Annotated in this window: 104 protein-coding genes and 5 tRNA genes (2 of these 109 cut by a window edge); 68 read left to right on the forward strand and 41 right to left on the reverse strand. The window is 60.2% G+C overall.

The genetic code is table 11. From position 1 onward, the window contains the following. On the reverse strand, positions 1-396 hold the 5' portion of the coding sequence (locus J3P77_RS03415; RefSeq protein ID WP_434679580.1) for a methyltransferase. Its footprint begins 729 nt before the window's first position; only the first 396 of its 1,125 coding nucleotides appear in the window; its start codon is at positions 394-396; its stop codon lies off the left edge, out of view. Positions 397-527: 131 nt separating this feature from the next. After that, positions 528-761, reverse strand: coding sequence for a response regulator transcription factor (locus tag J3P77_RS03420; RefSeq protein WP_434681866.1), 234 nt, complete (start codon positions 759-761; stop codon positions 528-530). A gap of 333 nt (positions 762-1,094) precedes the next feature. Between J3P77_RS03420 and J3P77_RS03425 the strand changes: the two genes are divergently transcribed. Then, positions 1,095-1,871, forward strand: coding sequence for a ferredoxin--NADP reductase (locus J3P77_RS03425; RefSeq protein WP_434679582.1), 777 nt, complete (start codon positions 1,095-1,097; stop codon positions 1,869-1,871). 23 nt (positions 1,872-1,894) lie between these two features. Here J3P77_RS03425 and mscL read toward each other — a convergent pair whose 3' ends face one another. After that, positions 1,895-2,341, reverse strand: coding sequence for a large-conductance mechanosensitive channel protein MscL (gene mscL, locus J3P77_RS03430; protein WP_434679583.1), 447 nt, complete (start codon positions 2,339-2,341; stop codon positions 1,895-1,897). A gap of 191 nt (positions 2,342-2,532) precedes the next feature. Here mscL and radA point away from each other — a divergent pair, with 191 nt between their 5' ends. Then, entirely contained in the window at positions 2,533-3,900 is a 1,368-nt protein-coding gene (gene radA, locus J3P77_RS03435; protein ID WP_434679585.1) for a DNA repair protein RadA, read from the forward strand. 334 nt (positions 3,901-4,234) lie between these two features. Here radA and J3P77_RS03440 read toward each other — a convergent pair whose 3' ends face one another. Continuing rightward, complete coding sequence (locus J3P77_RS03440; RefSeq protein WP_434679587.1) at positions 4,235-4,603, reverse strand: PilZ domain-containing protein; 369 nt, start codon at positions 4,601-4,603, stop codon at positions 4,235-4,237. Positions 4,604-4,867: 264 nt separating this feature from the next. Here J3P77_RS03440 and J3P77_RS03445 point away from each other — a divergent pair, with 264 nt between their 5' ends. The 3 genes from J3P77_RS03445 (at position 4,868) to yjiA (ending at position 8,248) form a co-directional block, all read left to right on the forward strand. After that, complete coding sequence (locus J3P77_RS03445; protein ID WP_434679588.1) at positions 4,868-6,943, forward strand: carbon starvation CstA family protein; 2,076 nt, start codon at positions 4,868-4,870, stop codon at positions 6,941-6,943. A gap of 27 nt (positions 6,944-6,970) precedes the next feature. Beyond that, positions 6,971-7,168 carry a YbdD/YjiX family protein gene (locus tag J3P77_RS03450; RefSeq protein ID WP_434679589.1) on the forward strand — a complete coding sequence of 66 codons (198 nt, stop codon included), beginning with the start codon at positions 6,971-6,973 and terminating at the stop codon, positions 7,166-7,168. Between the two features lie 102 nt (positions 7,169-7,270). Next, positions 7,271-8,248 carry a GTPase gene (gene yjiA / locus J3P77_RS03455; RefSeq protein WP_434679591.1) on the forward strand — a complete coding sequence of 326 codons (978 nt, stop codon included), beginning with the start codon at positions 7,271-7,273 and terminating at the stop codon, positions 8,246-8,248. A 109-nt stretch (positions 8,249-8,357) separates the two neighbouring features. On the opposite strand, the gene J3P77_RS03460 is transcribed toward yjiA, so the two are convergent. The 5 genes from J3P77_RS03460 to J3P77_RS03480 all read right to left on the reverse strand — a co-directional run bounded on the left by J3P77_RS03460 (position 8,358) and on the right by J3P77_RS03480 (position 16,084). Further along, positions 8,358-8,675 carry a hypothetical protein gene (locus J3P77_RS03460; protein ID WP_434679593.1) on the reverse strand — a complete coding sequence of 106 codons (318 nt, stop codon included), beginning with the start codon at positions 8,673-8,675 and terminating at the stop codon, positions 8,358-8,360. 45 nt (positions 8,676-8,720) lie between these two features. Next, positions 8,721-9,266, reverse strand: coding sequence for a hypothetical protein (locus J3P77_RS03465; RefSeq protein WP_434679595.1), 546 nt, complete (start codon positions 9,264-9,266; stop codon positions 8,721-8,723). After that, positions 9,259-10,530 carry a PAAR domain-containing protein gene (locus tag J3P77_RS03470; protein WP_434679597.1) on the reverse strand — a complete coding sequence of 424 codons (1,272 nt, stop codon included), beginning with the start codon at positions 10,528-10,530 and terminating at the stop codon, positions 9,259-9,261. The genes J3P77_RS03465 and J3P77_RS03470 overlap by 8 nt, the downstream gene beginning before the upstream one ends. A 232-nt stretch (positions 10,531-10,762) precedes the next feature. Then, on the reverse strand, positions 10,763-12,016 hold the full coding sequence (gene glyA / locus J3P77_RS03475) for a serine hydroxymethyltransferase (RefSeq protein ID WP_434679599.1): 1,254 nt from the start codon (positions 12,014-12,016) through the stop codon (positions 10,763-10,765). Positions 12,017-12,250: 234 nt separating this feature from the next. Continuing rightward, a complete protein-coding gene (locus J3P77_RS03480; RefSeq protein WP_434679601.1) occupies positions 12,251-16,084 on the reverse strand; it encodes a sensor domain-containing protein in 3,834 nt (1,277 codons plus the stop codon). A gap of 371 nt (positions 16,085-16,455) precedes the next feature. Between J3P77_RS03480 and ettA the strand changes: the two genes are divergently transcribed. Further along, positions 16,456-18,120 carry an energy-dependent translational throttle protein EttA gene (gene ettA / locus J3P77_RS03485; RefSeq protein WP_434679603.1) on the forward strand — a complete coding sequence of 555 codons (1,665 nt, stop codon included), beginning with the start codon at positions 16,456-16,458 and terminating at the stop codon, positions 18,118-18,120. A gap of 201 nt (positions 18,121-18,321) precedes the next feature. Here ettA and J3P77_RS03490 read toward each other — a convergent pair whose 3' ends face one another. The 4 genes from J3P77_RS03490 to J3P77_RS03505 form a co-directional block, all read right to left on the reverse strand. Further along, positions 18,322-18,819: a GreA/GreB family elongation factor gene (locus tag J3P77_RS03490; RefSeq protein ID WP_434679606.1), complete on the reverse strand. Its 498-nt coding sequence runs from the start codon at positions 18,817-18,819 to the stop codon at positions 18,322-18,324. A 60-nt stretch (positions 18,820-18,879) separates the two neighbouring features. Continuing rightward, entirely contained in the window at positions 18,880-19,227 is a 348-nt protein-coding gene (locus J3P77_RS03495; protein WP_434679609.1) for a hypothetical protein, read from the reverse strand. A gap of 187 nt (positions 19,228-19,414) precedes the next feature. Next, positions 19,415-21,268, reverse strand: a complete 1,854-nt coding sequence (locus J3P77_RS03500; RefSeq protein ID WP_434679612.1) for an Lnb N-terminal periplasmic domain-containing protein — start codon at positions 21,266-21,268, stop codon at positions 19,415-19,417. 61 nt (positions 21,269-21,329) lie between these two features. Beyond that, positions 21,330-21,818, reverse strand: a complete 489-nt coding sequence (locus J3P77_RS03505; RefSeq protein ID WP_434679615.1) for a DUF3015 domain-containing protein — start codon at positions 21,816-21,818, stop codon at positions 21,330-21,332. A 354-nt stretch (positions 21,819-22,172) separates the two neighbouring features. On the opposite strand from J3P77_RS03505, the gene J3P77_RS03510 reads away from it, so the two are divergent. From J3P77_RS03510 to J3P77_RS03525, 4 genes are all read left to right on the forward strand, one after another. After that, positions 22,173-24,608, forward strand: a complete 2,436-nt coding sequence (locus tag J3P77_RS03510; RefSeq protein ID WP_434679618.1) for a Lon protease family protein — start codon at positions 22,173-22,175, stop codon at positions 24,606-24,608. Positions 24,609-24,784: 176 nt separating this feature from the next. Continuing rightward, complete coding sequence (locus J3P77_RS03515) at positions 24,785-25,114, forward strand: hypothetical protein (protein WP_434679621.1); 330 nt, start codon at positions 24,785-24,787, stop codon at positions 25,112-25,114. A gap of 100 nt (positions 25,115-25,214) precedes the next feature. Beyond that, the gene (locus J3P77_RS03520; RefSeq protein ID WP_434679623.1) at positions 25,215-25,703 is read left to right on the forward strand and encodes a TIGR00645 family protein; all 489 of its coding nucleotides are present in this window, start codon (positions 25,215-25,217) and stop codon (positions 25,701-25,703) included. 140 nt (positions 25,704-25,843) lie between these two features. Then, the gene (locus J3P77_RS03525; protein WP_434679626.1) at positions 25,844-26,461 is read left to right on the forward strand and encodes an FKBP-type peptidyl-prolyl cis-trans isomerase; all 618 of its coding nucleotides are present in this window, start codon (positions 25,844-25,846) and stop codon (positions 26,459-26,461) included. Positions 26,462-26,538: 77 nt separating this feature from the next. Here the strand turns inward: J3P77_RS03525 and J3P77_RS03530 are convergent, their stop codons facing one another. After that, on the reverse strand, positions 26,539-26,781 hold the full coding sequence (locus tag J3P77_RS03530; protein ID WP_434679629.1) for a PA4570 family protein: 243 nt from the start codon (positions 26,779-26,781) through the stop codon (positions 26,539-26,541). 287 nt (positions 26,782-27,068) lie between these two features. Next, entirely contained in the window at positions 27,069-28,037 is a 969-nt protein-coding gene (locus J3P77_RS03535) for a polyprenyl synthetase family protein (RefSeq protein WP_434679631.1), read from the reverse strand. Positions 28,038-28,278: 241 nt separating this feature from the next. Between J3P77_RS03535 and rplU the strand changes: the two genes are divergently transcribed. From rplU to J3P77_RS03560, 5 genes are all read left to right on the forward strand, one after another. After that, a complete protein-coding gene (rplU, locus tag J3P77_RS03540; protein WP_002551971.1) occupies positions 28,279-28,590 on the forward strand; it encodes a 50S ribosomal protein L21 in 312 nt (103 codons plus the stop codon). Between the two features lie 32 nt (positions 28,591-28,622). Beyond that, positions 28,623-28,898 carry a 50S ribosomal protein L27 gene (gene rpmA / locus J3P77_RS03545; RefSeq protein WP_025261879.1) on the forward strand — a complete coding sequence of 92 codons (276 nt, stop codon included), beginning with the start codon at positions 28,623-28,625 and terminating at the stop codon, positions 28,896-28,898. A gap of 208 nt (positions 28,899-29,106) precedes the next feature. Beyond that, on the forward strand, positions 29,107-30,330 hold the full coding sequence (gene cgtA, locus J3P77_RS03550; protein WP_434679638.1) for an Obg family GTPase CgtA: 1,224 nt from the start codon (positions 29,107-29,109) through the stop codon (positions 30,328-30,330). A gap of 91 nt (positions 30,331-30,421) precedes the next feature. Next, positions 30,422-31,540 carry a glutamate 5-kinase gene (gene proB, locus J3P77_RS03555; RefSeq protein WP_434681869.1) on the forward strand — a complete coding sequence of 373 codons (1,119 nt, stop codon included), beginning with the start codon at positions 30,422-30,424 and terminating at the stop codon, positions 31,538-31,540. Positions 31,541-31,565: 25 nt separating this feature from the next. Beyond that, positions 31,566-32,030, forward strand: coding sequence for a CreA family protein (locus tag J3P77_RS03560; protein WP_434679641.1), 465 nt, complete (start codon positions 31,566-31,568; stop codon positions 32,028-32,030). A 93-nt stretch (positions 32,031-32,123) separates the two neighbouring features. Here the strand turns inward: J3P77_RS03560 and rpsT are convergent, their stop codons facing one another. Next, positions 32,124-32,402, reverse strand: coding sequence for a 30S ribosomal protein S20 (rpsT, locus tag J3P77_RS03565; RefSeq protein WP_434679644.1), 279 nt, complete (start codon positions 32,400-32,402; stop codon positions 32,124-32,126). Between the two features lie 250 nt (positions 32,403-32,652). Here rpsT and murJ point away from each other — a divergent pair, with 250 nt between their 5' ends. The 6 genes from murJ to ispH all read left to right on the forward strand — a co-directional run bounded on the left by murJ (position 32,653) and on the right by ispH (position 40,093). After that, positions 32,653-34,191, forward strand: coding sequence for a murein biosynthesis integral membrane protein MurJ (gene murJ / locus J3P77_RS03570; protein WP_434679646.1), 1,539 nt, complete (start codon positions 32,653-32,655; stop codon positions 34,189-34,191). Between the two features lie 132 nt (positions 34,192-34,323). Next, on the forward strand, positions 34,324-35,250 hold the full coding sequence (gene ribF / locus J3P77_RS03575; protein WP_434679649.1) for a bifunctional riboflavin kinase/FAD synthetase: 927 nt from the start codon (positions 34,324-34,326) through the stop codon (positions 35,248-35,250). A gap of 20 nt (positions 35,251-35,270) precedes the next feature. Continuing rightward, positions 35,271-38,102 (forward strand): isoleucine--tRNA ligase, encoded by a 2,832-nt coding sequence (ileS, locus tag J3P77_RS03580; RefSeq protein WP_434679651.1) that lies wholly within the window; start codon positions 35,271-35,273, stop codon positions 38,100-38,102. Next, entirely contained in the window at positions 38,095-38,619 is a 525-nt protein-coding gene (gene lspA / locus J3P77_RS03585) for a signal peptidase II (RefSeq protein WP_434679653.1), read from the forward strand. Before ileS ends, lspA begins: the two co-directional genes overlap by 8 nt. Next, entirely contained in the window at positions 38,612-39,088 is a 477-nt protein-coding gene (locus J3P77_RS03590) for an FKBP-type peptidyl-prolyl cis-trans isomerase (protein WP_434679655.1), read from the forward strand. Before lspA ends, J3P77_RS03590 begins: the two co-directional genes overlap by 8 nt. A 57-nt stretch (positions 39,089-39,145) precedes the next feature. Continuing rightward, a complete protein-coding gene (ispH, locus tag J3P77_RS03595; RefSeq protein ID WP_434679656.1) occupies positions 39,146-40,093 on the forward strand; it encodes a 4-hydroxy-3-methylbut-2-enyl diphosphate reductase in 948 nt (315 codons plus the stop codon). A 14-nt stretch (positions 40,094-40,107) separates the two neighbouring features. Here ispH and J3P77_RS03600 read toward each other — a convergent pair whose 3' ends face one another. Then, complete coding sequence (locus tag J3P77_RS03600) at positions 40,108-40,608, reverse strand: GspH/FimT family pseudopilin (RefSeq protein WP_434679657.1); 501 nt, start codon at positions 40,606-40,608, stop codon at positions 40,108-40,110. Between the two features lie 131 nt (positions 40,609-40,739). Here J3P77_RS03600 and J3P77_RS03605 point away from each other — a divergent pair, with 131 nt between their 5' ends. Genes J3P77_RS03605 through thiO form a run of 7 tightly spaced genes read left to right on the forward strand, consistent with a single transcriptional unit; the run spans position 40,740 to position 47,670 of the window. After that, a complete protein-coding gene (locus J3P77_RS03605; RefSeq protein ID WP_434679658.1) occupies positions 40,740-41,198 on the forward strand; it encodes a GspH/FimT family pseudopilin in 459 nt (152 codons plus the stop codon). Further along, positions 41,198-41,707 carry a type IV pilus modification protein PilV gene (gene pilV / locus J3P77_RS03610; protein ID WP_434679659.1) on the forward strand — a complete coding sequence of 170 codons (510 nt, stop codon included), beginning with the start codon at positions 41,198-41,200 and terminating at the stop codon, positions 41,705-41,707. The genes J3P77_RS03605 and pilV overlap by 1 nt, the downstream gene beginning before the upstream one ends. Next, the gene (locus J3P77_RS03615; RefSeq protein ID WP_434679660.1) at positions 41,704-42,426 is read left to right on the forward strand and encodes a PilW family protein; all 723 of its coding nucleotides are present in this window, start codon (positions 41,704-41,706) and stop codon (positions 42,424-42,426) included. Before pilV ends, J3P77_RS03615 begins: the two co-directional genes overlap by 4 nt. Before the next feature lie 14 nt (positions 42,427-42,440). After that, a complete protein-coding gene (locus J3P77_RS03620; protein WP_434679661.1) occupies positions 42,441-42,953 on the forward strand; it encodes a pilus assembly PilX family protein in 513 nt (170 codons plus the stop codon). Beyond that, positions 42,940-46,137, forward strand: a complete 3,198-nt coding sequence (locus tag J3P77_RS03625) for a pilus assembly protein (protein ID WP_434679663.1) — start codon at positions 42,940-42,942, stop codon at positions 46,135-46,137. Before J3P77_RS03620 ends, J3P77_RS03625 begins: the two co-directional genes overlap by 14 nt. Positions 46,138-46,146: 9 nt before the next feature. Beyond that, complete coding sequence (locus J3P77_RS03630) at positions 46,147-46,542, forward strand: type IV pilin protein (protein WP_434679664.1); 396 nt, start codon at positions 46,147-46,149, stop codon at positions 46,540-46,542. Positions 46,543-46,566: 24 nt separating this feature from the next. Next, positions 46,567-47,670 (forward strand): glycine oxidase ThiO, encoded by a 1,104-nt coding sequence (thiO, locus tag J3P77_RS03635; protein ID WP_434679666.1) that lies wholly within the window; start codon positions 46,567-46,569, stop codon positions 47,668-47,670. A gap of 251 nt (positions 47,671-47,921) precedes the next feature. On the opposite strand, the gene J3P77_RS03640 is transcribed toward thiO, so the two are convergent. From J3P77_RS03640 to J3P77_RS03655, 4 genes are all read right to left on the reverse strand, one after another. Continuing rightward, complete coding sequence (locus J3P77_RS03640; protein ID WP_434679668.1) at positions 47,922-49,262, reverse strand: sigma-54-dependent transcriptional regulator; 1,341 nt, start codon at positions 49,260-49,262, stop codon at positions 47,922-47,924. A gap of 2 nt (positions 49,263-49,264) precedes the next feature. Then, positions 49,265-50,857, reverse strand: coding sequence for a sensor histidine kinase (locus J3P77_RS03645; RefSeq protein WP_434679669.1), 1,593 nt, complete (start codon positions 50,855-50,857; stop codon positions 49,265-49,267). After that, positions 50,847-51,083: a PP0621 family protein gene (locus J3P77_RS03650; RefSeq protein WP_434679670.1), complete on the reverse strand. Its 237-nt coding sequence runs from the start codon at positions 51,081-51,083 to the stop codon at positions 50,847-50,849. Before J3P77_RS03650 ends, J3P77_RS03645 begins: the two co-directional genes overlap by 11 nt. A gap of 161 nt (positions 51,084-51,244) precedes the next feature. Then, positions 51,245-52,267 (reverse strand): outer membrane protein assembly factor BamD, encoded by a 1,023-nt coding sequence (locus J3P77_RS03655; RefSeq protein ID WP_434679671.1) that lies wholly within the window; start codon positions 52,265-52,267, stop codon positions 51,245-51,247. Between the two features lie 149 nt (positions 52,268-52,416). Here J3P77_RS03655 and rluD point away from each other — a divergent pair, with 149 nt between their 5' ends. The 7 genes from rluD to J3P77_RS03690 all read left to right on the forward strand — a co-directional run bounded on the left by rluD (position 52,417) and on the right by J3P77_RS03690 (position 57,617). Beyond that, on the forward strand, positions 52,417-53,379 hold the full coding sequence (gene rluD / locus J3P77_RS03660) for a 23S rRNA pseudouridine(1911/1915/1917) synthase RluD (protein ID WP_434679672.1): 963 nt from the start codon (positions 52,417-52,419) through the stop codon (positions 53,377-53,379). Beyond that, positions 53,376-54,104, forward strand: coding sequence for a peptidoglycan editing factor PgeF (pgeF, locus tag J3P77_RS03665; RefSeq protein ID WP_434679673.1), 729 nt, complete (start codon positions 53,376-53,378; stop codon positions 54,102-54,104). Before rluD ends, pgeF begins: the two co-directional genes overlap by 4 nt. Before the next feature lie 223 nt (positions 54,105-54,327). Further along, positions 54,328-56,892, forward strand: a complete 2,565-nt coding sequence (clpB, locus tag J3P77_RS03670; RefSeq protein WP_434679674.1) for an ATP-dependent chaperone ClpB — start codon at positions 54,328-54,330, stop codon at positions 56,890-56,892. A gap of 291 nt (positions 56,893-57,183) precedes the next feature. Continuing rightward, positions 57,184-57,259 (forward strand) — tRNA-Asn (locus J3P77_RS03675). 26 nt (positions 57,260-57,285) lie between these two features. Beyond that, positions 57,286-57,362 (forward strand) — tRNA-Pro (locus J3P77_RS03680). 5 nt (positions 57,363-57,367) lie between these two features. Continuing rightward, a tRNA-Lys gene (locus J3P77_RS03685) sits at positions 57,368-57,443 on the forward strand. Positions 57,444-57,540: 97 nt separating this feature from the next. Continuing rightward, positions 57,541-57,617, forward strand: a tRNA-Pro gene (locus J3P77_RS03690). 255 nt (positions 57,618-57,872) lie between these two features. Here the strand turns inward: J3P77_RS03690 and J3P77_RS03695 are convergent. Genes J3P77_RS03695 through J3P77_RS03710 form a run of 4 tightly spaced genes read right to left on the reverse strand, consistent with a single transcriptional unit; the run spans position 57,873 to position 60,567 of the window. After that, a complete protein-coding gene (locus J3P77_RS03695) occupies positions 57,873-59,171 on the reverse strand; it encodes an NAD(P)/FAD-dependent oxidoreductase (RefSeq protein WP_434679676.1) in 1,299 nt (432 codons plus the stop codon). Between the two features lie 60 nt (positions 59,172-59,231). After that, positions 59,232-59,405 carry a DUF3094 family protein gene (locus J3P77_RS03700; protein ID WP_434679677.1) on the reverse strand — a complete coding sequence of 58 codons (174 nt, stop codon included), beginning with the start codon at positions 59,403-59,405 and terminating at the stop codon, positions 59,232-59,234. 26 nt (positions 59,406-59,431) lie between these two features. Next, on the reverse strand, positions 59,432-59,941 hold the full coding sequence (locus tag J3P77_RS03705; RefSeq protein ID WP_434679679.1) for an MOSC domain-containing protein: 510 nt from the start codon (positions 59,939-59,941) through the stop codon (positions 59,432-59,434). Then, positions 59,938-60,567, reverse strand: coding sequence for a DUF1780 domain-containing protein (locus tag J3P77_RS03710; protein ID WP_434679680.1), 630 nt, complete (start codon positions 60,565-60,567; stop codon positions 59,938-59,940). Before J3P77_RS03710 ends, J3P77_RS03705 begins: the two co-directional genes overlap by 4 nt. A gap of 163 nt (positions 60,568-60,730) precedes the next feature. On the opposite strand from J3P77_RS03710, the gene J3P77_RS03715 reads away from it, so the two are divergent. Further along, positions 60,731-61,192 carry a hypothetical protein gene (locus tag J3P77_RS03715; RefSeq protein ID WP_434679682.1) on the forward strand — a complete coding sequence of 154 codons (462 nt, stop codon included), beginning with the start codon at positions 60,731-60,733 and terminating at the stop codon, positions 61,190-61,192. Beyond that, positions 61,189-61,875 (forward strand): energy-coupling factor ABC transporter permease, encoded by a 687-nt coding sequence (locus J3P77_RS03720; protein WP_434679683.1) that lies wholly within the window; start codon positions 61,189-61,191, stop codon positions 61,873-61,875. The genes J3P77_RS03715 and J3P77_RS03720 overlap by 4 nt, the downstream gene beginning before the upstream one ends. A gap of 353 nt (positions 61,876-62,228) precedes the next feature. Here the strand turns inward: J3P77_RS03720 and yacG are convergent, their stop codons facing one another. From yacG to pilB, 5 genes are read right to left on the reverse strand one after another with little or no spacing between them, the layout of a single operon-like run. Then, entirely contained in the window at positions 62,229-62,438 is a 210-nt protein-coding gene (gene yacG, locus J3P77_RS03725) for a DNA gyrase inhibitor YacG (protein WP_434679685.1), read from the reverse strand. Continuing rightward, positions 62,435-63,058 (reverse strand): dephospho-CoA kinase, encoded by a 624-nt coding sequence (gene coaE, locus J3P77_RS03730; RefSeq protein WP_434679687.1) that lies wholly within the window; start codon positions 63,056-63,058, stop codon positions 62,435-62,437. Before coaE ends, yacG begins: the two co-directional genes overlap by 4 nt. Then, the gene (locus tag J3P77_RS03735) at positions 63,055-63,927 is read right to left on the reverse strand and encodes a prepilin peptidase (RefSeq protein ID WP_434679688.1); all 873 of its coding nucleotides are present in this window, start codon (positions 63,925-63,927) and stop codon (positions 63,055-63,057) included. The genes coaE and J3P77_RS03735 overlap by 4 nt, the downstream gene beginning before the upstream one ends. A gap of 1 nt (position 63,928) precedes the next feature. After that, positions 63,929-65,146 (reverse strand): type II secretion system F family protein, encoded by a 1,218-nt coding sequence (locus J3P77_RS03740; RefSeq protein ID WP_434679689.1) that lies wholly within the window; start codon positions 65,144-65,146, stop codon positions 63,929-63,931. 2 nt (positions 65,147-65,148) lie between these two features. Next, positions 65,149-66,846 carry a type IV-A pilus assembly ATPase PilB gene (gene pilB / locus J3P77_RS03745; RefSeq protein WP_434679690.1) on the reverse strand — a complete coding sequence of 566 codons (1,698 nt, stop codon included), beginning with the start codon at positions 66,844-66,846 and terminating at the stop codon, positions 65,149-65,151. 223 nt (positions 66,847-67,069) lie between these two features. Here pilB and J3P77_RS03750 point away from each other — a divergent pair, with 223 nt between their 5' ends. After that, positions 67,070-67,501, forward strand: coding sequence for a pilin (locus tag J3P77_RS03750; protein ID WP_434679692.1), 432 nt, complete (start codon positions 67,070-67,072; stop codon positions 67,499-67,501). A gap of 86 nt (positions 67,502-67,587) precedes the next feature. Further along, a tRNA-Thr gene (locus J3P77_RS03755) sits at positions 67,588-67,664 on the forward strand. A 117-nt stretch (positions 67,665-67,781) separates the two neighbouring features. Here J3P77_RS03755 and J3P77_RS03760 read toward each other — a convergent pair. Next, positions 67,782-68,327 (reverse strand): DUF1523 family protein, encoded by a 546-nt coding sequence (locus tag J3P77_RS03760; RefSeq protein WP_434679693.1) that lies wholly within the window; start codon positions 68,325-68,327, stop codon positions 67,782-67,784. A gap of 118 nt (positions 68,328-68,445) precedes the next feature. On the opposite strand from J3P77_RS03760, the gene J3P77_RS03765 reads away from it, so the two are divergent. From J3P77_RS03765 to J3P77_RS03825, 13 genes are all read left to right on the forward strand, one after another. Then, a complete protein-coding gene (locus J3P77_RS03765; protein ID WP_434679695.1) occupies positions 68,446-69,444 on the forward strand; it encodes an ATP-grasp domain-containing protein in 999 nt (332 codons plus the stop codon). 54 nt (positions 69,445-69,498) lie between these two features. Then, on the forward strand, positions 69,499-70,638 hold the full coding sequence (locus J3P77_RS03770) for a trypsin-like peptidase domain-containing protein (RefSeq protein WP_434679696.1): 1,140 nt from the start codon (positions 69,499-69,501) through the stop codon (positions 70,636-70,638). Between the two features lie 70 nt (positions 70,639-70,708). Further along, positions 70,709-71,842 (forward strand): phosphoribosyltransferase domain-containing protein, encoded by a 1,134-nt coding sequence (locus J3P77_RS03775; protein WP_434679697.1) that lies wholly within the window; start codon positions 70,709-70,711, stop codon positions 71,840-71,842. Beyond that, on the forward strand, positions 71,835-72,593 hold the full coding sequence (locus J3P77_RS03780) for a trehalose phosphatase (RefSeq protein WP_434679699.1): 759 nt from the start codon (positions 71,835-71,837) through the stop codon (positions 72,591-72,593). The genes J3P77_RS03775 and J3P77_RS03780 overlap by 8 nt, the downstream gene beginning before the upstream one ends. After that, complete coding sequence (locus tag J3P77_RS03785; protein WP_434679700.1) at positions 72,586-73,680, forward strand: cysteine protease StiP domain-containing protein; 1,095 nt, start codon at positions 72,586-72,588, stop codon at positions 73,678-73,680. Before J3P77_RS03780 ends, J3P77_RS03785 begins: the two co-directional genes overlap by 8 nt. After that, positions 73,680-74,630 (forward strand): HpcH/HpaI aldolase/citrate lyase family protein, encoded by a 951-nt coding sequence (locus J3P77_RS03790; protein ID WP_434679701.1) that lies wholly within the window; start codon positions 73,680-73,682, stop codon positions 74,628-74,630. Before J3P77_RS03785 ends, J3P77_RS03790 begins: the two co-directional genes overlap by 1 nt. Further along, the gene (locus J3P77_RS03795) at positions 74,630-75,346 is read left to right on the forward strand and encodes an HAD family hydrolase (protein WP_434679702.1); all 717 of its coding nucleotides are present in this window, start codon (positions 74,630-74,632) and stop codon (positions 75,344-75,346) included. The genes J3P77_RS03790 and J3P77_RS03795 overlap by 1 nt, the downstream gene beginning before the upstream one ends. 47 nt (positions 75,347-75,393) lie before the next feature. Beyond that, the gene (locus tag J3P77_RS03800; RefSeq protein WP_434679703.1) at positions 75,394-75,987 is read left to right on the forward strand and encodes a TerD family protein; all 594 of its coding nucleotides are present in this window, start codon (positions 75,394-75,396) and stop codon (positions 75,985-75,987) included. Further along, positions 75,984-77,186, forward strand: coding sequence for a TerD family protein (locus tag J3P77_RS03805; RefSeq protein WP_434679704.1), 1,203 nt, complete (start codon positions 75,984-75,986; stop codon positions 77,184-77,186). The genes J3P77_RS03800 and J3P77_RS03805 overlap by 4 nt, the downstream gene beginning before the upstream one ends. Positions 77,187-77,238: 52 nt before the next feature. Beyond that, positions 77,239-77,688: a tellurite resistance TerB family protein gene (locus tag J3P77_RS03810; protein ID WP_434679707.1), complete on the forward strand. Its 450-nt coding sequence runs from the start codon at positions 77,239-77,241 to the stop codon at positions 77,686-77,688. A gap of 27 nt (positions 77,689-77,715) precedes the next feature. Then, a complete protein-coding gene (locus J3P77_RS03815) occupies positions 77,716-78,750 on the forward strand; it encodes a TerC/Alx family metal homeostasis membrane protein (protein ID WP_434679708.1) in 1,035 nt (344 codons plus the stop codon). A 27-nt stretch (positions 78,751-78,777) separates the two neighbouring features. After that, on the forward strand, positions 78,778-79,353 hold the full coding sequence (locus J3P77_RS03820; protein ID WP_434679710.1) for a TerD family protein: 576 nt from the start codon (positions 78,778-78,780) through the stop codon (positions 79,351-79,353). Between the two features lie 36 nt (positions 79,354-79,389). Beyond that, entirely contained in the window at positions 79,390-79,968 is a 579-nt protein-coding gene (locus J3P77_RS03825; protein WP_434679713.1) for a TerD family protein, read from the forward strand. A gap of 199 nt (positions 79,969-80,167) precedes the next feature. On the opposite strand, the gene J3P77_RS03830 is transcribed toward J3P77_RS03825, so the two are convergent. The 3 genes from J3P77_RS03830 to nadC are packed head-to-tail and all read right to left on the reverse strand — an operon-like array spanning position 80,168 to position 83,422. Then, positions 80,168-81,400 carry a VWA domain-containing protein gene (locus tag J3P77_RS03830; RefSeq protein WP_434679715.1) on the reverse strand — a complete coding sequence of 411 codons (1,233 nt, stop codon included), beginning with the start codon at positions 81,398-81,400 and terminating at the stop codon, positions 80,168-80,170. A gap of 29 nt (positions 81,401-81,429) precedes the next feature. Then, positions 81,430-82,524, reverse strand: coding sequence for a TIGR00266 family protein (locus tag J3P77_RS03835; protein ID WP_434679717.1), 1,095 nt, complete (start codon positions 82,522-82,524; stop codon positions 81,430-81,432). Positions 82,525-82,573: 49 nt separating this feature from the next. After that, positions 82,574-83,422: a carboxylating nicotinate-nucleotide diphosphorylase gene (gene nadC / locus J3P77_RS03840; RefSeq protein ID WP_434679718.1), complete on the reverse strand. Its 849-nt coding sequence runs from the start codon at positions 83,420-83,422 to the stop codon at positions 82,574-82,576. Positions 83,423-83,767: 345 nt separating this feature from the next. Here nadC and J3P77_RS03845 point away from each other — a divergent pair, with 345 nt between their 5' ends. The 3 genes from J3P77_RS03845 (at position 83,768) to ampE (ending at position 87,574) form a co-directional block, all read left to right on the forward strand. Continuing rightward, positions 83,768-86,029 carry a DUF1631 domain-containing protein gene (locus J3P77_RS03845; RefSeq protein ID WP_434679720.1) on the forward strand — a complete coding sequence of 754 codons (2,262 nt, stop codon included), beginning with the start codon at positions 83,768-83,770 and terminating at the stop codon, positions 86,027-86,029. 144 nt (positions 86,030-86,173) lie between these two features. Beyond that, entirely contained in the window at positions 86,174-86,722 is a 549-nt protein-coding gene (gene ampD, locus J3P77_RS03850) for a 1,6-anhydro-N-acetylmuramyl-L-alanine amidase AmpD (protein WP_434679722.1), read from the forward strand. Positions 86,723-86,737: 15 nt separating this feature from the next. Then, a complete protein-coding gene (gene ampE, locus J3P77_RS03855; RefSeq protein WP_434679724.1) occupies positions 86,738-87,574 on the forward strand; it encodes a regulatory signaling modulator protein AmpE in 837 nt (278 codons plus the stop codon). Between the two features lie 9 nt (positions 87,575-87,583). On the opposite strand, the gene J3P77_RS03860 is transcribed toward ampE, so the two are convergent. Next, on the reverse strand, positions 87,584-88,363 hold the full coding sequence (locus J3P77_RS03860; RefSeq protein ID WP_434679726.1) for a TatD family hydrolase: 780 nt from the start codon (positions 88,361-88,363) through the stop codon (positions 87,584-87,586). A 1-nt stretch (position 88,364) separates the two neighbouring features. After that, positions 88,365-89,360: a catabolite repressor/activator gene (gene cra, locus J3P77_RS03865; protein WP_434679728.1), complete on the reverse strand. Its 996-nt coding sequence runs from the start codon at positions 89,358-89,360 to the stop codon at positions 88,365-88,367. 344 nt (positions 89,361-89,704) lie between these two features. On the opposite strand from cra, the gene ptsP reads away from it, so the two are divergent. The 5 genes from ptsP (at position 89,705) to J3P77_RS03890 (ending at position 98,162) form a co-directional block, all read left to right on the forward strand. Further along, positions 89,705-92,581: a phosphoenolpyruvate--protein phosphotransferase gene (ptsP, locus tag J3P77_RS03870; RefSeq protein WP_434679730.1), complete on the forward strand. Its 2,877-nt coding sequence runs from the start codon at positions 89,705-89,707 to the stop codon at positions 92,579-92,581. Next, a complete protein-coding gene (gene pfkB / locus J3P77_RS03875) occupies positions 92,581-93,522 on the forward strand; it encodes a 1-phosphofructokinase (protein WP_434679732.1) in 942 nt (313 codons plus the stop codon). The genes ptsP and pfkB overlap by 1 nt, the downstream gene beginning before the upstream one ends. Positions 93,523-93,534: 12 nt before the next feature. Further along, positions 93,535-95,277, forward strand: coding sequence for a PTS fructose-like transporter subunit IIB (locus J3P77_RS03880; RefSeq protein WP_434679735.1), 1,743 nt, complete (start codon positions 93,535-93,537; stop codon positions 95,275-95,277). A 289-nt stretch (positions 95,278-95,566) separates the two neighbouring features. Further along, positions 95,567-97,123, forward strand: a complete 1,557-nt coding sequence (locus J3P77_RS03885; protein ID WP_434679738.1) for an alkaline phosphatase D family protein — start codon at positions 95,567-95,569, stop codon at positions 97,121-97,123. A gap of 97 nt (positions 97,124-97,220) precedes the next feature. Next, complete coding sequence (locus J3P77_RS03890) at positions 97,221-98,162, forward strand: AEC family transporter (RefSeq protein ID WP_434679740.1); 942 nt, start codon at positions 97,221-97,223, stop codon at positions 98,160-98,162. Positions 98,163-98,183: 21 nt separating this feature from the next. Here the strand turns inward: J3P77_RS03890 and J3P77_RS03895 are convergent, their stop codons facing one another. The 5 genes from J3P77_RS03895 to gatC form a co-directional block, all read right to left on the reverse strand. Then, positions 98,184-99,218 carry a calcium/sodium antiporter gene (locus tag J3P77_RS03895; RefSeq protein WP_434679742.1) on the reverse strand — a complete coding sequence of 345 codons (1,035 nt, stop codon included), beginning with the start codon at positions 99,216-99,218 and terminating at the stop codon, positions 98,184-98,186. Between the two features lie 53 nt (positions 99,219-99,271). Continuing rightward, positions 99,272-99,640 carry a septal ring lytic transglycosylase RlpA family protein gene (locus J3P77_RS03900; RefSeq protein WP_434679744.1) on the reverse strand — a complete coding sequence of 123 codons (369 nt, stop codon included), beginning with the start codon at positions 99,638-99,640 and terminating at the stop codon, positions 99,272-99,274. Positions 99,641-99,773: 133 nt separating this feature from the next. After that, the gene (gene gatB, locus J3P77_RS03905) at positions 99,774-101,219 is read right to left on the reverse strand and encodes an Asp-tRNA(Asn)/Glu-tRNA(Gln) amidotransferase subunit GatB (RefSeq protein WP_434679747.1); all 1,446 of its coding nucleotides are present in this window, start codon (positions 101,217-101,219) and stop codon (positions 99,774-99,776) included. A 12-nt stretch (positions 101,220-101,231) separates the two neighbouring features. Next, positions 101,232-102,683: an Asp-tRNA(Asn)/Glu-tRNA(Gln) amidotransferase subunit GatA gene (gene gatA, locus J3P77_RS03910; protein ID WP_434679749.1), complete on the reverse strand. Its 1,452-nt coding sequence runs from the start codon at positions 102,681-102,683 to the stop codon at positions 101,232-101,234. Positions 102,684-102,697: 14 nt separating this feature from the next. After that, positions 102,698-102,985: an Asp-tRNA(Asn)/Glu-tRNA(Gln) amidotransferase subunit GatC gene (gatC, locus tag J3P77_RS03915; RefSeq protein WP_434681871.1), complete on the reverse strand. Its 288-nt coding sequence runs from the start codon at positions 102,983-102,985 to the stop codon at positions 102,698-102,700. Between the two features lie 206 nt (positions 102,986-103,191). Between gatC and mreB the strand changes: the two genes are divergently transcribed. From mreB to tldD, 8 genes are all read left to right on the forward strand, one after another. After that, positions 103,192-104,229, forward strand: a complete 1,038-nt coding sequence (gene mreB, locus J3P77_RS03920; protein ID WP_002555108.1) for a rod shape-determining protein MreB — start codon at positions 103,192-103,194, stop codon at positions 104,227-104,229. Positions 104,230-104,459: 230 nt separating this feature from the next. Then, complete coding sequence (mreC, locus tag J3P77_RS03925) at positions 104,460-105,515, forward strand: rod shape-determining protein MreC (RefSeq protein ID WP_434681873.1); 1,056 nt, start codon at positions 104,460-104,462, stop codon at positions 105,513-105,515. Then, positions 105,508-105,999: a rod shape-determining protein MreD gene (gene mreD / locus J3P77_RS03930; protein WP_434679750.1), complete on the forward strand. Its 492-nt coding sequence runs from the start codon at positions 105,508-105,510 to the stop codon at positions 105,997-105,999. Before mreC ends, mreD begins: the two co-directional genes overlap by 8 nt. A gap of 66 nt (positions 106,000-106,065) precedes the next feature. Further along, positions 106,066-106,668 carry a Maf family protein gene (locus tag J3P77_RS03935; protein ID WP_434679751.1) on the forward strand — a complete coding sequence of 201 codons (603 nt, stop codon included), beginning with the start codon at positions 106,066-106,068 and terminating at the stop codon, positions 106,666-106,668. Beyond that, positions 106,665-108,122: a ribonuclease G gene (gene rng / locus J3P77_RS03940; protein ID WP_434679752.1), complete on the forward strand. Its 1,458-nt coding sequence runs from the start codon at positions 106,665-106,667 to the stop codon at positions 108,120-108,122. The genes J3P77_RS03935 and rng overlap by 4 nt, the downstream gene beginning before the upstream one ends. 183 nt (positions 108,123-108,305) lie before the next feature. After that, positions 108,306-112,121 (forward strand): YhdP family protein, encoded by a 3,816-nt coding sequence (locus J3P77_RS03945; RefSeq protein WP_434679753.1) that lies wholly within the window; start codon positions 108,306-108,308, stop codon positions 112,119-112,121. 46 nt (positions 112,122-112,167) lie between these two features. After that, positions 112,168-113,013, forward strand: a complete 846-nt coding sequence (locus tag J3P77_RS03950) for a carbon-nitrogen hydrolase family protein (protein WP_434679755.1) — start codon at positions 112,168-112,170, stop codon at positions 113,011-113,013. A 2-nt stretch (positions 113,014-113,015) separates the two neighbouring features. Continuing rightward, a protein-coding gene (gene tldD / locus J3P77_RS03955; protein WP_434679756.1) for a metalloprotease TldD crosses the window boundary here: on the forward strand, positions 113,016-113,852 show its 5' portion. 603 nt of this gene lie beyond the right edge of the window; only the first 837 of its 1,440 coding nucleotides appear in the window; the start codon lies at positions 113,016-113,018; its stop codon lies beyond the right edge, outside the window.

Consider the following 113,852-nt stretch of genomic DNA (forward strand, 5'->3'; position numbering starts at 1 on the left):
GCCTTGCAGCCGGACCAGTTGTTCTTCAAGTAGCGCCAGCGTCTTGGGAATCCGGATCAGCACCCAGTCGAACGGGCCGGTTAACGGCTCGCTGGCGGGAACTACCGGCACGGCGTCATAAGCCATCCCGTTGCGCACCAGGTTCTTTTCAAGGCCTTGCGCCGCCAGATACGAATCAGTGCTGCTGATCACTGTGGCGTGCCGCGCCAGACTGGCGGCCAACGCCCCGAAACTGTCATTGAGGACGAGCACTCGGGTTTGCAGCGTAACGCCAGCCTCCGCGATATGACTGAGCAGGTACTCGTCGGCGGCGTCGAAAGCCTGCAGAGGCTCGTCCTGTTGCTCGGGTTGGCGAATAAGGTCAAGTTGAGCGAACGGGCTGATGAGCAGGGGCATGGGCAGGTAAACTCTGGGCAATCGGACGTATATCACGCAAATCCGCTCGGGCGGATCTACTGAAGACCGGTGATTTTACGTACTTTTCGCCCTTTGGCACCTGCCGCGTTGCAGCGTATTGTCCCCGAACTTCAGAACATTCCATGTAAAGCGGCCTGTACGACCGCTGCCGTTTTGTTGCAGACCCCCATTTTCTGTATCGCGCTGGCGATGTGGAAATGAATGGTGCGTTCCTTGAGGCAGAGGATGATTGCGATATCTCCTGCTGTCTTGCCCTCGGCAGACCATTTGAGTACTTCGATTTCACGCTGAGTGAGGGGCTTGGGTATTGATGAGCGCAGCGTGTTGCTTTCCATGTGTTCCATGATCGCCTCCATACCTTTGATGGCGAGTAGCTTTGGTACTCCAACTACCCAAAAGTAGATCGGGAATTTGACGACGAAGGCGTATCTAGACGGATGGGCTGATGGCATTCCTGCACGCAAATTGGCGTCATCGGGCTGGAACACTGATGGGAGAGGGGTCGGGCTTACAGCGATATGTCCATCTTCGGAGAGCAATCGATGCGCGCCAGAACCAAATGCTCTAACCAGAAATGGCATCTTCCGCACAAGTCACTACAAACAGGCGGTGTTTCTCGGGCGTACTTTGCGGGAAACTGGGCCACGGCTTTTCATGTTCAGGAGTCAGAGCGCACCATGACCGTCAGCGAAGACAAGTTCACCCGGCAGACATTGCAGCGCGTAACGCCGCTGACGCCCAGCCTGTTTACCTTGCGTACCACGCGCGACCCCGGCTTCCGGTTCCGCGCCGGGCAGTTTGCCCGACTCGGTGTGACCAAGGCCGACGGCTCCACGGTCTGGCGCGCCTACTCAATGGTGTCGTCGCCTTTTGACGAATTTCTGGAGTTCTTTTCCATCGTGGTGCCGGACGGCGAGTTCACCAGCGAGCTGAGCCGTCTGCGCGAAGGCGACAGCCTGCTGATCGACAAGCAGGCGTTCGGTTACCTGACGCTGGACCGGTTCGTGGATGGCCGGGATTTATGGCTGTTATCTACCGGCACGGGGGTGGCGCCTTTTCTCTCGATCCTTCAGGACTTCGAAGCCTGGGAGAAATTCGAGCGCATCATTCTGGTGTACAGCGTGCGCGAATCCAGAGAGCTGGCTTATCAATCGTTGATCGCCGAGCTCACCCAGCGCGAGTACCTGGCCGAATACGCGGACAAATTCCTGTTCTTGCCGACCGTGACGCGGGAGGCACACCCAGGCGCCTTGAGCGGTCGGATCACCCAGCTGATCGAAAACGGCGAGCTGGAGCGTGCAGCCGGCGTCGCGCTCACTCCTGAACATTCGCGAGTGATGCTGTGTGGTAACCCGCAGATGATCGATGACACGCGGGCGCTGCTCAAGCAGCGGGACATGCGGCTGAGCCTGTCCCGTAAGCCTGGGCAGATCGCTGTCGAAACCTACTGGTAACCCGCTACTGAATCAGACGTGGCTCAAAGCGGGTGCCTTGGGTCTACGGTCACAGGCTCGCTTGGCTTGTGTTGCTCTTTGAGCAGATCACGTATTTCGCCAAGCAGCACTTCCTGCTTGGAAGGAACCGGTGGTGCGCTCGGTGCCTTGGCTTCTTCGCGCTTGAGACGGTTGATAGCCTTGACGCCCATGAAGATCGCAAAGGCGACGATGACAAAATCGACCACGGTCTGGATGAACTTGCCGTAGGCCAGCAGCACCGCCGGAGTATCGCCCTGGGCGGCCCGCAAGGTGATCGCCAGGTCGCTGAAGTCCACGCCTCCGATCAGCAGGCCGAGAGGCGGCATAATGACATCGCCGACGAACGACGAAACGATCTTGCCGAATGCGGCGCCAATGATGATACCGACGGCCATATCGACCACGTTACCTTTGACGGCAAAGGCTTTGAATTCGCTGAGTACGCTCATGGGTCATTCCTTGTTACAGATGAATTGATCTCGTGCAGTGTAAGGCAGCGACAGCCGTCGCGCCGGGGGCACGTTAAATCGACCGGGCTCGATCGCTTAAGTTTTATCGGACAGGCAAAAACCCGGCGCGGCAGTCGGCCGGGGCGTGTCGCAACTGCGTTATCATTGCGGCTTTTACAACTGGGGTTGTCATGGCCAAGGCCAAACGCTTGTACGGCTGCACCGAGTGCGGCGCGACGTTTCCCAAATGGGCAGGGCAGTGCGCCGATTGCGGCGCCTGGAATACGCTGGTCGAAACCATGATCGAAGCCAACGCGCCTGCCGCACCCAGCGGGCGCACGGGCTGGGCCGGTGCTCAGGCGCAGATCAAGACCCTGGCGGAAGTCAGCGTCGAGGAAATTCCGCGCTTTTCCACCAACTCCGCCGAGCTGGACCGGGTTCTGGGCGGCGGCCTGGTGGACGGTTCCGTGGTGCTCATCGGTGGTGACCCCGGAATCGGCAAGTCGACGATCCTGCTGCAAACCCTGTGCAATATCGCCGAGCGCATGCCGGCGCTTTATGTGACCGGCGAGGAATCCCAGCAGCAGGTCGCGATGCGTGCTCGCCGTCTGGGCTTGCCCCAGGACAAACTGCGGGTCATGACGGAAACCTGCATCGAATCGATCATTGCCACCGCCCGGGTCGAGCAGCCCAAGGTCATGGTTATCGACTCGATCCAGACGATTTTCACCGAGCAGCTGCAATCAGCGCCGGGCGGCGTCTCGCAAGTGCGTGAAAGCGCTGCGTTGCTGGTGCGCTACGCCAAGCAGAGCGGTACGGCGATTTTCCTGGTCGGTCACGTCACCAAGGAAGGCGCACTGGCCGGCCCGCGCGTGCTGGAGCACATGGTCGATACCGTGCTGTATTTCGAAGGTGAATCCGACGGCCGCCTGCGTCTGCTCCGCGCTGTGAAGAATCGTTTCGGAGCGGTCAACGAACTGGGCGTGTTCGGCATGACCGACAAAGGTCTGAAAGAAGTCTCCAACCCGTCGGCGATTTTCCTCACGCGCGCGCAGGAAGAAGTCCCTGGCAGTGTAGTCATGGCGACCTGGGAAGGGACGCGGCCCATGTTGGTGGAAGTCCAGGCACTGGTGGACGACAGCCATATGTCCAACCCGCGCCGGGTGACTTTGGGGCTGGATCAGAACCGCCTGGCGATGCTGCTTGCGGTCCTGCACCGCCACGGCGGCATACCGACTCACGATCAGGATGTGTTCCTCAACGTGGTGGGCGGGGTGAAAGTGCTGGAAACCGCGTCGGACCTGGCTTTGATGGCGGCGGTGATGTCGAGCCTGCGCAATCGCCCGCTGCCGCATGACCTGCTGGTGTTTGGCGAGGTCGGTCTGTCGGGCGAGGTCAGGCCGGTGCCCAGCGGCCAGGAACGCTTGAAGGAAGCCGCCAAACATGGCTTCAAGCGAGCGATCGTGCCCAAGGCCAATGCTCCGAAGGAAGCTCCGCCGGGCTTGCAGATCATCGCCGTAACCCGTCTGGAACAAGCTCTCGACGCGCTGTTCGAGTAAGCGGCCAGCACCTGGCTGGAGCCTTTGTGGGAGCCAGCTTGCTGGCGAAGCGTCTGTGGCTGCGCTGATGACAGCTCGCCTGGAATACCGTCATCGCCAGCAAGCTGGCTCCCACAGAGGCCGCGTTTCAGGTGCTGACGGGGCAGGTCAAAACCCTTGATCGCGCCTCTCTAAACCTCGATCAGAGCAGCCTGCTCCTGGTCCAGCTCCTCGGGTCGACGAAATGTCTGGCGCTTTTGTGGGAGCCAGCTTGCTGGCGAAGCGTCTGTGGCTGCGCTGATGACAGCTCGCCTGGAATACCGTCATCGCCAGCAAGCTGCCTCCCACCTCCGTCTTAAACCTCGATCAGGGCAGCCAGCTCGCGGTCCAGCTCTTCAGGGTCGGCGAGGTTCAGCTCGATCAGGCGTTTCAGGTGGCTGATCGATTGCAGGCCGATATGCGTGCAGACAAACCCCAGTTGCTGGTTATCGTCATGCATCAATCGAGCTTCCATCTCCACATAGGCGTCCGGGCTCAGGTAGATATCGACCAGAAAGTCCGCCTCCGGGTCGCCAGTCCATGGATCGGGGCGTTCGATCAGCAGGCCTTTTAGCGAGAGGTCCACCAGCTGCACCTTCCAGCGCTGCTCGCCCTGGCTGAGTTCGGTTCTGGCGTCGAAAGCGATGCGTTTGAAGCGACGGCGATCTGCATGTGGGTCGGTCATCGAATGAGCTCTCTTGGATTCGACTGCCTGCACCGAGTGGACAGGCCCTAGGGATCAGCACCTTCACCTACCGAAGATAGACCTGAATGGGTTTATCCGACAGCCGTGCATGCAACATTTGTGAGACAAATCAGCCCTTGTAGGCAAGGCGGTTTCAAACCGGAAAACAAATCGGTCTGTAGACCAACGTGGGGGTGGCCTTTCGCTGTGACAGCGCTAAACTCGCAGTGCTTGCCTTCTAGTCAACTCTGCTGGAATAGAAAAATGAAAAATAATAATAGTCTGATGCGCCATGTTCCCTGGCTCATAGTCGCAATTGTTGGGGCATGTGCCCTGGGGGTCGTGGCCTTGCGCCGCGGAGAGGCAATCAACGCGTTGTGGATCGTGGTGGCGGCAGTCGCCATCTATCTGGTCGCGTACCGTTACTACAGTCTGTTCATCGCAAGACATGTGATGCAACTTGACCCGCTGCGAGCGACTCCGGCAGTGGTCAACAACGACGGTCTGGACTATGTGCCGACCAACAAACATATTCTTTTCGGTCACCACTTTGCGGCTATCGCAGGTGCGGGCCCGTTGGTCGGCCCGGTATTGGCCGCCCAGATGGGTTACCTGCCCGGCACGCTCTGGCTGATCGCCGGCGTGGTGCTGGCCGGTGCGGTGCAGGACTTCATGATCCTGTTCCTTTCCACTCGCCGTAACGGCCGCTCGCTGGGCGATATGGTCCGCGAAGAAATGGGCCGGATCCCCGGCACCATTGCCTTGTTCGGCTGCTTCCTGATCATGATCATCATCCTCGCGGTGCTGGCGCTGATCGTGGTCAAGGCCCTGGCCGAGAGCCCATGGGGCATGTTCACGGTCATGGCGACTATCCCGATCGCGATGTTCATGGGCGTGTACATGCGCTACATCCGTCCGGGCCGCATCGGTGAAATTTCCGTCATCGGTGTCATCCTGCTGCTGGCTTCCATTTGGATTGGCGGCGCGGTAGCCGCGGACCCGACCTGGGCTCCGATGTTTACCTTCACCGGTGTGCAGATCACCTGGATGCTGGTCGGTTACGGCTTTGTCGCGGCGATGCTGCCGGTCTGGCTGCTGCTTGCGCCTCGTGACTACCTGTCGACCTTCCTGAAAATCGGCACCATCGTTGCGCTGGCCATCGGCATTCTGGTCCTGGCTCCCGAGCTGAAGATGCCAGCCCTGACCCAGTTCACCGACGGCACTGGCCCGGTCTGGAAAGGCACACTGTTCCCGTTCCTGTTCATCACCATTGCCTGTGGCGCTGTGTCCGGTTTCCATGCGCTGATTTCTTCGGGCACAACGCCCAAGCTGCTGGATAACGAGACAAACGCCCGCTACATCGGTTACGGCGGCATGCTGATGGAGTCCTTTGTGGCCATCATGGCCATGGTTGCGGCTTCGGTTATCGAGCCGGGCGTGTACTTCGCCATGAACAGCCCGGCCGCGGTGGTTGGCAGCGATGTGGTGGCAGTGGCGACTACGGTCAGCAACTGGGGTTTTACCATTACTCCCGATCAGCTGACCGCAGTGGCCAAGGACATCGGCGAGAACACCATCCTGGCACGCGCCGGTGGTGCGCCGACCCTGGCGGTAGGTATCGCGCAGATCCTTCACCAGGCCCTGCCGGGCCAGAACACCATGGCGTTCTGGTACCACTTCGCAATTCTGTTCGAAGCACTGTTCATCCTGACCGCAGTTGACGCAGGCACTCGTGCCGGGCGCTTCATGCTTCAGGACTTGCTGGGCAGTTTCGTGCCTGCACTGAAGCGCACCGAGTCCTGGACTGCCAACGCCATCGGCACCGGTGGCTGCGTGGCGCTCTGGGGCTACTTGCTGTATCAAGGCGTGATCGACCCTCTGGGCGGGATCAACACTCTGTGGCCGCTGTTCGGTATCTCCAACCAGATGCTGGCCGGTATCGCCCTGATGCTCGCCAGCGTTGTGCTGGTCAAGATGAAGCGCCAGCGCTACGTCTGGGTCACCATCCTGCCGGCGAGCTGGCTGTTGATCTGCACCGTCACCGCGGGCCTGATCAAGCTGTTCGATTCCAATCCAGCGGTCGGCTTCCTGGCCTTGGCCAAGAAGTACAGCGCAGCGGCGGATGCCGGTCAGATCTTGGCTCCCGCCAAGAACATGGACCAGATGCAGCATGTGATCTTCAACGCCTACACGAACGCCGGTCTGACCGTGCTGTTCCTGTTCGTGGTGTTCAGCATCCTGTTCTATGCGCTGAAAGTCGGCATCGCCGCCTGGGGCAAGAAAGAACGCTCCGACAAGGAAGCACCGTTCCAGGCCATGCCACCGGCAGCGCGTGTCTGATGTCGACCCTGACCAGAGGATTTTCCTATGTTCAATGACCTGAGTCGCCTCGGGAAATACCTCGGTCAGGCCGCGCGCCTGATGGTGGGCATGCCGGATTACGACAACTATGTCGAGCACATGCAGACGACGCACCCGGACAAGCCACTCATGACCTATGAGGAGTTTTTCCGCGAGCGGCAGGAAGCGCGGTACGGCGGCAAGGCCGGTCCGAAGTGCTGCTGACCCGCTGATCCGCAGGATCAGTTATCGTAGAACCCGCGCGCCACAGGCCACTACCTGTGGCGCGTTTTCATTCCAGCCAGACGCGATACGCCGTGGAGCCTTATGACCGAGCTGCAACCCATCCCCGTTACCATCCTCACGGGCTTCCTCGGTGCGGGCAAGACCACCTTGCTGCGCTACCTGCTGAAGGCCGAGCACGGCCTGAAAATCGCCGTGATCGAAAACGAGTTCAGCGAGGCAGGTATCGACAGCCAGCTGCTGGGTGCCGAGCCGGTACAGGTCATGACGCTGTCCAACGGCTGCGTGTGCTGCACCATCCACACCGACCTCACCAAGGCGCTCTATCTGCTGCTTGAACGCCTGGACAGCGGCGAGATCGCGTTCGACCGCCTGGTAATCGAATGCACCGGTCTGGCCGACCCCGCGCCGGTTGCGCAGACCTTCTTCATTGACGAAGAACTGCGCGAACGCTATATCCTCGACGGCATCATCACCCTGGTCGACGCGGCGCATGCCGACACGCACCTGACCCAGACCATCGCCCAGGCACAGATCGGATTCGCCGACCGACTGCTGATCAGCAAGCGCGATCTGGTGGATGACGTGACTTTCGACGCCCTGAATGCGCGCCTTTCGCGCATCAATCGCCGCGCGGCCATTCGCACCGTTGACCATGGTCGCATCGACCTCGCCGAACTGCTGGACGTGCGTGGCTTCAACCTCAACGCCGATCTGGGTGGCGGCATGAGCCTGCGTCCCGTAGCGCCGACCGGCAACAGCGGCGACCGCATCACCAGCCTGGTCTTGCGTACGGAACGCCCGCTGGACATCGACAAACTCAGCGCCTTCATGAACGACCTGCTGGAAGACCACGGCAAACAGCTGCTGCGCTACAAAGGCGTGCTCAACATCGCCGGCGAATCGCGCCGGCTAGTGTTCCAGGGCGTGCTCAAGTTGTACGGTTTCGACTGGGACACCGAATGGGCTGAAGGCGAGCCGCGTGAGAGCGTGATCGTATTCATTGCCGATGAACTGCCGGAAGAAAAGATCCGGGCGGGGTTTGCGCAGATGTCGGCCTGATGCACCAGTGTAGGAGCGTGCTTGCCCGCGACGGAGTGGCAGCCGATCCTGATACTGCGTCCTTGCGCGGTTTATCTCTGGTTCGCCACGTCCGTACATCAGGATCCATCTACGTTGCTGGGCGGTCCTTGGCGGCGATATACACCTCCCTGCAATCCTCAAAATCTTTCATCGTTTTCATTTCGGTTTCTACGCCCAGATAGTATTTGCAGAAATCAATTGCATATTGGCGTTCTTTCTTCTCTAGCTGTCCGTGCCAGTTGTCTTCATGGTCGCTTGCAAAAACATTAACAAAACTGATTTGGAGGGTCGGGCTTTTTTTGATGAAAAAGCGTATCTGGTTGTCTTCAATCCAGCGTGTTTCGTAATAGCCGATGAACAGGGATGAAAGCAGGAGGGGAGCAGCGATGATATATCTTTTCTTCATGGGGCGACCAAATGGGTGAGTGTGGTGTGAAGCTGGTTTGCTTGCTCACTGGGGCTTAGGGCAACTTACGCGAGCCTCTTTCAATAGCGTCTCGTAAGTTTTATGGCTGGCTGGGTCATGAGGTGTTGCGGTTATCAGGTAACGATTGTCTTTCTCCAGTTTGTCTGGTTGGCTTAAAATTAATTTCCAGGAAATTTCCTTTTGTCGGGTTGTAGCCTCAAAGTCATGGTCTGCGATTCGGCTGTCTTCATAAAGATTTGTCCTGGTATATCTCAAGTTCTGATGCCAATTGGGTGCGGCTAGATAAGCTTTAATAAGTTCTTCGGCGAACTTTTTTTTCTCCGATGGCAGGTGTGTCAGGTTAGTTTCTATCTTGCTCCTGTCGACAAGGTTTTCCAGAAGGATGTCCCTAGGTATGCGGCTTATAAGAAAAGAACCTTTGCAGTCGTAGACCCATGCGCCGGACCGTACGTATTTGTCGGCTTGGATGATTACTCCGTTACCCCAGTCGGTAGTGTAGTGGTTTACCTCCAGGGCGGAGGCTATGTAACCCACTGCCATGATTTGGATAATAAAGACGGTTTTATTCATTGGGTGTGAATTTTATGAGGCCTATGCGAGGACCGTAAGGCGTGCTGCCTGAAAAGACTGGGTTTATCGCGCCAGAGGCCTGATATGTAGCGCCAAGCACTTTTAGCTTGTTTTTTCTTTCCTCGATTGAGTCTTTCCATTCATCGCACTGCTCTTTGCCAGGGAGTGCCTGTGAACTGATCTCGCAAATTTGGCCTTCCCGCCTATCCATAAACGACCCCCAAGTATTCTTGTAATCCGACCGCGTCACAAAAGCATGCACCGGGACTTTCAAATGATTCGCCAGCTTCTGCGCCAGACTTGCTGCGGTTTGCGGATTCAGCTGGACCCCTCCTTCAATTTCCAGATCCTGTGGGTTGCCCATGCCGGTGCGGCAAGCAAAGGAAGTGATTTTTGCTGTCTGGCTGAAAGCGCCAGGAGAGAGCTGTTGGTAGTTGTGCAGCCCCAGCGACATCGTGGATTCTTCTGGCAACTGATAGCCAAAGGAAACATGCAAAGGAATGCCGTGGCTGAACAGGTCGAATCGGGCTACCGGGTGCTTCTGGCGATCCTTGCCGCTATTGATGTATTGGATCAACTCGTCCGAAGTGTTGATGGTCCTGAATGCGGCTTGGTAAAGGTCCGCTGATGAGCGAGCTGCATCAATCATCGCTTCGCTGTAGCCAAGGGTAAAAACAATCAAGGTTCGCGGCCTGGCCGGATGTTCACGTTTGAATTCCTTCAATTGGCGAACAGCCTGCCCAATGAACATCATCTTGTTGCCCGCCGCTTCGTCGTGCTGGCTGCCTGCGACTGCGATCAGTTCAGGAAGATCGGATTCCGGGGCCTGAGGGAAGGGCGTGTCATTACTCTGCACCAATGCGCCAGCAAACCGAGCTCGCTCTTCAAGCTTCGGATCGCTGATCAGATCCGCCATCAGTTCCTCATCGACCGAGCCATCCTCCCGAATGGCGCCAAGCGTGCCGAAATCCACCACCAGCTTCGAAGTCATGAAATTCACCTCGCCACCAACACAGTCATGACTGCCATTGATGATGCTGCCGCCATGACTGGTCAGGCTGCCGACGTGTGCCATGGGCCGACCATTGACCAGAATGTGCGGGAAGCCAGAGACGATTACGGCGCCGCACCCGGTCATGTCGCCGACGCGGGCGACGGGTATGCCGTTCACCGATACCGTGCCGCCGACCGGAATGATCGGGCTGACGCCGTGGATGGGGATCAGGCAGGCGTGAAGGTCGGTCTGTCGGGCGATGGGGATCATGGTCGGCCTTGCGGGAGCGTGGGGGATGCATCCTCGCGCTTGGGGCCCGGGTGTTTATGTAGGGCGGTTCATCGGTGGCTGACGGAAAGGACTGATTGGGATGTCATCGCATGCTCTTATGGCCAAGGTCGCGGGCAAGCGCGCTCCTACACCCTAAAAGCTCCTTCGCCGCCACAAACAGAAAAGCCCGGCGCAAGGGCCGGGCTTCCGGGTGTAACCGGTGACTACGCTATCAAGCGCCGTATACCGGCAGCTTGGCGCAGATGGCTTTGACTTTCTCGCGAACGGCGTCGATCACCGCTTCGTTGTTCAGGTCAGCCAGGATGTCGCAGATCCAGCCAGCCAGTTCCTTGCACTCTGCTTCCTTGAAGCCGCGAGTGGTCACAGCCGGAGTGCCGAAGCGCAGGCCGGAGGTGACGAACGGGGAGCGTGGGTCGTTCGGCACGGAGTTCTTGTTCACGGTGATGTAGGCGCGGCCCAGGGCTGCGTCTGCGTCTTTACCGGAAATGTCCTGCTTGATCAGCGACAGCAGGAACAGGTGGTTTTCAGTGCCACCGGAAACCACGTCGAAACCGCGCTCGATGAACACCGAAGCCATGGCCTTGGCGTTCTTCACGACTTGTTGCTGGTAAGCCTTGAACTCAGGCTGCAGCGCTTCCTTGAAGCACACGGCCTTGGCCGCGATCACGTGCTCCAGTGGGCCGCCCTGGGCGCCTGGGAATACGGCCGAGTTCAGCTTCTTTTCGATTTCGGCGTTGGCGCGAGCCAGGATCAGGCCGCCACGTGGACCGCGCAGGGTCTTGTGGGTGGTAGTGGTGACGACGTCTGCGAATGGAACCGGGTTGGGGTAAACGCCGGCAGCAACCAGACCAGCCACGTGAGCCATGTCGACGAACAGATACGCACCGACTTTGTCAGCGATTTCGCGGAAACGCGGGAAGTCGAGGATTTGCGAATAGGCGGAGAAACCGGCAACGATCATTTTCGGCTTGTGCTCGACCGCCAGGCGCTCGACTTCGTCGTAGTCGATCATGCCGTTGGCGTCGATGCCGTACTGAACGGCGTTGTACAGCTTGCCCGAAGAACTGACGCTGGCGCCGTGGGTCAGGTGACCGCCGTGAGCCAGGCTCATGCCCAGAATGGTGTCGCCGCCCTGCAGCAGAGCCAGGTAGACGGCAGCGTTGGCCTGGGAACCGGCGTGCGGCTGGACGTTGGCGTAATCCGCACCGAACAGTTCCTTGGCGCGGTCGATGGCCAGCTCTTCAACGACGTCGACGTACTCGCAGCCACCGTAGTAGCGCTTGCCCGGATAACCCTCGGCGTACTTGTTGGTCAGCACAGAACCCTGAGCTTCCATGACCGCCGGGCTGGTGTAGTTTTCCGAAGCGATCAGCTCGATGTGTTCTTCCTGGCGCAGAGCTTCTTGCTCCATGGCGGCAAACAGATCGGCGTCGTACTTCGCGAGAGTCAAATCACGGCTGAACATGGCGTTCCTCGGGGGCAGGGCGGAAAAGGGAGGCATTCTACCCCATCGGGTTTTATCTGGCATATGAAAGGCAGTCATGTGCCGGATGAATGGGGTGCAGGTGTCATCTCCTGAAAAAGCGAGAGCCATGTAGGAGCGCGCTTGCCCGCGACGGCGCCATTCCAGACGTCAGACATGGTGTGGATGTGCTTGATGTGTCGCGGGCAAGCGCGCTCCTACAGCAGCGGTTTACTTCTAATCCAGCATAAACAGCGCGTCATTGCTGAACTGCGCTTCGAACTGGCTGGCGGGCATCGGGCGGCCGAACAGGTAGCCCTGGACTTCGTCGCAGCCGTGCTCGCGCAGGAACTCCAGTTGCTCGTGGGTTTCGACGCCTTCAGCGATCACCGCCAGATTCAAGCTATGGGCCATGGCGATGATGGCGCGGGCGATCTGTGCATCCTGTTCTCCGGTCGGCAGGCCGTCGACGAAGGTGCGGTCGATTTTCAGCACGTCGATCGGGAATTGTTTGAGGTAGTTGAGCGACGAGTAGCCGGTGCCGAAATCGTCCACGGCAATGCTCAAACCCAGCTTCTTCAAGCCATCGAGCATCTGCAGTGCTTCGTTGACTTCGCGCATCAGAATGCTTTCGGTCAGCTCCAGTTCCAGGCACGCCGGTGGCAGGCCCGTTTCGCTCAGCATGCGGGCGATACGTTTGCCGAGTTGGCCATCGGAAAACTGCCGCGCCGAAATGTTGACCGACACTTTGGGGACCCGCACCCGCGCCAGATGCCAGCTCTTGAGCTGTCGACAGGCTTCGGCCAGCACCCAGTCGCCGACTTCCACCACCAGGCCGAGCTCTTCGAGCACGGGGATGAAGTCGTTTGGCGGAACCAGCCCGCGACGTGGATGACGCCAGCGCAACAGTGCTTCGGCACCGGTCAGCCGCTTGCCATCACCACTGAACTGCGGCTGGTAATACAGCGTGAACTCCTGCTGTTCCAACGCGTGGCGCAAATCGCTTTCCAGCTCCAGCCGTTCCAGCGCCGTCGCGTTCATGTCCGCCTGATAGAACTGGAAGTTGTTCTTGCCGCGTTCCTTGGCGTGATACATGGCCGTATCGGCGTTCTTCATCAGCTGGCTCAGCTCATTGCCGTCCTGCGGACTCAGTGCGATACCGATACTGGCGGTGACGAAGAATTCCCGGCCTTCGAGCACGAACGGCGTCACCAGGCTGGTGAGGATCTGGTCGGCAACGTGAATCGCGCGATTCAGCGCAAGCTCTCGCGTCGCGCCCGGCTGCAGCAGCAGGGTGAACTCGTCACCCCCCATCCGCGCGACGGTATCGTCGTCGGCGACGCAGGCCAGCAGGCGCGTGGCCATCTCCTGAAGCATCCGGTCGCCAGCGGCATGTCCCAGCGAATCGTTGATCGGTTTGAAGCGGTCCAGATCCAGAAACATCAGCACCACCCAGACCTGCTGGTGTTGGGCGTGTTGCAGCGCCGAGTGCAGGCGGTCCTGGAACAACGTGCGGTTGGGCAGGTGGGTCAGCGCGTCGTAATAGGCGAGACGGTGGATGCGTTGCTCACTGGCCTTGCGTTCGCTGATATCGCTGAAGAAGCACACATAGCTGGCCAGGTCGCCTTCGTCGTCGACCACGGCGGTGATGCCCACCCAGGCCGGATATTCCTCGCCGTTACGACGCTTCAGGCTGATTTCGCCTTCCCAGGTGCCGGTTTCGTTCAGATCCTTGAGGATCAGGCGCAGGTGCGTTTCCTGGCTACCGTTGACCGTCAGCATGAGGGGCAATTGATCTAGCACTTGCGACGCTTCATATCCGCTGACGCGGGTGAAAGCTTCGTTGACCTGCACGATATAGCCAGCCGGGTCAGTGATCAGGATCGCCGACGTCGAATGCTCGAATACCGTGGCCGCCATGCGCAGGTCTTTCTCGGCGCGGCGTTGCTGGCTGATGTCGCGACCGACGCCGAGCACACCCTCAAAGGTGCCGTGCTCGTCCCACACCAGCACCAGGCGCAGTTCCACGGGGATCTTGCGGCCGTCCGCGCGCAAACAGTCGAAGACGAACAGTTGGGTCGGGATTTCGCCCCGCAGGGCAGCCAGCTCCTGAGGTTTGTCGAGCACCTGGCGGATGCGCGAGATCAGGGCGTAGAAATCCGTCAGTTGCTGAGGATTGGCGACGGCCGAGTTCCAGCCGTGCTTGATGATCCACTCCGCTTCGTAGCCCAGGACGCTCTCTACCGACGGGCTGACGTAGTTTGTCTGCACGCGATTGTCCGTGGAAAAGATCACGTCGCTGATGCTCTCGGCGAGCATTCGATAACGTTGCTCGCTGTCGCGCAGCGACTGGCTGGCCGCGACCTGTTCGGTAATGTCCTTGGCAACGCCGATGATGCGCGTGACCAGATTGTCGTGATTGCGGGCCAGCGCCTGTTCACGGATATCGAAACAGCGCCAGTTGTTGTTGCGGTCACGGAAGCGCAGCACGCACGCCGAGAGTTCGTTGTGGCCGTGATGACGCTGGCGCAGGCGCATGTCCTGATAGACCTTGGCGTCGTCCGGGTGCAACAGGATCTCCCAGAAGAACTCCCCCATCGCGTGCAGCTGGGTCTTGCTATAGCCCAGCGTTTTCCCCAGATGGTGGTTGCTGTAAATCATGCGCTGGCTCAGCACGTCCTGAACGTACAGATGATCCGGAACCGTGCGCACCACATCCGACCAGAAGCTTTCCCGCTCCAGCAACGACAGCTCGACCTGCTTGCGGCTGGTGATGTCGCCAATGCTGAGGATCACGGCATCGAAGTCTTCGCGGGTTTCGGGCAGGCGAAGCAATAGCCACAGGTGTTGGTCCTGGCCATGTTCTCTGGTCGAACGGATTTCCAGTTCAAGCCGTGGCTGCTTGTCGAGAATCGCCTGGATGATCTGAATGCCGACGCCCGGTCGAGCACGTGATTCACCCTCGATCAGCTGCCGCCACGCCTGCTCGGTGCATGCGATATTCAGCAGGCCGAGCGCTACCTGGTTCACTTCGGTGATGCGCAATTGCTGCAGCAGGCGTTTCACGTGCCCTGACTGAAGCTTGAGCAGTTGGTCAAAATCGTCGCTGGTGCGGATCTGCAGCGCTTCCAGCTGGTCGGGCAGACCTGACATGTCGAGAACGCAGATCGCGACTCCCGCGCCTTCGAATATGTCCCGATAGCGGCGGCGGCTTTCCAGCAGCTGGCGCTGGCGGCGTCGCAGGCTCAGCAGCGCAACGATCGGAAGGATGGCGAGCAGCAGCCCGATCAGGCCCTTGCCGATCAGCGGAGCGAGCAGTTCCTGGCGCGCCTTGTGAGCGTCAAACAGACCGCGCAGCTGCCAGTCGCTGTTGTTGAGCGGTTGAAGCATGACGGTTTCGGCGTGACCGGCTTCGGCATCGTCTCTGAGGTGCGTGTCGTGTAGCAGGGTTCGCTGGCTGGTCCGCTCCTCAAGACGCCAGAGGTGCTGGAAATCCTGGGCGGGCTGGCGGATCAGTGCCTTGAGCACATCCGGCGTCAGGCGCGCGACCCAGTACACGCCGCTGGCGCTGCCGGTCTGGCGCATGATCAGGTAAACCAGCATTCCGTCGTCGGAAATGGCGTAGAAATAAGGTCGGTCCAGCGCTTGAGTCATCAGGCTCTTGAGAAAGGCGCCATCTCGGGCCGCTTGCGCGCTGTCGTTGATGACCTCGCCGCTGGAGGTCAGCCAGACCACGCTGCGCAACGAAGGAATTGCTTCGCCAAGACTTTTCAGCGCACCGGGCTGCTCAAGCCTGACGCCTGACGAGGCGGCTTCTTCAAGCAGGTTCACGGCGATCTGGGCGTTGAGGGCCATGTTCAGACTCAGCCGGTCAGCCAGCTGGGTGCTGTAATCGAGACTGCGTTGGCGCTGTCGTTCCTGAGTCTGATGGAACTGATCGATCTGTTGCCAGACCAGCAGCGCCAGCATCAATAACACCAGTGCGGCTAGCGCGCCTTTCAGTGAGCCGCGCAACGGCATGACTGTATTGCTGGCGAAGCCTGGTGGCGGTGAGGGCGTTATCGTGGACAAACCGTTGATCCTGACTACTGGACTGAAGCAGCGAATTCGTTACGCACTATAAGCCGGACGCCTGAGGGGCGACTAGCATGCCCTGAGTTGTGGCAGAGTGCCAGTGTTTGCAGGCCGGATCGTTTGCCCTGCAGGCTGCATTCGGGTAGCTTTACGCAAGTCCGACTCCCGCATTAGTGAATCCACTGTGTGCAAACATCGATCCAGCTTTACATCTGCGCTCATGCCGACGTCTCTTCCCCGCATGTCTTGATTCAAGGCGCGGATTGCTCGGGCGGCAAGTCAGGCAGAAACATAAAAGCTTTTTTCCAGGCCGGCGCCTTGAACGCCGTCCTCATTCGTCCTCATCACAGACGCTAGGTTTTCATTCCATGGCTCAATACGTCTATACCATGCATCGGCTGAGCAAAGTTGTGCCGCCGAAGCGTGAAATCCTGAAAAATATTTCACTGTCCTTTTTCCCGGGCGCCAAGATCGGCGTCCTGGGCCTCAACGGTTCGGGTAAGTCGACCCTGTTGAAGATCATGGCTGGCGTCGACAAAGAGTTCGATGGCGAAGCGCGTCCAATGCCCGAGCTGAATGTGGGTTATCTGCCGCAGGAGCCACAACTTGACCCCACCAAGACAGTTCGTGAAGTGGTCGAGGAAGCGGTCAGCGTGATCAAGGACGCGCAGGCGCGTCTGGATCAGGTCTACGCCGAATACGCCGACCCTGACGCCGACTTCGACAAGCTGGCTGCCGAGCAGGCCAAGCTCGAAGCGATCCTGCAGGCCAGCGACGGCCACAACCTGGAACGCCAGCTGGAAGTTGCCGCCGATGCGTTGCGCCTGCCTGCGTGGGACGCCAGGGTTTCCGTACTGTCCGGTGGTGAAAAACGCCGCGTTGCACTGTGCCGTCTGCTGCTGTCCGCCCCGGACATGCTGCTGCTCGACGAACCGACCAACCACCTGGACGCCGACTCGGTGGCCTGGCTCGAACACTTCCTGCACGATTTCCCGGGCACTGTGGTTGCGATCACGCACGACCGCTACTTCCTGGACAACGTCGCCGGCTGGATCCTTGAACTCGACCGCGGCGCGGGCATTCCGTACGAAGGCAACTACTCGGGCTGGCTGGAAGCCAAATCCGAGCGTCTGGCGCAAGAGTCCAAGCAGCAGACCGCTCACGAGAAGGCCATGAAGGACGAACTGGAGTGGGTCCGCAAGGGCGCCAAGGCACGTCAGTCCAAATCCAAGGCTCGTCTGCAGCGCTTCGAGGAAATGCAATCGCAGGAATTCCAGAAGCGCAGCGAAACCAACGAGATCTACATCCCGGCCGGTCCGCGTCTGGGTGACAAGGTCATCGAATTCAAGAATGTCACCAAAGGCTACGGCGATCGCGTATTGATCGATAACCTGTCGTTCTCCATGCCCAAGGGCGCCATCGTAGGCGTGATTGGTGGTAACGGTGCCGGTAAGTCGACACTGTTCCGCATGCTGATGGGCAAGGAACAGCCGGACTCGGGCAGCATCGAGATCGGTGAAACCGTGCAGCTGGCCTGCGTCGACCAGAGTCGTGACGATCTGGATGGCAGCAAGTCGGTATTCCAGGCCGTTTCCGACGGCTCGGACGTGATCCGCATCGGCAACTATGAAATCCCGTCGCGTACCTATGTCGGTCGCTTCAACTTCAAGGGCGGTGACCAGCAGAAGTTCGTCAAGGACCTGTCGGGTGGTGAGCGCGGTCGTCTGCATCTGGCGTTGACGTTGAAAGAGGGCGGCAACGTGCTGCTGCTCGACGAACCGTCCAACGACCTTGACGTGGAAACGCTGCGTTCGCTGGAAGAGGCTCTGCTCGACTTCCCTGGCGCCGCCATTGTGATCTCCCACGATCGGTGGTTCCTTGACCGCGTGGCGACCCACATCCTGGCGTACGAAGACGATTCGCAAGCGGTCTTCTTCGAAGGCAACTACACCGAGTACGAAGCTGATCGCAAGAAACGTCTCGGCGAGGCTGCAGCCCAGCCGCACCGCGTGCGTCACAAGAAGCTGGCGTAACGACCCGTTGCAGGAGCGCGCTTGCTGGCGATAGCCCTCGCCAGCAAGCCGGCTCCTACCGGTCCACCGCAGCTTTTGTGGGAGATTCTATGTTTGAGGGGCAGCCCTCTAACGCCCTCCGGGCAGAAGCTCAGGGTGTTCGCAAAGCCGCTTGTGATTCTGCCCGAAGGGCGTGGGGGCCAGCTTGCTGGCGAAGCTTACCTACTCATCCACTTCGATCGATACGATCTTGATCATCTGATCGCCCGCCGGACGCTTCCATAGCACCTCATCGCCCAACCTGGCGCCCAGTAGCGCACGGCCCAGTGGCGAACCCCAATTGATCAATCCCCGGCCCGTATCGGCCTGGTCTTCGCCGACCAGCTGAACGCGTTGCTGTTTGTCATTTTCGTCTGCAAAAGTTATCCAGCTGCCGATTTGCACCTTGTCGGCGGACCCGGCAGGTGTGACGACCTGGGCTGTCTTGAGGCGTTGAAGGTAGTAGCGCAGATCCCGTTCGAGATCGGCCAGCCGCTGCTTGTCCGCTTTGTCACCGAGGGCGGTCTGGGCGCTGTGTTCGGTTTGCAGGCTGCGCACCTGTCTTTGCAGGAGCACCAGCCCTTGGGCGGTGACGTAATTGGGCTGGTTGCTGATCAGGCGCTCGACCGGTTGGCTGGCGTCGGCGGCAGCATTGTCTTCGTTAACGAAAGCGCGACTCATGACCTTTCCTCCATCAATAGAAGTTGGGCCACGTCAGCGGCGGATTGTTTCGTTGTTTTCCTAGCGAGGGTTGTAGGCCTTCGAGGCGCTTCGAGACTTCTCCCGTTCCCAGTCCCGGTCTCGGTCACTCTGGCCGACGGGCGTCTTGTCGCGGCTTTCCTGCATCGCCTGGCATTGCCGAAAGCCGTCGCCCCAGCCTTGGGAGTAGAGTTTGTCTTTTAGAAAGCGCGGCGCGTCCTTCTTGAACTCTCCGCCAATCGAACCCGCGGCTTGCCTGCCGCTGCCGCAACCATCCTGATAGCCATCTGCGAAGGCCGGCGGGTAGCCTTCGGCCAACAGTTGATCACGAGTGGACTGACAACCTGCCAGCGCGATGGCCAGCGACAACAACACCCAGTGCGACTTCATGGCGACTTCCTCGTGTATGAGTGAAGTCTAGAAGGCAATCTGTGAGTTATTTGTAAAAAATTACAGGTTTCAGATGGACTCTGTGAGAGGGAGCTTGCTCGCTACAGCACGATTCCGGCAGAGCAAATGATGCGGGCTACACCGACCCCGTCGCGAGCAAGCTCCCTCCCACCGGATGTATCTGGCTTCAATAGTGATACCACTTCACCTCAAGCATCACTTCATTCTGCGGCTCGCTCAGGTGGGTGAAATCGCGTCGGGCGCTCAGGCGCAGGCCGAGGTTGCGGGACAGTTCCCATTGCTGGTTAAGGCTGAGACTGCGCCGCACTTCGCCATTGGTGAAGTAATCGCCACGGGCCTCCAGGCTCAGATTGCCCAGCGGGTTGCGCCACAGCACGCCAGTGTTGAAACCGGCTGCCGGCGAGATGAACTCGGCGAAGTCATTGTTGCGCTCGACGCGCACCGTGCCCAGAGCAAAGCCCAGCACTTCCTCGCCTAACTGCCAGGTACCGCCCGCGCCACCGTTGACATGGCTGACCAGATTTTCATCACCATGCTTGCCGGGCACTCTTTCCAGGCCGCCGGTCACTTGCCAGGACCACGGCTGGAGCAGTGCGTTGCGAGGTGTCATCGAACGAATCGTCGCCAGATCCAGGCGTTGAACCTGCCAGTCGTTGCCTTCGTACTGACGCAGTTTGAGCTGCAGGATTTCGATCTGCGCGCCCAGCGGGAAACCATACGCGTTGTCGTTCAGATCGTGGTACGCCATGCGCAGACCGTACTCGGCGAAGGCCCGGTCATCGCGACTGCCCAGGCCCAGCTGCCAGGTGCGCGACTCATGCCCGTCTTCCGGCAGGCCGGGGCGGGGAATGTCCAGTTCCGGCGGCGGGTTGCGGTTGATGGCCTGGAGCAGTTCAAAGCTGCGTTGGGAACGGTTGGCGTCTCGCTCCAGTCCATTGGCGCGGTAGCGCTCCAGACGATAGGCAGCGTCCTGGATCAGCGCCTGGCGCGGCTTCGGCAGGGCCAGGTAATCAGGCGTCTGCAATTGCTTCTGATCGGCGCTGACCTTCAATACCCATTGTTGCTCATCGCTGCTCAGCGGTTCGGCGCGGCTCAGCAGCTCACGTTCACGTGAAGGACGGTAGACGGTCTTTTCCACCAGTCCTGCGGCCTTGATGGCTTTGACCGTGTCGGTCGGGATAGCAGTGAGGCCGAATTGCTCGGTCAGCTTCAGGCTGGGTCGCGCAACCTGCAGCAGTTCGAGCAGGCGATACGAGCAGTTTTCATCGAAAAAGAAATAGCTGAAGCGCACCTGTTTCAATTCCCAGACGTGCTCGACCATCCGCCCGGTTTCTTCGGGCGTGAGGTTCAGCCGGTATTCCCAGAGGTCGCGGTTTTCCAGGCTGCGGTATTCCGAAAGCTTTTCCTGGTAGGGCACCAGAGCGAACAGACCCGGGTAGCCACCCATCAGGCCTTTCCAGGCGTAAAGCAGGCTGTTGTCCATGCCTTCGATGTACGCACCGAAATTGATCGCGTAACTGAGCAGGGTCGTGTCGTTGGTTTTCGCGCTGGCCGGGTCGATGCGCAGCAAGGTGTGGCCGAACATCGAGGACGGGCTGTTGAGGTAGGCCGCTGGGAAAATCAGCACTGTGCTGTCCGGAGCCACGTCCTTGAACCAGGCTTTGTAGTCCTTGCAGTCGAGCACTGGCAGATCGGTCAGCTGAAGCTGATCGCGCAGCCAGCGGGTACGCGCCGGGTAGACGCATTGAGCGTGTGCCTGCTCGTCGGTAACGGGAGCGTAAATGGCCTTCAGCGTCGCACTCAGCTCCGCTTGCGGGTCGTGAGCGCCATCGGCTGCAAGAAAGAATCTGGGGTCGTCTACATAACTGCGCCAGCCGCCCAGCTTGCCGGCCTCGTAATGGCCGAGCGAGAGCCAGAAGGGCTCGTTGGCCATTTGCTGCAAACGGTCGGCTGCCAGTTGAGGCATGGCTGACAGAGGGGCACAGACAAAGAGCGCCAGATACGCAAGACGTTTGAGCATAGAGGGCAACTAGATCAGAAGAGAGGGAACCGCTCTCCGAACAGGAGAGCGGTAAGCGACTTTAAGCCTGGGTAGCGTATTTGGCCAGGGTTGGGTCTTTTTTCAGAACGGCGACGGTGTTGTTGTGTACGTCTTCGGCGGTGGCGTCGGCCTTGCTGAAGATCTGCGAGAAGTGTTCATGGGTCACAGCGGCGAAATGCGCACGGTCTTCAGGTGCAACGCCCAGCACGACCGCGTAGGTGGTCAGTGCTTCGCCTTTACCCATTGCCATGTCCTTGGAAAGCTCATCCATCATGCCGTTCATGGCAAGCCAGGATTTGCCGCCGTAGGTCAGTGCGCCGTTGGTGGAGCAGCCGTTGGTGCCGGAGGTCATGCCGAAGGTGGCGTTACCGGAAGTGCCGTTGGTGGTGGAAGCCAGGAAGTGAGCAGGCGTGCCGCGCTGGCCTTCGAACAGCATGTTGCCCCAGCCGCAGTCCGGACCGCCCGGTGCCTGAGCCATTGCGTTGATGGAAACTGCGGTAAAGAGCGTACCAAGAAGAATCCGTTTCATAGCTTATTCTCTATTTTATTCAACCAAGGGTCGGGGTTCTTGACGCGATCCGGCTCGAAACTGGCTGTGCCTGGCTCTGCAGCCTGAACAACAGAACTTGGTTCACCGATGACTCGGGCCGAAGCGGCTCATCAAGTCAGATGGCCATCTAACAATCATCTGCGCACGTTGGAGTTTAGGCAGGTTCCAAGGGTTCCGTGATGGATTGCAAATTGTTGCCCGAAAATAGTCAGGCATGCGCGTCAAGCCCGTGTTTGCGCTTGCAGAAACCATTAAGGTCTTTCCTGCCTTGCAAGTCTTGTCCGGCGAGCGCCAGAATGCCGACATCTGCCCCGCCTGATGTAAGGAACACTGATGCCCGATTCCGTCGCAGCCAGCCTTCGTCTAGCGCCACACGCGCTGACACGCCCCTTTTCCCCTGAACAGTTCAGCTTCTCGACGACCAACGATCTGGAGCCGTTTCGCGGTGTACTCGGTCAGGAGCGAGCCGTAGAAGCGCTGCAATTCGGGGTCGCCATGCCCCGGCCCGGCTACAACGTATTTGTGATGGGCGAGCCCGGCACCGGCCGCTTTTCTTTCGTCAAGCGTTACCTCAAGGCCGAGGCCAAGCGCATGCAGACCCCGTCCGACTGGGTCTACGTCAATAATTTCGACGAGCCGCGCGAGCCCAGGGCGCTGGAATTGCCACCGGGAAGCGCACATGAATTCATGGCCGATATCGGCGGCCTGATCGATAACCTGCTGGCGACGTTTCCCGCGGTTTTCGAGCACCCGTCGTACCAGCAGAAGAAGAGCGCCATCGATCGTGCCTTCAATCAGCGTTATGACCGCGCTCTGGACGTCATCGAGCGCCTGGCGCTGGAAAAGGACATCGCGCTATACCGCGACAGTTCCAACATTGCCTTTACGCCCATGGCCGACGGCAAGGCTCTGGACGAAGCCGAGTTTTCGCAACTGCCGGAAGCCGATCGCGAGCGTTTTCACGAAGACATCTCCGGCCTCGAAGAGCGCCTGAACGAAGAGCTGGCAAGCCTGCCGCAGTGGAAGCGCGAGTCCAGCAACCAGCTTCGCCAGCTCAACGAAGAAACCATCATTCTCACGCTGCAACCGCTGCTTGCGCCGCTGTCGGAAAAGTACGCCGAGAACGCCGCAGTCTGCGCCTATCTGCAAGCGATGCAGGTGTACCTGCTCAAGACGGTTGTCGAACAGCTGGTCGATGACAGCAAGACCGACGCTCAGGCCCGTAAACTGCTGGAAGAGCAGTACAGCCCCAGCCTGGTAGTCGGTCATACCCGCGACGGCGGGGCGCCCGTGGTGTTCGAGTCTCACCCGACCTACGACAACCTGTTCGGTCGCATCGAGTACAGCACCGACCAGGGCGCGCTTTCCACCAGTTATCGACAACTGCGCCCCGGGGCGCTGCATCGGGCCAACGGCGGCTTCCTGATTCTGGAAGCAGAGAAGATGCTCACGGAGCCCTTTGTCTGGGATGCCCTCAAACGCACCCTGCAATCGCGCAAGCTGAAAATGGAGTCGCCGCTGGGCGAACTGGGACGTCTCGCGACCGTGACTCTGACCCCGCAGGTCATTGCCTGGAATGTGAAGATCGTGATCATCGGTTCCCGGTCGTTGTATTACACGTTGCAGGACCTGGATCCCGACTTTCAGGAAATGTTTCGGGTGCTGGTGGACTTCGATGAAGAAATCCCCATGGTCGACGAGACCCTGGAGCAGTTTGCCCAGTTGCTGAAAACGCGTACCTCCGAAGAAGGCATGGCGCCGCTGACCGCGGATGCCGTAGCGCGTCTGGCGACGTACAGCGCTCGTCTGGCCGAGCACCAGGGGCGCTTGTCAGCGCGCATCGGCGATCTGTTCCAGCTTGTGAGCGAAGCGGACTTCATCCGTCAGCTGGCCAGCGACGAGCAAACCGATGCCGGGCATATCGAGCGGGCGCTCAAGGCCAAGGCCACACGTACCGGCCGCGTGTCGGCGCGCATTCTCGACGACATGCTGGCCGGCATCATCCTGATCGATACCGATGGCGCTGCTGTCGGCAAGTGCAACGGTCTTACGGTGCTGGAAGTCGGCGACTCGGCCTTCGGGGTGCCCGCACGTATTTCCGCAACCGTTTACCCGGGCGGCAGCGGCATCGTCGACATCGAGCGCGAGGTCAATCTTGGCCAGCCTATCCACTCCAAGGGCGTCATGATCCTGACCGGCTATCTGGGCAGCCGTTACGCTCAGGAATTCCCGCTGGCCATCTCCGCGAGCATCGCACTGGAACAATCCTACGGCTATGTCGACGGTGACAGCGCCTCGCTGGGCGAAGTCTGCACGCTGATCTCTGCGTTGTCGCGAACACCGCTCAAGCAGTGCTTCGCGATCACCGGTTCCATCAACCAGTTCGGTGAAGTGCAGGCGGTAGGCGGGGTCAACGAGAAGATCGAAGGTTTCTTCCGTCTTTGCGAAGCGCGCGGGCTGACAGGTGAGCAAGGCGCGATCATTCCTAAGGCCAACGTCGCTACATTGATGTTGGACGAGCGGGTGTTGCAGGCCGTGCGCAATGGTCAGTTCCATGTCTACGCGGTCAGCCAGGCAGACGAAGCGTTGAGCCTGCTGGTCGGCGAGCCGGCGGGCGAGCCGGACGAAAATGGCGAGTTCCCGGAAGGCAGCGTCAATGCGCGTGTGGTAGAGCGGCTGCGTGACATTGCCCAGATGCTCAGCGATGACGACCTCAAGGAGGAGTTGGAAAAAGAGCCTGCCCAGCTGCAACCCGAACTCAAGGTCTGAGCGGATTTTCAGGGCACAATGCCGGACGATCAGCGCGTTGTCCGGCATCCGTTCATCTGGCGTCGCATTGGCACGCGGCTTTTCTTCTATCCTGATTGGTTAACAAAGTGGCCAGATCCTGGCGCACCCTCCTGCTGAAACGGGGGGGGAAGAACATCGCTCACGAGGAGCTCGCTATGTCGCGTAGCCTCTGTCTTACCCGTCAATGCCTGGGACTGATGACCCGCATCGAATGCGCCGTCAAGCCATTGTGTGGCGAAAGCGGCCTGTGGATGTTGTTGTTCGCTGCCGGTATGTCCGGCGAGCAGCCGTCGGCGATCAAGTCGCAAGGGCCCTTCAGTGGTCTGCCTGCCGCCGAGTCCGTGCTGACAGCCATCGCTGAAAGTCTGGCGCTGCACGGTTACGAGCTTTCCGACGACATGCCGATCTGGAGCCTGCACCTGCAAAGCGAGCTGCGCCGGATCAATCAAGACCTCTCCGGCTTCCAGCGTTCTTCGCCTTTCTGACGCTGCGCTTTGATCGCATGCGGTATTTTGTCGCAGGGTTAGAGCCGTCTGTTCTCACTGATATACTCGCCCGTCATTGTTCAATTTCTGGCGAGTCTCAATGGAACGTTTTTTTGAAAATGCCATGTACGCATCGCGGTGGCTGCTGGCGCCGATCTACTTTGGCCTTTCCCTTGGGTTGCTGGCGCTCTGCCTGAAGTTCTTCCAGGAGATCTTCCACGTCATCCCCAACGTTTTTGCCCTGGCCGAAGCCGACCTGATTCTGGTGCTGTTGTCGCTGATCGACATGGCGCTGGTGGGCGGCCTGCTGGTGATGGTGATGATCTCCGGCTACGAGAACTTCGTCTCTCAGCTCGACATCGACGAAAGCAAGGAAAAACTCAACTGGCTGGGCACGATGGACTCTTCGTCGTTGAAGATGAAGGTGGCCGCCTCGATCGTTGCGATTTCCTCGATCCATCTGCTGCGGGTGTTCATGGATGCCGCCAATATCGAAACCGAACACCTGAAGTGGTATGTGATCATTCACATGACGTTCGTCGTGTCCGCCTGCGCAATGGGTTATCTGGACAAAGTGACCAAACACTAGATCCGCCGGGCCTGTCGTCCGCTTTGCGCGTGAACTGGGCAAGGCGGGCGGTGGGGCTCGAATGCCAATTGTGCTAGTCTGCCTGCCCTTTTGTTCGGGGCGCATTGCTACAGATCCGCGCCCCTCTGCGGAGCAGCGTCATGTCCGAAGTCAATCTGTCCACCGACGAAACCCGCGTCAGCTACGGCATCGGCCGTCAGCTGGGCGATCAACTGCGCGACAACCCGCCACCGGGCGTCGACCTGAACGCCATCGTGGCGGGCCTGACCGATGCGTTCACCAGCCAGCCAAGCCGCGTAGGCCAGGAAGAAATGTCCGCCGCCTTCAAGGCCATCCGTGAAGTCATGCAGGCCGAAGCCGCTGCCAAGGCAGAGCAGGCGGCCGGTGCCGGTATTGCATACCTGGCCGAGAATGGTAAGCGCGAAGGCGTGACCACTCTGGCGTCCGGTCTGCAGTTCGAAGTGCTGACCACAGGTGACGGCGCCAAGCCGACTCGTGAAGATCAGGTCCGTACTCACTACCACGGCATGCTGATCGACGGCACTGTGTTCGACAGCTCCTACGATCGTGGCGAGCCGGCCGAATTCCCGGTAGCCGGTGTGATCGCTGGCTGGACCGAAGCATTGCAGCTGATGAACACCGGCAGCAAATGGCGCTTGTACGTTCCAAGCGAGCTGGCCTATGGCGCTCAAGGCGTTGGCAGCATCCCGCCGCACAGCGTGCTGGTGTTCGACGTGGAACTGCTGGCCGTTCTGTAAGCGGTGCAAGTGGTCGTACGTTCTGCTGAGCGAATCGTGCCGATTCGCTCAGCAGCGGGTTGTGCCGGGCTTCATGCTCAGTGCAACTCGCCCAACGGGCGCAACGCCCGGGCATAACAGAATAGAAACAGGTTGCGCACTAGCTCCTTGAGCACCGAAGGCTCGCTGGAGTTCAGGCTGTAAACATCCAGATCGCCTTGATCCCGCAACTCCTCCAATGCCTCCTCTTCCAGCACAGCGCATACCTCGCCGGTTTCCCGGTGAAGGATTCGCAGGTAGGGATGTGGGCGGTCCAGCCATGCATCGATCAAATAAGTCATGTCTCATCTCCTGTTGCGGTTCGATGAGAATAATTCCTATTAAGATAATAGCAAGCGCCTATTTGAGATTAATTCGCATTTTGCGCTGAGCGGTTGATCCAAGCCATGTGTGCCAATCGCGATCTGTAGGAGCGCGCTTGCCCGCGACCAGCTCCGTAGCAGTCGCATATCTTGGTGGCGCTTCCCAATTGGTTGCGGGCAAGACGGATCGCCGCCCGTGCGCTGCCACAGCACAGCGGCAATAAAAAACCCGTCACAAGGACGGGTTCTTCGAAGCGACGATGCGGTCAGTGCGTACGCGCAACCGCAAACTCACTCAGCTCCACCAGCGCATCGCGGTATTCGCTCGGCGGCAGGGCTTCCAGACAGGCAATGGCGCGGGCGGCGAAGTCGCGTGCCAGCCTGGCGGTGTAGTCCAGCGCGCCGGCGCTTTCGACAGCGTTGCGGATGCTTTCGAGATCTTCCAGGCCGCCTTTCTGGATTGCCTGGCGAACCAGTGCGGCCTGCTCGGGCGTACCTTCGCGCATGGTGTAGATCAGCGGCAGCGTAGGCTTGCCCTCGGCGAGGTCGTCACCGACGTTCTTGCCCAGGGTTTCGGCATCGCCGCGATAATCGAGCAAGTCATCGACCAGCTGGAATGCAACGCCCAGGTGATCACCGAAAGTGCGCAGTGCTTCGCTCTGCTCTTCGGTGGCGCCGCACAATGCCGCGGCGCTATGGGTCGAGGCCTCGAACAGCATGGCGGTCTTGCCGCGAATGACTTCCATGTAGGTTTCTTCGGTGGTGCTGGCGTCGCGCACCTTGGACAACTGCAATACCTCGCCTTCGGCGATGATACGAGTCGCCTTGGACAGAATCTGCATGACCGACATCGAGCCCAGTTCGACCATCATCTCGAACGAGCGGGAATAAAGGAAATCGCCGACCAGCACGCTGGGCGCGTTGCCCCACAGGGCGTTGGCGGTGGAGCGGCCACGGCGCATGCCGGACATGTCGACCACGTCGTCGTGCAGCAGGGTGGCGGTGTGCAGGAATTCGATGGTGGCGGCCAGCAATCGCAGGTCATCGCCTTCACGGCCAAGGGCTTTGCCGCACAGCAGCACCAGCAGAGGGCGCAGGCGTTTGCCGCCGGCAGACGTGATGTAATCGCCGATCTTCGAGACCAGCGGCACACGCGACGTCAGCTGCTTCTTGATGATAAGGTCAACGGCACTAAAGTCGTCCGCCACCGCGCGGTAGAAGGCTTGGGGTTGCATCAGCGACACGTGCTCCGGATAGGTTGCGCCGCATGCTAGGTCGCGGGGTAGAGCGTGTCAAGGCGTGACGAGCGGCCACTTGCAAGCCGTGTAGTCCTTGCGTACAATCGCGCACCCTAACTTTCCTGGGCAGCACCTGCCTTACGCAATTGCACACCAGGCCGTTCCAGCCCTGTGCAGCCATGCCAGCCGATACTCTTCTTATAAAGAGCTGGGTGAGCAGGATTTTCGGAGAAATACCATGTACGCAGTAATTGTTACCGGTGGCAAGCAGTACAAAGTCGCCCCAGGTGAATACCTGAAAATCGAAAAACTGGAAATCGCTACTGGCGAATCCGTCACTTTTGACCGCGTCCTGCTGGTTGGCAATGGCGACGACGTCAATATCGGTGCTCCAGTTGTTGCTGGCGCTACCGTTGTGGCTGAAGTGGTTTCGCAAGGTCGTCACGATAAGGTTCGCATCATCAAGTTCCGTCGTCGTAAGCACCACATGAAGCGTATGGGCCACCGCCAGTGGTACACCGAGATCAAAATCACAGGTATTCAGGCTTAATTCAGCCTAATCCTCATTTGGAGAATTGACTCATGGCACACAAAAAAGCTGGTGGTAGTACCCGTAACGGTCGCGACTCAGAAGCCAAACGCCTTGGCGTTAAGATGTATGGCGGCCAGGCTATCGTTCCTGGCAACATCATCGTGCGTCAGCGCGGCACTCAATTCCACGCTGGCTATGGCGTTGGTATGGGTAAAGATCACACCCTGTTCGCGAAAGTGGAAGGCGTGATCAAGTTTCAGGTTAAAGGCGCCTTCGGTCGTCGCTACGTGAGCATCGTTCCGAAGACTGAAGTCTCCGCAGCGTAATCACGCAGTAGCTTGAAAAGCCCTGTCTTGCGACGGGGCTTTTTTGTTTGTAGATGTTGGTGAGTCTCTTGCAAAGCTGTTTGTGCGGGCTGTTGTGATGTTGACCCTTGTGGTCACTGGTTTCTGATCGGGATCGCAACGCTCATCTTTGCAAGAGTCTTATGTATTTATGTGGTTCTGCTCGTCCCTGTGGCGGGAGGCGTGCGTTATGAAATTTGTAGATGAAGTATCCATTCGAGTAAAAGCCGGTGACGGCGGCAACGGTTGCATGAGCTTCCGTCGCGAAAAATTCATCGAAAACGGTGGTCCGAATGGTGGTGATGGTGGCGACGGCGGCTCGGTCTATATGATCGCCGACGAAAACCTCAACACTCTGGTCGACTACCGTTATACCCGTCACTTCGACGCCGAGCGTGGCTCCAATGGCGGCAGCACTGACTGCACTGGGCGCAAGGGTGAGGATCTGGTGCTTCGTGTGCCGGTCGGCACCACCATCATCGATGCGACGACCCAGGAAATCATCGGCGACCTGACCAAGGCCGGTCAGCGCCTGATGGTTGCTCAGGGCGGCTGGCACGGTCTGGGTAACACTCGTTTCAAATCCAGTACCAACCGCGCGCCACGTCAGACGACGCCGGGCAAGCCGGGTGATCAGCGTGATCTCAAGCTGGAGCTGAAAGTGCTGGCGGACGTCGGTCTGCTGGGTCTGCCGAATGCTGGCAAAAGCACCTTCATCCGCTCGGTTTCCGCAGCCAAGCCCAAGGTTGCGGACTACCCGTTCACCACGCTGGTGCCGAACCTGGGCGTGGTCAGCGTCGACCGCTGGAAGAGCTTCGTCGTCGCGGACATCCCGGGTCTGATCGAAGGTGCCTCCGACGGCGCCGGCCTGGGTATCCGTTTCCTCAAGCACCTGGCACGCACCCGTCTGCTGCTGCACCTCGTGGACATGGCGCCGCTGGATGAAACCAGTGCCGCGGATTCGGCCGAGGTTATCGTCAACGAGCTGATCAAGTTCAGCCCGTCGCTGGCTGAGCGTGACCGCTGGCTGGTCCTGAACAAGTGCGATCAGTTGCCCGAAGAAGAGCAGGAAGCCCGCAAGCAGGAAATCATCGAGCGTCTGGAGTGGACCGGTCCGGTCTACGTCATTTCGGCGATTGCCAAGCAGGGTACCGAACAGCTTTCCCGCGACATCATGCGCTATCTGGAAGAGCGCAGTCTGCGCATCGCCGAAGAGCCTGGTTACGCTGAAGAGCTGGCCGAGCTGGATCAGCGCATCGAAGACGAAGCTCGTGCCCAGCTGCAGGCGCTGGATGACCAGCGTGCCCTGCGCCGTAGCGGCGTGAAGAGCGTGCATGACATCGGCGACGATGACTGGGACGAAGAAGATGTGGACGATGAAGATGGTCCGGAAATCATTTACGTCCGCGACTGATCGCTTGCAGTAAACTTGAACGCCGCTACCAAGTGATAGCGGCGTTTTTGTATCCCGAATTTGAAAACTCTCTGGCTAAGGTTGGAAGATGATGCGCAGCAAAGTGACGGGTGCCCAGCGCTGGGTCGTGAAGATTGGCAGTGCCTTGCTGACAGCTGACGGCAAGGGGCTGGATCGCACGGCCATGGGTGTGTGGGTCGAGCAGATGGTGGCGTTGCGCGAAGCGGGCGTCGAAATGGTCCTGGTGTCTTCCGGCGCGGTTGCTGCCGGCATGAGTCGTCTGGGCTGGACCACGCGACCCAGTGCAATGCACGAGCTGCAGGCCGCCGCTGCGATCGGTCAGATGGGCCTGGTTCAGGCCTGGGAATCGAGCTTTGCCGAATACGGTCGGCATACCGCGCAGATTCTGCTGACCCATGACGACCTATCCGACCGCAAGCGCTACCTCAACGCCCGTAGCACGTTGCGGGCGTTGGTTGAGCTGGGCGTTGTCCCGGTTATCAACGAAAACGACACGGTGGTCACCGACGAGATCCGTTTCGGCGATAACGATACGCTGGCTGCGCTGGTCGCCAATCTGGTCGAGGCAGATCTGCTGGTCATTCTCACTGACCGCGACGGCATGTTCGATGCCGACCCGCGCAACAATCCCGAGGCGCAGCTGATCTACGAAGCGCGCGCCGACGATCCCGCGCTGGATGCAGTGGCTGGCGGCACGGGTGGCGCGCTGGGGCGCGGCGGCATGCAGACCAAGCTGCGTGCGGCGCGTCTGGCGGCGCGCTCTGGTGCGCACACCCTCATTGTCGGTGGGCGTATCGAGCGCGTACTGGCGCGTCTCAAGGGCGGCGAGCGCCTGGGTACGCTGTTGTCTCCCGAGCGCGGCATGCTCGCCGCCCGCAAGCAGTGGCTCGCTGGACATCTGCAAACCCGCGGAACCCTGGTGCTGGATGATGGTGCCGTAGCGGCGCTGGCCAAGGATCACAAGAGCTTGCTGCCGGTTGGCGTGAAATTGGTTCAGGGCAGTTTTCGGCGTGGCGAGATGGTGGTGTGCGTCGCGCCGGACGGACGTGAAATCGCCCGTGGTCTTAGCAATTACAGTGCTGTCGAGGCCCAGAAGATCATTGGTCAATCCTCGGAAGCCATTGTGCGTGAGCTGGGCTACATGGCTGAACCTGAACTGATCCACCGGGATAACCTGGTGCTGGTCTGATGTGCGTCCTGCAAGGAAAAGTCCGATGCGTCTGATGAAGAGTGTTCTGGTCGCGCTGCTGGCATTGCCGGCGGTTGCGGCTGCCGAGGAGATAGGTCAGGTGTCGACCGTGTTCAAGCTGGTCGGCCCGAATGACCGGATCGTCGTCGAGGCGTTCGACGACCCCAAGGTCGAGGGCGTGACCTGCTATCTGTCACGCGCCAAAACCGGCGGGGTCAAGGGTGGCCTGGGATTGGCCGAAGACCGTGCTGAGGCATCAATCGCATGCCGGCAGGTCGGGCCGATCCGCTTTCAGCCGCCGCTGAAGGATGGTGAAGAAGTCTTCAAGGAGCGCACCTCGCTGGTGTTCAAGACCATGCAGGTCGTGCGTTTTCTGGATGAGAAGCGCAACACCCTGGTGTATCTGGTCTACAGCGACAGGGTCATCGAAGGCAGCCCGCAAAACGCCGTGACGGCGATTCCGATTCTGCCGTGGCCGCAAACGCCCTGATCTGTGGGGCCGAGCTTGTAGGAGCGGGGCAGGCAGCAAATCCCGGGCAATAAAAAACCGACCCTTGGGTCGGTTTTTCAACAAGCAGATCGCTTAAGCTGCAGCAGCTTGTGCCAGAGCTTTGATGTGGCCATTCAGGCGGCCTTTATGGCGAGCAGCTTTGTTCTTGTGGATGATGCCTTTGTCGGCCATACGGTCGATAACAGGCACTGCCAGAACATAAGCAGCTTGCGCTTTCTCAGCGTCTTTTGCGTCGATGGCTTTAACTACATTCTTGATGTAGGTACGAACCATGGAACGCAGGCTGGCGTTGTGGCTGCGACGCTTCTCAGCCTGTTTTGCACGTTTTTTGGCGGAAGGTGTGTTGGCCACCGTCGAGCTCCTCGAAAGACTTTGTGAAATAGCGAACAAAATAGGCCGCGAATCATGCCGATGAGTTGCAGTGTTGTCAAGGGCAGTTGGGCCCTTCCGCTGAGTGGTCGCAACATTTTTCCGGGTGATTCATTTCCGGCGTGTGACCTGTAAACTCGCGGGCTTTGCTTCGGGCTGTTCGCGGCGCGGAGTATCGCATAAATGGATCGCTTGATCGCTGATCCTTTGGCCGAGGCACACGACTCTTCACATGAACCTACTTAAGTCGCTGGCGGCCGTCAGCTCTATCACGATGCTTTCCCGGGTTCTGGGTTTCATTCGGGACACGATCATCGCGCGCGCATTCGGAGCCGGTATGGCTACGGATGCCTTCTTTATTGCCTTCAAACTGCCGAACCTGTTGCGCCGGATCTTTGCCGAGGGTGCATTTTCCCAGGCATTCGTGCCGATTCTGGCCGAATACAAAAGCCAGCAAGGCGAGGAGGCGACCCGGACGTTCGTTGCCTATGTCACCGGGCTGCTGACGCTGGCGCTGGCGCTGGTCACCTTGCTGGGCGTGGTGTTCGCGCCCTGGGTGATCTGGGCAACGGCACCGGGCTTTGTCGATTCTCCTGAAAAGTTTGCGCTGACGTCGGACCTGTTGCGCGTGACCTTTCCTTATATATTGCTGATTTCTCTGTCATCGCTGGCCGGGGCCATTCTCAACACCTGGAACCGCTTTTCAGTGCCAGCCTTCGTGCCGACGCTGCTGAACGTCAGCATGATCGTTTTCGCCCTGTTCCTGACGCCATACTTCGATCCGCCGGTGATGGCGCTGGGCTGGGCTGTGCTGGCCGGTGGTCTGCTGCAGCTGCTCTATCAGCTGCCGCACCTGAAGAAGATCGGCATGCTGGTGCTGCCGCGCCTGAATCTCCGTGACTCGGGCGTCTGGCGGGTGATGCGCCAGATGCTGCCGGCGATTCTTGGCGTGTCCGTCAGTCAGATTTCCCTGATCATCAACACGATTTTCGCCTCGTTCCTGGTCGCAGGTTCAGTGTCGTGGATGTACTATGCCGACCGCCTGATGGAGCTGCCTTCGGGTGTTCTGGGTGTGGCGCTGGGCACGATTCTGTTGCCGATCCTTTCAAAGACCTATGCCCAGAAGGATCGCCACGAGTACTCGCGCATTCTCGACTGGGGGCTGCGTCTGTGTTTCGTGCTGGTGCTCCCGTGCACCCTGGCCCTTGGGCTGCTGGCCGAGCCTTTGACTGTTTCCCTGTTTCAGTACGGCAAGTTCGACGCGCTGGATGCCGCAATGACCCAGCGGGCGCTGATCGCCTACTCGGTGGGTCTGCTCGGCATCATCCTTATCAAGGTGCTGGCGCCGGGGTTCTATGCGCAGCAGAACATTCGCACGCCGGTGAAAATCGCCATTTTCACCCTGATCGTGACGCAGCTGCTTAACCTGGCGTTCATCGTGCCGCTGCAACATGCCGGTCTGGCGCTGGCGATCAGTGTTGGTGCGTGCATCAATGCCGGGCTGTTGTTCTGGCAACTGCGCCGTCAGGATCTGTTTCAGCCGCAACCGGGATGGGCAAAGTTTCTGCTCAAGCTGATCGTTGCGGTCACGGCCATGTCAGCCGTCCTGCTGGGGCTTATGCACTGGATGCCGGCCTGGGATCAGGGGGTTATGTTCGAACGTTTCATGCGCTTGGGTGTTCTTGTCGTCGCGGGTGTGGTTACCTATTTCGCCATGCTTTTGTTGATGGGCTTTCGTCTTCGGGATTTCGCTCGCAAGGCCATCCTGTAGGCAGATTTTCAAAGGTTGGCTGTCGGTTTGGCGCATTGCGTACCGACAGCTGTTATCGGGCCCTGGCGTGTTGCCTGTCGTCCAGGGCCGTGTGTGGTTATAATCGGCCACTTTATGAGCAAGAAGTGCGTTATGCAGCTGGTCAGAGGCCTCCACAATCTGCGCCCCCATCATCGGGGTTGCGTCGCCACGATTGGCAATTTCGACGGTGTACATCGCGGCCACCAAGCTATTCTGGCGCGTCTTCGCGAGCGTGCGGTCGAGTTGGGCGTACCCAGCTGCGTGGTGATTTTCGAGCCTCAGCCGCGTGAGTTCTTCGCGCCTGAAACCGCGCCGGCACGTCTGGCGCGTCTGCGCGACAAGCTGGAACTGTTCGCGGAGCAGGGTGTTGACCGGGTGCTGTGTCTGTCTTTCAATCAGCGGCTGAGCAAGCTCAGTGCAGCGGAATTCGTCGCGACTGTGTTGATCGACGGCCTGGGTATCCAGCATCTTGAAGTGGGCGATGACTTCCGTTTCGGCTGCGACCGGGTTGGGGACTTCAACTTCCTGCAACAGGCCGGCAACGCCCATGGATTCAGCGTAGAAGCGGCGCAGACCGTTGAAATCGATGGCGTCCGGGTCAGCAGTACTCAGGTGCGTAAAGCCCTGGCGAGTTCGGACTTCGCCCTTGCCGAGCGTTTGCTCGGTCGCCCGTTCCAGATCACCGGACGGGTTCTGCATGGCCAGAAGCTGGCGCGTCAACTGGGTACGCCCACCGCCAACGTGCAACTCAAGCGTCGTCGCGTGCCACTGAGCGGAGTCTATCTGGTCAGCACGCAAATCGATGGCAAGACCTGGCCGGGCGTCGCCAACATTGGCGTGCGTCCGACCGTCGCCGGTGACGGCAGCGCCCACCTTGAGGTGCATCTTCTGGATTTTGCCGGCGACCTTTATGGCCGGCGTCTTACGGTGGCTTTCCACCACAAACTGCGTGATGAGCAGCGTTTTTCCTCGTTGGAGGCGCTCAAGACGGCGATCAATGCGGACGTCGCCGCCGCCCGTGCCCATTGGCATGGTTAACAGCTAATCAAGAGCCTGAAATGACCGACTATAAAGCCACGCTAAACCTTCCGGACACCGCCTTCCCGATGAAGGCCGGCCTGCCCCAGCGCGAGCCGCAAACTCTGCAGCGCTGGGACAGCATTGGCCTGTACCAGAAGCTGCGTGAAATTGGCAAGGACCGTCCCAAGTTCGTCCTGCACGACGGTCCGCCCTATGCCAACGGCACTATTCATATCGGTCATGCCGTAAACAAGATTCTCAAGGACATGATCGTGCGCTCCAAGACCCTGGCCGGTTTCGATGCGCCGTACATTCCGGGCTGGGACTGCCACGGCCTGCCGATCGAGCACAAGGTCGAAGTGACTCACGGCAAGAACCTGTCCGCCAACAAGACGCGTGAACTGTGCCGCGCCTATGCCGCCGAGCAGATCGAAGGCCAGAAGGCCGAGTTCATCCGCCTGGGTGTGCTGGGCGACTGGAACAACCCGTACCTGACCATGAATTTTGCCAACGAGGCGGGAGAAATCCGTGCGCTGGCTGAAATGGTCAAGGGTGGCTTCGTGTTCAAGGGCCTGAAGCCGGTCAACTGGTGTTTCGACTGTGGTTCGGCGCTGGCTGAAGCGGAAGTCGAATACCAGGACAAGAAGTCGGCAACCATCGACGTCGCCTTCCCGATTGCCGACGAAGCCAAGCTGGCTGCGGCTTTCGGCCTGCCTTCACTGGGCAAGCCGGCCTCGATCGTCATCTGGACTACCACCCCGTGGACCATCCCGGCCAACCAGGCGCTGAACGTCCATCCGGAATTCGAATACGCGCTGGTCGATGTCGGCGACAAGCTGCTGGTACTGGCGTCCGAGCTGGTCGAAAGCTGCCTTGCGCGCTACAAGCTGGAAGGCTCGGTCATCGCCACGACCACCGGTCAGGCGCTTGAGCTGATCAACTTCCGTCACCCGTTCTACGACCGTCTGTCGCCAGTGTATCTGGCTGACTACGTCGAGCTGGGTGCAGGCACGGGCGTGGTTCACTGCTCGCCGGCTTACGGTGTCGACGACTTCGTGATCAGCAAAAGCTACGGCATGACCAACGATGACATCATCAGCCCGGTGCAGAGCAACGGCGTGTATGTCGAATCGCTGGAGTTCTTCGGTGGCCAGTTCATCTTCAAGGCCAACCAGAACATCGTCGACAAGCTGGCCGAAGTGGGCAGCCTGATGCATACCGAAACCATCAGCCATAGCTACATGCACTGCTGGCGCCACAAGACGCCTCTGATCTACCGCGCTACCGCGCAGTGGTTCGTTGGCATGGACAAGCAGCCGGAAACGGGCGACACCCTGCGTCTGCGCGCGGTCAAGGCCATCGAAGACACCAAGTTCGTTCCGGCCTGGGGTCAGGCGCGTCTGCATTCGATGATCGCCAACCGTCCGGACTGGTGCATCTCGCGTCAGCGTAACTGGGGCGTGCCGATCCCGTTTTTCCTGCACAAGGAAAGCGGCGAGCTGCACCCGCGCACGGTCGAGCTGATGGAAGAAGTCGCCCAACGCGTCGAGAAAGAAGGCATCGAGGCCTGGTTCAAGCTGGATGCCAGTGAGTTGCTCGGTGACGAGGCCGCCATGTACGACAAGATCTCCGACACGCTGGACGTCTGGTTCGACTCGGGCACCACGCACTGGCATGTGCTGCGCGGCTCGCACCCGATGGGCCATGAAACCGGTCCGCGTGCCGATCTGTACCTGGAAGGTTCCGACCAGCACCGCGGCTGGTTCCACTCGTCGCTGTTGACCGGCTGTGCGATCGACAACCATGCACCGTACCGCGAACTGCTGACTCACGGTTTCACCGTCGACGAGAACGGTCGCAAGATGTCCAAGTCGCTGGGCAACGTCGTTGCGCCACAGAAGGTCAACGACACCCTGGGCGCGGACATCATGCGCCTGTGGGTTTCGGCGACTGACTATTCGGGCGAAATGGCGGTGTCCGACCAGATCCTGCAGCGCAGCGCCGATGCGTATCGCCGCATCCGCAACACCGCGCGCTTCCTGCTTTCCAACCTGTCGGGCTTCAACCCGGCGACCGACATCCTGCCGGCCGAGGAAATGCTCGCCCTGGATCGCTGGGCGGTGGATCGCACGCTGCTGCTGCAACGTGAACTGCAAGAGCACTACGGCGAATACCGCTTCTGGAACGTGTACTCCAAGGTCCACAACTTCTGCGTGCAGGAGCTGGGTGGTTTCTATCTGGATATCATCAAGGACCGCCAGTACACGACCGGCGCCAACAGCAAGGCGCGTCGCTCTTGCCAGACCGCGCTGTTCCACATCTCCGAGGCGCTGGTGCGCTGGATCGCACCGATCCTGGCGTTCACCGCCGATGAGCTGTGGCAGTTCCTGCCGGGCGAGCGCAACGAGTCGGTGATGCTCAACACCTGGTACGAAGGCCTGACCGAAATGCCGGAAGGCTTCGAGCTGGATCGCGCCTACTGGGACCGGATCATGGCGGTCAAAGCGTCCGTCAACAAGGAAATGGAAAACCTGCGAGCGGCCAAGGCCATCGGCGGCAACCTGCAGGCTGAAGTCACCTTGTATGCGGAAGATTCGCTGGTGTCCGACCTGTCGAAACTCGGCAGCGAGTTGCGTTTCGTGCTGATCACCTCGGCGGCCAGCGTGGCGCCGCTGGTTTCGGCTCCAGCCGATGCCGTGGTGACCGAAGTGGCTGGTCTGAAGCTCAAAGTGGTCAAGTCCGGCCACGCCAAGTGCGCCCGCTGCTGGCACTACCTCGAAACCGTCGGCGTTGATCCGGAGCACCCGGAGATCTGCGGTCGTTGCGTGGATAACATCAGCGGTACAGGCGAGGTGCGTCACTATGCCTAACAACGGGGCTGACAACGTCCAGAGCCGTTTCGGGCGTTTGAGCTGGTTGTGGTTGAGCTTGCTGGTGCTGGTCGTTGACCAGGCCAGCAAGTACTACTTCGAGCACCGGCTGGATCTGTATGAACAGATCGTGGTGATCCCTGATTACTTCAGCTGGATGCTGGCCTACAACACCGGCGCCGCCTTCAGTTTCCTGGCCGACAGTTCGGGGTGGCAGCGCTGGCTTTTCGCCCTGATCGCCATTGTCGTCAGCGTAGTGCTGGTGGTCTGGCTCAAGCGTCTCGGGCGTGGCGATACATGGCTGGCGGTCGCGCTGGCGCTGGTGCTTGGCGGCGCGCTGGGCAACCTTTACGACCGCATTGCCATCGGCCATGTGATCGATTTCATCTTCGTGCACTGGAAAGAACACGGCTTCCCGGCATTCAACGTGGCTGACAGTGCAATCACTGTCGGCGCGATCATGCTGGCGCTGGATATGTTCAAGAGCAAGAAAACCGGAGAAACCGTTCATGACTGAACAGTCATCGGCCTTGGGCTCGTCGGACGAGCTGCGAATCGGCCAGAACACGGAAGTCACTCTGCACTTCGCGTTGCGCCTGGAAAACGGCGACACCGTGGACAGCACCTTCGACAAGGCGCCTGCCACTTTCAAAGTCGGCGACGGCAACCTGCTGCCCGGCTTCGAGGCGGCGATTTTCGGCTTCAAGGCCGGTGACCGCCGAACCGTGCAGATCCCGCCGGAAAACGCCTTTGGTCAGCCCAACCCGCAAAACGTGCAGATCATGCCACGCTCGCAGTTTCAGGACATGGAACTGTCGGAAGGACTGCTGGTGATCTTCAACGATGCAGCCAACACTGAACTGCCGGGCGTGGTGAAAGCCTTCGACGATGACCAGGTCACCATCGATTTCAATCACCCGCTGGCCGGCAAGACCCTGGACTTCGAAGTACAGATACTCGAAGTGAAGGCGATTCTGGCTTCCTGACCGGTTCCTTGACCCGGCTTCGGCCGGGTAGCTCCGCACGTAAATACGAGGCACAGCATGCAAATCAAACTCGCCAACCCCCGCGGCTTCTGTGCCGGTGTGGATCGCGCGATCGAAATCGTCAATCGCGCCCTGGAAGTGTTTGGCCCGCCGATTTACGTGCGCCACGAAGTGGTTCATAACAAATTCGTCGTCGAAGATCTGCGCTCGCGCGGAGCGATCTTCGTCGAAGAACTCGATCAGGTGCCCGATGACGTCATCGTCATCTTCAGCGCCCATGGCGTTTCCCAGGCCGTACGCTCGGAAGCGGCCGGTCGCGGCCTGAAAGTGTTCGACGCTACCTGCCCGCTGGTGACCAAGGTGCATATCGAAGTCGCCCGTTACAGCCGCGACGGACGCGAATGCATTCTGATTGGCCACGAGGGTCACCCGGAAGTCGAAGGCACCATGGGTCAGTACGACGCCAGCAATGGCGGCGCGATCTATCTGGTCGAAGACGAGGAAGACGTCGCCGGCCTGCAGGTCCGCAATCCCGAGAACCTGGCGTTCGTCACCCAGACAACCCTGTCGATGGATGACACCAGCCGGGTCATCGACGCGCTGCGCCAACGCTTCCCGGCCATCGGTGGGCCGCGCAAGGATGACATCTGCTACGCCACGCAGAACCGCCAGGATGCGGTGAAGCAGCTGGCCGACGAGTGTGATGTCGTGCTGGTGGTGGGCAGTCCCAACAGCTCCAACTCCAACCGGCTGCGTGAGCTGGCCGAACGCATGGCGACCCCGGCCTATTTGATCGACGGGGCCGAAGACATGCAGCGCAGCTGGTTTGAGGGCGTCCAGCGCATCGGCATCACGGCGGGTGCCTCCGCACCGGAAGTGCTGGTGCGCGGCGTGATCCAGCAGTTGCAGGCGTGGGGCGCTACCGGCGCTGATGAACTGGCCGGTCGGGAGGAAAACATCACCTTCTCGATGCCCAAGGAACTGCGGGTCAAGTCGCTGTTGTAAGCCTGTTGGCCTGGTCATGAGCAGAGCGGGTGCGGGATCTTTGTGTCCTCTACCCGCACACGGCCGGTGATGTTCACGATCACGCGGTAATGGCTGATCGGCTGATCCTTGATACAGACGTGCAAGCTGCCGTTGGCGGCCCGTCGTAAACCGCCCAGGCCGTCGAAACTCAGATATTCCGCAACCTTGCTGTTGCCCACAATCCGGGTTCTGGCAGCGTTGGCGCGTTCGACCAGTACCGGGTCGCGCGCGTCCGGGCCCTTGCCGTCCAGATCCGCAATGATTCTCCAGCCGTTGCTCCAGTCCGCGTCAATGGCATGAATGGTAATCACCTGATTGCGTGTAACGGCGGCGACACGCGCCGAACGTATGCCGCTGGCCAGCTCCTGAGCCGCAGTCAGTCGGCGCTGGGCATCGACTAGCTCGGCTAAAGGCGGGGAAGCAAAATTGGCGAGAATCGCCAGCAGTGCAAAAACGATCAATAGCTCAATCAGGGTGAATCCTGCATGCTTCATGGGTTTTCCTCCCTGGAAAACATCATTCCAAACGCTTTCGGGCACTCGTCGCGGCAAAACAACCGTACGTCCCGCTATGGATTTTCCAACAGCGTTGCTGCCTTATAGTCGTAACGTCTAGGAGACACTCAATGCGCCCCATAGCCAAGGGATTCACCCTCGTCGAATTGTTAGTCACTGTGTCTCTGGTGGGCATTCTGGCCGCTATCGCCATTCCCAACTTCAGCAGCACGATCCGCAACAACAAGATCGACACAGAGGTCAGCGATTTGCAGCGCGCGCTCAACTATGCGCGGCTGGAGGCGATAAACAGGGGTGTGACTGTTCGAGTTGCGCCAGTAAATGGGGCTGACTGGGCGACTCAGTTGCAGGTCGTCGCGATAGCGTCCCAAACGGTGTTGCGTCTGGTCCCGGCATTGAGCAGCGGAGGTGTGCTGAATAGCGGCGGCGTAGCGGCAATCGACTTCAATAACCTCGGTGGCCTGAGTGCGCCGGCGTTGCCCGTTGATCTGGCCTATACGCGAGGTTCGACGACAAAGTTGATAAAGGTCTGCCTGACCGGGCGCATTGTTGCTAATGGAAACTGTTGATGCAGAAATTGAACTCGTCTCGCCAGCGCGGAATGACGCTGATCGAGGTATTGGTGTCTGTCCTGATCCTTGCCATCGGCCTGCTCGGCGCCGCGGCGATCCAGCTCAACGCCCTGAAATACACCGACAGCGCGACGATGAGCAGTCAGGCCAGCTTCATCGCCTACGACATGATGGATCGGATCCGCGCAAACGTTGATGGTAATGCGGTTGCGAATGGCACCACCGACGTCCTGACAACTTATGGGCTGGCCAATCTCGCAGCAGCGCCATCTGCCGGGAGTGACGCTCGCTCAATCGATCTGTCTGACTTCAGGAATAACATCACTAACTTTGCTGGTGCAGACGGCGCGGAAAGCAACATCATTATTGACAGGCCGATCGTGACCATTACTGTCGTGTGGGATGACGCTCGGGCACTGCGCTCCAGTGAGGGCGCCACAGGCGCTCCGCTTGCAGGCAGCAAGCGTTCTTTCGTGCTCAGTTCGCGCATAGGGATCAACCCATGAAGCGTTCGTCACGCGGCTTCGGTCTGGTCGAAATCATGGTGGCGCTGGTGCTGGGGCTGATAGTAAGCCTGGGCATCATCCAGATATTTACCGCCTCGCGAGCAACGTTCACCAGCCAGAACGCTGCCGCGCGTATGCAGGAAGATGCCCGCTTCGTGTTGAGCAAAATGATTCAGGAAATCCGTATGACAGGCATGGTGGGCTGTCTGGGAAGCGGGAGTTATCCGCTGGTTGCTGCTCCTCCAGAGCTCGTCAGGTCGTTGACACCGGCGGTCGATCCGGAAAGATCGATTCTCTGGGATAACACTGCCCGGACATTAACGTTGGTGACCGCCGACATCGGCACCGCTGGTACTACGCCGAACTGGACCATCCTTTCTGACTGCCAGACGTCCTCTAGGTTGTTTCTAGGAGCCAGGGCTCCCGCCGCTGGCCAGACCGCTTTTCCACTGCGACAGCTAATTTATGGCGTTAACGGCGGCACGTTGACACTGCGGGCGGGTGCAGGCGCTCCGATTCAAACTCTGCTGCAGAATGTCAGCGCTTTGGATATTCAATTTGGTATGGCAGGCAGCCCGATGACCTATACCAACGCTGTTACCTTGGTTACGTCTGTCGATGTCCGCAGTGTCCGTCTGACGTTGACTTTGGCGGATCCGAGCGGCCAGGTGAGGGAGCAGCGGTACAGCGCTGTGGCCTACCTGCGTAACCGATTTTGAACGGGTCCAGCGAAATGAGAACTATGTCATTGAAATCGGGCATGAACTTTAAGCACCGCCAGCGTGGCATGGTGCTGTTGGTGAGTCTGGTCTTTTTGCTTCTTCTAACTATGCTTGGCATCTCGTCAATGCAGAATGCCACTCTCCAGGAAAAAATGGCCGGCAGCGTAACCATGCGCAATGAATCGTTTCAGACGGCTGAAGCAGTCTTGCGACAAGGAGAGTCTGCAATAATGGTGGCCGGATATTCCTTGCCAAAATGCACAAACACCGTCACATGCCTCCCGCCGCCAGAATCAACTAACAGCGCACTCCCGACCCCAGGGTTCAACGGCAGCTCTGGCGTAACTTGGGTCAGAATCGAGGGCGGACTTTATGCCGTTCAGAACCTGGGCACGGCTACCAATCCCATCAGGCGACCGCCAACCTGCTCGGCATCGAGCACGGTCACGCTTTATCGGGTAACTGCAGTTGCCGAGAAAGGCGCAACCCGAACTGTGCTGGAGAGCATTTATGCGAATTGCTGAAATACTGCGGCGCTGCTTGAAGCTGGCAGCCGGCGCCTTATTGGGCTTCTATCTGGCAGCGCCGGTCTATGCGTTCACTCCTTCTCAGGTGCCCCTACTGAGTGCCTCTGCGGTGACACCCAATGTAATGCTCATGGTGGACAATTCAGGGAGCATGAACAACATAATCTGGGCCTCAGGCTTCAACCCCAATCTTGCGCGCCCAAAAATTACCTACTGGCAGTTATATAGCTGTGGGCGGGATACCTGTCAGATTTCTACAGACATCGATGGCAATGGCACGCTGATCCTGAGCTCCGCAAGCTCTTACAGCTGTGGAAATAGCAACTATACATACGTTGTTCGTGACGGAGTCTCTTACTGCCTGTTGTTGCCGGACCCGGCCGCGGGCGAAGGCTCGACGCGTTACACAGCAGATTATCTTTCATACCTGATCGACCTCACTCGCGCCAGCGGGAATTCAAGAACCAAGGACTTCACTGTTCCAGGCCTTATACCCAACGACTTCCGCATGAGGGTTGCGCGCAACGTATCCCTGGACCTGGTCAAAAACAACAGCCAGACGTTGAGAATCGGCTTGGCCGGTTTTAACGCACCCACGGGAACCAATTCGGGTCCGGGTGGCAAGATTTCCCGAAATGTTCTGGATTTGACAGCTGTCCAGCCCACGGCGTCCAATACGACAGGTGTGACCGCTGAAGCGGCAAAGCGCAATCTGGATGCGCTTAATGCAGCTATAACTGCAATTCGGGGCGACTCTAATACGCCCCTTGCGGAAACCTATTATGAAATCACCCGATACTTCCGGGGGATGGCGCCTTATTACAATAGCTTACCCACTCGCTATGAAAGCCCTATTCAATACAGGTGTCAGAAGAACGTCGGCGTGGTTATCACCGACGGTCTGCCTACTTTTGATCGGTCTTTTCCAAGCGACGACCCAGAAGATGCTGCCGACGGTGCTCGATCCCTCCCGAACTGGGATCTGAGGGCGAATGATGGCTTCAATCTGGCAGGTGATGGCGAGGGAGACACGCTTTATCTGGATGACCTGGCGCGGTTTGCGTATGACATTGACATGCGCAAGACCACTGGCACTTCGTCCGTCGATTTGACTTCGAAAAGCTGGGATACCGCCGGTTTTCCTCGGCAGAACATGACCACCTATACCATCGGATTCACTGCCGATAACCAGATGCTCATTGATGCCGCAGATGATCAGCATGGTCGCGGTAAGTATTTTCAAACGAATGATAGCGCTGGCTTGAATGCCGCGCTAAGCCAGGCCCTGAGCGACATCTATGCCAAGGCTGGCTCCGGCGGCGGAGGCGCGGCGAACTCGTCGACTTTACAGGCAGGCAGCCGCTTCTATCAGACACTTTACGATCCGACCGACTGGCGCGGCACAATCAGGGCTTACAACCTCAGTGCAACTACCGGTGAGCTTGGTTCGATCGAGTGGACCACCGACACCAGAATCACGAGCGGGTCACCAGGCCCGATCTTTGAATCCTGGAATACGGCTTCTCCCGCGCGAATCAATCTGGACTACAACAACTTCTCGGCGTCCCAGCGAGCTGTCATTGATACCGGTCTGCCCCCGGGGGTGAACGGTGCGAACCTGATCAACTGGAGCAAAGGTGTCAGCCATCCAGCGCTACGCAGCCGAACCCGAATACTGGGTGACATCGTCAACTCGCCACTGGCAGCAGCGTTGCCCAGCGACAAGACTGCGGTGGACTTGTTGGGCGACGGTACCTACACCACCTACCTCTCGAACAAGAACAGCAATATGGTCAATAGCCTGTTGGTAAATACCAACGATGGCTTTTTCAACGTTCTGAGTGCGGCTGGCGGAGAGCGTCGCTACGCCTACATGCCCTCAACGGTGCTGCCTGCCTTATCAACCGTCGCTTCAACTTCATATGGCTCCGGTGTACACAAATTCACAGTCGATGGTCAGATTTCCGTTTTTGATACTCAAGCCGGTGCCGCGTCAGCCTGGCGCACCGTTGCCTATGGCGGTACTGGGGCAGGAGGCAAAAGCTACTTCGCCATCAAGTTGTTTGAAGGGACGAACAACAATTCGATCAGCGCGCTTTGGGAGGTCAAGGCACCTGAACAATCAGAGCCCGGTAACAACTTCAATAACCTAGGCTTTGCCTATTCCAAACCAGAAGTCGCTCGCATGGCCAATGGAACCGGAATAGTGGTCATAGGGAACGGGTATGGCAGCTTTACCGGGCGGGCTTCCTTGCTGGTGCTCAATGCCAACACGGGGGCGTTCATCACTGAGATCCCGACTCCGGTGCTCAACAATGAGACTGACAACGGTCTGTCATCGGTGAAGCTCCGTGTGAACTCACAAAACGTGGTTCAGGCTGCATATGCCGGGGACCTCAAAGGCAGGATGTGGAAGTTCGATATGAGTTCCACGGCGGCCAGCGGCTGGAAAGTCGCCTTCAATGGTCAACCACTGTTCACCGCTCCGGGCGGCGCCAATCAGCCGATCACAGTACAACCCTTACTGATTGATCATCCACTTAACGGCAAGCTTGTTTACTTTGGCACCGGCAAGGTGAGTGAAGCCGCGGATAAGTTTACAAGTGCCCAGCAAGCGTTCTACGCCATCTGGGACGCGGATGGCGGATCGGGCAGCCTTGAAGAGGGTAATCTCCAGGCTCAGGCCGTCAACGGTACGGTCACGGGCAGCGCGGCCACCTACTTTACTTCGACTAGCAACCCTGTCGACTGGACCACCCGCAGGGGCTGGTACATGCCGTTGACCGCCAGTACGCTTTATCCAGGCGAGCGCATCATTTATCCAGCGCAAACCAGTCGCACCCGTATTATTTTCACTACTGCGTCGGTTAATTCCAGTGACCCTTGTGAGAGTACCGGCACGGGTCGCTTGTTTGAACTGGATTCTGTGACTGGAAGCATGCTGACCTATCAGGTTCTGGATACCAACGGTGACAATGACATCAGTACTGTCGATTCGATTGTCTCGGGTCAAAGTTTTGGCAGCGGTATACCTGTTCTGGCGTCAGTCGTCGCCGGCACGGGGGGCGCCAATGACAATAAGTACGTGCCGGATTCCAGCGGCGGCACGCCCAGCAGGCTACTGGAAAAGGGTGGCAGCGCTAATTTGTATCAACGCATCATGTGGCGACAGATCCAGTAGGGAAGTGATATGCGAGCGACAACCAAAGGCTTTACCTTGATCGAACTCATGATCGTGGTCGCGATTGTCGGTATTCTGGCTGCCATTGCGTACCCCAGTTACACCGAATATGTGAAACGCACACATCGGGCAGCGATTGCCACGCTGCTGGGTGAGCAGGCGCAGGTCCTGGAGCGCTGGTATTCGAGAAACGGAGTATATAACGGTACTCCCGGGCCCACCCTTTCTCAAGGCAACGCTTACTACAACATTGCATTTACGCCTGCGGCACAGACCTTTACCCTCGCAGCCACTGGCAAAGGTATGATGGCCAACGATAAGTGCGGGGTTTTCACAATCACCAACACCGGCGAACGCACCAATCCCGGCGGTACGGCAACCGTGAAGGAATGCTGGGGCCGCTAATCCTTCCGCTGGCTGAAGAACGAGATGCACATGCAACACGTAGTGATCGTCGGCGGCGGTGTTATCGGATTGCTGACTGCATTCAATCTGGCGTCCGAGCAGACCAAGGTGACACTGCTGGACCGTTCGGGCGTCGGGCAGGAGTCTTCGTGGGCGGGCGGCGGCATCGTCTCGCCGCTTTACCCCTGGCGCTACAGTTCCGCAGTGACCGCTCTGGCGCACTGGTCGCAGGATTTCTACCCGCACCTGAGCCAGCGCCTTCTCGCGCAGACCGGTCTGGATCCCGAGGTTCACACCACGGGTTTGTACTGGCTGGATCTGGAAGACGAACCACAGGCGCTGGAGTGGGCCGCTCGCGAAAACCGGCCCTTGAGCAGCGTTGAACTCAGCGCCGTGCGTGACGCGGTGCCAGTGTTGGGGCAAGGGTATTCGCGCGCGATCTACATGGCCGATGTGGCCAATGTGCGTAATCCGCGGCTGGTCAAATCGCTCAAGGCTGCGCTGTTGGCCATGCCTCATGTCGAGATCCGTGAGCACTGTGAGGTCAGCGGTTTCGTGCGTCAGGGTGAGCGGATTCTCGGTGTGAGCACCGGAGCCGGGGATGTGCTTGGGGATCGGGTGGTGCTGGCGGCGGGAGCGTGGAGCGGTGAGCTGCTCGGCACCCTCGGCGTGACGCTGCCGGTCGAGCCGGTAAAAGGGCAGATGATCCTCTACAAATGCGCGCCGGATTTTCTGTCCAGCATGGTGCTGGCGAAAGGGCGCTATGCGATTCCGCGCCGCGACGGGCATGTTCTGATCGGCAGCACGCTGGAGCATGAAGGCTTCGACAAAACCCCGACGTCGGTCGCGCTGGAAAGCCTGAAGGCTTCTGCGATCGAATTGTTGCCGGCACTGGCCGGCGCCGAGCCAGTCGCACACTGGGCCGGGCTACGTCCCGGCTCGCCGCAGGGCATTCCCTACATTGGGCCTCTGCCAGGACATGAAGGGCTTTGGCTCAATTGCGGCCACTACCGCAACGGCCTGGTACTTGCCCCGGCTTCCTGCCAGTTGCTGACCGACCTGCTGCTTGAGCGTGAACCAATCATTGACCCTGCGCCGTATGCTCCAACAGACCTGCCCAAATCGTAGGAGCGCGCTTGCCCGCGATCTGCCGGGGACCGGCAGCAACATGGTTCACGCGGTATACCTGAAACAACACGGTCGTCCGGTTTACTGCCGCTACGCGCCAGATCGTCGGATTGCCGCCCAGAGCAAGCGGATCGCCGCCCGGTCACTCCCACGCCCTCCGGGCAGAATCAAAAGCGGCTTCGCGGGCGCCATGAGATTCTATGTTTTAGGGCTACCCCTCAAACATAGAATCTCCTACCTAAAGCAGCAATTCAATCCAGCCCCAATTTCTTCAACCGATAGCGCATCGATCTGAATGACAGGCTCAGCCGCTCTGCCGCAGCCGTGCGGTTCCAGCGGGTTTCTTCAAGCGCCTGGAGGATCAGCCTGCGCTCGATGCTTTCCAGATAATCTTCCAGGTTGTTGATATCGGCCAGGCTCGGTCCGTCCTGCGCCTGTGGCGCGGCGATCTCGGCCAGGCGCAGGTCGGATGCGTGAATCTCGTCGTTCTCACACAGGGTGTAAGCCCGTTCCAGCATGTTCTCCAGCTCGCGCACGTTACCGGGAAAACGGTAACTCTTGAGCGTTTCCAGCGCCTGCGGGTGCAGGCTCGCGGGCGATTGGCCGCTGTTGCTGGCCAGGCGGCGCAGTATCGAAGTCGCCAGCTGTTCAATATCCTCGCGACGCTCGCGCAGCGACGGCACCCGCAACTCGATGACATTCAGCCGATAGTACAGATCCTGACGAAATCGTCCGGCCGTGACTTCGGCAGCCAGGTCCTTGTGAGTCGCACATAGAATGCGCACATCCATAATCTGTTCCTGCTGGTCGCCCACGCTGCGTACAGATTTTTCCTGTATCGCGCGCAGCAGTTTCACCTGCATGCCCATCGGCAGGTCGGCGACTTCATCAAGAAACAGCGTGCCATGGTGAGCCGCCTGGAACAGCCCGGGCTTGTCCTCGTGGGCGCCGCTGAAACTGCCCTTGCGATGGCCGAAAAACTCGCTTTCCATCAGGTCCGAAGGAATGGCACCGCAGTTGACCGGCAGGAAGGGCTTGTCCGCGCGCGAACCCTGTTCATGGAGCAAGCGGGCCACCAGCTCTTTGCCGCTGCCTGATTCGCCGCTGATGTAGATCGGTGCCTGGCTGCGTGCCAGCTTGCTGATCTGTGTGCGCAAGGTGCGCATCGGCGGGGAGTCACCCAGCAAGCGGCTGTCGACACTGCGCTCAGTCTGAGCTGCGGGATGCAGCCGTAGCGCGCTGTTGACCAGCTCGCGCAGGCGGCTCAGGTCTACCGGCTTGGTCACGAAATCGAACGCCCCGGATTTCAGCGCCTGAATGGCGGTGTCCAGGTTGCCATGCGCGGTGATCATCGCCACCGGCAGTTGCGGATGACTCTGCTGGATATGCTGCACCAGCTCCAGCCCGTTACCGTCAGGCAGGCGCATGTCGGTCAGGCACATGTCGAACGGCTCGCGCATCAGCCAGTCATGGGCCTCGGCCACATTTCGTGCGCTGCGTGTCTCAAGCTTCATGCGCCCCAGGGTGATTTCCAGGAGTTCACGAATGTCCGGCTCATCATCGACTATCAGGATCTTTTGCCGTTGGCTCATGCTCAGCTCGGTTTGAACGGGTGGGCGAAGGTAATGCGCAAACAGCTGCCGCCGCCATGACGCGGGCTGTATTCCAGGTGCGCCTGATTGCTTTCGCACAGCTCGCGCGAAAGGTAGAGGCCAAGGCCCGTGCCCTTGCTTTCAGTGGTAAAAAACGGCTCGAAGATTTTGCTCAGGTGCTGCTGCGGCACACCCGGCCCGTCATCCAGGACTTCCAGAACAGGGAGGTCGCTTCTCGGGTCGTGGAAAAGTTTCAGCCAGACTTGCGCCACCTCGTGGATCTTGCCGCTGTAGCGCAGACCGTTCTGCAGCAGGTTGGTCGCCACCTGATTGAGCTGTTCGGCGTCCATGCGGGTGGTCAGCATGCCCTGGCCTATTTCGGTGTGCGTCAACTGGCGCGGCGGTGCACTGCTGCGCACTCCGGCGACAAAGTTCTCCAGCCAGTGCCGCAGGTCCAGAAGTTCGGGGCGCGCTTCGCGCCGTCTGGACAGCTGCAGGACGTTTTCGATGACCAGATTGATACGCCGAGACTGGTCCTGAATGATCTGCCCGAGGCGGCGATCCGATGCGCTCAGTTCCTCCGACTCGATGAGCAACTGGGCTGCGTGACTGACCGCGCCCAGCGGGTTGCGAATTTCGTGGGCGATGCTCGCCGTGAGCCGCCCCAGCGCCGCCAGCTTCAGCTGCTGGGCCTGCTGAGTAATCTGCGACAGGTCTTCCAGAAAGATCAGCGTCTGACGCTGATCGCCACGGTTGAGCGCGGCAAAGCTCGGTTGCAGGATCGGACCCAGCGCGGAGGTCGTGACGCTGCGCGGCACCCGGATCGGGTTGATCAGCCACTGGCGAAGGCGGTCGACCAGTTGCGGGGAGAAGGCGTCGATGACTTCGCCCACCAACTGCTCGTGACCGAGCAGGTTAAGCGCGCCCTGATTCGCCAAAAGCACCTGACGGCGCGCGTCCAGCACCAGGATGCCGGTGCGCATGCGCTGCAGGATCAGTGCGTTGAGTTCTTCGAGACTATCGACATCTGCCGCGCGTTGTTCGGCCAGCACTTCACTGACCTGCATGCGAGCGGTCAGTGCCTGCACCAGAAGCGCGGCGGCGAAACACAGCGTGCCGAGTGAGCCGGCCTGCACGTAATGGTTGGAGACGGCCGGGGTGCTGAAACTGATGTAGAAGGTCAGGTAGATAATGCCGATGGCGGACGTCGCTGCGATCAGCAGCCCGAAACGGCCGCGCAGCAGCACATTACTGATGGCGACCGAGGCAATGAGCAAGTTGCCGATGCCGCTTGAAGGTCCACCGGCAGCGTAGAACAGCCCTGACAGGAGAATGGCGTCGGTCATGGCCAGACTGAACAGCTGGGCTTTGCGTCGTGGACGCTCCAGCAGGACCACGACCAGAATGTTGAACACCAGATACAACCAGCAGCCTGCGCGGAACAGGTTGGTATCGGCCATTTGCAGCAGCTCGGTGTCCAGGCTGCTGGAGGTCAGCAGAACCAGCAATACCCCGATGGTCAGTCGATACAGGTGGTACAGACGCAGGATTCGTTGCGCCTGTGGCGTATCGAGTGAAAGGGCTTCAGCGGTCACGAGTCGCAGGGCCTTCCAGCCGGTGCGCCTCGCTGCAGTACCATTGCTGTTCCTGGCTCAATGCACGGTCACGAGGAAGATGAACGCCACAGTGGGCGCAACGCACCATGGGAGCTGCATTTTCAGGCGGCTCGGCGCGTCCGCGTGGCGCGGGAGGGTTGAGCAGTCGCTTGACGAACCAGATAACCGCCAGGATCAAGGCGACCCACAAAATTATGCGAAACATGTCTACCCGCTTAGTGTTTGAATTCCAAGCAGTGTAGCCAAGCTGCGAGCGCCCGGACAGCGACAAAATCAGGCCATGTTCAAAGGCGCAGGTCCCGTCGGCATCCAGAACAGCGGGCATAAAAAAAGAGGCCCGCGGGCCTCTTCTTTGAGCATCGTGAATCAGTCGAACAGGCCCAGCGTCATGTAGCTGAACCAGGAGCGGCTTTTCTCGCCACGCGCTTCGGCTTCTTCCGCTGCCTGCTCGTCCAGCTCAGCCTGGTTCTCCGGCAGCAATTCCTTTGGAATGGCGTCCTTGGCTTCCTGATACTGACGCTGCACGTCCTGATTGGCGCGGGTTTCGCCCGGCGGCAACGGCGCTTTATTGTCAATCAACCCCAGCGTTGCCTTAGACAGCCACGAGCGGTTGTCGGCCTCGACCTGACGAGGAGTGAACTCGCCGTCCGCCAGCTGTGGGTGGTTGGGGTAGTTGGTCTTGAGCACTTCAAGGCTGGTGGCAGCCAGGTCGTCCAGATGCAGGCGCTGATACGACTCGACCATCACCGCCAGACCGTCGGCGACGGATGGGGTTTCCTGGAAGTTTTCCACCACGTAACGGCCACGGTTGGCAGCGGCCACGTAAGCCTGACGCGTCAGATAGTAATCGGCTACGTGGATTTCATACGAAGCCAGCAGATTACGCAGATAGATCATGCGCTGCTTGGCGTCTGGCGCGTAACGGCTGTTGGGGAAGCGGCTGGTCAGCTGGGCGAATTCGTTGAACGAATCGCGAGCGGCGCCCGGGTCACGCTTGGTCTGGTCCAGCGGCAGGAAGCGCGCCAGCAGGCCGACGTCCTGGTCGAAGGACGTCAGGCCCTTCATGTAATAGGCGTAATCGACGTTGGGGTGCTGCGGATGCAGACGGATGAAGCGCTCGGCAGCCGACTTGGCAGCCTCGGGTTCGCCGTTCTTGTAGTTGGAGTAGATCAGCTCCAGCTGCGCCTGATCGGCGTAGCGACCGAACGGGTAGCGCGATTCCAGCGCCTTGAGTTTCTCGGTGGCGCTGTTGTAGCTGTTATTGCCCAGGTCGGCCTGCGCCTGCTGGTACAGCTCGACTTCGCTGAGGTTTTCGTCGATGACTTCCTTCGACGAACAGGCCGCAGTCGTTGCGAGGATGGCGATCAGCAGCAGGTGTTTCACTTGCATGGCGGCTTGCGTCCCTATAACGGCCCGCTGTCTTGGGCGTGGCCGTCCTGTTATGATGAGCGCCCCGCAAAACTGGCGGGACAAAAGACGCCGTATTTAACCACAAGCGCGCTGCCGAAACCAAAGGCTAGCCGCCACCTAGTCTGGTCATGTCCGAAAATATAGAACTCCGCGCAGAGGTGCCGTCCGAATTGGGCGGTCAACGCCTCGACCAAGTCGCCGCACAATTATTCGCCGAGCACTCGCGCTCGCGCCTTTCCGCCTGGATCAAGGACGGCCGCCTCACTGTGGACGGTGGCGTGCTGCGCCCGCGTGACATCGTGCATGGCGGTTCGGTTCTGCAGCTGGTCGCCGAGCAGGAGGCGCAGGGAGAGTGGGTCGCCCAGGACATCGAACTGGATATCGTCTACGAAGACGACCAGATTCTGGTGATCAACAAGCCCGCCGGTCTGGTCGTCCATCCGGCTGCCGGGCATGCCGACGGCACCTTGCTCAATGCGCTGCTGCACCACGTGCCGGACATCATCAATGTTCCGCGCGCCGGCATCGTGCATCGCCTGGACAAGGACACCACCGGGTTGATGGTGGTTGCCAAGACCATCCAGGCGCAGACCCAGCTGGTCACGCAGCTGCAGAGCCGCAGCGTGAGCCGCATCTACGAGTGCATCGTGATCGGCGTAGTGACCGCGGGCGGCAAGATCGACGCACCGATCGGCCGTCACGGTCAGCAGCGGCAGCGCATGGCGGTGATGGAAGGCGGCAAGCAGGCGGTCAGTCATTACCGCGTGCTGGAGCGCTTCCGTTCCCATACCCATGTGCGGGTCAAGCTGGAGACCGGTCGGACTCACCAGATTCGCGTACACATGGCGCACATCAACTATCCGCTGGTGGGCGACCCTGCCTACGGTGGTCGTTTCCGCATCCCGCCGGCAGCCAGCCCGACCATGGTCGACTCGCTCAAGACGTTCCCGCGTCAGGCGCTGCACGCGCGCTTCCTGGAACTGGATCATCCGATCACCGGTAAACGCATGAGCTGGGAATCGCCGCTGCCGGACGACTTCGTCTGGCTGCTGTCGCTGCTCAAGCAGGACCGCGAGGCGTTCATCGGGTGACTGACTGGCTGATCCCCGACTGGCCCGCGCCCGCGACGATCAAGTCGTGCGTTACCACGCGGTCCGGTGGGCTCAGCCTTGCTCCGTTCGACAGCTTCAATCTGGGCGACCATGTCGATGATCGGCCGGAAGCCGTCGCCAGTAATCGTCTGCTCTTGACCTCCCGCCTCAACGTCCGCCCGGCGTGGCTGCGTCAGGTGCATGGCGTGGCGGTAGCGCATGCCGACCCGTCCGTGGTCGCCGAAGCCGATGCGAGCTGGACCGCGACTCCGGGCATCGCCTGCACCATCATGACCGCCGACTGCCTGCCCGCGCTGTTCTGTACCCGGGACGGCGCGCGGGTCGCTGCCGCTCACGCCGGTTGGCGCGGGCTGGCCGCCGGTGTGCTGGAGGCGACTGCCGACAGCCTCAGGACGCCTCCTGGGCAGATTCTGGTCTGGCTGGGTCCGGCCATCGGTCAGCAATCGTTCGAGGTGGGCGCCGAAGTGCGTGACACCTTTATAAGCAGTCATCCCGAAACCGCGCAGGCCTTCCTGCCCAGCCTGAATGCCGGTCGCTTCATGGCTAACATCTATATGCTGGCGCGCCTGCGGCTGGCGGCCCATGGTGTGACGGCTGTCTATGGCGGCGGGCTGGACACTTTCACCGATCCACGCTTCTATTCCTATCGCCGTAGCGCCCGGACGGGCCGCTTCGCCTCCCTGATCTGGATCGATCACGCCTGATCCAGCGCCTTCTCGCCCATTCCAGCTAGGCTTGCGTGGGTACGAGTCTGATGTACATCAATCGAACCGAAGCTTGAATCCTGCAGAATCGACCGCATCTATCTGTCAATCCCGCAGGTTTTCGTTATAGGTGTGTTCCTCAGGCCGTGTAAGAACATTGTGATCGCACTGGTTCTCGCACTGCCTGCATTGCTCCGGCCTGCATTGAATAGGAAGGTGACTAATGCGTATCGATAGATTGACCAGCAAGTTGCAATTAGCGTTATCCGATTCCCAATCGCTTGCCGTCGGCCTCGACCATCCGGCTATCGAGCCTGCGCACTTGATGCAGGCATTGCTCGAGCAGCAAGGCGGCTCGATCAAGCCTCTGTTGCTGCAAGTGGGTTTCGACATAAACAGCCTGCGCAAAGAGTTGAGCAAAGAGCTCGACCGTCTGCCAAAGATCCAGAACCCCACCGGCGACGTGAACATGTCGCAGGATCTGGCGCGGCTGCTTAATCAGGCCGACCGTCTGGCACAGCAGAAGGGCGACCAGTTCATTTCCAGCGAGCTCGTGCTGCTGGCGGCCATGGACGAGAACAGCAAGATCGGCAAGTTGCTGCTCGGCCAGGGCGTGAGCAAGAAGGCCCTGGAAAACGCCATCAATAACCTGCGCGGCGGCGATGCGGTCAACGATCCGAATGCCGAAGAGTCGCGGCAGGCGTTGGACAAGTACACCGTCGACCTCACCAAGCGTGCCGAAGAAGGCAAGCTGGACCCGGTGATCGGTCGCGATGACGAGATCCGTCGCACCATTCAGGTCCTGCAGCGCCGCACCAAGAACAACCCGGTGCTGATCGGTGAGCCCGGCGTGGGCAAGACTGCAATCGCGGAAGGCCTGGCGCAGCGCATCATCAACGGCGAAGTGCCGGACGGCCTGCGTGGCAAGCGGCTGCTGTCGCTTGACATGGGCGCGCTGATCGCCGGTGCCAAGTACCGTGGCGAGTTCGAAGAACGCCTCAAGTCGCTGCTCAACGAACTGGGCAAGCAGGAAGGGCAGATCATTCTGTTCATCGACGAGCTGCATACCATGGTCGGCGCCGGCAAGGGCGAAGGCTCCATGGATGCGGGCAATATGCTCAAGCCTGCGCTGGCTCGCGGTGAACTGCATTGTGTCGGCGCGACCACGCTCAATGAGTACCGCCAATATATAGAGAAGGATGCGGCGCTGGAGCGACGCTTCCAGAAGGTGCTGGTGGACGAGCCGAGCGAGGAGGACACCATTGCCATTCTTCGCGGCCTCAAGGAGCGCTACGAGGTACACCATAAAGTGGCGATCACCGACGGCGCGATTATCGCCGCAGCCAAGTTGAGCCATCGCTACATCACCGACCGTCAGCTTCCAGACAAGGCCATCGACCTGATCGACGAAGCGGCCAGCCGCATTCGCATGGAGATCGACTCCAAGCCGGAAGTTCTGGATCGCCTTGAACGCCGCCTTATTCAATTGAAGGTTGAATCTCAGGCGCTCAAGAAAGAAAAGGACGACGCCGCAATCAAGCGTCTGGAGAAACTTCAGGGCGAAATCGAGCGGTTGGAACTCGAATACGCGGATCTGGAGGAAGTCTGGACCTCGGAAAAAGCCGAGGTGACCGGTTCTGCGCAGATCCAGCAGAAAATCGAGCAGTCCCGCCAGGAGCTCGAAGCGGCCCGGCGTCGTGGCGATCTGAACCGCATGGCTGAGTTGCAGTACGGAATCATCCCGGATCTGGAGCGCAGCCTGCAGATGGTCGACCAGCACGGCAAGCCGGAGAACCAGCTGCTGCGTAGCAAGGTGACCGAAGAAGAAATCGCGGAAGTCGTGTCGAAGTGGACCGGTATTCCGGTTTCCAAGATGCTCGAAGGCGAGCGCGAGAAGCTGTTGAAAATGGAAAGCCTGCTCCATCAGCGCGTGATCGGTCAGGACGAAGCCGTGGTTGCCGTAGCCAACGCCGTACGTCGTTCTCGCGCCGGGCTGTCCGACCCGAATCGGCCAAGTGGCTCGTTCATGTTCCTCGGCCCGACCGGTGTGGGCAAGACCGAGCTGTGCAAGGCGCTGGCCGAGTTCCTGTTCGATACCGAAGAGGCGATGGTGCGCATCGACATGTCGGAGTTCATGGAGAAGCACTCCGTGGCGCGCCTGATCGGAGCGCCGCCAGGCTACGTCGGATATGAAGAGGGCGGCTATCTGACCGAGGCTGTGCGTCGCAAGCCATATTCGGTGATCCTGCTCGATGAAGTCGAGAAGGCTCACAGCGACGTATTCAATATATTGCTGCAAGTGTTGGAGGACGGACGCCTGACCGACAGCCACGGTCGCACCGTGGACTTCCGCAATACCGTGATCGTCATGACGTCCAACCTGGGCTCGGCGCAGATTCAGGAGCTGGTAGGCGACCGTGAAGCACAACGGGCGGCTGTCATGGATGCGGTCGGCAGTCACTTCCGCCCTGAGTTCGTCAACCGTATTGATGAGGTGGTGATCTTCGAGCCATTGGCGCGGGATCAGATCGCAGGGATCACCGACATCCAGTTGGGCCGCCTGCGCAGCCGTCTGGCCGAACGCGACCTGACGCTGACGCTGAGCCCGGAGGCTTTGGACAAGTTGATCGCTGTCGGTTACGACCCGGTATACGGCGCGCGGCCTCTGAAGCGTGCAATACAGCGCTGGATCGAGAACCCGCTGGCCCAGCTGATTCTGTCGGGCGGTTTCGTACCCGGCGCCAGCATCACCGGTACTGTGGCCAACGACGAGATCGTGTTCGCCTGATCAAGCTGTACGTCGACAAAGGGCTCCCGCGAGGGGGCCCTTTTTTATGGGTGAGCAATCAGGCCGGAAAATCGGGCCGAAAAGGCGATCTGAAAAAAAATCGCAAATCATTGTCTTCAAAGCAATTTAGAGGGTTGACAGGGTGTTTTGATCTTGTAGAATAGCGCGCCTCAGAGACGTGAACGCAACGATACAAACGCAGCGTAAAGGTCGATGAGATCGGGATTGGCGAAGTTAACAGCAAGTCATTTTCGATGCGGTAAGTTGTAAGTTGAATCTGAAATCGATAGTTCCGCGATAGCTCAGTTGGTAGAGCAAGTGACTGTTAATCACTGGGTCCCTGGTTCGAGTCCAGGTCGTGGAGCCAGATTTCGCAAGGTTCAATGTTTCAGTCGGGGTATAGCGCAGTCCGGTAGCGCGCCTGCTTTGGGAGCAGGATGTCAGGAGTTCGAATCCCCTTACCCCGACCATATTTGGGTCGTTAGCTCAGTTGGTAGAGCAGTTGGCTTTTAACCAATTGGTCGTAGGTTCGAATCCCACACGACCCACCATTTTTGGCTAGTTTGTATCTGGCCGAATCTTAGGGAGTGATGCCATAAACATCACCCAGATAAAAAGCGCCTTTAACTAGGTGCTTTTTAGCATCATCGGGGTATAGCGCAGTCCGGTAGCGCGCCTGCTTTGGGAGCAGGATGTCAGGAGTTCGAATCCCCTTACCCCGACCATTTTCGCCCCGCTGTATTAGGGTAGAAAATCCAGGATTCAAAAACAGTTGTTTTGAGTCCAACAAAAAAGGCGTCCTTCGGGACGCTTTTTTTTTGCAGTTTGAAATGCGATTTTGTGGGAGGCAGCTTGCTGGCGACGAGGTCATTACTTTCGCTGCAGATGTTCTGCCAATAACACCGCTGTCGCGAGCAAGCTCCCTCCCACTGACAGGAGGGCTGCCCACAGAGCTGGTCGGTGGGCACCCCGGCTTCGTCTCAGTGCAACTTCATCCTCGGCTCGGTCCCCTTGCCGATTCTGCTGCCCAGCATCAGCATCAACGTCCGGAAGGTGCCGTACAGCGCCATCTGATGCATGCGATACAGCGAAACGTAGAACATCCGCGCCAGCCAGCCTTCCAGCATGACGCTGCCCATCAGGCTGCCCATGAGATTGCCGACCGCGGAAAAGCTCGATAGCGAAATCAGCGAGCCGTAGTCCTTGTAGGTGTATTCCGGCAGCGCCTTGCCTTCGATGCGGTGGCGCAGCGATTTCACCAACAACGATGCCTGCTGGTGCGCGGCCTGGGCGCGTGGGGGGACGTTGCGGTCGGTGCCTTTCTGTGGGCATGCTGCGCAATCGCCGAAGGCGAAGATGTTCTCGTCGCGCGTGGTCTGCAGGGTGGGCAGCACTTGCAGTTGATTGATGCGGTTGCTTTCCAGCCCATCCAGTTCATGCAGGAAGCCCGGCGCCCGGATACCCGCCGCCCAGACTTTCAAAGTCGCGGGAATGAACTGTCCGCTGGCGGTGTTCAGACCTTCAGCAGTCACTTCGCTGACGGCGGCATTGGTCAGAACCGTTACGCCCAGCTTTTCAAGGGTCTTGTGGACCGGACCGCCGATACGTTCCGGCAGGGCAGGCAGTACCCGCGGGCCAGCTTCGATCACGGTGATGCGCAGGTTTTCCGGCTTGATCTGCCCCAGACCATAAGCCGCCAGTTCGTGCGCGGCGTTATGCAACTCGGCCGCCAGCTCGACGCCGGTCGCGCCTGCTCCGACAATGGCGACGGAGATTTCCTGCGTGCCATCGGTTTGCCCTGCGTGGGCGCGCAGGTAGTGATTGAGCAACTGCTGATGGAAGCGCTCGGCCTGCTTGCGGCTGTCCAGAAACAGGCAATGCTCGGCCGCACCTTTGGTGCCGAAGTCGTTGGTCGTACTGCCGACCGCCAGCACCAGCGAGTCGTAATCCAGGCTGCGCGCCGGGACCAGCTCCGTGCCCTGTTCGTCGAAAGTTGCCGCCAGATGAATCTGGCGTTTAGCGCGGTCCAGGCCGGTCATGCACCCCAATTGGAACTGAAAGTGATTCCACTTGGCCTGAGCCACATAGTTCAGCTCGTCTTCGTAAGAGTTGAGCGAGCCGGCAGCCACTTCGTGCAAAAGCGGTTTCCAGATGTGGGTGAGGTTGGCGTCCACCAGCGTGACGCTGGCCGTGCCTTTCTTGCCCAGGGTCTTACCCAGACGGGTAGCCAGCTCCAGACCGCCGGCGCCTCCGCCGACGATAACAATGCGATGAGTCATAAGGATTACTCGAAAGGTTAAAGGAATTCGGGAGCCCGATCTTCGCGAGCGCAAGGCAGCTCATAGCGTCAGATGGCTCAGTAAACGGCTCAACAAGCCCAGGCCCGTTACCACGACCAACAGCAGGATCAGGAGCAGCCATGGCCGAAAAGGCCGACGCTCGACTTGGTGCTGGGGTGCTTGAAGGTACTCTTCGACACGTCTTTGGTCGTCAGGGTTCAGGCGGCTGCTCATTTTAGCCTCGTGGCGGGCTTGGGTGGTCACTCGATGCCGCTGTCCAGCGGCTCGACCCGCAATCGATCATCGAGTCGGATGATTCCGCTTTGTATCACTCGGGCGGTGATTCCGCCATGTCCGCGTAAGGCCTGAAAGGTCCCGTGGCCCAGGCGTTGCTCAAGTTTCGCGCAGGGCTGGCACCAACCGGTGGTCTCGAATATCGCCTGGCCGACCCGAAAGCGTCGACCTTTCAGGCTGAACAGATTGATACCGCTGATGACAAGGTTGCGGCGCAGGTCCTGCGGCACAATGGGGCTTTCGGCGGGGCGACCCAGCAGCGAGCCGACCACTGCCAGATGTTCCCACTGAATCAGCGTGACCTGGCGTGCATTACGCGGCCCGGGGCGAGCGTGATCACCGGTCAGTCCCGCTTCGCGCCGCGCCTCTACGGCTTCCAGTTCCAGCATCTCGGCACGAGACGCCGGGCGCACGCCGATCCAGCGCACGCGGCCTTGCTGCGGCACATCGGCCAGCAGTTCCTGCAGGGGACTCATAAACTGATTCCAACATCGAAAACCACACTGCGGCCCAGATTGGTCCGCAGAAAATCCGGAGCATCCGGGTGCGCGAACAATACCCGAGCGAAGGTGGGTCCGACCAGTGACAGCGAGCGCCAACCCTGACGCAGGTACTCGGTCGGCGGCGGGAAGTGGCTGTTGAGGTCCAGCACTTCGCGCTTGAGGCTGGCGAAGGCGATGATGTCCAACTCGCCCAGATCCAGACCGCGCTCTTTATAGTTATGGGATTTCTTGCGCAGGGTAGGGGCAAGCCGACGCAGCAGTTCCGCCGCCGGAATACGCTTGGGCTTGGCTTCGCGGCGAACCAGTTGGCTCAAGGAGAATGCGCTGCGTCGCCTTTCAAGCTCTTCACGCCACTCGTCGTTGAGACGTCGGCCTTCATCGAGCACGAAGAACACCTCGAAACAGGCGTCGCGGAACAGCACGTCGGGCGGCTCTTGCCCCGCGGACGTGAAGTCCTCATCACGATGAGCGATGTTCAGCCCTTGTAGCAGGCGCTGGCAAACCCAGCGCTCGCGTTCCCACTTTCGCGCGTTGGAAAGAAAGGTGTTGGCTTGTTCGGCCTGGATCGTCAGCAGGCGCAGGTAATCTGAGTCATCCATGTGCCCAAGCTTAGCCTCCCGGACGCTTCGACTGAAAGAGTGATCTGAAAGGGTGGACTGGCTTCTTCATAGTTGTAGTCTGTAATCCGGCAGTCCAGCGCCTTGATGTGCAACGTTGTGGCGCAGTGCCTGATACCGACCCAAACGCTCCGAGGATCTGTCTTTGAAATTGTTGCCCGCCTTACTCCTGGCCCTGTTGCCGCTTACCGCCCAGGCGCTGGAAACCGGCGACCGCCTCGCACCCTGGACGCTGCTCGATCAGTACGATCAGCCTTATACCCTGGGCAATCAGACCCACACCCTGCTGGTCGCCCGCAGCATGGATGCCGCCAGACTGGTTAACCAGGCGCTGGAGGGCAAGCCGAAAGGCTTCCTCGAATCACGACAGACGGTGTTCGTTGCCGATATTCAGAAGATGCCGACGCTGATTGCCACAATGTTTGCGATCCCCAAGATGCGAGATTACTCCTATCGCGTGATGCTCGACCGCGACTCGCGTGTCGTGCCGCAATATGCTGGCGATGAAGATAAGGTGCTTTGGTTGCAATTGCGCGACGGGCAACTGGTCAGCCGTCAGCAATTCAGCACCGCAGAACAGCTACGCGCTGCCCTCGAACGGCCATGATCAGCGCACAGGTACTGACCGCAGGCGCCCTGGCTTTCGGGTGGCTGCTGTACGTGCCTGTGCTGTGCTGGGCGATCTGCCGCTCACCCTGGGTTGAATTGCTCACCGACCGACGGCGTCAGTATTTGTTGGTGGGGACCGTGTTTGCGCTGTTTCTCCTGTGGCTGGTGCGCCGGGATTTCGAGACAGGTGTGTCCTACCATTTCATCGGCATGACCGCCGTGACATTGTTGCTGGACTGGCCGCTGGCGCTGGTCGGCGGCGTCGCCGCGCAGATGGCACTGATCGCGCTGGGGCGCCAGGATCTGGCAGCGTTAGGCGTCAACGGTGTGTTGTTCGTCGGCGTGCCGGTACTGGTGACCGAAGCCTGCGCGATTCTCGTTGAGCGAGCGCAGTCTCGAAGCCCGTTTGTATACATCTTCTGCTCGGGGTTTTTGGCTGCGGCGACAGGGGCGCTGTTCAGCTTGCTGCTGGCGCTGGCGTTGTTGACGCTGGAAGGTATTTTCGCCATGCCGTACTGGCTGAGCGATTACATCGGTTATCTGTGGCTGATCATCTTTCCCGAGGCATTCATCAACGGCATGATCGTCAGCGCTCTGGTGGTCTTCAGCCCGGACTGGCTGGAGACCTTCAACCAGACCCGCTACCTCTCCGCACCCTGGAAAGACGACGACGCGCCGTAGGAGCGCGCTGCCCGCGATTGCTTTGCACCAGGCGATATCAAAGCGGCGGCTGTACCGGCCCCGTCGCGGGTAAACGCGCTCCTACGGAGTTGCGCCTGGCTCAATGTCCGCGACACTGCGCCGTAGGAGCGCGCTTGCCCGCGACTGCCTTGCATCAGGCGATATCAATGCGGCGGCTGTACGGGCCTCGTCGCGGGTAAACGCGCTCCTACGGAGTTGCGCCTGGCTCAATGTCCGCGACACTGCGCCGTAGGAGCGCGCTTGCCCGCGATTGCTTTGCACCAGGCGATATCAAAGCGGCGGCTGTACCGGCCCCGTCGCGGGTAAACGCGCTCCTGCGGAATTGTGCGTACTCAGTGGCCGCGTGGTGGGACGTCGAGGTCGCCGGAGAACAATTCGTCCTCGGCATCCGGGCTGACCGGAATCGCATGTTCTTCCGATGCCCAGGCGCCGAGGTCGATCAGTTTGCAGCGGTCCGAACAGAACGGGCGAGCCGGGCTGGCCGCGCTCCATTCGACAGGGGCGCCGCAGGTCGGGCACTGGACGATGGTGGGTTGGCTCATGACTGGCCTCCATTCAAAGTAAGGTAAAAATGATGCAGCCGCTCGACTTCGCTCTTCAGCCAGGCGTGGTCGCGGTCATTGGCCAGAACATCGTCGGCATGGCTCAGACGCTGTTCGCGTTGAGCCTGCGCCTTGAGAATGGCCTGAACCTGCTCCAGGCTTGAGCCGTCGCGCAGCATGGTGCGTTCGATCTGCAGCTCCGGCGGTGTGTCGATCACCAGCAAGCGCTGCACCGTGCGGTACTGCCCGGACTCAATCAGCAATGGCGACACCAGAATGGCGTAAGGCGATTCGGCACGGGCCAGATGGCTGGCGACTTCCTGGTTGATCAACGGATGCAGCAGCGCCTCCAGCCATCGACGTTGGTCAGGGTTGTCGAATATCAGGTTGCGCAGGGCACCGCGGTCCAGTTCGCCGTTGGCTTGCAGAACGTTCGGCCCGAAGTGTTCGGCAATTTGCGCCAGCGCCGGGCGGCCGGGCTCGACCACCCAGCGCGCAGCGTGGTCTGCGTCGACGGTATGAATGCCCAAATCCGCAAAGCAGCGCGCCGCAGCGCTTTTGCCGCTGCCGATGCCACCGGTAAGACCGAGAATCCAGGGTTTGAGCGAAGGTGGGGTCATCTGAAACCGGCAAATTGCAAATAGGAGTCGGTTATTTGACCACCCCAGAGCAATGCGATCCAGCCTGCAATAGCCAGATAGGGGCCGAAAGGCATCGGCGCCCCCGCTTCGACCTTGCGTATCCGCATCAGGATCAGGCCCAGCACGGCACCTACCAGCGACGACATCAGAATCGTCAGCGGCAGAATCTGCCAGCCGCCCCAGGCTCCAAGCATTGCCAGCAACTTGAAGTCGCCATAGCCCATGCCTTCCTTGCCAGTCACCAGTTTGAACAGCCAGAACACGGTCCACAGCAACAGATAGCCGGCGACAGCGCCCCACAATGCATCGCCAAGCGGCGTGAACAGACCGAAGGCGTTGACGATAAGGCCAAGCCAGAGCAGCGGCATCACCAGCGAGTCGGGGAGCAATTGGTGATCCACATCAATCATGCTCATCGCCAGCAACCCCCAGGTCAGCACCAGCATCGCCGCCGCCTGCCAGCCATAGCCGAAATGCCAGGCGATATAAGCCGACAGAACGCCGCAGGCCAACTCGACCAACGGATAGCGTTTGCTGATCGGCGATTTGCAGTTGCCGCAGCGGCCGCCCAGGAGCAGGTAACTGATCACCGGCAGGTTTTGCCACGGGCGAATCCTGTGCCCGCAATGTGGGCAGCTGGAATGCGGCAATATCAGATCGAATCTTGGACCGTCGGGTTCAGCAGGCAAGCCCAGGACTTCACGAGCCTGAGCTTTCCAGTCGCGGTCCATCATCTTTGGCAAGCGGTAGATCACCACATTCAGGAAGCTGCCGACCAACAGGCCGAGCACGCCGCCGACTATCACGAACGCCAGTGCAGAGGTGGCCAGGAAATCTGAAAGGAGCATGTCAGACGGCATTCCCGAGCTGGAAAATAGGCAGATACATCGCAATCACCAGACCGCCGACCACTACCCCGAGAACCGCCATGATCATCGGCTCCATCAGGCTGGTCAGGCTGTCGACCATATTGTCGACTTCGGCTTCGTAGTAGCTGGCAACTTTGTCGAGCATATTGTCCAGGGCGCCGGACTCTTCACCAATGGCGGTCATCTGAATCGCCAGGCTTGGGAAGACGTTGGTCGAGCGCATGGAAAAGTTGAGCTGCATACCGGTGGAAACGTCCTGCTTGATCTTGTTTACCGCATTTTTGAACACTACGTTGCCGGTGGCACCGGCAACGGAATCCAGCGCTTCAACGAGCGGCACGCCCGCCGCGAAAGTAGTTGCCAGAGTGCGGGCATAACGGGCCACCGAAGATTTGAAGATCAGTGGGCCTATGATCGGGATCTTGAGCAGGAAGCGGTCGATGCTGTCCCGGAATTTCTGCGATTGTTTATAAGCGCGTTTGAAGAGAAAGAAGCCAGCGACGAATAGCCCGATAATCGCCAGCCACCACTGCTGAACGACTTCCGAAAGCCCGATGACCATCAAGGTAAAGGCGGGAAGTTCGGCGCCAAAACCTGAGAATACCGACTGAAACTGCGGCACTACCTTGATCAGCAAAATGCCGGACACGATGATCGCAACAACCAGAACCGCGATAGGGTAGGTCATGGCCTTTTTGATCTTGGCCTTGAGTGCTTCAGTCTTTTCCTTGTAGGTCGCGACGCGGTCCAGCAGGCTTTCCAACGCACCGGCCTGTTCACCGGCGTCTACGAGGTTGCAGTACAGGTCGTCGAAATACTCGGGCTTTTGCCGCAGTGCGGTTGCGAAGCTGTTGCCAGCGGAAACTTCCTGTTTCAGGGAGTCCACCAGCGCACGCATGTTGGGGTTCTCCGCACCTTCGCTGATGATGTCGAACGACTGTAGCAGCGGCACGCCGGCTTTCATCATCGTCGCCATCTGCCGGGAAAAGAATGCGATATCCAGCGGCTTGATCTTCTTGCCCTTGCTGAACATCGATACGGATTTTTTGCGCACCTTGGTCGGGTTGACGCCTTGCTTGCGCAGCTGCGCCTTGATCAAGGGCAGACTATGGCCACTCAGTTCGCCGCTGACTTTGGTGCCTTTGCGATCCACGCCTTCCCAGGTGTAAACGCTGACTTTGACTGCCTTGTTCGCCATGCTCAATCCTTGGTCACACGGTTGACTTCTTCCAGGCTGGTAATGCCGTGCATGGCCTTGAGCAGGCCCGACGTGCGCAGATCATTGAAACCGTCCTTGCGCATCTGGATCGAGATATCCAGAGAGTTGCCTTCCTCCATGATGATCCGCTCCAGCTCCGGCGTTTTCTTGACGACCTCATAGATGCCGACGCGTCCCCGGTAGCCGCCATTGCAATGCTCGCAGCCGACCGGGCCGTAGATCTTGAACTTGCCGATCTCGGCCTCTGGAAAGCCTTCCTTGAGCAGCGTTTCGTGGGGAATGTCGAGTTCTTTCTTGCAGTGCGGGCACAGCTTGCGCGCCAGGCGCTGGGCGATGATCAGGTTGATTGCGGTAGCAATGTTGAACGCCGCGACGCCCATGTGGTGCAGGCGCGTCAGGGTCTCCGCCGCGCTGTTGGTGTGCAGCGTGGAAAGAACCATGTGTCCAGTCTGCGAGGCCTTGATGGCGATTTCCGCGGTTTCAAGATCACGAATCTCACCGACCATGATCACGTCCGGGTCCTGGCGCAGGAAGGCACGTAGCGCCTGGGAAAAGTCCATACCCTGACGCGGGTTGACGTTGACCTGGTTGACGCCTTCAAGGTTGATTTCCACCGGATCTTCAGCCGTGGAGATATTGATGTCCACGGTATTGAGAATATTCAGGCCGGTATACAGCGACACGGTTTTACCCGAGCCGGTGGGGCCGGTGACCAGGATCATGCCCTGCGGCTGCTTCAGCGCTTCCAGATACAGGGCTTTCTGCTCAGGCTCGTAACCCAGCGCGTCGATGCCCATCTGTGCGCTGGTCGGGTCGAGAATACGCATTACGATCTTCTCGCCCCACAGCGTTGGCAGGGTGTTCATCCGGAAGTCGATGGCCTTGTTCTTTGAAACCCGCAGCTTGACCCGACCATCCTGCGGCTTGCGCCGCTCGGAAATGTCCAGGCTGGCCATGACCTTCAGGCGCGCGGCAATCCGGCTCGCCAGATGAATGGGCGGTTTGGCGACCTCATGCAGAATGCCGTCGGTACGCAGACGCACACGAAACACCTTTTCATACGGTTCGAAGTGCAGATCGGAAGAGCCCAGGCGGATGGCGTCCATCAGCATTTTATTGACGAAGCGCACGACCGGAGCGTCGTCCGCATCGCTTTGCCCGATGGAGGTTTCCTTGTGCGAACCTTCCACCGCTTCAATTTCCAGACCCAGGTCGACATCCGCGAGATTACCAAGGCCGTTGTCGGTGTCGAAAAACTTGTCGATGGCGACGGCGAGCTTGTCATCTTCGACCAGAATCGCTTCGGTGTTCAGGCCGGTGCTGAACTGAATGTCGGTCACTGCCTGGTGGTTGGTAGGGTCGGATATGGCGATGAACAGCTTGTTGCCGCGCCGCCATAAAGGCAGGGTATGGTGTTGCCGCGCCAGCTTCTCGCTGATCAATCCCTTGGGCTGGCTTTCCTTGTCCAGATTGGCAAGATCCATGAACGGAATGCCGAACTGATCCGAAGCCATTTCCGCCAGCGTCAGGCTTTTGACAAGTTTGTTCTGCACCAGATGACTGACCAGCGAAACCTTGTCGCGGCGTGACTGCTCGAGCGCTTGCTGCGCGGCCTTTTCAGTAAGTAATTCGGCCACGACCAGTTGCTTGGCCAAACCGGTGAGGACAACATCAGTCATAAAACCACCACACACAGACAGTATGAGGGTTATAACGCAGTCGGCGGGTGCTGCCAATGCTGGAAGGGGATGTGACGGAAATTGTCAGTTTCTGCGGGTTACTGAAGCTCTGGTTAGCCAGCCGCTGGGATATCGCTTATTGAACGCTGCGAAACAAGCATTGGCACGGCGTATGCTTTCAGCAGGGTAAGGCACCACCTAATTGACGCCTTGGAGAAGTAGTATGAATACACAAAAAGGTTTCACGCTGATTGAGTTGATGATCGTCGTCGCGATCGTAGGTATCTTGGCGGCGGTCGCATTGCCTGCATATCAGGATTATACGATTCGTGCGCAAGTGGCCGAATTGATGGGCCTCACTGATGGCGCGAAAGTTGCGGTTACCGAGACCTATCAGTCGACGGGAGCGTTGCCTGGGGACAATGCTGCCGCTGGTTTTGGCGGTGCTACCGGCCGATATACTGCCTCGGTTGTCGTCGGGGCGGCTGGGGTTATTACAGCTACGGCGGATAACGTGAACTCTAATCCTGCCATTCGTGGGCAGACAATCACGCTGGCACCTCAAGCGCTAGCTGCCAACAACAACGTGGTCAACTGGACTTGCGGGGGTACAATTCCCGCTCGTTTCCGGCCAACCAGCTGCCGTGGCAACTAACTGCCGTTAAGTTTTCTTGATGGCAAGCGTCTATAAACGGTTGAAATCTGATTTGACGTGCTATTACATGGCTAAGCGTCAGGAATGCCGGAATAGCTCAGCCCGGTAGAGCAGCGCACTCGTAACGCGAAGGTCGCAGGTTCGATTCCTGTTTCCGGCACCAGAAAACGAAAAGCCCGATCACATCACTGGTCGGGCTTTTTCGTTTCTGTCATTCGAGGCCGTAGGGCAAAACCCGGCGCTCGCTGTCTTCAGGCGGATTTCCCATTCGCTATCCGACTTATCTCACCACTCCATCAACCCTTGGCTGCTTGCGGAAACGGCGCTTGATCACGATGATTACCGCCAGCAAAAGCAGAGCGAACACACCGAAGAAGATCGCGTTGAACACCGGGAAAGGCTCGTCGCGGGTGGTGGTTGTCTGGATTTCAGTCACGTTGGGGAACATCGAAAGAATCGTGATGCGCCAGCCGTAGTAGCGGATCAGCGCCATTTGCTGCGCGTCGCGGGAGTAGCCCTGAGCCTTGGCCTGGATATCGGCCGAGTCAAACTTGAAGTACCAGGGGAAGCTCCAGCCGGTGTCTTCGTTACGGTAGACCACGACAGCCTTGGTATCAGGGTGCTCGGTGTTGATGAAATACACGTCACGGGTCGGGCCATCCGCCGGGTTTTCTGCGTTGATGACGCCGTCGGCATCCATCCGCTTGACTTCCACTCCGGTGATCATCACGACATCATGGCGCGGCAGGACGTAATAGAGGCTCAAGGCGCCGATCCCGAGTGCAACCAGTACCACCAGCCAAATCGACCTTCTCAGCCACTTCATGTCATTGTCCCCTATCGAAAAATTGCGTGACTTTGCCTTAAACCGAACATTTTGCAGCAAAACAGTTATTACAAAATTCGACAAGGCCATTCAAAGGCCTCGTCCTCCGGAGATCTACATGATTTGGTTCCTTGAAGGGCAGTCCAGCCAGCGCGAAGTCATCATGGGCGCGCGCGAAGCGTTGCCGGCATCCGTGCAAATCATCGCATCCCATCGTCAACAGCGTTCAGAGATCACCAGTCAGGCCGACCTGGCCTTTCAGGAACCCGCAAAAAGCGAAGAGCGCATCGACTGGGTGATCGGAAACGCGCGTCGTCTGGGCGTCAAAGTCATTGTCGCCGGGCGCGTAGGCGGTTTCTACGAAGCCCAGCGCGAGCGCTTCGTTGCCGAAGGCTTTGACCTGGTTACCGGCGGCAGTTCCATGCAGACCTTCCTCAATGTAGACGACAAGAGCCGCTTCACCGCCGCCGCCGAAGCGGCGGGTCTGGCCTGCATTCCGGGAATCACCGCTCATAATGCCGAAGAGCTGAAGGCTGCCTACGAAACCCTCTCCAAATCAGGCGAGGTATGCATCAAGCCGACGGTGGGCATTTATGGCCATGGTTTCTGGCGGTTCAAGGCCGGCGTCGATGACTTCCGCTGCTTTGCCAACCCCGATGCCCGCGAAGCCACGTTCGAGGCGTACTACAACGCCTATCGCCAATCCGCCGAGCGTCCGCCAATGTTGTTGATGCCCTACATGCCGGGCAGCGAATGCTCGGTAGACATGGTGTGCGAGCAGGGCAAGGCGGTTGCCTATGTCGGGCGGCGCAAAGCGGGCATGAACCAGACCTTCGAGCGCGACAGCGCGGCGGTGCGTCTTGCGGTGCAGGCGGCGGAGCATTTCGGCTGCGACGGTTTGATCAACGTTCAGACCCGCGACAATGCTGAAGGCAAGCCGCATCTGCTGGAAATCAACCCGCGCTATTCGGGCGGCATCGGTTATACGCGCGAAACCGGTATCAACCTGCCGGGCATCTTTGCCACACGACGTCTGGGGATGAAAGAACCGGAAACACATTGGCAGGACAATATTCGGGTCAAGGCCATCACCGTCGCTGTACGGGCCATGGATTGATCAGGATAATAGTTTTTTGCTATTACTTATCGCTCTAATCAAGGAGGATCGGGCATGAAGGTGCTGGCACCGGGTGCAAACGTTGCTTTGGCCAATTCTCACTGCACCTGGAATCTGGATACCGGCAGGAGATCGGTTTTTGGAGAGTACGCCGCAGTCGCTCTGCTTCCGGTCAACGAGAAACGCCAGCCCATGGGCGATCCTGCGCTGCTTCATCAGGAGCAGGGCTGGATGGAATGGAGCGGTGGCCCTGAAAACGTCGGCTGTACGCTGAAGCTCGACCAACTGCCAGCTGGCAGTGATCGCGTTTTGCTGATGGTCTACGTGTTTTCCGCCACGGGGCCGGTCAGTGAAATTGCCAGCCTGCATCTGCAGGTCGATTCGGATATTGAACACCGGGTCAATCTGCAGGAAAACGGCGAAGCGGCGATCATTATTGGCGAGTTCTACAAGCGTAACGATCAATGGAAGTTTCGTGCGTTGAGCGAAGGCTCTGCCTATGGGCTGTCGGCATTCGGACGCAAAATCGGCCTGGAGGTCGATGAACGTCACCCGCGTCGGCCGTCCGGCGGCTCGGGTGGTGGCCCGCGTCACGACTCCGCCACCGGGACCGCGTTTGTCGTAGCGCCAGGGCATGTAATGACCTGCGCGCATGTCATCGAAGACATGAGCGTGCTGCACATTACTTCGCTGCAGGGCCGTTACAAGGTCGAGCCCGTTGTCGTGGACCGTCGCAACGACATTGCGTTGCTTCGGGTTCAGGGCGCGGCACCCTTGACCGCGTTGACCTTTCGCGAAGGCGAGGGCTGCGAGCCGGGCGACACGGTTGTCGTGCTCGGTTATCCGCTGGCATCGATTTCCGGCGGTGGGTTGCAGGTGACGCAGGGCGGGATTTCCGGCCTGTTCGGTCTGCATAGCGATGCCAGCCTGTTCCAGTTCACGGCACCGATCCAGCCGGGCTCCAGCGGTAGCCCGTTGTTCGATCAGGGTGGAGCGGTCATCGGGATGGTGACCTCTACCGTGCCGGACGGGCAAAACATGAACTTCGCGGTGAAATCCGCACTGCTTTTGGCTTTTCTGCAGGCCTGCCGCGTCGACGCATCTCGCGCCCGCACAGAAAAGTCGTACACCACTACAGAAATTACACGCTCTGCCCAGGCATCGCTCTGGCTCGTCGAAGCCTCCCGCGAGTGATGCCGCTCCCCTGGCTTCAAGGGGGTGGCAGGCGTCAGGGGCATCGGCCCGATAAACCAGGAATTTAATGATGGACAGCAGCGCAGCTCTTTCCAAACCCGCGACACTTAGTGCTGATCTGCTTCGTGGACGGCTCGACGTCAAGGTCGAGGCTTCTACCATCGCTCCAGACTCACTGTTCGGCTTTGCCGAACGACGCAATCCCAAGCGCGCTTTTCTGTTCGTGTCACGCGTGCTCGGTCGCCATATTCCCGTGCGGCCAAGCCTGATGCTCAAGAGCTTTCAGGACCTGGCGGAAAAGATCCCGGCGGATCTGCCCGGGCCGGTGCTGGTGATCGGCATGGCCGAAACCGCCGTCGGGCTGGGCGCTGGTGTCCATCGTGCCTACAGCCGGACTCGTCCCGATGCCTTGTATCTGGTCAGCACTCGGCATCCGACGGGTACTGAGCTGTTCGCGCGTTTTGAAGAAGAACACAGCCATGCCAGCGCGCATCTGCTGCACATGCCGACTGATCCGGCATTGCGCGACATGATGCTCAATGCCCGTTCACTGGTGCTGGTGGACGATGAAGCATCGACCGGCAAAACCTTCATAAACCTTCACCGAGCGCTGGTTGAAGCCGGGTTGAGCAAGGTCGAGCGCGTAGTGACCTGCGTACTCACCGACTGGTCGGCAGGCGCCGTCAGCTCGTCGATGGGAGCGGTGGCCGAACAGGTGTCGTTACTCCAGGGTTCCTACACGTTCGCCGAGGATCTGACCGCACCGCTGCCGGAAATGCCCGAGGTCGGCACGGTTGCTGCCGGTGACTGGCCATTGGCAACGGCCAGCGACTGGGGTCGGTTGGGCGTGCTTTCAGTGGCCGACACCCTGGCTCCTGATCTACGGGTTGCGCCCGGCGAGCGGGTATTGGTGGTGGGCACCAGCGAATTTGTCTGGCGACCGTTCCTGTTGGCCGAACGCCTGGAAAAGGCCGGAGCGGATGTGCATTTCAGCTCCACCAGCCGCTCGCCGATCGCCCTGGGCCATGCCATTGGCCATGCGCTCTCGTTCAGCGACAACTACGGGCTGGGCATTCCCAACTTTCTCTACAATGTCAGGCCCGGTCAGTTCGACCGAGTGCTGATCTGCACCGAAACGCCTCGGCAGGCCGTGCCCGCCGAACTGGTCGATGCGTTGAACGCTGAGGTCATCTGTGATGAATAACGACCGCCCGCTGATCTTCGTGGACCTGGACGACACGCTGTTTCAGACCGCACGTAAAACCGACCCCAACGTAGAGAAGCACATGGCGACGGTCGATATCGTCGGCAACGCCAACGGCTACATGACCAACGTGCAGAAGTCGTTTGCGCAGTGGATGCTCGCCCATGCCGATGTGGTGCCGGTCACGGCGCGCAGCGTCGAGGCGTTCAGTCGCGTCAAATTGCCGTTCAGCTGCGGTGCGATCTGCTCCCACGGCGGAGCGATGCTCGACGCCTCGGGTCGCCTGGACCAGGACTGGAACGAGCAGATGAAACAGACGCTGGCGTCCTACCAGACCCGCCTGCACGAGCTCAGCGCTGCTACGTTGGCCATCGGCCACGAGCAGGGCGTGTCGCTGCGCGGCTGGGTCGTCGAGGAAGCGCGGCTGTTTCACTACGTGGTCACCAAGCACAACGAGAGTGACGACGGCATCCTCGACAGAGTGCTGGCCGAGGTGAGGACGCGCGGTCTGCTCGACGGCATGCATGTTCACGGCAACGGCAACAATCTGGCTTTTCTGCCTGATGGTCTGGCCAAGCGCTATGCGGTTCAGGAATGGCTGCGCCGCGACCAGGCCGTGAACGGCGAGCGCCCGGTGCTGGGTTTTGGTGACAGCATCACTGATCTGGACTTTATGGAAGAGTGTCATTGGTGGGCCACGCCCGCCCGCAGCCAATTGGCAAAAATGTTTACAGGTGCCACCCATGACTAATGCCGTGCGCGGCCTGGACACGGTCGGCAGCGGCAGTTATCTGCCTGATGACGTGCAGTTCCTGCTTCGGCGCGTGGAGCTTTCGGCGACCGGCGTTGAAGAGAAGGAGCGCCTGATTCAGACCGGACAGAAGCACTATTCGGAAATGATCAGCCAGGAGACGGCACCCAGCGAGGCGCATCAGGCGCTGTTCGAGAGAACCCTTGCCCAGAACGGCGAGCGCATGGCGGCGGATGTCCAGGCGCTGGCCGAGGCACTGAACCGCGAGTGCGATGGGGGTGAAATCGTCCTGGTCTCTTTCGTGCGGGCCGGGTTGCCGCTGGGTGCGTTGTTGCGCCGGGCGTTGCTCGATCTGGACCGGGAAACCGTCCACTACGGGATCAGCGTGATCCGCGACCGGGGGATTGATTCGGTCGCCCTCGAAGCCATCGTCCAGGCGCATGGCGCGGGCAACATCGTGTTCGTCGACGGCTGGACCGGCAAGGGCGCGATCTCCGGCGAGATCAGACGCAGTCTGGCGGATGACACGCGCTTTCCGCGGGACCCTCGGCTGGTGGTGCTGGCCGACCCGTGCGGCAGCGCGTGGCTGGCGGCGTCGGCCGAAGACTGGGTCATACCATCGGGGATTCTGGGGGCTACGGTGTCCGGGCTGGTATCGCGTTCGATATGGCCGGCCGATGGCGGTCTGCATGGCTGCCTGCTGTACGAGCATCTGCGTGAACACGACGTTACCCAGGCTTTTGTCGAGCGGATCGAGCAACATCGCCGCGATCTGACATCGGTTGCTGAAGTAACGCCGTGGACGCCTGATCAGCGCACCGCGCTTCAGGCCGACGCGCAGCGAGTGGTCGCCGATCTGGCTGGTCGTTTCGGCATCACCAATCTCAACCGCGTCAAGCCAGGTATCGCCGAGGCGACCCGCGCGGTCATGCGTCGCGTGCCGGACCATGTGCTGGTGCGCAGCACCACGGACAGCGACGTGCAGCTGCTCATGCACCTGACTGAAAAAGCGGGCATTCCGGTTGAAGAAGCTGGAGCCGCCCTGGGGCCCTATAGGGCGATCACCATCATTCGGAGTCTCAGCTAATGGCCATACTCTCGCCTTATGCTCTGGGGGCAACGCTTTACATGCCTGCCACCCGCCATGACATTCTCGATGTGGTCTTCGCGGAAAAACTGCCCGAACTGCGTTCACTGGTGGTGTGCCTGGAAGACGCCGTAGCGCTCATCGATGTGGACACGGCCCTGGCGAATCTGCGAGAAGTACTGACGCGCATCAGCGATCGGGGCGGTCGACCGGCCAATGGCCCGCTTCTGTTCGTGCGTCCGCGGGACGCCGCGATGGCCAGAATCCTCAACGACTGGCCGCTGATGGCGCACGTCGACGGTTTCGTCGTCCCCAAACTTTCGCTGAACAGCCTCCGGAGCTGGGAAGAGGCGGTGACCAACCCGGCGCTGGCGCTGATGCCGACTCTGGAAACCCCGGACGTGTTCAACCCCACGGCCATGGTCGAACTGGGACAGGCGCTCAAGGCCAACCTGAACGAGCGGATCATCGCGCTGCGTATTGGCGGCAACGACCTGATGGGGTGCCTGGGTTTGCGTCGCAACCCGGCGATGACGCTGTACAGTACGCCGATGGGCTATGTCATTCCGATGCTGGCCGGGGTCATGGGGTCGCTGGGCTTCGCCCTGACCGCGCCGGTCTTCGAGCAACTGGCGACGCCGGACATTCTGGAACAGGAATTGACTCTGGATATCGCCAATGGTCTGGTAGGGAAAACGGCGATCCATCCGTCGCAGATCGCTACCATTCAGAACGCTTTGCGAGTCAGTCTGGAGGACATGAACGCGGCCCGGATGATTTTGAACTCCGTCGCACCGGCGGTGTTCAAGTACAACGACGCCATGTGCGAACCGGCCACACACTACAAATGGGCAACCCACATCATGGAGCGCGCCAAGTGGCATGGGGTCTTGCCGACTCCCGCTTCCATTGTGGATGCCAGCATTCGACTTGCCGAGGCAGCTAGCTGATGATCGAGCCCGACCTGGAAGTGGAAGTCGAACAACGCCTGTTGGCGGTGTTCGATTTCGACGGGACACTGACCCGCCATGACAGCTTTGTCCCTTTTCTTAAATTCGCTTTCGGCCAGCGCGGCTTCTCCGTGCGCATGGCCCGCCTGGTGTTGCCGAGCCTGAGTTACCTGGCTCGACGGGTGACTCGCGACGAACTCAAGGGCCGTCTGATCAAGGCGTTCCTGACCGGTGTTGAAGAACAGTGGGTCCGGCAGAAAGCCGAAGAGTTCTGTGAGCGTTACTGGTCGCGACTGATGCGGCCCGCGGCGCTGGAGTCGGTTGCCGCCGAGATCGAAAAAGGCGCCATTGTCACCTTATGTTCAGCATCGCCTGAGATGATCCTGCAGCCCTTCGCCGACCGCTTGAAAGTCGAGCTGATCGGCACCAATCTGGAGGTCGTCGACGGCAAACTGACTGGCCTTATCGAAGGCAGCAATTGCCGCTGCGACTCGAAAGTGACGCGTCTGGAAGGCGTTTATGGGCCATTGACGCAATTCCGGGTCCGAGCCTGGGGCGACACTCGCGGCGACCATGAATTACTCGCCGCGGCGCAGGATGCGCACTGGCGGCACTTCCATCCGTCCTGGCGACGAGGAGGCTATAAAGGGCCGGTGAAAGCCCCCATTAACGCCAAGTTACACAATCGTGATGGCAATGAAGACTCATCAAGGTAAGGCTGTGACACTTTTACCTGAATTCCGTATTCCACATGGAGCGAAAAATGGCACTCTCTTTGGCAAAAAACCAGACGATCTCTCTTGAGAAAACCGCTGGTACCGGCCTCAAAAAAGTCAGCATGGGCCTGGGATGGGACCCTGAAAAAGCCAGCGGTTTCTTCGGTAAACTACTGGGCGGTGGCGGCGGTGACATCGACCTGGATGCATCGTGCATCATGCTCGACGCCGACAAAAAGCCACTCGATCTGGTCTGGTTCCGTCAGCTCCAGTCCCGCGATGGCGCCATTGTCCACTCGGGCGACAACCGTACCGGTGAAGGTGCCGGCGACGACGAAACCATCAGTGTCGATCTGGAGCGCCTGCCCGCAGCCGTGAAATATCTGGTATTCACCGTCAACTCGTTCACCGGCCAGAATTTCGAAAAAGTCGCCAACGCCTACTGCCGTATCGTCGATATGGGCAGCCGCAACGAGCTGTGCCGCTTCGATCTGTCCGAGAAAGGCCAGCACACCGGCGTGGTCATGTCGTATCTGTCGCGCACCGGCAGCGGCTGGGACTTCACTGCGGTAGGGCAGGCCACCAATGGCCGCACCGCTGACGATCTGGTCGACCTGGCCGTTGGAGCCGTACGCGGATGACTCAACTTGTCCCTGGCGCCAATGCGCCGGTCGCGACCGGACCGTTGACCGTCGAGGTCAGCTATTCTCCGGTGGCCGGCGCGGATATGGATGTGTCCGCTTTCCTGTTGACCGCTTCGGGCAAGGTTCGGGGCGATCACGACATGTGCTTTTTCGGTCAGAAAAGTGTGAACGGCGGTGCGGTCCAGCTGGCGGAAACGTCGGCGGGTCGTGCCGTGTTCAACCTTGATCCGAGCCGTCTGGACGCCGCTATCGAAAAGGTCGCATTGACCGCGACCATCTACGAGAACAAAGCCAGTTTTGACAGCGTGTCGCGATTGGCGCTGAACATTACCGGCGGCATCGAGGCTGTTATTTCCACGTCGGGGATGAAGGAAACCGCGCTGATCCTGGGCGAGTTCTATCTGCGTCAGGGCGCATGGAAATTCCGTTGCGTGGCTCAAGGTTTCGCCGGTGGCCTGGAACCGCTGGCGAAAAACTTTGGCGTCGAAGTCGCGGCGCCGGAAGCTGCTCCAGCTCCAGCTCCAGCTCCAGCTCCAGTTCCGGCTGCACCGGCGCCGACTCCGGCACCCGCCGCGAAGTCGACCGTCAGCCTCAGCAAGATCACCCTGGACAAGACCCGTGCTTCGGTCAGTCTGGAGAAAACCAGCGCAGGATTTGGCGAGATCCGGGTCAACCTGAACTGGAACCGGCGCAGTGATAGCAAGGGCGGCGGTTTCTTCTCCATGAAGAAGAGCAATGCCATCGACCTTGATGTAGGCTGCCTGTTCGAATTGCAGGATGGCCACAAAGGCGCCGTTCAGGCGCTGGGTAATTCATTCGGCTCCCTCAATACCGAGCCGTTCATCAAGTTGATGGGCGACGATCGTACCGGCTCTATCAGCGACGGCGAGTGGCTGCATATCAATGGTGCCCATTGGGGCAAGATTCGCCGCATTCTGGTCTACGCCTTCATCTACGAAGGCGCGCCCAACTGGAAAGAAACCGATGGCGTGGTCACTATCCATGCGCCGGGCCAGCCGCCGATCGAGGTCCGCCTCAATGAAGAGGGCGGCCGTCAAGGTATGTGCGCCATCGCCTTGCTGGAAAATGACAACGGTGCGGTCAAAGTGACCCGTCGTGTGGACTTCCACAACGGGCACAGCAACATGGACAAGGCCTATGGCTGGGGCATGCGCTGGGCTGCGGGTTCAAAGTAAACATACAACCATATTGTCTGAGGCCGGCGTCGCCGCCTCACGGGAGATTCAAATGCTGGACTGGTTGAAAACAAACGCAACTGCGGCTCGTGACAAACTGGCTTCCGAAGTCTCGAAGTTCAAGAACCGCGAGTTCATGGACGCCGTTGTCTCGGGCTGTGCTCTGGTATCTGCCGCGGACGGCGAGATCAGCGCCAGTGAAAAGCAGAAGATGGCCGGATTCATCCAGAACTCCCAGGAACTGAAAGTCTTCGACATGAAGGACGTGATCCAGGCCTTCCAGGATGCATGTGCCAAGTTTGATTTCGACGTCGAAATCGGCCGTGCCGAAGCATTGAAGACCATTGGCAAGATCAAGAAGAAAGAAGACGCCTCCCGTCTGTTGGTGCGCGTCTGCTGTGCAATCGGTGGCGCTGATGGCAGCTTCGACGAGAAAGAGCGCGAAGTCTGCCGCTCGATCTGTCGAGAGCTCGGCCTGAACCCCTCCGATTTCGACCTGTAATTTTTATATCCTGAGGAACGCAGTTAAATGGAAAGCACCGCTATTGGCTTCCCTCCACTGACCATGGCCGTCTTCGTCGGCCTGGCCGTCGCGGCCATGGCCATCGACATGTTCTCCCACCGCGGAAACAAGCCGATCACTTTGGCCCAGGCATCTGCCTGGTCGGTTTTCTGGGTCGCCATCTCGCTGGCTTTCGCCGGTTTCCTGTATGTGCAGCACGGCTCGGAAGTTGCCACTCTGTTTGTCACGGGTTACGCGCTGGAGAAAGTCCTGAGCGTCGATAACCTGTTCGTGTTCATGGCCTTGTTCACCTGGTTCAAGATCCCGGATGGCCTGCGCCACCGTGTCCTGTACTGGGGCATCATCGGTGCCATCGTGTTCCGCGGCATCTTCGTTGCTATCGGTACCGGACTGCTGGCGTTGGGCCCATGGGTCGAGGTGGTGTTCGCGATCATCGTGGCCTGGACTGCGATCATGATGCTCAGAGCCGGTGATGACGACGACGAGGAAATCGACTACTCCCAGCACATGGCGTATCGCTTCGCCAAAAAGCTGTTCCCTGTATGGCCAAAACTGCACGGCTCGCACTTCTTCGTGCGCCGCGAAGTACTGGAACAGGAAGTCAAGAAACCTGAAAACGCCGGCATCGTTCTGGCGGCTAAAGGTGCGCTGTTTGCGACGCCGTTGTTCCTCTGCCTGGTGGTCGCGGAAATCTCCGACGTGCTGTTCGCCTTCGACTCCGTTCCAGCCATCATCGCTGTCAGCCGCGAGCCATTGATCGTGTTCTCGGCCATGCTCTTTGCGATCCTCGGCCTGCGTACTCTGTACTTCGTGCTTGAAGCTCTGAAGCGTTATCTGGTTCACCTGGAGAAAGCGGTTATCGCGCTGCTGTTCTTCATCGCGATCAAGCTGGGTCTGAACGCAACTGACCACTTGTTCCATCACGGTTACAACATCAGCGCCAACACCAGTCTGCTGGTCGTTGTGGTCGTGCTGGTGATCGGTATCGTCGCCAGCCTGCTCTTCCCGGGCAAGGACGAGTCGGCTGAAGAAAAAGCGTAAACACTGAATAAAGGAGATATACCAATCATGGCTTTGACTCTGCAAAAAGGTGGCAACCTTTCGCTGTCGAAAACCGACCCGACCCTGACCAGTGTGCTGATCGGCCTCGGCTGGGACCCGCGTGCCACCGATGGCCAGGAATTCGACCTTGATGCCAGTGCGTTTCTGTTGGGCGCCAATGGCAAGGTCCGCAGTGAAGCTGATTTCATTTTCTACAACCAGCTCAAGAGCGCCGATGGCTCCGTCGAGCACACCGGTGACAACCGTACCGGCGCTGGCGACGGTGATGATGAAGTGGTGAAGGTTGACCTGACCCGCGTACCCGCCGACGTTGAAAAAGTGGTGTTCGTGGTCACCATCCATGAAGCCGACGCTCGCAAGCAGAATTTCGGCCAGGTTGGCGGTTCGTTCATCCGCGTGGTGAACGAGAAGTCCGGTTCGGAAGTCGTGCGCTACGATCTCGCCGAAGACGCTTCAACCGAAACCGCGATGGTCTTTGCCGAGCTGTATCGCAACGCCGGCGAGTGGAAATTCCGCGCGGTCGGTCAGGGCTACGCTGGCGGCTTGAAGGCTGTGGCAAACGCACACGGTATGAATTTCTGATTCATACCCCACCCAACTTTAAGAAGGATTACGAACATGGCTGTAAGTCTGAGTAAAGGCGGCAACGTTTCCCTGTCCAAAGAGGCTCCTGGCCTTTCGGAAATCACTGTCGGCCTGGGCTGGGACCCACGTGTCACAGACGGTACGGAGTTCGACCTGGACGCTTCGATCTTCATCGTTGGTGAAAACGGCAAGGTGCTGGACGACAGCGGCTTCATTTTCTACAACAACAAGAAGTCGGCCGATGGTTCGGTCGAGCACTTGGGCGACAACCGTTCAGGCGCTGGCGAAGGCGACGACGAGTCGGTCGTCGTCAAGCTGACTGGCCTGGCACCTGCCGTCAAGAAACTGGTTTTCGCCGTGACCATCCACTCCGCTGACGAGCGCAAGCAGAGCTTCGGCCAGGTCGCGAACGCTTACATCCGCGTTCTGAACAAGGCAGACGGCAAGGAAATCGCTCGTTACGACCTGTCCGAAGACGCGTCGACCGAAACCGCGATGATTTTTGGCGAGCTGTATCGCCATGGCGAAGAGTTCAAGTTCAAGGCCATTGGCCAAGGCTTCGCAGGCGGTCTGAAGCCGTTGGCTGAAGCACACGGCGTAGCGATCGGCTAAACCCGAGCGCTGCCTGATAAAAACCCCCGCCAGCGATGGCGGGGGTTTTTTGTTTGGGTATTGCCCTTGGCTTACCCGCAAGCTCCCTGCCGCAACTCAGTAGGAGCGCGTTTACCCGCGACAAGGCCCGTACAGCCACCGCATTGACGAGCAATCGCGGGCAAGCGCGCTCCTACGATGCGCCGTCGCGGACATTGAGTTACAGGATCCCGGCGGTTTTCGCGGCCTTCAGCCAGTCCGGAAACTCTTCCATCAGCAAGTCGTACAGCTTTTCTTCCGGGATCTCATCCAGCCGGTCCAGCGCGAAGAAGTTGCAGTTGTCGACCGCGCGACCGTCCATGTCGTCGAGTTTTTCGAGGATGCCGTAGCCGCGTCCACCCAGGCCCACGAATTGCCAGAAGATCGGCAGCCGGGCGGCCTCGATCATGAGTTTGGTTATCTTGCTGTTTTCATGCACGCCGCCGTCACTGATGAACAGGATGTAGACAGGCGTCTTGTCCCCGGACTGCTTGTAATAGTCGATGACCATGCGCATGGCCTTGGGCTCGTCATTGACCCGGGCGCCAAGATCCCATTGCTTCCAGCCCCCGTGATCGGTGCCGATGAAGTCCTTGAAGTTACCCAGCGTGACCGAAGAAAGCTGCTGTGGTCTGGCACCGAATGCCCAGCAGTCCAGCGCTCCGTCATCATCGAAATGCACGGCCAGTGGCAGCAGTCGGTCCACGACTTCCTGCACGTGGCCGCGACTGTACTGAGCGTTCATCGAGCCTGAAGCGTCCAGCACCAGGCCGACCCGTGCCTTGGTGTCGGTGAGTCTGGCTTTCTCCAGGCTGACCTGGGCCTTTTTTGCCAGGCTGACCAATTGCGGCGCTGCGTCGGCGATTTTCTTTTCAAGGGAAACCCTGGCCGGTGCTGCGGGTGGCGTGTCGGCAACTTCACCACCGAAATGCACCACCAACGCATCCAGCCCGGCGTTGTAGCCTTGCAGGTTCGAAGCCAGGCGCCATTCGCCGTTCTTGCGGTAGATATCCGCGACCATGATTGCCTTCTCGGCCGTGAAGGTCGCGCCTGAGAACTCGCAGCGTGCCGCCTCGCGACCGTCCGTGTCCTTGATCAGGAAGCGGCTGGTCTGGATGTCACTCATGGCCCCGGCGCCATCGATGGCGGCCGTGAACACCAGGCGGTCGATGGAGGCCGGTAGCCCGCCCAGCGCCAGGTGGAATTCGCCGTTGGCCTGTTTCACGCTGTTGCACGGGCTGCTCGGCTGATTGAAGAAGATCATGTAGCGATCATCCGACAGCTTTCCATGCGCATCGACGCCGAAGCACACGTAATCGATAACGTGCGCCGACTGGATGTCGATGGACAGCGTAAGGTCCGAGCCCGGGATCAGGCTGGACAGCGGGATGCGTTGACCTTGAGTAATCTGCATGGGTCTTCCTTGGAGTGATGGGCCTGTAATCAGCGCTCGCTGCGCGCGATACCGCCAGGGGTCGCCGCCAGCATGCGCCCGGCCAGACGTGAGAAAGGCAGGCTTTGTAACCAGACCGTGCCGGGGCCGGTCAGTCGCGCGAAGAACACGCCTTCGCCGCCGAACAGCATGGACTTGATGCCGCCGACGGTACGAATGTCGTAGTCGACGTTCTGCGTCATGGCCGCCAGGCAGCCGGTGTCGACGTCAAGCGACTCGCCGGGCGCGAGGTCAATCTTGCGTACCGTGCCACCCATGTGGACGAATACCCAGCCGTCGCCTTCAAGCTTCTGCAGCACAAAGCCTTCTCCGCCGAACAGGCCGGTCAGAATCTTTTTCTGGAACTGAATGCCAATTGACACGCCTTTCGCACCCGCCAGGAAGCTGTCCTTCTGGCAGACCAGCTTGCCGCCGAAGTCACGCAGGTTGAGCGGCAGGATGGTGCCAGGGTAGGGCGCGGCAAACGCGACACGGCCCTTGCCCGAACCCTGCTGTGAAAACACCGTGGTGAACAGGCTTTCGCCGGTCAGCAGGCGCTTGCCGGCGCCGAGCAATGAGCCCAGCAGCCCGGAAGATTGCTGGCTGCCATCGCCGAACAGGGTTTCCATCTGCACGTCGCAGGTCTTGTACATCATCGCCCCGGCCTCGGCGACTGCACTTTCGCCTCGGTCCAGCTCCAGTTCGACGAACTGTGTTTCGCTGCCGAACAGTTTGAAATCCACACCTGCGGTCGCTTGCGACGAGCCGTAGCCGCCCGAGGCGTTCGGGTCGGGCGTGAAGGAAGGGCGTCGGATGGGCGCCGGGTTGGGGCTGGTGGCGGGTGCGGCAGGAGCCGCACGGGTAGCCGCCTGCGCGGGCAGGGCTGACGGCCTGGGCTGGATCATTTCCGGCGTAGGAGCAGGAAAGGGCGTTACACCGTCCTTTTTCATGGCGCGGACTTCCGGCACTTGATAGATCAGTTGCCAGTCCGGCATGCCCTGTTTCCAGCACCAGGAGCCGGGCGCTTCGCGCGCGATCAGCCGGGCCGCCGCTGCATCCATCGGGCCGAGCTGCTTGCCCGCGTTCATCACAAACCACTGTTCCAAGGCGATTCTCCTGAACTGGTTGATTGGTAGGGGCGAGTCCTGCTGCCGATCAGATGCTCAGGCGCATGGACAGATCGACCGCTTTGACGTCCTTGGTCATTGCGCCGATGGAGATGTAATCGACCCCGGTCTCGGCAATCACTTTCAATGTGTCGTTATTGATGCCGCCACTGGCTTCGAGCTTGGCGCGGCCAGCGGTAAGGCGCACGGCTTCGCGCATATCGTCGAGGCTCAGCTCGTCGAGCATGATGATGTCCGCGCCTGCATCCAGCGCCAGGCGCAGCTCATCGAGGCTTTCGACCTCTACTTCAACCGGCTTTCCAGGCGCGATCTTGCGCGCCGCTGCCACTGCCTCGGCGATGCCGCCACACGCGGCGATGTGGTTTTCCTTGATCAGAAACGCATCGTACAAGCCGATGCGGTGGTTGTGGCAGCCACCGCAGGTCACTGCGTATTTCTGCGCCAGACGCAGGCCGGGCAGGGTTTTGCGAGTGTCCAGCAATTTGACCTGGGTACCGCTTACCATGTCTGCAAGGTGACGAGCGCGCGTGGCGACGCCGGACAACATTTGCAGGAAGTTGAGCGCGCTGCGTTCGCCGGTCAGCAGGGAGCGGGCCGGGCCTTCAAGATGAAACAGCGGCTGGTTGGGGCTTACGCGGTCGCCGTCGGATACCTGCCAATGTACGGCAACCCGCGGGTCCAGCTGGCGGAATACCGCATCGACCCACGCTGTACCGGCGATAACAGCGGCATCGCGAGAAATGATCGTGGCTTTGGCCAGTCGCTCTGCGGGAATGAGCTGGGCGGTGATGTCGCCAGTCCCGACATCTTCGAGCAATGCGCGGCGCACATTGGCCTCGATTTCGGCGGTCAAGGCGGCGAGGCGTAAATTCGGCATATCCAACTCCACTGACAAAGTCGGTCGAGTATAAGGCACTGAAACCCTGTTACCCACCTGTGCAACCGGGACTGTATTGCCGGTGAAACGTGCTGTTGGTCGGTTTTGTCGGGCGGCATGCGATGGAATGGCTTTCTTGCTGTCTATTCCGCACGTTACCAGAACTATTTTGCGTATTGACCGTAGAGCGCAGTCTCTGCTGGCGTCAGCTACAGGTTTGAAACATAATCCGACTTGTATTTGACGTCATAGGTTTGACGAGGCATATAGCCAAGGCATGCTTCACAAGCGAAGGTTAGAGCCGCGCGAGTGATGGGATAAATGAAGTTCCTGTCAGGGGGTTTGATGCACAGCGACGATAGAGTGGTGCCTTTCAGCAAGGCGCTTCCGGCACAGGGAGCTAGCCCGCCTTTGGCTCGGCTGCCGGTCGTTCTGTTGCAGGTGCGCGACAAGGCCGCCCAGCAGCTCAAGGATGCCCTGCAGGCGTTGTTCGATAACGCGGACGACACTTTGTTCGAGATGGCTGACCGCGCCCACAACAACTCCGAACAGAACAATTTTTTCGAGGCCATGCGCGACCTGCGTCTCAAGCGCAAAAGTATCGAGCGTGCCTTCCTCGACAAGTTCTATGAATCTTTCCTCGCTCTTGGCCAGTACAAGATCAACGAACCGGTGCTTCCGACGGCTGTACCGTTCGAGAAGCTGGAGCTGGTGCACAACGATGAGCTTGAGAAGACTGTCGCTGTCGATGCGATGGTATCCAAAGTAATGAGCCGCGATAGCGTGGCTCTGGGTCAGTTGACGGCCCGCCTCAACGAACTGGTCCCTCAGCCCATCACTGATGAAGCCAATCCGATGGGCCCGGCCATGCTGTGCGGTTTCTTTTTGCAGGCCGGTCGCAGCCTGGGCGTCGGGATCAAGGTCAAGCTGATCATTCTCAAGCTGTTCGAGAAGTACGTGCTGGCCAATACCGATCACCTGTACGGCGAAGCCAACCAATTACTGATCGCCACCGGAATCCTGCCCGAGATGAAGGCGCTGCCGGCGCGTCGGTCTTCGGATCGCGCCGCGCCCAGAGCGCGCAGCGTCGAGATTTCCGAGCCGGCGCTGGCCGAGGCAGCCGACAAGCTCGACAAGGGCGTTCAGGAAGTTTTCTCCGCCTTGCAGGAACTGCTCTTGCAAGTTCGTGGCAATCTTGCGCCGCGTCATGAGCCCAATGCCGAAGTTCGGCCGATCTCCAGCAAGGATCTGCTGCGTCTGCTTTCGCATCTGCAACAGTACGTGCCGTCGCAGGAAACCGGAGACGACTTCGACCTGCGCAACCAGCTGGAGCAGTTGCTCACGCGGGTCAGTGTCAAGAGCGGTAAGTCGCGCAGTTTCGGTACGGGCGACGAAGACGTCATCAATCTGATCGCAATGCTTTTCGAGTTCATCCTGGACGACCGCAATCTGCCGCATTCCCTGCGCGCCCTGATCGGCCGTCTGCAAATCCCGATGCTCAAGGTCGCCGTGCTCGACAAGAGCTTCTTCAGCCGTGGCAGCCATCCTGCGCGGCGGCTGCTCAATGAAATCGCAACCGCCGCTCTGGGTTGGGGCGGGCGCGACGATTACCAGCGCGATTCACTCTATGTACGTGTCGAGCAGATCGTCCAGCGCCTGCTGAATGATTTTGTTGACGACCCGGCGATATTTTCCGACCTGCTGGCCGAGTTCCTGGCCTTCACCAGTGACGAACGGCGACGCAGCGAGCTGCTTGAGCAGCGCACCCGCGACGCCGAAGAGGGCCGTGCCCGTGCGGAACTGGCCCGCCGGCGTGTACAGCAGGAACTGAACCAGCGGCTGCTGGGCAAGACTTTGCCCGAAGCGGTTGTGCGCCTGTTGCAGGAGGCCTGGAGCAAGGTTCTGTTGCTGACCTGCCTCAAGCATGGTGATGACTCGCCCGAGTGGCAGGCCGGCCTGGCGGCGATGGACGACCTGATCTGGAGCGTCGAGCTGCACGAAGAGCCAGAAGCGCGCCAGCGTCTGCTGGAACTTGTGCCTGGCCTGCTCAAAGCCCTGCGTGAGGGCCTGACCAGCGCTGCGTTCGACCCGTTCGCGACCAGTGAGTTTTTCAGTCAGCTCGAATCGCTGCATGTTCAGGCTTTCCAGCATTTCTCCCGCACGCAGGATGCGACGGGGCAAGAGGCTCAAAGCGCCGTTTCCGTAACGGAAGACGAATCAGGGGGCGGCCCGGCGATGATGGCTGTCGTGGAAGAGATCGTACTGGTCAGCCTGGACGAACAGCTTCCTGACGAGCCAACGGTGCAGCTGTCCGAAGACGACGCCGGCCTGCAAATGGTCGCCAAGCTGCGCGTTGGCTGCTGGGTAGAAATCCTCGAAGACGAGGAACACAAGCTGCGCTGCAAGCTGACGGCCATCGTTGAGCCCAGCGGACGCTATGTGTTCGTCAACCGCACTGGCATGAAAGTGTTGGAGAAGACTCGTCTTGGCCTGGCTGCGGATTTTCGCCGCGGTGCCATCCGGATCCTCGACGATGCTCTGCTTTTCGACCGGGCGCTCGCTTCGGTGATCGGTAACCTGCGCAAGCTCAAAGGCGGGCAGCGGTAACCTGCGTGCCGCGCCCCCGGGGTGCGGACAAGCGGATCGCCGCCCGGTCGCATCCTACAGAGTCGGCTGTATCATCCTCTCGCGCATCGCTGCCCATCGCGGGCATACTTGCGGTCATCTGTTTTGTGCATCCAAGGATCCTTCATGCAGCTGGACACCGCGAGCGGTTGGTGCGATGGCGTGCGGCATTGCCCTTCGCCGAATTTCAATGCGCGGCCAGAAGGCGAGATTTCACTGCTGGTGATTCACAACATCAGCCTGCCGCCGGCGCAATTCAAGACCGGCAAGGTACAAGCCTTCTTCCAGAATCAGCTCGATACCTCTGAACATCCCTACTTCGAAGGTATCGCCGAACTGCGTGTTTCAGCGCATTTTCTGATTGAACGTGATGGCGAGGTCACTCAGTTCGTCTCTTGTCTGGACCGCGCCTGGCATGCCGGCGTTTCCAGTTTCCTGGGGCGTGAAGGCTGCAATGATTTTTCCATTGGGATCGAGCTTGAAGGCACTGATGAAGAGCCGTTTACCGACGCCCAATACGCCGCGCTGATCGAGCTGACTCTTCAGCTGCGCGCGGCATTCGTGGCTATAAAGCCGGAGCGCATCTGCGGTCATAGTGATATCGCGCCCGGACGCAAGACGGATCCGGGGCCGTTTTTTGACTGGGCGCGCTTTCTGGCCGCCGTGCAGGAATGAAGTGAGGGACGAGCGATGAGTTTTCTGGTGTTGCTGCTGGCAGTCTGGGTAGAGAAGTTTTCTGCTCTTCGTCAGCGCGTACAACGTGACGGTCCTTGGCTGGCTGAGTTGCACAAGCTGGAATCCCGGCCGAAAACCGCTGCACGTCCCTGGCTGATCATGGCGCTGCTGATCCTGCTTCCGCTGGTGCTTTTGCAACTGGCGCTGACGGTGATCGGCTCTGTGGCTTACGGCTGGCTGGCGCTGCCGGTTCATTTGCTGGTGCTGATTTTCAGCCTGGGGCGTGGCGATCTGACTGCCGCGCTCGGGCCATTTCGCGACGCCTGCCGCCGTGGAGACGCGCAGGCTGCGGTACATGTAGCCGAACGGGACATGGGTGTTGAAGCCGACAACAGTGAACAGCTTTTGCGTGGTGTGCAGGGCTTCATGCTCTGGCAGGCTTACCAGAGTTTCTTCGCCGTGATTTTCTGGTACTTCCTGCTCGGCCCGGTCGCAGCGCTGGCTTATCGGCTGCTGGCGCTGGCGGCGGAGCATGGCAGCACCGCCGCGGTCGTAGAGCGCGCGGCCCAGCTGCGTCATGCATTCGACTGGGTCCCGGTCAGGCTGCTGGCGGCCAGCTTCGCGCTGGTGGGAAATTTCGTGGCGGTCAGCCGGGTGATGCTGCACGAGCTCTTGAACTGGAACATCAGCGCGGCCCAACTGATCACTCGCATTGGCTGCGTCGCCAGCGAAGTGCCGGCGCCGGTCATGGGCGCGGAAGGGGTCACAAGCCTGGATCTGCTCTGGGAGCTGCTGGTCCGCGCTGCTATTGTCTGGTATGCGGGTTTCGCCTTGTGGACGCTGTTGATCTGAAGCCCGGACTCAGGCCCAGCCGAATACTTCGAAGGCATTAAGGGTGCTGGCTTCGGCCAGCTGCTCCGCTTCAACACCCATCAGCCCGGCCAACGCCTGACAGATAGCCGGCAGGTGTTCAGGGCTGTTGCGCTGGTTGGGAAACATCGCCGGTGCCATGTCCGGCGCGTCCGTCTCCAGCACCACGCTTTCAAGCGGCAGTTCGGCAAGCACACGATGCATGCGCAACGCTTGCGGCCAGGTCCCGGCGCCACCCAGCCCCAACCTGAAGCCTAGCCTGATGTATTCCCGAGCTTCTTCCCTACTGCCTGCAAAAGCATGGACAACTCCGCTGCGCTTGAGTTTGTGTCGCTTGAGAATAGCGATCACGTCGGCATGGCTGCGCCGCACATGCAGCAGCGGCGGCAGGTCGAATTCCGCCGCCAGTCTCAACTGCGCTTCGAACACCTGGCGCTGTCGTTCCCGGTCCAGATCCTCCAGGTAATAATCCAGACCGATCTCGCCGATGGCGCACAGTTGCGGGTGCCCACGCAGACGGCTCAACCATTCGCCCAGCTCGGTCAGATGCTCTTCGCGATGCTCGTCGATGTAAACCGGATGCAGGCCGAACGCAGCCTGCAGCATCGGATTGGCCAGGGTCTGATCCCAGATGCGTTGCCAATTGCGTTGGTAAACGCCTAGTACTACCAGCCGCTCGACGCCCAGCGCACGACAGTTTTCCAGAACCTGCGCGCGGTCGGCGTCGAAGTCGGGGAAGTCCAGGTGGGTGTGGGTATCGATCAGCCTCACGTCATACCTCGTGAATACGTTGCTTGAAGGTACGAACGATTGCGTGAACGCCGGGCTGGTACTGATCTTTCTCGATGGCGGCCAGCGCCAGTTGTAATGCCTTGTCGGCGATCATCTGATGCTGCTGGGCCATTGCATTGACCGGCAGCGGCAGGAAGTCCAGCAACTGAGTGTCGCCGAATGTCCCCAGATGCAGCTGCGCCGGATTCAGATGCTCGCTTTGCAGAACGTCGAATACGCCTTGCAACAACACATAGGAAGTCGTGATCAGCGCGTCGGGCAGGCGGCCAAGACGTCGCAGCATGTCGTTCATCAGGCGTTGGCCACACTGCCGGCTGAATGCGTCGCCGTGTTCGACGATGGTGGTGCCGGTGAAACCGCCAAGCGCATGTCTGAAACCTTCAGCGCGTGCGCGGCTGATGCTCAGTTCGGGGCGTGCGCCAATCAACGCGATGTGTTCTGGATGGGTCTGCAGAAGGCTACGGGTCAGTTGCAGGCTGGCGTCGTGGTCGTCGCTGACCACCGAGCAGAAGATGTCGGCGTTCATCTCGCGGTCGATGGCAATGATCGGCATGCCTTTCTTCTGCAGCTCCCGGTAGCTGTCGTCGCTGGCCGGCAAGCAACTGGCCACGAAAAGGGCATCGCAGCGCCGGGCGCGAAACAGCTGCAGCAACTGAAGTTCGCTGATCGGGTCGTCGTCGGAACTGGCGATCAGCAGTTGATAGCCGTGAGCGCGGGCGCCTTGCTCCAGCAGCTTGGCAATCCGCGCGTAGCTGGGGTTTTCCAGATCCGGAAGGATAAAGCCCAGCGTCTTGCTGTGCCGGCTGCGCAAACCTGCTGCCTGAGGGTTGGGTCGGAAGTCGTGCATGTCCACAACTGCCCGAACGCGCTCCACGGTTGCCGGGCTGATGCGCTGCTGTTCAGCCTTGCCGTTGATCACATAGCTGGCGGTGGTGACGGAAACACCCGCCAGACGTGCGATGTCGCTGAGTTTCACCCCGATTATTCCTTTTTGTTATTCCAAAACCTTCGAGTGGCGGACAGTGTCGCCTATCAAGGCGTCTGTTTACACCAGACCGCGAGATATTCCCAAGTACTCGGCCTATTTTGAGAAGTCTCCTACAGCGATCAGACCGACTGGGCTTCAACCGATGAACAGAATCGAGTAACGTGCCAGCCATTGTAGATTAAACGATTCAGCAGCCTGATTTCCTTTGCTGTAATCGTCATGAGCGCGAGGTCCCATGGGCATCGCAATCATCACCTAAGCTGTCGATCATCCAGTGATCGTCATCAAAACAAGAATCAGGCGGCGCCTCGGCGCCGCACAGGAGTCAAGCAATGCTCGAACTCAATCTGGAGCAGATATCCATGGCCCAGTCGGCGGTGGACAAGGCTGCCGCACTCCAGCTGCTTGCCGACCATCTGGTCGCCGACGGACTGGTCGCGCCGGGATACCTCAAGGGCCTGACGGACCGTGAACAGCAAGGTTCGACCTTTCTCGGCCAAGGCATTGCGATTCCTCATGGCACACCCGAAACCCGCGGCCTGGTGTTTACCACCGGCGTACGTCTGATGCAGTTCCCCGAAGGGGTGGACTGGGGAGACGGCCAGATTGTCTATCTGGCCATCGGCATCGCCGCCAAATCCGACGAACACCTGCGGCTGTTGCAACTGCTGACCCGCGCGCTCGGTGAGGCGGATCTTGGCCAGGCGCTGCGCGAGGCCCGCACTCCGGAAGACTTGCTCAAACTGCTGCAAGGCGCGCCGCAAGAGCTGGCGCTCGATGCACAGATGATCAGCCTGGGCGTCTCGGCCGACGATTTCGAGGAGCTGGTCTGGCGCGGTGCCCGCCTGTTGCGCAAAGCCGAGTGCGTGGACAACGGATTTGCCGCCGTGCTGCAGCAGGTCGAAGCATTGTCGCTGGGCGACGGTCTGTGGTGGCTGCACAGTGAGCAAATGGTCAAGCGGCCAGGCCTTGCCTTTGTCACGCCGGACAAACCGATGCGCTATCTGGGACAACCGCTGACCGGTCTGTTCTGCCTGGCCAGTCTGGGCGAAGCTCATCAGAGTCTGCTGGAGCGCCTGTGCCTGCTGCTCATCGAAGGCCGAGGCCACGAACTGGGCCACGCCACCAACAGCCGGGTCATTCTTCAGGCGCTGGGCGGCGAGCTGCCGGCCGAGTGGCCGACGCAACAGATCGGCCTTGCCAATGCCCATGGCCTGCATGCACGTCCGGCGAAAATTCTTGCCCAGCTGGCCAAGGAATTCGAGGGCGAGATCCGCGTACGCGTACTGGAAACAGGCGAGAACGCCGTGTCGGCCAAGAGCCTGAGCAAGCTGCTGAGCCTTGGCGCGCGCCGTGGTCAGACGCTGGAATTCATCGCTGAACCGACGATTGCCGCTGACGCGTTGCCGGCCTTGCTGGCTGCGGTCGAGCAGGGCCTGGGCGAGGAAGTCGAGCCTTTGCCGGTCGCCAGTGCGACGCCGACCGTGCCGGCTGCTTCGGCTGTGACAAGTGCCGCGAAGACCGTCGCCGCGCCCGCGCCGGGCAGCGTGTTGCAGGCGGTGCCTGCCTCGCCGGGGATCGCGATTGGTCCGGCTCATGTCCAGGTGCTGGAAGCCTTCGATTATCCGGCGCTCGGCGAGTCGGCTGCCGCGGAACGTGAGCGACTGGGCAAGGCAATCACGGAAGTGCGCCAGGACATCGAAAATCTCATTCAGCGCAGCAAGGCCAAGGCCATCCGCGAGATTTTCATTACCCACCAGGAAATGCTCGAAGACCCTGAACTCGGCAACGAAGTCGAACTGCGCCTGAACAAAGGCGAAAGCGCCGCAGCGGCCTGGGCGGGAGTGATCGACGCCGCCGCTTCGCAGCAGGAGCAGCTTCACGATGCACTGCTGGCAGAGCGCGCGGCGGACTTGCGCGATGTCGGCCGCCGGGTATTGGCGCAGATCTGCGGAGTGGAAACCATCGCCGCGCCGGAAGAACCCTACATCCTGGTGATGGATGAAGTCGGACCTTCCGACGTGGCGCGTCTCGATCCGGCGCGGGTGGCCGGTATTCTGACTGCTCGCGGCGGCGCGACCGCCCACAGCGCTATCGTGGCGCGGGCGCTTGGCATTCCGGCGCTGGTAGGCGCAGGCGATCAGGTTCTGCAGATCAAGCCTGGCACTGTGTTGTTGCTCGACAGCCAGCGCGGTCGCTTGACCGTTGCTCCGGACGAGTCGACGCTGCAGCGTGCCATACGGGATCGCGATCTTCGCGAAGAGCGTCTCAAGGCCGCAGCAGCCTCACGCATGGAACCAGCGGTGACCCTCGACGGGCACGCGGTTGAAGTCTTCGCCAATATCGGCGACAGCACCGTCACGCCGTTGGCGGTGGAGCAGGGCGCGGAAGGCGTCGGCCTGCTGCGCACCGAACTGCTGTTCATGGCGCATTCGCAGGCGCCGGATGAAGCCACGCAGGAAGCTGAATATCGTCGTGTTCTTCAGGATCTCGGCGGTCGGCCTCTGGTGGTGCGCACCCTGGACGTCGGCGGTGACAAGCCACTGCCGTACTGGCCCATCGACAAGGAAGAGAACCCATTCCTTGGCGTGCGCGGGATTCGCTTGACCTTGCAGCGTCCCGACGTCATGGAAAGCCAGTTGCGTGCACTGCTGCGCGCCGCCGACAGCGGCCCGCTGCGCATCATGTTCCCGATGGTCGGCACGCTGGAAGAATGGCGCCAGGCTCGGGAAATGACCGAGCGGTTGCGTCTGGAAATTCCGGTCAGTGACCTGCAACTGGGCATCATGATCGAAGTGCCTTCGGCTGCTCTGCTGGCTCCGGTGCTGGCCCGCGAAGTCGATTTCTTCAGCGTCGGCACCAACGACCTGACGCAATACACGATGGCCATCGACCGTGGTCACCCGACGCTCTCGGCTCAGGCCGACGGCCTGCACCCTGCAGTGTTGCAACTGATCGATATCACTGTCCGCGCTGCGCATGCCCATGGCAAATGGGTAGGCGTCTGCGGCGAGCTGGCCGCTGATCCACTGGCGGTGCCGGTGCTGGTCGGTCTGGGCGTGGACGAGCTGAGCGTGTCGGCGCGCAGCATCGGCGAGGTCAAGGCCGGTGTTCGTGAACTGACGCTGAGTACCGCTCGGCAACTGGCGCAGAACGCGCTGACGGCGGGCAGCGCCGCCGAAGTACGCGCGCTGGTGGAGGCCCTCTGATGGCGAAGATTCTTACCCTGACCATGAACCCCGCGCTGGATCTGACCGTACAGCTGAATCAGCTGGAGTTGGGCCAGGTCAATCGCAGCCAGGCATTGCTCAGTCACGCAGCAGGCAAGGGCATCAACGTCGCGCAGGTGCTGGCCGATCTCGGGCATTCCCTGACTGTGTCCGGCTTTCTGGGCGTCGACAATCAGCAGCCCTTCGAGAGCCTGTTCGAGCGGCGCGGCTTCGTCGATGAATTCGTGCGTGTCCCCGGTGAAACCCGCAGCAATATCAAACTGGCCGAAAGCGGCGGCCGGATTACTGACTTGAACGGCCCAGGCCCGGTGGTCAGTGAAGAGGCGCAACAAGCCTTGTTTTCCCGAATTGAACAGATCGCCCCGGATTTCGAGGCCGTAGTCGTTGCTGGCAGTCTGCCGCGCGGGGTCACGCCCGAGTGGCTGCGCTCGCTACTGGTGATGCTCAAGGGGCTCGGCGTCAAGGTGGCGCTGGACAGCAGCGGACTGGCGCTGCGCGCTGGTCTGGCAGCCGGGCCCTGGCTGATCAAGCCCAATACCGAAGAGCTGGCCGATGCCCTCGACGCACCGATCATTTCCATTGATGCCCAGGCCCAGGCCGCCGCGCGGTTGAGGGCTGAAGGCATCGAACATGTGGTGATCTCCCAGGGCTCGGAAGGCGTGCACTGGTTCAGTTCCGGAATCGCGCTGCACGGGCTGCCGCCGCAGGTGACGGTCGCCAGTACCGTAGGCGCCGGTGATTCGCTGCTGGCCGGAATGATTCACGGCCTGCTCAGCGGCCACGAGCTTCATCAGACCCTGCGGACCGCCACGGCAATCGCCGCCATGGCGGTGACGCAGATCGGCTTCGGGATCACCGACGCCGCGCAACTCAAACGGCTTGAAAGCGGCGTCACTGTGCGCAGCCTGGCAGAAGAATAAGAGAGGATCGTCATGAAGTTAGCCATAGTAACGGCCTGCCCGAACGGCAAGGTCAGCAGCGTACTCAGTGCACGATTGCTCGATGCGGCGGCGCAGCGCCTGGGCTGGGAAACCAGCGTTGAAGTGGTCGACCCGCACAAGCCGGACCATCAGCTGTCGGTGCTGGATATCGAGGCCGCCGATCTGGTTCTGGTGGTCAACACCGGTCCTTTGAATCTGAATCGCTTTGTCGGCAAGCGCCTGTTTCAGAGCGCGCCGGCGCAGGCGCTGCAGGATGTAGACGGCTTTCTGCGCCGCGCCGCGCAAGAGGCGCAGGTTTATGTCGCTGCGCCCGAACCCTCTGCAAGCGCCACCGGCGGCTCGGACCGCCCGCCGCGTATCGTGGCGGTCACGGCGTGCCCGACCGGTGTGGCGCACACCTTCATGGCGGCTGAAGCCATTGCGCAGGCGGCCAAGCGCCTGAATTACGAGCTTCAGGTCGAGACCCAGGGTTCGGTCGGTGCACGCAATCCGCTGAGCGCCCAAGCCATTGCCGACGCCGACGTGGTGCTGCTGGCCGCCGATATCGAAGTGGCCACCGAGCGTTTCGCTGGCAAGAAGATCTATCGTTGCGGCACTGGCATCGCCCTCAAACAGTCCGAAGCCACCCTGAACAAAGCCTTGGCCGAAGGCAAGATCGAGTCCGCCGCCAGTGCTGGGAGTGCGCCGGCCAAGCAAGAGAAGAGCGGTGTCTACAAGCACCTGTTGACCGGCGTGTCGTTCATGCTGCCGATGGTGGTCGCCGGTGGTTTGCTGATCGCCTTGTCGTTCGTGTTCGGCATCAACGCGTTCAAGGAAGAGGGCACGCTGGCCGCCGCGCTGATGCAGATCGGCGGAGAAGCGGCGTTCAAACTGATGGTGCCGTTGCTGGCGGGCTACATCGCCTATTCCATCGCTGACCGGCCAGGCCTTGCGCCGGGCATGATCGGCGGTCTGTTGGCCAGCACGCTGGGCGCGGGTTTCATCGGCGGTATCATCGCCGGCTTCCTGGCTGGCTACAGCGCGGCGGCAATCAACCGTTATGCACGCCTGCCGGCCAGCGTCGAAGCGCTCAAGCCGATCCTGATCATCCCGCTGTTCGCCAGCCTGTTCACCGGTCTGGTGATGATCTACGTGGTTGGCAAGCCGGTGGCGGGCATGCTCGAAGGGCTGACGCACTTCCTCGACAGCATGGGCACCACCAACGCGCTTCTGCTGGGTGTGCTGTTGGGCGCAATGATGTGCGTGGACCTCGGAGGGCCGATCAACAAGGCGTCTTACGCGTTCTCGGTCGGGCTGCTGGCCTCGCAAAGTTACGCGCCGATGGCTACGGCGATGGCAGCCGGTATGGTGCCGCCGATCGGCATGGGCATCGCGACCCTGCTGGCACGGCGCAAGTTTGCCCAGAGCGAGCGTGAAGCGGGCAAGGCGGCATTCGTGCTGGGCCTGTGCTTCATCTCCGAAGGCGCGATTCCATTCGCAGCCAAGGATCCGCTGCGGGTGATTCCGGCCAGTGTGGTGGGCGGCGCACTCACCGGGGCGCTGTCGATGTACTTCGGCTGCAAACTGATGGCGCCGCATGGCGGCCTGTTCGTGATGCTCATTCCCAACGCGATCAACCACGCGTTGCTGTACCTGCTGGCGATTGTCGCGGGTAGCGTGGTGACAGGCGTCGTGTATGCCGTGCTCAAGCGTCCGGAGGCGGTGGAGCTGGAAGTGGCACCCGCCGGCGCTTGATCTTCGGTGATATAGCCAGGGTAAATGGATCGGCCTCTTCGCCAGCAAGCTGGCTCCCACAGATTAAACTGCGCCGCAGCTTCTGTGGGAGGGAGCTTGCTCGCGACTGCGGGGGATCAGCCGCCTCGCCGGTGACTGGCGTTCCGTAGTCGCGAGCAAGCTCCCTCCCACGAGGTACGCAGGCAGCGCGACTGCGGTCGCTCTCGCAGGACGGGGCGCACCGGCCTGTCATACAGTCCCAACATTCGGCTGTTAGGTTGCCCTTTTCCTGTCTGCGAAGGGGTGAACCATGGGTCACTTCGATCTCAAGCGGCGTCGTGTCATTCAGGCTGTCGGTGCGGGTTTTCTATTGCCGGGGCTGGCGCCCGCGGTCATTGCGTCGGTCAAGGACCGCCCTCGAATCACTGATGGCGTGCAATCCGGAGATCTGTCGGGTGATCGGGCGATGGTCTGGAGCCGCAGCGACCGTCCTTCGCGGATGGTGGTCGAGTGGGATACCCGTAGCACGTTCAATAACCCGCGCCGGCTGGTATCGGCGCTGGCCGACCAGCGCACGGATTTCACCGCGCGCGTCGAACTCAACGGGCTGCCAGCCGATCAGGCCATTTTCTATCGTGTGTTGTTCGAGGACGCTCAATCGGGCGTCACCAGTGAGCCCTGGTTCGGTCACCTGCGCAGCATGCCGCAGCACAAGCGCAACATCCGTTTCGTGTGGAGTGGCGACACCGTCGGCCAGGGTTTCGGCATTAACCCGGATATCGGCGGCATGCGCATCTACGAAGCGATGCGTCTGCGCCTGCCGGACTTCTTCATTCACAGTGGCGACACCATCTACGCCGACGGCCCGGTGCCTGCGCAGCTGACCACCGAAGACGGGCGCATCTGGCGCAATCTGACCACGGAAGCCAAGAGCAAGGTGGCTGAAACCCTGGATGAGTATCGCGGCAACTACCGCTACAACCTGATGGACGAAAACCTGCGTCGCTTCAACGCCGAGGTGCCGCAGATCTGGCAATGGGACGACCATGAAGTGACCAACAACTGGTCTTCGAGCAAACAGCTCGATGATCGTTACAAGGTCAAGGATATCCAGCTGCTGGCCACTCGGGCGCGCCAGGCTTATCTGGAATACGCGCCGATGCGCCTGCAGCAGGCCGATAACGGCGGGCGGATCTATCGCAAGATTCCGTATGGACCGATGCTCGATGTGTTCGTGCTCGACATGCGCAGCTATCGAGGCGGCAACGACGCCAATCTGGCTGACAAGCCGGGGCCAGGCACCGCCTTCCTCGGGCGCGAACAACTGGATTGGCTGAAGCGAGAGCTCAAGGCATCGAACGCGCAATGGAAAGTCATTGCGGCAGACATGCCGGTCGGCCTTGGCGTGCCGGATGGCGAAGTCAGTCCGGGCGTCGCGCGATGGGAGGCCATCGCCAACGGTAATGACGGACCCGCAATGGGCCGTGAACTGGAAATCGCGGAGTTGCTGGGCTACCTGCGCGCGGAGAAGATCCGCGACTGCGTCTGGCTGACCGCCGATGTGCATTACTGCGCGGCGCATCACTACCACCCGGATCGCGCGGTGTTCCAGGATTTCGAGCCGTTCTGGGAGTTCGTTGCGGGCCCGTTGAATGCCGGGAGTTTCGGGCCCAACCCCTTGGACAGGACGTTCGGTCCGGAATTGGTCTTTCAGAAGGCGCCACCGGCGCAGAACACCTCGCCTTTTGCGGGCTTCCAGTTTTTCGGCGAAGTGAACATCGACGGGCAGACCTCCGAGCTGACGGTAAACCTGCGCGATCTGGATGGCGTTTCGGTATTCGAGCGCAAGCTGCAGCCGTCGGTCTAGCGCATCGGCGGACAAGCCGGCTGGAATTCCTTGCAACACCTGTACGTCCGGGTGGCCTATCATAAGCCACCTAACGAACAGTGCAGGGTTGCAAGGCATGCTGGGTATTTTTCTCGAAACCCTGAACATCACAGCGCCAGTGTTCGCCATGCTGTTTCTCGGCGTATTTCTCAAGCGAATAGGCGCGATCAACGACGGTTTTATCGTTTCCGCTTCCGGTCTGGTGTTCAACGTCACCATGCCCGCCTTGCTGTTCTTGGGGATTATCCACGCCAACCTGCGCGATGCGTTACAGCCCAAACTGCTGATCTTTTTCAGCGTGGCTACGCTGCTCAGCTTTGCCTGCACCTGGGCGTGGGCCATCTGGCGCTGCCCGCACGTCGAGCGCGGCATCTACGTGCAAGGTGCGTTCCGAGGCAACAATGGCGTCGTCGGCCTCGCGCTGGCGGCCAGCATGTATGGCGATTACGGCATTTCGTTGGGAGCGATTCTCGCGGCACTGGTCATCGTGTTCTACAACACCCTGTCGACCATCGTGCTGGCCGTGTACAGCCCGGTGATCAAGTCCGATCCCTGGAGCGTGTTCAAAAGCGTGCTGGCCAATCCGCTGATCATCAGCGTGATCGTCGCGGCGCCGTTTGCGTATTTCGGCATCGGCCTGCCGAACTGGCTGGAAAAGTCCGGCAGTTACCTGGCCCAGATGACGCTGCCGCTGGCGCTTATCTGCATCGGCGGCACCTTGTCGCTGGCGTCGTTGCGCAAGAGCGGCAAACTGGCGGTCAGCGCCAGCCTGGTGAAAATGGTCTGGCTGCCGCTGTTTTGCACATTGATCGCCTGGCTGGTCGGGTTTCGTGGCGCGGAGTTGGGGATTCTCTTCCTGTACTTTGGCAGCCCGACCGCCGCCGCCAGTTACATCATGGCGCGCACCGCCAACGGCAACTACGAGCTGGCCGCAGCGATCATCGTGATCACGACGCTGGCTGCGGCGGTGACCACCAACATCGGGATTTTCATTCTGCAGTGGGGCGGCTGGATCTAGGCCCGCCAGCCCGGCCGCGTTTCAATGCTGACGCCGCCACGCACGGAGGATGCCGATAGCGACGATCACGCCCAGCACTGGCAGGACGAACTTGAGCATCGCGCCTTCCAGGCGCTCGGCAAGCAACATGCCAGTGCTGATCGAGACGATGTGCAAACCGTAAGTCAGGTACAGCGACAACAACAGCAGGCCTTCGATACGGTCGATCCGGTAGCCGGAATACAACACCGGCAGACACAGCACTGCGACGCCGAGCAGCACCGGCAGGTCGAACGCCAGCGCATTGGGCGAAACCGACAGCGCAGCCGGAGCGACCAGTGCCGTTGCACCCAGCACCCCGAGCAGGTTCAAGAGGTTGCTGCCGATCACGTTGCCTACTGCAATGTCCCGTTCTCCACGCAGTGCGGCGATCAGCGAAGTCGTGAGGCCTGGCAGCGACGTGCCGATGGCGATCACAGTCAGACCGATAATCCGCTCGGACAGGCCCAGATTCAGGGCGATCACGACCGAGGCGTCGACCAGCAGATGACCACCGACGCCGAGCATCAGGAGGCCGCTGACGAGCATCGCCAGACGCGAGCCGGCACGAGGTGTCCCGGCGCTTACCGTATGACCATGGCGTGGCGCGCCCTGGCCGGCCTGACGCAACACGATGAACAGGCACATTCCCAGGCCGGCCAGCAACAGCGCGCCGTCGAGCCTGTTCAGTTCGCCGCTCCACGACAGCGCGGTGACGAGCAGGCAGGCGCCGATCATCAGCGGGATGTCGATGCGCATTACCTGACGGGCTACCCGTAGCGGAATGATCAGCGCGCAAAGGCCAAGAGTAACCAGCACATTGAAAATGCTGCCGCCGATCACACCGCCTACCGCGATATCAGTGTTGCCGGAGAATGCCGCCTGTAGACCGACCGCCATCTGCGGCGCGCTGCTTCCCATCGCCACCACGGTGAGGCCGATGATCAGCGGACGCACGCGCAGGACGGCTGCCAGGTGAACCGCTGCGCGCACTGCCAGTTCGGCTCCGATCAGCAGGAACAGCAAGCCGCTGAGCAACTGGATGAGCGCGGGGGCGGGAAGGGCCGATAGCTGGATGATATGCGGGGTCCTCAGTCCAGGCTCTGGACGCGGACTTTAGCGACGCCGCTGCGCAGCATGCCGAGTTGTTCGGCGGCGGCCCGGGATATGTCGATCAAGCGCCCTCGGGTGTGCGGGCCTCGATCGTTGATGCGCAGGATCACCGCCTTGTCATTGTTGAGGTTGGTCACCTTGACCCGCGTGCCGAATGGCAACTGTCGATGAGCGGCGGTCATGGCGTTCTGATTGAAGGCTTCACCGCTGGCGGTACGTTTACCGTGATGGCGGGCACCGTAATACGAGGCACCACCGGTTTCGTCGTAGCCGTGCGGATCGATTTCATGACTGGCACAGCCAGCCAGCAGCGTCAGCAGGCTAAAGGCGGGGAGAAGTCGGCGCATTGATGCGGTTCCTGAATTGGGCCGGCAGGAGCGGACTTGTCCGCGAAGACTGACTTCCAGGCGCTGCATTGGCTGCGGCTGTACTGACTTCTTCGCGGACAAGTCCGCTCCCACGTCTGCGAGCGTCGGGCTATCAGCCTTCCAGCTTGGCCTTGAGCAGTTCGTTGACCTGCTGCGGGTTGGCCTTGCCTTTGGAGGCTTTCATCGCCTGGCCGACGAAGAAGCCGAACATCTTGCCGCGTTTGGCTTCGTCGGCGGCGCGGTACTGTTCGACCTGCTCGGCGTTGGCCGCCAGCATTTCGTCGAGCATAGCCTCGATGGCACCGCTGTCCGTAACCTGTTTCAGGCCGCGCTTTTCGATGATCTCGTCGGCACTGCCTTCGCCATTGGCCATCGCCTCGAAGACCATCTTGGCGATCTTGCCGGAGATGGTGTTGTCGGAGATGCGCTTGAGCATGCCGCCCAGTTGCTCGGCGCTGACCGGCGACTGTTCGATTTCCAGACCCTGCTTGTTCAGCAGGCTGCCCAGTTCAACCATGACCCAGTTGGCTGCCAGCTTGGCGTCGCCGCCGATGCTGGCTACCTGTTCAAAGTAATCGGCCTGCTCGCGGCTGGAAGCCAGCACGCTGGCGTCGTAGGCCGACAGGCCGAACTGGCTCTGGAAACGCTCGCGCTTCTGCGGCGGCAATTCCGGCAGCGTCGCGCGGGTTTCTTCGAGGAAGGAGTCCTCGATGATCACCGGCAGCAGGTCCGGATCGGGGAAGTAACGGTAGTCGTTGGCTTCCTCTTTGCTGCGCATGGCGCGGGTTTCGTCTTTGGTCGGGTCGTACAGACGGGTTTGCTGGACCACCTTGCCGCCGTCTTCGATCAGATCGATCTGGCGCTGGATCTCGCTGTTGATCGCTTTTTCGATGAAGCGGAACGAGTTGACGTTCTTGATCTCGCAACGCGTGCCGAACTCTTCCTGGCCTTTTGGGCGGATCGACACGTTGCAGTCGCAACGCAGCGAGCCTTCGGCCATGTTGCCATCGCAGATGCCCAGGTAACGCACCAGCGCGTGGATAGCCTTGACGTAAGCCACGGCTTCCTTGGCGCTGCGCATGTCAGGCTCGGAAACGATTTCCAGCAGCGGCGTACCGGCGCGGTTGAGGTCGATCCCCGTCATGCCGCTGAAGTCTTCGTGCAGGCTTTTGCCCGCGTCTTCCTCAAGGTGAGCGCGGGTGATGCCGATGCGTTTGACAGTGCCGTCTTCAAGCGTGATGTCCAGGTAGCCCTTGCCGACGATCGGCAATTCCATCTGGCTGATCTGGTAACCCTTCGGCAGATCCGGATAAAAGTAGTTCTTGCGAGCAAAAACGTTGTGCTTGCCAATCTCGGCGTTTACCGCCAGACCGAACTTGCACGCCATGCGCACGGCTTCTTTGTTCAATACCGGCAGTACGCCAGGCATGCCCAGGTCGACGAGGCTGGCCTGCGTGTTGGGTTCGGAGCCGAACGTGGTCGCGCTGCCGGAAAAAATCTTCGACTGAGTCGAGAGCTGGGTATGAATCTCCAGCCCGATGACGACTTCCCATTGCATATCAAGTGCTCCTCAGAAGCCTTCAGGTGTACGGGTATGCCAGTCAGTGACCTGTTGGTACTGATGAGCGACGTTCAACAGACGGCTTTCCTGGAAATATGGAGCCAGCAACTGCACGCCGACCGGCAGACCATCGACAAAGCCCGCTGGCATCGACAGGCCTGGCAGGCCGGCGAGGTTAGCGGTGATGGTGTAGAAGTCTTCCAGGTATTCGGCAATCGGATCGTTGGACTTGGCGCCGATTTTCCACGCCGGGTTGGGCGTGGTCGGGCCGAGGATCACGTCGACTTCGGCAAATGCGGCCATGAAGTCGTTCTTGATCAGACGGCGGATTTTCTGGGCTTGCAGGTAATAGGCGTCGTAATAACCGGCCGACAGCGCATAGGCACCGACCATGATGCGGCGCTGCACTTCAGGCCCGAAGCCTTCCGCGCGCGAGCGCTTGTACAGGTCGGTCAGGTCCTTGGGATCTTCACAGCGGTAGCCGAAGCGAACGCCGTCGAAACGCGACAGGTTGGAAGAAGCTTCCGCCGGCGCGATGACGTAATAGGCCGGGATACCGTGTTGCAGGTTCGGCAGGCTGATTTCCTTGACGATGGCGCCGAGCTTTTCCAGCTCCTTGACGCTTTCCTGCACCAGTTGCGCGATGCGCGGGTCCAGGCCTGCGCTGAAATACTCTTTCGGCAGGCCGATACGCAGACCCTTGATCGAGGCATTCAGGCTGGCCGAGTAGTCCGGGACTGGCTCGTCGATGCTGGTCGAGTCCTGCGGGTCGAAACCGGCCATGCCTTGCAGCAGCAGTGCACAGTCTTCGGCGGTGCGGGCCATCGGGCCTGCCTGATCCAGGCTTGACGCGTAGGCGATCATGCCCCAGCGCGATACGCGACCGTAAGTCGGCTTAAGGCCGGTCAGGTTGGTCAGCGCGGCCGGCTGGCGAATCGAACCGCCGGTGTCGGTGCCGGTTGCGGCTGGCAGCAGACGCGCGGCCACGGCGGCAGCCGAGCCACCGGACGAACCGCCGGGTACGTGCTCAAGATTCCACGGGTTTTTCACCGCGCCGTAGTGGCTGGACTCGTTGGCCGAGCCCATGGCGAATTCGTCCATGTTGGTCTTGCCGAGGGTCACGGTGCCCGCGGCAGCGAGCCGGGAGACGACAGTGGCGTCGTAAGGCGCCTTGAAGCTGTCGAGCATCAGCGACGCGCAGCTGGTGCGGATGCCCTGGGTGCAGAACAGGTCCTTGTGCGCCAGCGGGGCGCCCAGCAGAGCGCCATTCTCGCCGGCCGCGCGCCGGGCGTCGGCCGCCTGCGCCTGGGTGATGGCCAGGTCTTCGGTCAGGGTGATGAAACTGTTGAGCTGCGGGTCGAGCTTCGCGATGCGCGACAGCAGGACACGGGTCAGTTCTTCAGAGGAAAACTTCTTTTCGGCGAGTCCGCGAGCGATCTCGGCCAGAGTCATTTGATGCATGCAGGCTCTTTCCCTTACTCGATGACTTTCGGAACCAGATAAAGGCCGTCTTGGACCGCTGGTGCGATGGCTTGGTAAGTGTCGCGACGATTATGCTCGGTAACGGCGTCGTCACGCAGGCGCTGAGAGGCTTCCAGCGGGTGCGCCAACGGCTCGATGCCGGTGGTATCGACCGCCTGCATCTGATCGACCAGCCCCAGAATGCTGTTAAGGGCTTCGGTGGTGCGTGGGATATCGGCGTCATTGAGGCCCAGTCGGGCCAGATGAGCGATCTTTTCCACGTCGGAGCGTTCAAGCGACATCGGGTATCTCCAGTGGAATGCCAGCGGCGCGCGGCCGTTGGCGGATTGCGGTACACCATCGCGTTCGTGCGGGCTCAAGCCGCCAACGCCTTGGGTCGTGTTCAGAAAACCGCCAATTTAACATATTGGCTCCTTGCCCAAAATCCCTGTCGTTGTTAGAGTTTGCCGCACTTTTTTACCCACGCGTTCCCTAGGGTCCCTTTCCCATGTTCAAGAAACTGCGTGGCATGTTTTCCAGTGATCTATCCATCGACCTGGGCACTGCCAACACCCTTATTTACGTGCGTGAGCGCGGTATCGTTCTGAATGAACCTTCTGTTGTGGCCATTCGTACCCACGGCAACCAGAAGAGCGTCGTGGCTGTTGGTACCGAAGCCAAGCGCATGCTGGGTCGTACTCCAGGCAACATCGCGGCCATTCGCCCCATGAAGGACGGCGTCATCGCCGACTTCAGCGTGTGCGAGAAGATGCTGCAGTATTTCATCAACAAGGTTCACGAAAACAGCTTCCTGCAGCCAAGCCCGCGTGTGCTGATCTGCGTTCCGTGCAAATCCACCCAGGTTGAGCGCCGCGCCATTCGCGAGTCGGCCCTGGGCGCGGGCGCGCGTGAAGTATTCCTGATCGAAGAACCGATGGCAGCCGCCATCGGTGCCGGCCTGCCGGTTGAAGAAGCTCGTGGTTCGATGGTCGTCGATATCGGCGGCGGTACCACTGAAATCGCGCTGATCTCTCTCAACGGTGTGGTGTATGCCGAATCCGTTCGCGTTGGTGGCGACCGTTTCGACGAGGCGATCATCACCTACGTGCGCCGCAACTACGGCAGCCTGATCGGCGAATCCACCGCCGAGCGAATCAAGCAGGAAATCGGTACGGCGTACCCGGGCGGCGAAGTTCGTGAAGTCGACGTTCGTGGCCGTAACCTGGCCGAAGGCGTACCGCGTGCCTTCACCCTCAACTCCAACGAAGTGCTCGAAGCGCTTCAGGAGTCGCTGGCGACCATCGTTCAGGCAGTCAAGAGCGCTCTGGAGCAGTCGCCTCCGGAGCTGGCCTCGGACATCGCCGAGCGTGGCCTGGTGCTGACTGGTGGCGGCGCGCTGCTGCGCGATCTGGACAAGCTGCTGGCCCAGGAAACCGGCTTGCCGGTCATCGTCGCCGAAGACCCGCTGACCTGTGTAGCGCGCGGCGGCGGCCGTGCGTTGGAAATGATGGATAAGCACACCATGGATCTGCTCTCCAGCGAGTAACTCGCCGGGGTGCTGTGCATGGGGCCTTTGTATGCAGGTAGCGCGTGTGCTACCTGTATGCGTCAGGCTGACGCCGGAACAGGGCGCCCATTTCTTCCATCTGTCCAGGCCGGTTCCATACCGCATGAATAACAGCCAATCGAAGCTCGGAGCATCGAGCGCATGCTTCGGAGGAGCGGCCTATTAAACCGCTTTTCACAAAAGGCCCGTCTTTGGGCGTACGCCTTCTGGTGTTGGTCGTGCTGTCGGTCGCATTGATGGTGGTCGATGCCCGGTTCACGCTGCTCAAGCCCGTGCGTAGCCAGCTGTCTCTGGTTCTGATGCAGTCCTACTGGATCGTCGACCTGCCGCAACGCATGTTTCAGGGCGTCGCCAGTCAATTCGGCAGCCGTACCGAGCTGATCGCCGAAAACGAAAAACTCAAGACCGAAGCCCTGCTCCTGCAAGGTCGCCTGCAAAAACTTGCAGCGCTGACCGAGCAGAACGTTCGTCTGCGCGAACTGCTCAATTCCTCGGCGCTGGTCAACGAGAAGGTCGAGGTCGCCGAGCTGATCGGCATGGATCCCAATCCCTTCACTCACCGCATCATCATCAACAAAGGCGAGCGCGACGGCGTGGTGCTGGGTCAGCCGGTGCTCGATGCGCGTGGTCTGATGGGCCAGGTGGTCGAGCTGATGCCCTACACCTCGCGCGTTCTGCTGCTGACCGACACGACTCACAGCATCCCGGTCCAGGTCAATCGCAACGGGCTGCGTGCCATCGCCAGCGGCACCGGCAACCCTGAGCGTCTGGAGTTGCGCCATGTGGCGGACACCGCGGACATCAAGGAAGGCGACCTGCTGGTCAGTTCGGGCCTGGGCCAGCGTTTTCCGGCCGGTTACCCGGTTGCGACAGTCAAGGAAGTCATTCATGACTCCGGCCAGCCGTTCGCTATCGTGCGCGCCGTGCCGACCGCTGCGCTGAATCGCAGTCGCTACCTGCTGCTGGTGTTTTCGGACGGACGCTCGCCCGAAGAGCGAGCCGCGGATGCCGCTCAGGCGCAGGAGTCAATCGACAAGGGTGTCGAGCCTGCTGTCATGCCGACTCTGCCTCCGCCGACGCCGGCGTTCCCGATGTGGCCGCAGCCGGTAATCCCGGTGTTCCCTGCCGCCCACCCCAGGCCTGCCGCCACAGCGCCAGTGACACCAGCGGCGGCGCCTGCCGCGCCGCGTCCGGCCAGTAGACCCGCAGTGTCCCAACCGCCGGCGGCATCACCATCCAATTCCCGGGGGGCCATCGATGGCTAGGCACGTTACCGGACGCAATGGCTGGGTTGTCTGGCTGACCTTTGCCATCGGCCTGCTTCTGAGCGTTTCGCCGTTACCACAATTCATGGAAATCTTCCGGCCGTTGTGGCTGGCGCTGCTGCTGACATTCTGGGCGCTGACGCTGCCGCACAAGGTGGGGATGGCCACTGCATGGCTGCTGGGCCTGATGGAAGATGTGCTGTACGGCACGCTGCTCGGGCAGAACGCCCTGATTCTGTGCCTGATTGCCTTCCTGGTCATGACCCTTCAGCAACGGTTGCGCATGTTCCCCATGTGGCAACAGTGCCTGGTGCTGCTGGTGGTCTTTGGTCTGGCGCAGCTCGCCCAGCTCTGGCTCAGTGCCTTGACCGGCAATCGTCAACCGACCCTCGCTCTGGTACTGCCAGCGTTGGTCAGCGCATTGCTGTGGCCGTGGGTCAGTTACGGCCTGCGCGGGTTGAGCAAACGCCTGAGAATCAGTTAAGCGCCATGTGAGCGCGGGCGCCCGATGCGCATGCCGCGCTTGCTTCACCGACACGGAGATGTCCGTATGCCCACGCTCTATCTGGCTTCTGGATCACCGCGCCGTCGTGAACTACTCACTCAGATCGGTGTGCCGTTCACCACGTTGAGCGCGCAGATCGACGAAACTCCCATCGACAACGAAACCCCGACTGCCTACGTCGAGCGACTGGCGCGTGGCAAGGCCGAGGCCGGGCTGGCGTTGCTCGCTCCTGGTGAGCACGCCTGTGTGCTGGGCGCCGACACCGCCGTGGTGCTGGACGGTCGCATCCTCGGCAAACCGCTGGACCGGGATGACGCGCTGGCAATGCTCGCCGACCTGTCCGGGCGCGAACATGAAGTGCTGACCGCCATCGCCATTATCGATCAGCAGCGCAGCGAAACCCGCGTGGTATCGAGCCGGGTGCGTTTTCGCCAGATTCCGCAGGGCGAGGCAACGGCTTACTGGGCCAGCGGCGAGCCATGCGACAAGGCCGGGGGTTATGCCATTCAAGGTCTGGCGGCGGTCTTCGTCGAAGCTTTGCAAGGCAGCTATTCTGGGGTGGTTGGGCTGCCTCTGTGCGAAACCGCAGAACTGCTGGGCCGTTTCGGCATAACCTGTTGGCAATGCCTGGAAGGGAATAAGCCATGAGTGAAGAGATTCTGATCAACATTACCCCGATGGAGTCGCGGGTGGCAGTGGTGGAAAACGGCGTGCTTCAGGAGGTCCATGTCGAACGGACCCAGAAGCGCGGCATCGTCGGCAATATCTACAAAGGCAAGGTGGTCCGGGTGTTGCCCGGCATGCAGGCCGCGTTCATCGACATTGGCCTGGAGCGCGCAGCGTTCATTCATGCTTCGGAAATTTCCATGCGCGAAGGGCCGGCGGTGGAAACCATCAGTTCGCTGGTCCATGAAGGTCAGAGTCTGGTGGTGCAGGTCACCAAGGACCCGATCGGCAGCAAGGGCGCGCGCCTGACCACGCAGCTGTCGATCCCTTCGCGGTATCTGGTGTACATGCCGCGCACCGCCCATGTCGGGATTTCGCTGAAGATCGAGGACGAAGGCGAGCGTGAGCGTCTGAAGAAGGTGGTCAGCGATTGCGTGGCGCTGGAAGGCATCAAGGAAACGGGCGGGTTTATCCTGCGCACTGCGGCGGAAGGCGCGGGTGCCGATGAAATCCTCATGGACATCCGCTATCTGCGCCGCTTGTGGGACCAGATCGGTGAGCAGATCAAGACGGTCAGCCCGCCCAGCGTGATCTACGAAGACCTCGGTCTGGCCTTGCGTACGCTACGGGATCTGGTCAGCCCCAGAATCGAGAAGATCCGTATCGATTCGCGGGAGACCTTCCAGAAAACCACGCAGTTCGTCGCTGAGCTGATGCCGGAGATCGCAGACCGCCTTGAGCACTATCCCGGCGAGCGCCCGATTTTTGACCTGTACGGCGTCGAAGACGAGATCCAGAAGGCGTTGGAGCGCAAGGTGCCGCTTAAGTCCGGCGGTTATCTGGTGGTCGATCCGGCTGAAGCGATGAGTACCATCGACGTCAACACCGGCGCCTTCGTCGGCCACCGCAACCTCGAAGAAACCATTTTCAAGACCAATCTGGAAGCCGCCACCGCCATCGCCCGTCAGCTAAGGCTGCGCAACCTCGGCGGGATCATCATCATCGACTTCATCGACATGGAAGACGGCGAGCACCAGCGGCAAGTGTTGCGCACGCTGGAAAAGCAGCTCGAACGCGACCATGCCAAGACCAACATCATCGGCATTACCGAGCTGGGGCTGGTGCAGATGACCCGCAAGCGCACCCGGGAAAGCCTGGAGCAGGTGCTGTGCGAGCCGTGCCATTGCTGCCAGGGTCGGGGCAAGCTCAAGACTCCGGAGACCATCTGCTACGAGATCTTCCGCGAGATTCTGCGGGAGGCCAGGGCCTATCAGGCAGTGGGTTACCGCGTGTTGGCCAATCAGCGAGTAGTTGATCGGCTGCTCGACGAAGAATCCGGCAACGTGGCCGAACTGGAGAGCTTCATCGGTCGGACCATCCGCTTTCAGGTAGAAACCATGTATTCGCAGGAACAATATGACGTAGTGCTGCTCTGAAGTGGCTGACTTCGCCGACATGTATAACAAAGCCCGAAAGGGGCCTGCGGCAGGAAGCCCTGTCTTGATGAGTACGATGCGTGGCAAATGAGCAATACCTGAACCTGGTTGCACCTGTACATGTGAGCCGGGTACGTTTTAGGCAAGCTGACTGGCGCATCGCACTGTGGAGGACCTTCTGACATGGAGCGTCTCCCCCGTTTATTTGCAGCCCTGACGCGCTGGGGCCTGAGTCTCTGCGCCTTGCTGTTGGTGCTGGCGGCGCTGTATGTGAGCCTGGGGCGCCAGTTGGCGCCGATGGTGGCCGAATACCGCGTGGACGTCGAAACCAGAGCCAGCGCGGCGCTCGGCATGCCATTGCGCATAGGCAGCCTGGAAGGCAGTTGGTCGGGTTTTGCTCCGGTGGTCCTGGCCCGTGACGTGACGGTCGGCGTGGGTGCCAGCGCCATGCATCTGGACCGCGTCGCAGTAGTGCCCGACCTTTGGGAAAGCCTGATGGCCCGGAGCGTGCGGCTCTCGCACCTTGAGGTCAACGGCCTGCAGCTCATCCTCAAGCAGGCGCAGGACGGCAAGTGGGCGGTCCAGGGGCTACCGGTGCGCGAAGACAGTCCGGTCGATCCCGAGCAACTGCTCAATCGGATGCAGATGGTGTCGCGCCTGTCGTTGTTCGATAGCCAGGTCACGCTGCATCCGTTTGGCGAGTCGCCGCTGACCCTCACTTACGTCAGCTTCAGTCTGTCGACAGGCAGTTATCACCAGCGCCTGGACGCTCGCTTGACGCTGCCCGACGGTCAGCCGCTTGCCTTGAACCTGCGCGCGCGGGTCGAACCGAGCAAATGGAAGGAAGGCGAAGCCGACCTCTACCTCAGCCTGCCGCAGAGCGATTGGGCGAAGTGGGTGCCGAAAGCCCTGACCCGCCAGTGGAAACTCTCGACGTTGCAGGCCGGCGGCGAATTCTGGCTGAGCTGGGGCCAAGCGGGCGTGCAGAGCGCGGTCGCTCGCCTCAATGCCCCCACCATCCGCAGCGGCTACGCCGACCGCAAGGCGGCAACGCTCGATAATCTGGCGCTCAACGCCTGGTTCAAGCGCAACGACGAAGGCTTCGACGTGACGGTCGACTCACTGGCGATGAGCCTTGGCAAGTATCGTTGGGAGAGCAAGCTGTATTTGAATCAGTCAGCGGCGACGCCTGAGCGTGAAGAGCTCTGGCACGTTCAGGCTGATCGACTTGACCTGACCCCACTAACGCCATTGATCGAATCGCTGGCACCGCTGCCGGAAAAAGCCATGGCCGTGGTCAATAACCTCAAGGTCACCGGCGGCCTGCGCAATGTCTTGCTCGATTACCGGCCTCAGGCGACGGGTGATGAGCGTTTCAGCTTTGCCGCCAATCTCGACAGGGTCGGGTTCAATGCGTACCGCGGTGCGCCGGCTGCGGGTAATGTCAGCGGTGCGATCAGCGGCGACCTCGGCCACGGCGAGCTGCGCCTGGCGACCGAAGATTTCATGCTGCATCTGGACCCGATCTTCGCCAAGCCGTGGACTTATTCAAAGGCCGACGCACGTTTGACCTGGCGGCTGGATAAAGAGGGGTTCACCCTCGTGGCGCCGTATATCAAGGTGCTTGGCGATGAAGGCAAGATCGCCGCCGACTTCCTCATCCGCCTGCACTTCGATCACAGCCAGGAAGACTACATGGACCTGCGCGTCGGCATGGTCGACGGTGATGGCCGCTACACTGGCAAGTACTTGCCTGCGGTCCTCAGCCCCGCGCTGGACCATTGGCTGCGCACGGCGGTGGTAAAGGGCGCGGTGAATCAGGGCTTCTTCCAGTATCAGGGCTCGCTGAGCAAGAACGCACCGGCCACCGCGCGCGTCATCAGCCTGTATTTCGACGTTAGCGACGCCACACTGGCGTTCCAGCCCGGTTGGCCGTCACTGACCGGCGTCGACGGCAAGGTCTACGTGGAAAGCAGCGGCGTACGCGTCCGGGCCAGCAAGGGGCAACTGCTGAACACCCAGGTCAGCGACGTGAAAGTCGAAATTCCGCATGCGCCTGCCGGTCAGGAAAGCCACCTGCTGGTCGACGGCGGTTTCAAAGGTCCGCTGAGCGATGGTGTGAAAATTCTTCAGGAAGCACCCATCGGCACAGCCAGCACGTTCGAGGGCTGGCAGGGCGAAGGTCCGCTGACGGGTGCGCTCAAGCTGGACATTCCGCTGGCCAAGGACATCGAGCCTAAAATCGTCGTCGACTTCAATACCGAGGGCGCACGTCTGCAACTGGCCGAGCCGAAGCTGGAACTCAGCGAACTACAGGGCGCCTTCCGTTTCGATAACGCCAAGGGGCTCAGCGCCAAGGCCGTTCGCGCTCAGGCCTTCGGTCAGCCGGTGACCGCCGAGATTGCCGCACAAGGCCAGCCCGGTGCCAACCTGACGCGCATCGTCGCCAATGGCCAGATCACGGTGAAGAGGCTCACCGAATGGCTGAGTGTGAGTCAGCCATTGCCGGTTTCCGGCAACCTGCCTTATCAGCTGCAACTGACGCTGGACGGCAAGTCGACTCCGCTGGTCATCAGTTCAGGCCTGAACGGAGTAGCGGTCGATCTGCCGGCGCCCTTTGGCAAATCCGCCGATGAAACGCGAGCAAGCGAATTTCGCATGACATTGCAGGGTGCCGAACAACGGTTCGGTGCCTCGTACGGCAATCTGGCCAGCCTGGCGCTTGCCGCACCCAAGGGCAAACCGACTGAAGGACGCGGCGAACTCTACCTGGGGCAGGGCGGTGCCATCGTGCCGGATGCCAAGGGCGTGAGAGTCCGGGGCGAGCTGTCGGAACTGGATATCGCGCCCTGGCAAGCAGTGGCTCAGCGTTATTCCGGTAACAACCCTGGCGGCAGCGCCAAGCAGCTGCTCAGCAGCGTGGACCTGCGAGTCGGCAAGCTGACGGCCATGGGCACAACGCTGGACGATGCGCGTGTTCAGCTGCAGCGCAGCGCCGCCGCCTGGGCGCTTTCGCTCGACAGTTCGCGGATCAAAGGCACCGCCACGCTGCCGGATGCGAAGGGCGCGCCCATCGGCGTCGACATGCTTTACGTGCGCCTTCCCGCGCCTGACCCCAAAGCGACGGCTGTGGAAAACGCGCCGGACCCGCTGGCGGATGTCGACCCGGGCAAGATTCCCGCGCTCAACATTAAGGTGGCGCAGTTATTTCAGGGCGAGCAGCTGCTGGGTGCCTGGGCTCTGAAGGTCCGTCCGACGGCGACCGGCATCCGTCTGTCTGATCTGAGTCTGGGTCTCAAAGGCTTGTTGCTCGAAGGAGAGGGCAGTTGGGAAGGCGCGCCTGGCTCCAGCAGCAGCTGGTTCAAAGGCCGTATGGGCGGCAAGAACCTTGCGGACATTCTGAAGGCTTGGGGCTTTGCGCCGACCGTCACTAGCGAGACCTTCGAACTCAACGTCGATGGCCGCTGGCCGGGCTCGCCGGCATGGGTGGGGCTCAAGCGCTACTCGGGCAGTCTCGACGCCACCCTGCGTCGTGGTCAGTTCGTGGAAGTGGAAGGCGGAGCGCAGGCCTTGCGAGTGTTCGGTCTGCTGAATTTCAACTCCATCGGTCGCCGTCTGCGGCTGGATTTTTCCGACCTGCTGGGCAAGGGGTTAAGTTATGACCGGGTCAAGGGTTTGCTGGTGGCCAGCGATGGCGTCTATGTCACGCGCAACCCGATCACCCTGACCGGGCCGTCAAGCAATCTTGAGCTAAACGGTACGCTCGATATGGTCAAGGACCGCGTCGACGCCAAGCTGCTGGTGACTCTGCCGGTGACCAACAACCTGCCGATTGCCGCCTTGCTGGTCGGCGCGCCGGCCATCGGCGGCGCATTGTTCCTGGTCGACAAGCTGCTCGGCGACCGGGTCGCGCGCTTTGCCAGCGTGCAATACAAGGTCGAAGGGCCATGGAAAGAGCCGAAGATCACGTTCGACAAGCCATTCGAGAAGCCCCAGTAATGGGGGCATGCTGTACAGTGGTGGTCGCCCTTGTAAGGAAAATGCCATGTCATTTGCCGTGATTCAGATGGTCAGCCAGAGCGACGTCCCCGCCAATCTGGCCCACGCCAGACGGCTGCTGGAACAGGCGGCCGAAGGCGGCGCGCGTCTGGCTGTGCTGCCTGAAAACTTCGCCGCCATGGGTCGTCGGGACATTGCCGATATCGGTCGCGCCGAAGCCGCAGGTCGGGGACCGATCCTGCCATGGTTGAAACAGGCGGCCCGCGACCTCAGGTTATGGATTGTCGCCGGTACGATTCCGCTGCCGCCGCCGGACCATCCAAACGGCAAGGTGACGGCGTGCTCATTATTGATTGACGAATACGGCGAACAGGCGGCCCGTTATGACAAGCTGCATCTGTTCGACGTCGATGTGGCGGATGCGCGCGGGCGTTATCGGGAATCCGACGACTATGCTCACGGAAACAGCGTGGTGGTGGTCGACACGCCCGTCGGTCGCCTTGGGTTGAGTATCTGTTACGACCTGCGTTTTCCGGAACTCTATACCGCCCTGCGGGAAGCGGGGGCTGAACTGATTACCGCGCCGTCGGCGTTCACGGCAGTGACCGGCGCCGCGCATTGGGAAGTCCTGATCCGGGCGCGCGCCATCGAAACCCAGTGCTACCTGCTCGCGGCCGCTCAAGGCGGCGTACATCCAGGGCCGCGCGAAACCCACGGACACGCGGCCGTCGTCGACCCATGGGGGCGCGTGCTAGCGCAGCAGGCGCAGGGTGAAGCCGTGCTGCTGGCGCAGCGCGACAGTGAAGAACAGGCGTCCATACGGGCGCGGATGCCGGTGTCCAGTCACCGGCGCTTTTTTTCGCAGGACGCCGTGCGGCCTGCTTCGGAGTAAATATGAGTGACGTGTCCTCTGTCAGCGAACACCTTCTGGCGCCCGGTGGTTTAAGCCTCGACAGCCTGCAATCGGTGCTGGGCGAACTGGCCGGCCCCGGGATCGACGCGGCAGATCTGTACTTCCAGGGCATGATTTCCGAATCCTGGTCTCTGGAAGATGGCATCGTCAAGGAAGGCAGCTTCAACCTCGATCAGGGCGTGGGCGTGCGCGCTCAGTCCGGTGAGAAGACCGGTTTCGCCTATAGCAATGCCATCACGCTCGAAGCGCTGAGCACCGCTGCACGTGCCGCGCGTTCGATTTCCCGCGCCGGCCAGAACGGCCGCGTCCAGGCGTTCACTTCCCAGGACGTCGCCCAGCTCTACGCGCCGGATAACCCGCTGGAAGTGCTGACCCGTGCCGAAAAGGTCGACCTGCTCAAGCGGATTGATGTGGCGACGCGTGCCCTGGACCCGCGCATTCAGCAGGTGTCGGTCAGTATGGCCGGAGTCTGGGAGCGCATTCTGGTGGCCGCCGCCGATGGCAGTCTGGCCGCCGATGTGCGTCCGCTGGTGCGGTTCAACGTGAGCGTGATCGTTGAACAGAACGGCCGTCGCGAGCGTGGCGGTCATGGCGGAGGCGGGCGTACCGATTACCGTTATTTCCTGACTGACGATCGCGCCATGGGCTACGCCCGTGAAGCGCTGCGTCAGGCGCTGGTGAACCTCGAAGCGATTCCCGCGCCTGCTGGCACCTTGCCGGTGGTGTTGGGTTCCGGGTGGTCGGGCGTGCTGCTGCACGAAGCGGTGGGCCACGGCCTGGAAGGCGACTTCAATCGCAAAGGCAGTTCGGCGTACAGC

The organism is Pseudomonas sp. R1-18, from assembly GCF_051132095.1.
Taxonomy (GTDB): domain Bacteria; phylum Pseudomonadota; class Gammaproteobacteria; order Pseudomonadales; family Pseudomonadaceae; genus Aquipseudomonas.

Bases quoted from the DNA above. Each gene is read 5' to 3' on its own strand.
- J3P77_RS03620 (WP_434679661.1), top strand. From the start codon at position 42,441: ATGAGAACTATGTCATTGAAATCGGGCATGAACTTTAAGCACCGCCAG.
- J3P77_RS03490 (WP_434679606.1), bottom strand. From the start codon at position 18,819: ATGAGTCGCGCTTTCGTTAACGAAGACAATGCTGCCGCCGACGCCAGC.
- ampD (WP_434679722.1), top strand. From the start codon at position 86,174: ATGCAGCTGGACACCGCGAGCGGTTGGTGCGATGGCGTGCGGCATTGC.
- J3P77_RS03750 (WP_434679692.1), top strand. From the start codon at position 67,070: ATGAATACACAAAAAGGTTTCACGCTGATTGAGTTGATGATCGTCGTC.
- J3P77_RS03640 (WP_434679668.1), bottom strand. From the start codon at position 49,262: ATGAGCCAACGGCAAAAGATCCTGATAGTCGATGATGAGCCGGACATT.
- pfkB (WP_434679732.1), top strand. From the start codon at position 92,581: ATGGCGAAGATTCTTACCCTGACCATGAACCCCGCGCTGGATCTGACC.
- pilB (WP_434679690.1), bottom strand. From the start codon at position 66,846: ATGACTGATGTTGTCCTCACCGGTTTGGCCAAGCAACTGGTCGTGGCC.
- gatB (WP_434679747.1), bottom strand. From the start codon at position 101,219: ATGCAATGGGAAGTCGTCATCGGGCTGGAGATTCATACCCAGCTCTCG.
- J3P77_RS03495 (WP_434679609.1), bottom strand. From the start codon at position 19,227: ATGAAGTCGCACTGGGTGTTGTTGTCGCTGGCCATCGCGCTGGCAGGT.
- J3P77_RS03720 (WP_434679683.1), top strand. From the start codon at position 61,189: ATGATCAGCGCACAGGTACTGACCGCAGGCGCCCTGGCTTTCGGGTGG.
- J3P77_RS03605 (WP_434679658.1), top strand. From the start codon at position 40,740: ATGCGCCCCATAGCCAAGGGATTCACCCTCGTCGAATTGTTAGTCACT.
- J3P77_RS03815 (WP_434679708.1), top strand. From the start codon at position 77,716: ATGGAAAGCACCGCTATTGGCTTCCCTCCACTGACCATGGCCGTCTTC.
- J3P77_RS03950 (WP_434679755.1), top strand. From the start codon at position 112,168: ATGTCATTTGCCGTGATTCAGATGGTCAGCCAGAGCGACGTCCCCGCC.
- J3P77_RS03630 (WP_434679664.1), top strand. From the start codon at position 46,147: ATGCGAGCGACAACCAAAGGCTTTACCTTGATCGAACTCATGATCGTG.
- J3P77_RS03800 (WP_434679703.1), top strand. From the start codon at position 75,394: ATGGCACTCTCTTTGGCAAAAAACCAGACGATCTCTCTTGAGAAAACC.
- J3P77_RS03500 (WP_434679612.1), bottom strand. From the start codon at position 21,268: ATGCTCAAACGTCTTGCGTATCTGGCGCTCTTTGTCTGTGCCCCTCTG.
- J3P77_RS03655 (WP_434679671.1), bottom strand. From the start codon at position 52,267: ATGCAAGTGAAACACCTGCTGCTGATCGCCATCCTCGCAACGACTGCG.
- J3P77_RS03625 (WP_434679663.1), top strand. From the start codon at position 42,940: ATGCGAATTGCTGAAATACTGCGGCGCTGCTTGAAGCTGGCAGCCGGC.
- rplU (WP_002551971.1), top strand. From the start codon at position 28,279: ATGTACGCAGTAATTGTTACCGGTGGCAAGCAGTACAAAGTCGCCCCA.
- J3P77_RS03615 (WP_434679660.1), top strand. From the start codon at position 41,704: ATGAAGCGTTCGTCACGCGGCTTCGGTCTGGTCGAAATCATGGTGGCG.
- J3P77_RS03535 (WP_434679631.1), bottom strand. From the start codon at position 28,037: ATGCAACCCCAAGCCTTCTACCGCGCGGTGGCGGACGACTTTAGTGCC.
- J3P77_RS03450 (WP_434679589.1), top strand. From the start codon at position 6,971: ATGTTCAATGACCTGAGTCGCCTCGGGAAATACCTCGGTCAGGCCGCG.
- J3P77_RS03780 (WP_434679699.1), top strand. From the start codon at position 71,835: ATGAATAACGACCGCCCGCTGATCTTCGTGGACCTGGACGACACGCTG.
- J3P77_RS03900 (WP_434679744.1), bottom strand. From the start codon at position 99,640: ATGCGCCGACTTCTCCCCGCCTTTAGCCTGCTGACGCTGCTGGCTGGC.
- thiO (WP_434679666.1), top strand. From the start codon at position 46,567: ATGCACATGCAACACGTAGTGATCGTCGGCGGCGGTGTTATCGGATTG.
- rluD (WP_434679672.1), top strand. From the start codon at position 52,417: ATGTCCGAAAATATAGAACTCCGCGCAGAGGTGCCGTCCGAATTGGGC.
- radA (WP_434679585.1), top strand. From the start codon at position 2,533: ATGGCCAAGGCCAAACGCTTGTACGGCTGCACCGAGTGCGGCGCGACG.
- J3P77_RS03735 (WP_434679688.1), bottom strand. From the start codon at position 63,927: ATGCTCCTTTCAGATTTCCTGGCCACCTCTGCACTGGCGTTCGTGATA.
- mreD (WP_434679750.1), top strand. From the start codon at position 105,508: ATGGCTAGGCACGTTACCGGACGCAATGGCTGGGTTGTCTGGCTGACC.
- J3P77_RS03560 (WP_434679641.1), top strand. From the start codon at position 31,566: ATGCGTCTGATGAAGAGTGTTCTGGTCGCGCTGCTGGCATTGCCGGCG.
- J3P77_RS03740 (WP_434679689.1), bottom strand. From the start codon at position 65,146: ATGGCGAACAAGGCAGTCAAAGTCAGCGTTTACACCTGGGAAGGCGTG.
- J3P77_RS03460 (WP_434679593.1), bottom strand. From the start codon at position 8,675: ATGAAGAAAAGATATATCATCGCTGCTCCCCTCCTGCTTTCATCCCTG.
- cgtA (WP_434679638.1), top strand. From the start codon at position 29,107: ATGAAATTTGTAGATGAAGTATCCATTCGAGTAAAAGCCGGTGACGGC.
- gatC (WP_434681871.1), bottom strand. From the start codon at position 102,985: ATGTCGCTTGAACGCTCCGACGTGGAAAAGATCGCTCATCTGGCCCGA.
- J3P77_RS03590 (WP_434679655.1), top strand. From the start codon at position 38,612: ATGACTGAACAGTCATCGGCCTTGGGCTCGTCGGACGAGCTGCGAATC.
- J3P77_RS03705 (WP_434679679.1), bottom strand. From the start codon at position 59,941: ATGAGTCCCCTGCAGGAACTGCTGGCCGATGTGCCGCAGCAAGGCCGC.
- murJ (WP_434679646.1), top strand. From the start codon at position 32,653: ATGAACCTACTTAAGTCGCTGGCGGCCGTCAGCTCTATCACGATGCTT.
- J3P77_RS03695 (WP_434679676.1), bottom strand. From the start codon at position 59,171: ATGACTCATCGCATTGTTATCGTCGGCGGAGGCGCCGGCGGTCTGGAG.
- J3P77_RS03785 (WP_434679700.1), top strand. From the start codon at position 72,586: ATGACTAATGCCGTGCGCGGCCTGGACACGGTCGGCAGCGGCAGTTAT.
- J3P77_RS03465 (WP_434679595.1), bottom strand. From the start codon at position 9,266: ATGAATAAAACCGTCTTTATTATCCAAATCATGGCAGTGGGTTACATA.
- J3P77_RS03510 (WP_434679618.1), top strand. From the start codon at position 22,173: ATGCCCGATTCCGTCGCAGCCAGCCTTCGTCTAGCGCCACACGCGCTG.
- J3P77_RS03810 (WP_434679707.1), top strand. From the start codon at position 77,239: ATGCTGGACTGGTTGAAAACAAACGCAACTGCGGCTCGTGACAAACTG.
- J3P77_RS03805 (WP_434679704.1), top strand. From the start codon at position 75,984: ATGACTCAACTTGTCCCTGGCGCCAATGCGCCGGTCGCGACCGGACCG.
- mreB (WP_002555108.1), top strand. From the start codon at position 103,192: ATGTTCAAGAAACTGCGTGGCATGTTTTCCAGTGATCTATCCATCGAC.
- J3P77_RS03825 (WP_434679713.1), top strand. From the start codon at position 79,390: ATGGCTGTAAGTCTGAGTAAAGGCGGCAACGTTTCCCTGTCCAAAGAG.
- ribF (WP_434679649.1), top strand. From the start codon at position 34,324: ATGCAGCTGGTCAGAGGCCTCCACAATCTGCGCCCCCATCATCGGGGT.
- J3P77_RS03845 (WP_434679720.1), top strand. From the start codon at position 83,768: ATGCACAGCGACGATAGAGTGGTGCCTTTCAGCAAGGCGCTTCCGGCA.
- J3P77_RS03765 (WP_434679695.1), top strand. From the start codon at position 68,446: ATGATTTGGTTCCTTGAAGGGCAGTCCAGCCAGCGCGAAGTCATCATG.
- ileS (WP_434679651.1), top strand. From the start codon at position 35,271: ATGACCGACTATAAAGCCACGCTAAACCTTCCGGACACCGCCTTCCCG.
- J3P77_RS03440 (WP_434679587.1), bottom strand. From the start codon at position 4,603: ATGACCGACCCACATGCAGATCGCCGTCGCTTCAAACGCATCGCTTTC.
- J3P77_RS03700 (WP_434679677.1), bottom strand. From the start codon at position 59,405: ATGAGCAGCCGCCTGAACCCTGACGACCAAAGACGTGTCGAAGAGTAC.
- J3P77_RS03710 (WP_434679680.1), bottom strand. From the start codon at position 60,567: ATGGATGACTCAGATTACCTGCGCCTGCTGACGATCCAGGCCGAACAA.
- nadC (WP_434679718.1), bottom strand. From the start codon at position 83,422: ATGCCGAATTTACGCCTCGCCGCCTTGACCGCCGAAATCGAGGCCAAT.
- J3P77_RS03600 (WP_434679657.1), bottom strand. From the start codon at position 40,608: ATGAAGCATGCAGGATTCACCCTGATTGAGCTATTGATCGTTTTTGCA.
- J3P77_RS03425 (WP_434679582.1), top strand. From the start codon at position 1,095: ATGACCGTCAGCGAAGACAAGTTCACCCGGCAGACATTGCAGCGCGTA.
- ispH (WP_434679656.1), top strand. From the start codon at position 39,146: ATGCAAATCAAACTCGCCAACCCCCGCGGCTTCTGTGCCGGTGTGGAT.
- yjiA (WP_434679591.1), top strand. From the start codon at position 7,271: ATGACCGAGCTGCAACCCATCCCCGTTACCATCCTCACGGGCTTCCTC.
- J3P77_RS03820 (WP_434679710.1), top strand. From the start codon at position 78,778: ATGGCTTTGACTCTGCAAAAAGGTGGCAACCTTTCGCTGTCGAAAACC.
- ettA (WP_434679603.1), top strand. From the start codon at position 16,456: ATGGCTCAATACGTCTATACCATGCATCGGCTGAGCAAAGTTGTGCCG.
- J3P77_RS03770 (WP_434679696.1), top strand. From the start codon at position 69,499: ATGAAGGTGCTGGCACCGGGTGCAAACGTTGCTTTGGCCAATTCTCAC.
- J3P77_RS03420 (WP_434681866.1), bottom strand. From the start codon at position 761: ATGGAACACATGGAAAGCAACACGCTGCGCTCATCAATACCCAAGCCC.
- J3P77_RS03530 (WP_434679629.1), bottom strand. From the start codon at position 26,781: ATGACTTATTTGATCGATGCATGGCTGGACCGCCCACATCCCTACCTG.
- J3P77_RS03650 (WP_434679670.1), bottom strand. From the start codon at position 51,083: ATGTTTCGCATAATTTTGTGGGTCGCCTTGATCCTGGCGGTTATCTGG.
- J3P77_RS03945 (WP_434679753.1), top strand. From the start codon at position 108,306: ATGGAGCGTCTCCCCCGTTTATTTGCAGCCCTGACGCGCTGGGGCCTG.
- pilV (WP_434679659.1), top strand. From the start codon at position 41,198: ATGCAGAAATTGAACTCGTCTCGCCAGCGCGGAATGACGCTGATCGAG.
- glyA (WP_434679599.1), bottom strand. From the start codon at position 12,016: ATGTTCAGCCGTGATTTGACTCTCGCGAAGTACGACGCCGATCTGTTT.
- J3P77_RS03775 (WP_434679697.1), top strand. From the start codon at position 70,709: ATGGACAGCAGCGCAGCTCTTTCCAAACCCGCGACACTTAGTGCTGAT.
- J3P77_RS03760 (WP_434679693.1), bottom strand. From the start codon at position 68,327: ATGAAGTGGCTGAGAAGGTCGATTTGGCTGGTGGTACTGGTTGCACTC.
- J3P77_RS03790 (WP_434679701.1), top strand. From the start codon at position 73,680: ATGGCCATACTCTCGCCTTATGCTCTGGGGGCAACGCTTTACATGCCT.
- coaE (WP_434679687.1), bottom strand. From the start codon at position 63,058: ATGACCCCACCTTCGCTCAAACCCTGGATTCTCGGTCTTACCGGTGGC.
- J3P77_RS03795 (WP_434679702.1), top strand. From the start codon at position 74,630: ATGATCGAGCCCGACCTGGAAGTGGAAGTCGAACAACGCCTGTTGGCG.
- ampE (WP_434679724.1), top strand. From the start codon at position 86,738: ATGAGTTTTCTGGTGTTGCTGCTGGCAGTCTGGGTAGAGAAGTTTTCT.
- lspA (WP_434679653.1), top strand. From the start codon at position 38,095: ATGCCTAACAACGGGGCTGACAACGTCCAGAGCCGTTTCGGGCGTTTG.
- J3P77_RS03830 (WP_434679715.1), bottom strand. From the start codon at position 81,400: ATGCAGATTACTCAAGGTCAACGCATCCCGCTGTCCAGCCTGATCCCG.
- mscL (WP_434679583.1), bottom strand. From the start codon at position 2,341: ATGAGCGTACTCAGCGAATTCAAAGCCTTTGCCGTCAAAGGTAACGTG.
- J3P77_RS03520 (WP_434679623.1), top strand. From the start codon at position 25,215: ATGGAACGTTTTTTTGAAAATGCCATGTACGCATCGCGGTGGCTGCTG.
- clpB (WP_434679674.1), top strand. From the start codon at position 54,328: ATGCGTATCGATAGATTGACCAGCAAGTTGCAATTAGCGTTATCCGAT.
- gatA (WP_434679749.1), bottom strand. From the start codon at position 102,683: ATGCATCAAATGACTCTGGCCGAGATCGCTCGCGGACTCGCCGAAAAG.
- yacG (WP_434679685.1), bottom strand. From the start codon at position 62,438: ATGAGCCAACCCACCATCGTCCAGTGCCCGACCTGCGGCGCCCCTGTC.
- J3P77_RS03525 (WP_434679626.1), top strand. From the start codon at position 25,844: ATGTCCGAAGTCAATCTGTCCACCGACGAAACCCGCGTCAGCTACGGC.
- J3P77_RS03890 (WP_434679740.1), top strand. From the start codon at position 97,221: ATGCTGGGTATTTTTCTCGAAACCCTGAACATCACAGCGCCAGTGTTC.
- J3P77_RS03935 (WP_434679751.1), top strand. From the start codon at position 106,066: ATGCCCACGCTCTATCTGGCTTCTGGATCACCGCGCCGTCGTGAACTA.
- J3P77_RS03470 (WP_434679597.1), bottom strand. From the start codon at position 10,530: ATGATCCCCATCGCCCGACAGACCGACCTTCACGCCTGCCTGATCCCC.
- J3P77_RS03880 (WP_434679735.1), top strand. From the start codon at position 93,535: ATGAAGTTAGCCATAGTAACGGCCTGCCCGAACGGCAAGGTCAGCAGC.
- proB (WP_434681869.1), top strand. From the start codon at position 30,422: ATGCGCAGCAAAGTGACGGGTGCCCAGCGCTGGGTCGTGAAGATTGGC.
- rng (WP_434679752.1), top strand. From the start codon at position 106,665: ATGAGTGAAGAGATTCTGATCAACATTACCCCGATGGAGTCGCGGGTG.
- J3P77_RS03445 (WP_434679588.1), top strand. From the start codon at position 4,868: ATGAAAAATAATAATAGTCTGATGCGCCATGTTCCCTGGCTCATAGTC.
- J3P77_RS03515 (WP_434679621.1), top strand. From the start codon at position 24,785: ATGTCGCGTAGCCTCTGTCTTACCCGTCAATGCCTGGGACTGATGACC.
- rpmA (WP_025261879.1), top strand. From the start codon at position 28,623: ATGGCACACAAAAAAGCTGGTGGTAGTACCCGTAACGGTCGCGACTCA.
- ptsP (WP_434679730.1), top strand. From the start codon at position 89,705: ATGCTCGAACTCAATCTGGAGCAGATATCCATGGCCCAGTCGGCGGTG.
- J3P77_RS03885 (WP_434679738.1), top strand. From the start codon at position 95,567: ATGGGTCACTTCGATCTCAAGCGGCGTCGTGTCATTCAGGCTGTCGGT.
- J3P77_RS03505 (WP_434679615.1), bottom strand. From the start codon at position 21,818: ATGAAACGGATTCTTCTTGGTACGCTCTTTACCGCAGTTTCCATCAAC.